At 68.8% G+C, this 112,357-nt stretch carries 104 protein-coding genes and 2 pseudogenes (2 of these 106 running past the window's edge); 78 read left to right on the forward strand and 28 right to left on the reverse strand.

All coding sequences use genetic code 11. The features are described 5' to 3' along the window. The 3 genes in view from ACYQ1K_RS11290 to ACYQ1K_RS11300 are tightly spaced (at most 20 nt apart) and all read right to left on the reverse strand, a layout consistent with a single transcriptional unit that may run on beyond the window. On the reverse strand, positions 1 to 741 hold the 5' portion of the coding sequence (locus tag ACYQ1K_RS11290) for a thiolase family protein (RefSeq protein ID WP_459983081.1). 372 nt of this gene lie to the left of the window's left edge; 741 of the gene's 1,113 nt are visible here — the first part of the coding sequence; it begins with the start codon at positions 739 to 741; its stop codon lies off the left edge, out of view. Between the two features lie 20 nt (positions 742 to 761). Beyond that, positions 762 to 1,172 carry a Zn-ribbon domain-containing OB-fold protein gene (locus ACYQ1K_RS11295; RefSeq protein WP_459983082.1) on the reverse strand — a complete coding sequence of 137 codons (411 nt, stop codon included), beginning with the start codon at positions 1,170 to 1,172 and terminating at the stop codon, positions 762 to 764. A 9-nt stretch (positions 1,173 to 1,181) separates the two neighbouring features. After that, a complete protein-coding gene (locus ACYQ1K_RS11300) occupies positions 1,182 to 1,850 on the reverse strand; it encodes a GntR family transcriptional regulator (protein WP_459983083.1) in 669 nt (222 codons plus the stop codon). 108 nt (positions 1,851 to 1,958) lie between these two features. Here ACYQ1K_RS11300 and ACYQ1K_RS11305 point away from each other — a divergent pair, with 108 nt between their 5' ends. Together ACYQ1K_RS11305 and ACYQ1K_RS11310 are read left to right on the forward strand one after the other, a co-directional pair. Next, a complete protein-coding gene (locus tag ACYQ1K_RS11305) occupies positions 1,959 to 4,601 on the forward strand; it encodes a CaiB/BaiF CoA transferase family protein (RefSeq protein WP_459983084.1) in 2,643 nt (880 codons plus the stop codon). 5 nt (positions 4,602 to 4,606) lie between these two features. Beyond that, positions 4,607 to 5,317: an antibiotic biosynthesis monooxygenase family protein gene (locus ACYQ1K_RS11310; RefSeq protein WP_459983085.1), complete on the forward strand. Its 711-nt coding sequence runs from the start codon at positions 4,607 to 4,609 to the stop codon at positions 5,315 to 5,317. A 287-nt stretch (positions 5,318 to 5,604) separates the two neighbouring features. Here ACYQ1K_RS11310 and ACYQ1K_RS11315 read toward each other — a convergent pair whose 3' ends face one another. After that, positions 5,605 to 6,453 carry an SMP-30/gluconolactonase/LRE family protein gene (locus ACYQ1K_RS11315; RefSeq protein WP_459983086.1) on the reverse strand — a complete coding sequence of 283 codons (849 nt, stop codon included), beginning with the start codon at positions 6,451 to 6,453 and terminating at the stop codon, positions 5,605 to 5,607. Further along, on the reverse strand, positions 6,450 to 7,367 hold the full coding sequence (locus tag ACYQ1K_RS11320; protein ID WP_459983087.1) for a TIGR03619 family F420-dependent LLM class oxidoreductase: 918 nt from the start codon (positions 7,365 to 7,367) through the stop codon (positions 6,450 to 6,452). Before ACYQ1K_RS11320 ends, ACYQ1K_RS11315 begins: the two co-directional genes overlap by 4 nt. A 211-nt stretch (positions 7,368 to 7,578) precedes the next feature. Between ACYQ1K_RS11320 and ACYQ1K_RS11325 the strand changes: the two genes are divergently transcribed. Further along, positions 7,579 to 8,772: an LLM class flavin-dependent oxidoreductase gene (locus ACYQ1K_RS11325; protein WP_459983088.1), complete on the forward strand. Its 1,194-nt coding sequence runs from the start codon at positions 7,579 to 7,581 to the stop codon at positions 8,770 to 8,772. A gap of 34 nt (positions 8,773 to 8,806) precedes the next feature. Beyond that, on the forward strand, positions 8,807 to 9,721 hold the full coding sequence (locus ACYQ1K_RS11330; protein WP_459983089.1) for an SDR family NAD(P)-dependent oxidoreductase: 915 nt from the start codon (positions 8,807 to 8,809) through the stop codon (positions 9,719 to 9,721). Between the two features lie 270 nt (positions 9,722 to 9,991). On the opposite strand, the gene ACYQ1K_RS11335 is transcribed toward ACYQ1K_RS11330, so the two are convergent. From ACYQ1K_RS11335 to ACYQ1K_RS11345, 3 genes are read right to left on the reverse strand one after another with little or no spacing between them, the layout of a single operon-like run. Beyond that, the gene (locus tag ACYQ1K_RS11335; RefSeq protein ID WP_459983090.1) at positions 9,992 to 11,026 is read right to left on the reverse strand and encodes an alpha/beta hydrolase fold domain-containing protein; all 1,035 of its coding nucleotides are present in this window, start codon (positions 11,024 to 11,026) and stop codon (positions 9,992 to 9,994) included. Between the two features lie 46 nt (positions 11,027 to 11,072). After that, a complete protein-coding gene (locus tag ACYQ1K_RS11340) occupies positions 11,073 to 11,720 on the reverse strand; it encodes a nitroreductase family protein (RefSeq protein WP_459983091.1) in 648 nt (215 codons plus the stop codon). Then, positions 11,717 to 12,535 carry a cupin domain-containing protein gene (locus ACYQ1K_RS11345; protein WP_459983092.1) on the reverse strand — a complete coding sequence of 273 codons (819 nt, stop codon included), beginning with the start codon at positions 12,533 to 12,535 and terminating at the stop codon, positions 11,717 to 11,719. Before ACYQ1K_RS11345 ends, ACYQ1K_RS11340 begins: the two co-directional genes overlap by 4 nt. A 134-nt stretch (positions 12,536 to 12,669) precedes the next feature. Here ACYQ1K_RS11345 and ACYQ1K_RS11350 point away from each other — a divergent pair, with 134 nt between their 5' ends. From ACYQ1K_RS11350 to ACYQ1K_RS11390, 9 genes and pseudogenes are all read left to right on the forward strand, one after another. Next, positions 12,670 to 13,938 (forward strand): ABC transporter substrate-binding protein, encoded by a 1,269-nt coding sequence (locus ACYQ1K_RS11350; RefSeq protein WP_459983093.1) that lies wholly within the window; start codon positions 12,670 to 12,672, stop codon positions 13,936 to 13,938. Between the two features lie 38 nt (positions 13,939 to 13,976). Continuing rightward, positions 13,977 to 16,793 carry an ABC transporter permease subunit gene (locus tag ACYQ1K_RS11355; protein WP_459983094.1) on the forward strand — a complete coding sequence of 939 codons (2,817 nt, stop codon included), beginning with the start codon at positions 13,977 to 13,979 and terminating at the stop codon, positions 16,791 to 16,793. Then, positions 16,790 to 17,530 carry an ABC transporter ATP-binding protein gene (locus ACYQ1K_RS11360; protein WP_459983095.1) on the forward strand — a complete coding sequence of 247 codons (741 nt, stop codon included), beginning with the start codon at positions 16,790 to 16,792 and terminating at the stop codon, positions 17,528 to 17,530. The genes ACYQ1K_RS11355 and ACYQ1K_RS11360 overlap by 4 nt, the downstream gene beginning before the upstream one ends. Positions 17,531 to 17,542: 12 nt before the next feature. Continuing rightward, entirely contained in the window at positions 17,543 to 18,076 is a 534-nt protein-coding gene (locus ACYQ1K_RS11365) for a flavin reductase family protein (protein WP_459983096.1), read from the forward strand. Between the two features lie 397 nt (positions 18,077 to 18,473). Continuing rightward, a pseudogene (locus ACYQ1K_RS11370) lies at positions 18,474 to 18,739 on the forward strand (CoA-transferase). Between the two features lie 7 nt (positions 18,740 to 18,746). Further along, positions 18,747 to 18,923: pseudogene (locus ACYQ1K_RS11375) on the forward strand (CoA-transferase); the annotation flags it as partial. 246 nt (positions 18,924 to 19,169) lie between these two features. Then, a complete protein-coding gene (locus ACYQ1K_RS11380) occupies positions 19,170 to 20,903 on the forward strand; it encodes a class I adenylate-forming enzyme family protein (protein ID WP_459983198.1) in 1,734 nt (577 codons plus the stop codon). A gap of 4 nt (positions 20,904 to 20,907) precedes the next feature. Then, entirely contained in the window at positions 20,908 to 22,116 is a 1,209-nt protein-coding gene (locus ACYQ1K_RS11385; protein ID WP_459983097.1) for an acyl-CoA dehydrogenase family protein, read from the forward strand. Next, positions 22,109 to 23,113, forward strand: a complete 1,005-nt coding sequence (locus ACYQ1K_RS11390; protein ID WP_459983098.1) for a phosphotransferase family protein — start codon at positions 22,109 to 22,111, stop codon at positions 23,111 to 23,113. The genes ACYQ1K_RS11385 and ACYQ1K_RS11390 overlap by 8 nt, the downstream gene beginning before the upstream one ends. A 73-nt stretch (positions 23,114 to 23,186) precedes the next feature. Here ACYQ1K_RS11390 and ACYQ1K_RS11395 read toward each other — a convergent pair whose 3' ends face one another. After that, complete coding sequence (locus ACYQ1K_RS11395; RefSeq protein ID WP_459983099.1) at positions 23,187 to 24,365, reverse strand: TetR/AcrR family transcriptional regulator; 1,179 nt, start codon at positions 24,363 to 24,365, stop codon at positions 23,187 to 23,189. Between the two features lie 219 nt (positions 24,366 to 24,584). Here ACYQ1K_RS11395 and ACYQ1K_RS11400 point away from each other — a divergent pair, with 219 nt between their 5' ends. From ACYQ1K_RS11400 to ACYQ1K_RS11435, 8 genes are all read left to right on the forward strand, one after another. Further along, complete coding sequence (locus ACYQ1K_RS11400) at positions 24,585 to 25,517, forward strand: SDR family oxidoreductase (RefSeq protein WP_459983100.1); 933 nt, start codon at positions 24,585 to 24,587, stop codon at positions 25,515 to 25,517. Further along, positions 25,514 to 25,963, forward strand: a complete 450-nt coding sequence (locus tag ACYQ1K_RS11405; RefSeq protein WP_459983101.1) for a MaoC family dehydratase N-terminal domain-containing protein — start codon at positions 25,514 to 25,516, stop codon at positions 25,961 to 25,963. Before ACYQ1K_RS11400 ends, ACYQ1K_RS11405 begins: the two co-directional genes overlap by 4 nt. Continuing rightward, positions 25,960 to 26,361 carry a MaoC/PaaZ C-terminal domain-containing protein gene (locus ACYQ1K_RS11410; RefSeq protein WP_459983102.1) on the forward strand — a complete coding sequence of 134 codons (402 nt, stop codon included), beginning with the start codon at positions 25,960 to 25,962 and terminating at the stop codon, positions 26,359 to 26,361. The genes ACYQ1K_RS11405 and ACYQ1K_RS11410 overlap by 4 nt, the downstream gene beginning before the upstream one ends. A gap of 32 nt (positions 26,362 to 26,393) precedes the next feature. Beyond that, a complete protein-coding gene (locus tag ACYQ1K_RS11415; RefSeq protein ID WP_459983199.1) occupies positions 26,394 to 27,416 on the forward strand; it encodes an LLM class F420-dependent oxidoreductase in 1,023 nt (340 codons plus the stop codon). A gap of 176 nt (positions 27,417 to 27,592) precedes the next feature. Further along, a complete protein-coding gene (locus ACYQ1K_RS11420) occupies positions 27,593 to 29,014 on the forward strand; it encodes an OB-fold domain-containing protein (protein WP_459983103.1) in 1,422 nt (473 codons plus the stop codon). Next, positions 29,011 to 30,204 carry an acetyl-CoA acetyltransferase gene (locus tag ACYQ1K_RS11425; RefSeq protein WP_459983104.1) on the forward strand — a complete coding sequence of 398 codons (1,194 nt, stop codon included), beginning with the start codon at positions 29,011 to 29,013 and terminating at the stop codon, positions 30,202 to 30,204. Before ACYQ1K_RS11420 ends, ACYQ1K_RS11425 begins: the two co-directional genes overlap by 4 nt. Beyond that, the gene (locus ACYQ1K_RS11430; protein WP_459983105.1) at positions 30,143 to 31,351 is read left to right on the forward strand and encodes an acyl-CoA dehydrogenase family protein; all 1,209 of its coding nucleotides are present in this window, start codon (positions 30,143 to 30,145) and stop codon (positions 31,349 to 31,351) included. The genes ACYQ1K_RS11425 and ACYQ1K_RS11430 overlap by 62 nt, the downstream gene beginning before the upstream one ends. Positions 31,352 to 31,962: 611 nt before the next feature. Further along, on the forward strand, positions 31,963 to 34,143 hold the full coding sequence (locus tag ACYQ1K_RS11435; protein ID WP_459983106.1) for a malate synthase G: 2,181 nt from the start codon (positions 31,963 to 31,965) through the stop codon (positions 34,141 to 34,143). Between the two features lie 44 nt (positions 34,144 to 34,187). On the opposite strand, the gene ACYQ1K_RS11440 is transcribed toward ACYQ1K_RS11435, so the two are convergent. Together ACYQ1K_RS11440 and ACYQ1K_RS11445 are read right to left on the reverse strand one after the other, a co-directional pair. Beyond that, positions 34,188 to 34,877 (reverse strand): GntR family transcriptional regulator, encoded by a 690-nt coding sequence (locus tag ACYQ1K_RS11440; protein ID WP_459983107.1) that lies wholly within the window; start codon positions 34,875 to 34,877, stop codon positions 34,188 to 34,190. A 94-nt stretch (positions 34,878 to 34,971) separates the two neighbouring features. Beyond that, complete coding sequence (locus ACYQ1K_RS11445) at positions 34,972 to 37,302, reverse strand: ATP-binding protein (protein ID WP_459983108.1); 2,331 nt, start codon at positions 37,300 to 37,302, stop codon at positions 34,972 to 34,974. Between the two features lie 288 nt (positions 37,303 to 37,590). On the opposite strand from ACYQ1K_RS11445, the gene ACYQ1K_RS11450 reads away from it, so the two are divergent. Further along, complete coding sequence (locus ACYQ1K_RS11450; protein WP_459983109.1) at positions 37,591 to 38,025, forward strand: SGNH/GDSL hydrolase family protein; 435 nt, start codon at positions 37,591 to 37,593, stop codon at positions 38,023 to 38,025. A 211-nt stretch (positions 38,026 to 38,236) separates the two neighbouring features. On the opposite strand, the gene ACYQ1K_RS11455 is transcribed toward ACYQ1K_RS11450, so the two are convergent. Next, positions 38,237 to 39,385: an NmrA family NAD(P)-binding protein gene (locus tag ACYQ1K_RS11455; protein WP_459983110.1), complete on the reverse strand. Its 1,149-nt coding sequence runs from the start codon at positions 39,383 to 39,385 to the stop codon at positions 38,237 to 38,239. 427 nt (positions 39,386 to 39,812) lie between these two features. Between ACYQ1K_RS11455 and ACYQ1K_RS11460 the strand changes: the two genes are divergently transcribed. From ACYQ1K_RS11460 to ACYQ1K_RS11525, 14 genes are all read left to right on the forward strand, one after another. After that, entirely contained in the window at positions 39,813 to 40,226 is a 414-nt protein-coding gene (locus ACYQ1K_RS11460; protein ID WP_459983111.1) for a C-glycoside deglycosidase beta subunit domain-containing protein, read from the forward strand. Further along, positions 40,223 to 41,353, forward strand: a complete 1,131-nt coding sequence (locus ACYQ1K_RS11465; RefSeq protein WP_459983112.1) for a hypothetical protein — start codon at positions 40,223 to 40,225, stop codon at positions 41,351 to 41,353. The genes ACYQ1K_RS11460 and ACYQ1K_RS11465 overlap by 4 nt, the downstream gene beginning before the upstream one ends. Before the next feature lie 9 nt (positions 41,354 to 41,362). After that, positions 41,363 to 42,007 carry a TetR/AcrR family transcriptional regulator gene (locus ACYQ1K_RS11470; RefSeq protein ID WP_459983113.1) on the forward strand — a complete coding sequence of 215 codons (645 nt, stop codon included), beginning with the start codon at positions 41,363 to 41,365 and terminating at the stop codon, positions 42,005 to 42,007. Between the two features lie 125 nt (positions 42,008 to 42,132). Then, positions 42,133 to 43,041 (forward strand): redoxin family protein, encoded by a 909-nt coding sequence (locus ACYQ1K_RS11475; protein ID WP_459983114.1) that lies wholly within the window; start codon positions 42,133 to 42,135, stop codon positions 43,039 to 43,041. Between the two features lie 31 nt (positions 43,042 to 43,072). Further along, positions 43,073 to 44,611 (forward strand): GMC oxidoreductase, encoded by a 1,539-nt coding sequence (locus tag ACYQ1K_RS11480; protein WP_459983115.1) that lies wholly within the window; start codon positions 43,073 to 43,075, stop codon positions 44,609 to 44,611. Continuing rightward, positions 44,608 to 45,783 carry a Gfo/Idh/MocA family protein gene (locus ACYQ1K_RS11485; RefSeq protein WP_459983116.1) on the forward strand — a complete coding sequence of 392 codons (1,176 nt, stop codon included), beginning with the start codon at positions 44,608 to 44,610 and terminating at the stop codon, positions 45,781 to 45,783. The genes ACYQ1K_RS11480 and ACYQ1K_RS11485 overlap by 4 nt, the downstream gene beginning before the upstream one ends. Positions 45,784 to 45,818: 35 nt before the next feature. Beyond that, positions 45,819 to 46,826, forward strand: a complete 1,008-nt coding sequence (locus tag ACYQ1K_RS11490) for a sugar phosphate isomerase/epimerase family protein (protein ID WP_459983117.1) — start codon at positions 45,819 to 45,821, stop codon at positions 46,824 to 46,826. A gap of 14 nt (positions 46,827 to 46,840) precedes the next feature. Continuing rightward, entirely contained in the window at positions 46,841 to 47,038 is a 198-nt protein-coding gene (locus ACYQ1K_RS11495) for a hypothetical protein (protein WP_459983118.1), read from the forward strand. Further along, positions 47,035 to 48,552, forward strand: coding sequence for a GMC oxidoreductase (locus tag ACYQ1K_RS11500; protein WP_459983119.1), 1,518 nt, complete (start codon positions 47,035 to 47,037; stop codon positions 48,550 to 48,552). The genes ACYQ1K_RS11495 and ACYQ1K_RS11500 overlap by 4 nt, the downstream gene beginning before the upstream one ends. A gap of 43 nt (positions 48,553 to 48,595) precedes the next feature. Further along, entirely contained in the window at positions 48,596 to 49,375 is a 780-nt protein-coding gene (locus ACYQ1K_RS11505) for a nuclear transport factor 2 family protein (RefSeq protein WP_459983120.1), read from the forward strand. Continuing rightward, positions 49,372 to 50,175: a TIM barrel protein gene (locus ACYQ1K_RS11510; RefSeq protein ID WP_459983121.1), complete on the forward strand. Its 804-nt coding sequence runs from the start codon at positions 49,372 to 49,374 to the stop codon at positions 50,173 to 50,175. The genes ACYQ1K_RS11505 and ACYQ1K_RS11510 overlap by 4 nt, the downstream gene beginning before the upstream one ends. Then, positions 50,172 to 51,131, forward strand: a complete 960-nt coding sequence (locus ACYQ1K_RS11515) for a sugar phosphate isomerase/epimerase family protein (protein WP_459983122.1) — start codon at positions 50,172 to 50,174, stop codon at positions 51,129 to 51,131. Before ACYQ1K_RS11510 ends, ACYQ1K_RS11515 begins: the two co-directional genes overlap by 4 nt. Further along, positions 51,128 to 52,120, forward strand: coding sequence for a sugar phosphate isomerase/epimerase family protein (locus ACYQ1K_RS11520; protein WP_459983123.1), 993 nt, complete (start codon positions 51,128 to 51,130; stop codon positions 52,118 to 52,120). The genes ACYQ1K_RS11515 and ACYQ1K_RS11520 overlap by 4 nt, the downstream gene beginning before the upstream one ends. A gap of 40 nt (positions 52,121 to 52,160) precedes the next feature. After that, on the forward strand, positions 52,161 to 52,934 hold the full coding sequence (locus ACYQ1K_RS11525) for a TIM barrel protein (RefSeq protein WP_459983124.1): 774 nt from the start codon (positions 52,161 to 52,163) through the stop codon (positions 52,932 to 52,934). A gap of 57 nt (positions 52,935 to 52,991) precedes the next feature. On the opposite strand, the gene ACYQ1K_RS11530 is transcribed toward ACYQ1K_RS11525, so the two are convergent. Next, positions 52,992 to 53,927, reverse strand: a complete 936-nt coding sequence (locus ACYQ1K_RS11530; protein ID WP_459983125.1) for a LysR family transcriptional regulator — start codon at positions 53,925 to 53,927, stop codon at positions 52,992 to 52,994. A 106-nt stretch (positions 53,928 to 54,033) separates the two neighbouring features. Between ACYQ1K_RS11530 and ACYQ1K_RS11535 the strand changes: the two genes are divergently transcribed. From ACYQ1K_RS11535 to ACYQ1K_RS11560, 6 genes are all read left to right on the forward strand, one after another. Next, complete coding sequence (locus tag ACYQ1K_RS11535; protein WP_459983126.1) at positions 54,034 to 55,017, forward strand: Gfo/Idh/MocA family oxidoreductase; 984 nt, start codon at positions 54,034 to 54,036, stop codon at positions 55,015 to 55,017. Then, positions 55,014 to 55,412, forward strand: a complete 399-nt coding sequence (locus tag ACYQ1K_RS11540; RefSeq protein WP_459983127.1) for a C-glycoside deglycosidase beta subunit domain-containing protein — start codon at positions 55,014 to 55,016, stop codon at positions 55,410 to 55,412. Before ACYQ1K_RS11535 ends, ACYQ1K_RS11540 begins: the two co-directional genes overlap by 4 nt. Continuing rightward, positions 55,409 to 56,419, forward strand: coding sequence for a sugar phosphate isomerase/epimerase family protein (locus ACYQ1K_RS11545; RefSeq protein ID WP_459983128.1), 1,011 nt, complete (start codon positions 55,409 to 55,411; stop codon positions 56,417 to 56,419). Before ACYQ1K_RS11540 ends, ACYQ1K_RS11545 begins: the two co-directional genes overlap by 4 nt. A gap of 274 nt (positions 56,420 to 56,693) precedes the next feature. Next, positions 56,694 to 57,989, forward strand: a complete 1,296-nt coding sequence (locus tag ACYQ1K_RS11550) for an ABC transporter substrate-binding protein (RefSeq protein ID WP_459983129.1) — start codon at positions 56,694 to 56,696, stop codon at positions 57,987 to 57,989. A gap of 76 nt (positions 57,990 to 58,065) precedes the next feature. After that, positions 58,066 to 59,040, forward strand: a complete 975-nt coding sequence (locus ACYQ1K_RS11555) for a carbohydrate ABC transporter permease (protein WP_459983130.1) — start codon at positions 58,066 to 58,068, stop codon at positions 59,038 to 59,040. A gap of 1 nt (position 59,041) precedes the next feature. Next, positions 59,042 to 59,884, forward strand: a complete 843-nt coding sequence (locus ACYQ1K_RS11560; protein ID WP_459983131.1) for a carbohydrate ABC transporter permease — start codon at positions 59,042 to 59,044, stop codon at positions 59,882 to 59,884. Positions 59,885 to 60,672: 788 nt separating this feature from the next. Here the strand turns inward: ACYQ1K_RS11560 and ACYQ1K_RS11565 are convergent. Beyond that, a complete protein-coding gene (locus tag ACYQ1K_RS11565) occupies positions 60,673 to 62,079 on the reverse strand; it encodes an MFS transporter (RefSeq protein ID WP_459983132.1) in 1,407 nt (468 codons plus the stop codon). Between the two features lie 220 nt (positions 62,080 to 62,299). Between ACYQ1K_RS11565 and ACYQ1K_RS11570 the strand changes: the two genes are divergently transcribed. The 9 genes from ACYQ1K_RS11570 to ACYQ1K_RS11610 all read left to right on the forward strand — a co-directional run bounded on the left by ACYQ1K_RS11570 (position 62,300) and on the right by ACYQ1K_RS11610 (position 70,602). Next, positions 62,300 to 63,298 (forward strand): sugar phosphate isomerase/epimerase family protein, encoded by a 999-nt coding sequence (locus ACYQ1K_RS11570; protein WP_459983133.1) that lies wholly within the window; start codon positions 62,300 to 62,302, stop codon positions 63,296 to 63,298. 13 nt (positions 63,299 to 63,311) lie between these two features. Next, on the forward strand, positions 63,312 to 63,725 hold the full coding sequence (locus tag ACYQ1K_RS11575) for a C-glycoside deglycosidase beta subunit domain-containing protein (RefSeq protein WP_459983134.1): 414 nt from the start codon (positions 63,312 to 63,314) through the stop codon (positions 63,723 to 63,725). Between the two features lie 31 nt (positions 63,726 to 63,756). Further along, positions 63,757 to 64,887: an FAD-dependent monooxygenase gene (locus ACYQ1K_RS11580; protein ID WP_459983135.1), complete on the forward strand. Its 1,131-nt coding sequence runs from the start codon at positions 63,757 to 63,759 to the stop codon at positions 64,885 to 64,887. Between the two features lie 22 nt (positions 64,888 to 64,909). Continuing rightward, complete coding sequence (locus ACYQ1K_RS11585; protein ID WP_459983136.1) at positions 64,910 to 65,896, forward strand: VOC family protein; 987 nt, start codon at positions 64,910 to 64,912, stop codon at positions 65,894 to 65,896. 10 nt (positions 65,897 to 65,906) lie between these two features. Beyond that, positions 65,907 to 66,887: a fumarylacetoacetate hydrolase family protein gene (locus ACYQ1K_RS11590; RefSeq protein WP_459983137.1), complete on the forward strand. Its 981-nt coding sequence runs from the start codon at positions 65,907 to 65,909 to the stop codon at positions 66,885 to 66,887. A gap of 63 nt (positions 66,888 to 66,950) precedes the next feature. Further along, positions 66,951 to 68,156: an alpha/beta hydrolase family protein gene (locus ACYQ1K_RS11595; RefSeq protein WP_459983138.1), complete on the forward strand. Its 1,206-nt coding sequence runs from the start codon at positions 66,951 to 66,953 to the stop codon at positions 68,154 to 68,156. Next, positions 68,153 to 69,157 carry a cyclase family protein gene (locus ACYQ1K_RS11600; protein ID WP_459983139.1) on the forward strand — a complete coding sequence of 335 codons (1,005 nt, stop codon included), beginning with the start codon at positions 68,153 to 68,155 and terminating at the stop codon, positions 69,155 to 69,157. The genes ACYQ1K_RS11595 and ACYQ1K_RS11600 overlap by 4 nt, the downstream gene beginning before the upstream one ends. Before the next feature lie 18 nt (positions 69,158 to 69,175). Beyond that, complete coding sequence (locus ACYQ1K_RS11605) at positions 69,176 to 70,441, forward strand: MFS transporter (RefSeq protein WP_459983140.1); 1,266 nt, start codon at positions 69,176 to 69,178, stop codon at positions 70,439 to 70,441. Beyond that, positions 70,438 to 70,602 (forward strand): hypothetical protein, encoded by a 165-nt coding sequence (locus ACYQ1K_RS11610; RefSeq protein WP_459983141.1) that lies wholly within the window; start codon positions 70,438 to 70,440, stop codon positions 70,600 to 70,602. Before ACYQ1K_RS11605 ends, ACYQ1K_RS11610 begins: the two co-directional genes overlap by 4 nt. A gap of 83 nt (positions 70,603 to 70,685) precedes the next feature. Here the strand turns inward: ACYQ1K_RS11610 and ACYQ1K_RS11615 are convergent, their stop codons facing one another. After that, positions 70,686 to 70,964, reverse strand: coding sequence for a type II toxin-antitoxin system Phd/YefM family antitoxin (locus ACYQ1K_RS11615; protein WP_459983142.1), 279 nt, complete (start codon positions 70,962 to 70,964; stop codon positions 70,686 to 70,688). Between the two features lie 243 nt (positions 70,965 to 71,207). Continuing rightward, positions 71,208 to 71,978 (reverse strand): alpha/beta hydrolase family protein, encoded by a 771-nt coding sequence (locus ACYQ1K_RS11620; protein WP_459983143.1) that lies wholly within the window; start codon positions 71,976 to 71,978, stop codon positions 71,208 to 71,210. Positions 71,979 to 72,075: 97 nt separating this feature from the next. On the opposite strand from ACYQ1K_RS11620, the gene ACYQ1K_RS11625 reads away from it, so the two are divergent. The 5 genes from ACYQ1K_RS11625 to ACYQ1K_RS11645 all read left to right on the forward strand — a co-directional run bounded on the left by ACYQ1K_RS11625 (position 72,076) and on the right by ACYQ1K_RS11645 (position 79,039). Further along, positions 72,076 to 72,861 carry a sulfite exporter TauE/SafE family protein gene (locus tag ACYQ1K_RS11625; RefSeq protein WP_459983144.1) on the forward strand — a complete coding sequence of 262 codons (786 nt, stop codon included), beginning with the start codon at positions 72,076 to 72,078 and terminating at the stop codon, positions 72,859 to 72,861. A 175-nt stretch (positions 72,862 to 73,036) separates the two neighbouring features. Beyond that, complete coding sequence (locus ACYQ1K_RS11630; protein WP_459983145.1) at positions 73,037 to 74,197, forward strand: Glu/Leu/Phe/Val family dehydrogenase; 1,161 nt, start codon at positions 73,037 to 73,039, stop codon at positions 74,195 to 74,197. Continuing rightward, entirely contained in the window at positions 74,194 to 75,687 is a 1,494-nt protein-coding gene (hglS, locus tag ACYQ1K_RS11635; RefSeq protein ID WP_459983146.1) for a 2-oxoadipate dioxygenase/decarboxylase, read from the forward strand. The genes ACYQ1K_RS11630 and hglS overlap by 4 nt, the downstream gene beginning before the upstream one ends. A 12-nt stretch (positions 75,688 to 75,699) precedes the next feature. After that, a complete protein-coding gene (locus ACYQ1K_RS11640; protein WP_459983147.1) occupies positions 75,700 to 77,880 on the forward strand; it encodes a thiamine pyrophosphate-dependent enzyme in 2,181 nt (726 codons plus the stop codon). Continuing rightward, positions 77,867 to 79,039 carry an acyl-CoA dehydrogenase family protein gene (locus ACYQ1K_RS11645; RefSeq protein ID WP_459983148.1) on the forward strand — a complete coding sequence of 391 codons (1,173 nt, stop codon included), beginning with the start codon at positions 77,867 to 77,869 and terminating at the stop codon, positions 79,037 to 79,039. Before ACYQ1K_RS11640 ends, ACYQ1K_RS11645 begins: the two co-directional genes overlap by 14 nt. Positions 79,040 to 79,080: 41 nt before the next feature. Here ACYQ1K_RS11645 and ACYQ1K_RS11650 read toward each other — a convergent pair whose 3' ends face one another. The 3 genes from ACYQ1K_RS11650 to ACYQ1K_RS11660 form a co-directional block, all read right to left on the reverse strand. Further along, positions 79,081 to 80,010: an NADP-dependent oxidoreductase gene (locus tag ACYQ1K_RS11650; protein ID WP_459983149.1), complete on the reverse strand. Its 930-nt coding sequence runs from the start codon at positions 80,008 to 80,010 to the stop codon at positions 79,081 to 79,083. A 96-nt stretch (positions 80,011 to 80,106) separates the two neighbouring features. After that, a complete protein-coding gene (locus ACYQ1K_RS11655) occupies positions 80,107 to 80,367 on the reverse strand; it encodes a DUF6295 family protein (RefSeq protein ID WP_459983150.1) in 261 nt (86 codons plus the stop codon). Continuing rightward, complete coding sequence (locus tag ACYQ1K_RS11660; RefSeq protein ID WP_459983151.1) at positions 80,367 to 81,140, reverse strand: dienelactone hydrolase family protein; 774 nt, start codon at positions 81,138 to 81,140, stop codon at positions 80,367 to 80,369. The genes ACYQ1K_RS11655 and ACYQ1K_RS11660 overlap by 1 nt, the downstream gene beginning before the upstream one ends. A 66-nt stretch (positions 81,141 to 81,206) precedes the next feature. On the opposite strand from ACYQ1K_RS11660, the gene ACYQ1K_RS11665 reads away from it, so the two are divergent. Continuing rightward, complete coding sequence (locus ACYQ1K_RS11665; RefSeq protein ID WP_459983152.1) at positions 81,207 to 81,677, forward strand: putative molybdenum carrier protein; 471 nt, start codon at positions 81,207 to 81,209, stop codon at positions 81,675 to 81,677. Positions 81,678 to 81,707: 30 nt separating this feature from the next. On the opposite strand, the gene ACYQ1K_RS11670 is transcribed toward ACYQ1K_RS11665, so the two are convergent. Beyond that, the gene (locus ACYQ1K_RS11670) at positions 81,708 to 82,466 is read right to left on the reverse strand and encodes an IclR family transcriptional regulator (RefSeq protein ID WP_459983153.1); all 759 of its coding nucleotides are present in this window, start codon (positions 82,464 to 82,466) and stop codon (positions 81,708 to 81,710) included. Positions 82,467 to 82,559: 93 nt separating this feature from the next. On the opposite strand from ACYQ1K_RS11670, the gene pcaH reads away from it, so the two are divergent. From pcaH to pcaDC, 4 genes are read left to right on the forward strand one after another with little or no spacing between them, the layout of a single operon-like run. Continuing rightward, positions 82,560 to 83,345 carry a protocatechuate 3,4-dioxygenase subunit beta gene (gene pcaH, locus ACYQ1K_RS11675; protein ID WP_459983154.1) on the forward strand — a complete coding sequence of 262 codons (786 nt, stop codon included), beginning with the start codon at positions 82,560 to 82,562 and terminating at the stop codon, positions 83,343 to 83,345. Continuing rightward, positions 83,342 to 83,878, forward strand: a complete 537-nt coding sequence (gene pcaG, locus ACYQ1K_RS11680) for a protocatechuate 3,4-dioxygenase subunit alpha (RefSeq protein WP_459983155.1) — start codon at positions 83,342 to 83,344, stop codon at positions 83,876 to 83,878. Before pcaH ends, pcaG begins: the two co-directional genes overlap by 4 nt. Positions 83,879 to 83,905: 27 nt before the next feature. Next, positions 83,906 to 85,126: a lyase family protein gene (locus ACYQ1K_RS11685; RefSeq protein WP_459983156.1), complete on the forward strand. Its 1,221-nt coding sequence runs from the start codon at positions 83,906 to 83,908 to the stop codon at positions 85,124 to 85,126. Between the two features lie 3 nt (positions 85,127 to 85,129). After that, complete coding sequence (pcaDC, locus tag ACYQ1K_RS11690) at positions 85,130 to 86,311, forward strand: bifunctional 3-oxoadipate enol-lactonase/4-carboxymuconolactone decarboxylase PcaDC (protein WP_459983157.1); 1,182 nt, start codon at positions 85,130 to 85,132, stop codon at positions 86,309 to 86,311. Positions 86,312 to 86,323: 12 nt separating this feature from the next. Here the strand turns inward: pcaDC and ACYQ1K_RS11695 are convergent, their stop codons facing one another. The 3 genes from ACYQ1K_RS11695 to ACYQ1K_RS11705 all read right to left on the reverse strand — a co-directional run bounded on the left by ACYQ1K_RS11695 (position 86,324) and on the right by ACYQ1K_RS11705 (position 89,440). Beyond that, complete coding sequence (locus tag ACYQ1K_RS11695; RefSeq protein WP_459983158.1) at positions 86,324 to 87,499, reverse strand: 4-hydroxybenzoate 3-monooxygenase; 1,176 nt, start codon at positions 87,497 to 87,499, stop codon at positions 86,324 to 86,326. Between the two features lie 163 nt (positions 87,500 to 87,662). Continuing rightward, complete coding sequence (locus ACYQ1K_RS11700) at positions 87,663 to 88,733, reverse strand: S-adenosylmethionine:tRNA ribosyltransferase-isomerase (protein ID WP_459983159.1); 1,071 nt, start codon at positions 88,731 to 88,733, stop codon at positions 87,663 to 87,665. Further along, a complete protein-coding gene (locus tag ACYQ1K_RS11705; RefSeq protein WP_459983160.1) occupies positions 88,730 to 89,440 on the reverse strand; it encodes an SDR family NAD(P)-dependent oxidoreductase in 711 nt (236 codons plus the stop codon). The genes ACYQ1K_RS11700 and ACYQ1K_RS11705 overlap by 4 nt, the downstream gene beginning before the upstream one ends. A 59-nt stretch (positions 89,441 to 89,499) precedes the next feature. Between ACYQ1K_RS11705 and soxR the strand changes: the two genes are divergently transcribed. Continuing rightward, complete coding sequence (gene soxR, locus ACYQ1K_RS11710; RefSeq protein WP_459983161.1) at positions 89,500 to 89,982, forward strand: redox-sensitive transcriptional activator SoxR; 483 nt, start codon at positions 89,500 to 89,502, stop codon at positions 89,980 to 89,982. A gap of 33 nt (positions 89,983 to 90,015) precedes the next feature. Further along, entirely contained in the window at positions 90,016 to 90,453 is a 438-nt protein-coding gene (gene dtd / locus ACYQ1K_RS11715; RefSeq protein ID WP_459983162.1) for a D-aminoacyl-tRNA deacylase, read from the forward strand. A gap of 13 nt (positions 90,454 to 90,466) precedes the next feature. On the opposite strand, the gene ACYQ1K_RS11720 is transcribed toward dtd, so the two are convergent. Both ACYQ1K_RS11720 and ACYQ1K_RS11725 read right to left on the reverse strand, forming a co-directional pair. Then, positions 90,467 to 91,438, reverse strand: a complete 972-nt coding sequence (locus ACYQ1K_RS11720; RefSeq protein ID WP_459983200.1) for a L,D-transpeptidase — start codon at positions 91,436 to 91,438, stop codon at positions 90,467 to 90,469. Positions 91,439 to 91,657: 219 nt separating this feature from the next. Next, complete coding sequence (locus tag ACYQ1K_RS11725; RefSeq protein WP_459983163.1) at positions 91,658 to 93,157, reverse strand: APC family permease; 1,500 nt, start codon at positions 93,155 to 93,157, stop codon at positions 91,658 to 91,660. 107 nt (positions 93,158 to 93,264) lie between these two features. Here ACYQ1K_RS11725 and ACYQ1K_RS11730 point away from each other — a divergent pair, with 107 nt between their 5' ends. The 15 genes from ACYQ1K_RS11730 (at position 93,265) to ACYQ1K_RS11800 (ending at position 109,451) form a co-directional block, all read left to right on the forward strand. Beyond that, entirely contained in the window at positions 93,265 to 94,044 is a 780-nt protein-coding gene (locus ACYQ1K_RS11730) for a FadR/GntR family transcriptional regulator (protein ID WP_459983164.1), read from the forward strand. After that, positions 94,041 to 94,781 carry a cache domain-containing protein gene (locus tag ACYQ1K_RS11735; protein WP_459983165.1) on the forward strand — a complete coding sequence of 247 codons (741 nt, stop codon included), beginning with the start codon at positions 94,041 to 94,043 and terminating at the stop codon, positions 94,779 to 94,781. Before ACYQ1K_RS11730 ends, ACYQ1K_RS11735 begins: the two co-directional genes overlap by 4 nt. A 99-nt stretch (positions 94,782 to 94,880) precedes the next feature. Next, entirely contained in the window at positions 94,881 to 96,095 is a 1,215-nt protein-coding gene (locus ACYQ1K_RS11740) for a cytochrome P450 (RefSeq protein ID WP_459983166.1), read from the forward strand. A 39-nt stretch (positions 96,096 to 96,134) separates the two neighbouring features. Next, a complete protein-coding gene (locus ACYQ1K_RS11745) occupies positions 96,135 to 96,323 on the forward strand; it encodes a ferredoxin (RefSeq protein WP_459983167.1) in 189 nt (62 codons plus the stop codon). 1 nt (position 96,324) lies between these two features. Then, positions 96,325 to 97,566, forward strand: a complete 1,242-nt coding sequence (locus ACYQ1K_RS11750; protein ID WP_459983168.1) for an NAD(P)/FAD-dependent oxidoreductase — start codon at positions 96,325 to 96,327, stop codon at positions 97,564 to 97,566. Between the two features lie 50 nt (positions 97,567 to 97,616). After that, complete coding sequence (locus tag ACYQ1K_RS11755; protein WP_459983169.1) at positions 97,617 to 98,999, forward strand: glutamine synthetase family protein; 1,383 nt, start codon at positions 97,617 to 97,619, stop codon at positions 98,997 to 98,999. Further along, on the forward strand, positions 98,996 to 99,694 hold the full coding sequence (locus ACYQ1K_RS11760; protein WP_459983170.1) for a substrate-binding periplasmic protein: 699 nt from the start codon (positions 98,996 to 98,998) through the stop codon (positions 99,692 to 99,694). Before ACYQ1K_RS11755 ends, ACYQ1K_RS11760 begins: the two co-directional genes overlap by 4 nt. Next, entirely contained in the window at positions 99,694 to 100,401 is a 708-nt protein-coding gene (locus tag ACYQ1K_RS11765; RefSeq protein WP_459983171.1) for a gamma-glutamyl-gamma-aminobutyrate hydrolase family protein, read from the forward strand. Before ACYQ1K_RS11760 ends, ACYQ1K_RS11765 begins: the two co-directional genes overlap by 1 nt. A gap of 25 nt (positions 100,402 to 100,426) precedes the next feature. After that, positions 100,427 to 101,797 (forward strand): NAD-dependent succinate-semialdehyde dehydrogenase, encoded by a 1,371-nt coding sequence (locus tag ACYQ1K_RS11770; RefSeq protein WP_459983172.1) that lies wholly within the window; start codon positions 100,427 to 100,429, stop codon positions 101,795 to 101,797. 5 nt (positions 101,798 to 101,802) lie between these two features. Further along, entirely contained in the window at positions 101,803 to 102,621 is an 819-nt protein-coding gene (locus tag ACYQ1K_RS11775; RefSeq protein WP_459983173.1) for a gamma-glutamyl-gamma-aminobutyrate hydrolase family protein, read from the forward strand. 28 nt (positions 102,622 to 102,649) lie between these two features. Then, positions 102,650 to 104,110, forward strand: a complete 1,461-nt coding sequence (locus tag ACYQ1K_RS11780; RefSeq protein WP_459983174.1) for a helix-turn-helix domain-containing protein — start codon at positions 102,650 to 102,652, stop codon at positions 104,108 to 104,110. 109 nt (positions 104,111 to 104,219) lie between these two features. Beyond that, positions 104,220 to 105,563 (forward strand): 4-aminobutyrate--2-oxoglutarate transaminase, encoded by a 1,344-nt coding sequence (gene gabT / locus ACYQ1K_RS11785; RefSeq protein WP_459983175.1) that lies wholly within the window; start codon positions 104,220 to 104,222, stop codon positions 105,561 to 105,563. Next, on the forward strand, positions 105,563 to 107,101 hold the full coding sequence (locus ACYQ1K_RS11790) for an aldehyde dehydrogenase family protein (RefSeq protein WP_459983176.1): 1,539 nt from the start codon (positions 105,563 to 105,565) through the stop codon (positions 107,099 to 107,101). Before gabT ends, ACYQ1K_RS11790 begins: the two co-directional genes overlap by 1 nt. Next, positions 107,098 to 108,228, forward strand: a complete 1,131-nt coding sequence (locus ACYQ1K_RS11795; protein ID WP_459983177.1) for a CaiB/BaiF CoA transferase family protein — start codon at positions 107,098 to 107,100, stop codon at positions 108,226 to 108,228. Before ACYQ1K_RS11790 ends, ACYQ1K_RS11795 begins: the two co-directional genes overlap by 4 nt. Positions 108,229 to 108,260: 32 nt before the next feature. Continuing rightward, positions 108,261 to 109,451, forward strand: coding sequence for an acyl-CoA dehydrogenase family protein (locus tag ACYQ1K_RS11800; protein WP_459983178.1), 1,191 nt, complete (start codon positions 108,261 to 108,263; stop codon positions 109,449 to 109,451). Positions 109,452 to 109,619: 168 nt separating this feature from the next. Here the strand turns inward: ACYQ1K_RS11800 and ACYQ1K_RS11805 are convergent, their stop codons facing one another. The 3 genes from ACYQ1K_RS11805 to ACYQ1K_RS11815 all read right to left on the reverse strand — a co-directional run. Then, positions 109,620 to 110,348: a hypothetical protein gene (locus tag ACYQ1K_RS11805; protein ID WP_459983179.1), complete on the reverse strand. Its 729-nt coding sequence runs from the start codon at positions 110,346 to 110,348 to the stop codon at positions 109,620 to 109,622. A gap of 204 nt (positions 110,349 to 110,552) precedes the next feature. Then, positions 110,553 to 111,584: a Kelch repeat-containing protein gene (locus ACYQ1K_RS11810; RefSeq protein ID WP_459983180.1), complete on the reverse strand. Its 1,032-nt coding sequence runs from the start codon at positions 111,582 to 111,584 to the stop codon at positions 110,553 to 110,555. After that, positions 111,581 to 112,357 carry the 3' portion of a YncE family protein gene (locus ACYQ1K_RS11815; protein ID WP_459983181.1) on the reverse strand. The gene runs 477 nt beyond the window's last position, so only the last 777 of its 1,254 coding nucleotides appear in the window; its start codon lies off the right edge, out of view; the stop codon is at positions 111,581 to 111,583. Before ACYQ1K_RS11815 ends, ACYQ1K_RS11810 begins: the two co-directional genes overlap by 4 nt.

Raw genomic sequence — 112,357 nt, forward strand, 5'->3', positions numbered from 1 at the left:
GCCGAGCATCCCAACTCGGTCGTAGTTCGGCGGGTGCGTGTAGCTCGGGCCCCAACTTTCAGATCCGCCACCCAGCACGGCAACCGGGACGCATGGGAGATCCCTGGCGCGCTCTGCTGTGGTGAGCACGAGAGCGCTGCCTCCCTCGGCTGTGGTCGCACACTCGAGGAGATGGTAGGGATCTGCGACGATTCGCGAGGCCAGGATGTCCTCGGCTGTGAAAGGACCGCGACCGTAGTAGACGGCCTCGGGATTGCGTGCGCCGTTGTTGCGGATGACGGCGGCCACGTGCGCGACCTTCGCCGGGTCGACGGCGAAGCGATGCATGTACTCCTTCGCAGAGAGGGCGAACTCAGCTGGGGTCATCAGTCCCCAGCACTCGATGAACTCGTTCGAGGGACGCGTCCACGGGGCCGTGCTGGTCGTATCCTGGTGGATGCCCGCCTCGCCGGCCGCAAGAACGACCACATCGGTAACGCCGGCCTCAATCGCAGTGGCTGCCTCCAGGACCGCCGCGGCACCGGGCATCGCACGACCCGCCCAGAAATACTGGAGGCCCATGGCATAGCCGAACTTGCGCGTGCCGTTCTGGTAGTCCAGGCCAGGCAGGATGTTGACGCCGGTGACGTCGCGCACGCTGAGGCCGGCCTGTCCCAAGGCGCCGCGGATAGCTGCGATGGTCACCGTGTCGGACGTCTGACCCTCAAGTCGGCGGGCCTGGCGCGTGTTGAACGCGCCCACGATGACAGGCTGACGACCATTCATGCGTGATTCCCGTCGGGGAACGCCAACTCGAAGACCGGCAGCGTGATCTCGTCAGACTCGCGTTGAAAACGAACTCGCACTGGTGAGTCGATCAGGTCAGTTTCTGTATCGACGTCGACGATGTTTGTGAGCATCGTGTATTGCTCTTCAAGCCGTACGACCGCGACCACGTAGGGCGGGTCGAAGGCTGGGGTCGGCGGCCTCCAGATCACGGTGGTGGTGACGACGTGTCCTCGACCCGTTGACTCGATCCACTCGTAGTCCGTGCTGAGGCATTGAGGGCAGAAAGCGCTCGGAGTGAAGAAGCACCGTCCGCAGCTCGCGCAGCGTTGGACCAGGAGTCGGCCTTCACGGCAGCCGTCCCAAAATGGGCGTGATAGCACCGTGGGACGTGGGAGCGGGCGCATGACTTCCTTTCAGCCGGCGTAAGCCGTGGTGGCGGGCTGCGCCATTGCCTGCAGCAGTTGGTCCATGATTCGAAGCGCGTGTGTAGCCAGCAGAGCGCTTGCTGTCGGTCCGTTCCGGGCGCGCAGCGCTGCAGCGATCTCGAGGTGCTCGAGCGCGTCAGGCACGAAGTCGCGCACCAGGGACACGTCACGCTGGCGTAGGGCGACCGTCAGTACGAATGCGTCCTCGATCGCGGAGCGCATGAACTCGTTGCCCGAGGCGTCTGCCACTGTCACATGGAACTGGTGGTCGGTGTGCCGGAACCCTGGCTGGTCGCCGTTGCGGGCGCACCGCAGGGACTCTGCGGCCCAGTGCTCGATGGTCTCAAGCTGCTTGCCCGTGGCGTGTGCGGCGACGTAGGTCGCGGCGCCCGATTCGAGCACGGCGCGGTACTCGAATGCATGCCGCACGGAGTCGATCGAGGGAAGTGTCACTCGTAGGCCTCGCGTGGTCGGCTCGACGAGCCCGATCCGGCGCAGCCTCAACAGGGCCTCGCGGACCGGAGTCTTGCTGACGTCCAGTTCCTTGGCGAGTGTCGCTTCACTGACCGAGCTGCCCGGAGGCAAGGTCGCGTCAACAATCCAGTCGCGGACCGCCGCGAACACCAGGTCGGTGAGGTTGTCGGGCCTCTCGATCATCCGCTGTCCGCCTCTGCGCTATCGCGTTGGTGCCGGGGTGTTCTCGGTGAGACAACACCTGGCTGACTTGCTGTATGGCATATCGTATCTCAGTGAAGGGAGAGTGTCATGAACTACGCACTGCACGAGAGCATCGCTTGGCCCGGCGACTTGGAAGGGGCCGAGTCACCTAAGCACCTCGCGTTCCTGGGGCGAGTGCGAGTGCTTGAGGTCGGCGATGAGCTCGGGGAGTACTGCGCGAAGGTGCTGGCCGGGCTCGGAGCCGACGTGGTGCGTATCGAACCGCCGGGCGGAGCGCTGACTCGGACGTACGGTCCCTTTCTCGACGATGAGCCCCATCCGGATCGAAGTTTGTACTTCTGGCACCACAACCTGGGCAAGCGGTCGATGGTCCTTGACCTGGACTCTGCAACCGACCAGGAGCGGTTTCGTCAGCTTGCGGCGCACGCGGACGTCATCGTGGACAGCCGGCCCCGCGACTACCTCCGCGAGCGAGGCCTCGGGTACGACGACCTGCGCGAAATCAACCCGGGTCTGATCTACGCACGGATATCGCCGTTCGGCGACGTCGGACCCTGGCGCGATTACGCCGGCAGCGACCTCGTCCACCTCGCGCTGGGCGGGGTGATGATGAACTGCGGTTACGACCCGGACCCGGTCCTCGGCTACGACACGCCACCGATTGCTCCACAGATGTGGCAGGCGTACTACATCGCCGGCGAGATGGCGGCCATGTCGATTCTGGCGGCCCTGATTTATCGGCTTCACACTGGGCAGGGCCAGGCACTTTCGACGAGCGTCCATCAGGCCGTAAGCCAGAACACTGAGACAGACCTGCCTGACTGGGTCTACCTCAAGCAGGTACACCGGCGCGTTACATGTCGCCACTCGACGACATCTGCGCGCAGCCCTTCGATCGCCCTGACCAAGGACGGCCGCTACGTCCTGCCCTATCGCACTTACGTCCGTTCCCAGGGCGACGAGTGGGACGCGACTGTCGAGCTCCTCCGCAAGTACGGATTCCAAGCGAACCTGGACGACCCCAAGTACGCGACGGAGTACCGGGACACAGATGAGGCGCGTGACAGGCTGGCCCACCAAGTCGACCTGTTGCTGGGGCAGACCCTGTTCGAGCGAGACGTGTGGCGCGACGCCCAAGCGCTCAACCTTCCCTGGACGCCTGTGCGGCGCCCCGAGGAGAACGTCGATGACGAGCACTGGCTGCAGCGCGGTGCGTTCTTCGACGTCGAACACCCTGAGCTTGGCCGTACCTTCCGCTACACCGGCGGCAAGTGGCTCACTGAGGAGTTCGACTGGCCACGGGGGCCGCGGCCGCCGCTAGTGGGTGAGCACACCGATGAGGTCGAGGCTGAGTGGAGTCGCGAAAAGGTGGTCCACCACCCGGCGTATGCGTCGCCGCGGACTGCCGAGCCCGTCCTCAGCCCGCACGGTAAGCCATTCGCGCTTTCCGGAGTGCGCGTCGTTGACATGAGCTGGATGTTGGCGAGCGCGGGTGCTGGACGCTTCCTGGCCGCGATGGGCGCGGACGTGGTGAAGATCGAGCACATCAGTCGACCGGACCGGATGCGGTTCAGTCCTCTCGGTGCCTGCCCGCCGGGTGGACGCTCCGAGCGGGACGCCGCGGTGGAGGCTTTGCCTACGCCGGCCTATACGGGCGACGACGGCAGCCCGAACCGAAGTGGTTCGTTCATGGAGATCAACTCGGGAAAGCGGTCCCTTTCCCTCAATCTGAAGAACCCTGAGTCGCGGCAGATCCTGGAGGACTTGATCCGGGACGCCGATATGGTGATCGAGGGCTTCTCACCGGGCACCATGGCTCGGATGGGGCTGGGTTACGACAAGCTCCGAGAGCTGAACCCCCGCATCATCTATGTGCAGCAGAGTGGGCTGGGGGAGCGCGGCAGTTACGGTCAGGTGCGCACCTTCGGCCCGAGCGCGCAGGCGATCTCGGGAATGAGCGACATGTCGGGCCTTCCGAGTCCCTATCCGCCGGCGGGAATCGGCTACTCCTACCTGGACTGGTTCGGGGCGTACAACATGGCGACAGCGATCTTCGCGGCGCTGTACCGCCGCGACGTGACCGGCCGGGGTTGTCACATTGACGCCTCGCAGGGCGAAACCGGCCTGTATCTGACCGGCACCGCAATCCTGGACAAGACGGTCAACGGGCGCGACTGGGCCCGTTACGGGAACGCTTCGCCGTACAAGCTGGCCGCTCCGCATGGGGCATTCCCGACGCGGGGCGATGATCGCTGGCTTGCGCTGGCGGCGTTCACCGATGCGGACTGGTATGCCGTGACTGAGGTCCTGGGTATGCACGCGCTGCGTGAGGACACGCGGTTCACGCGGCTGGAGGACCGTGTGCAGCATGCCGTCGAGTTGGAGCGACTCCTGTCTGAGGCCACGCGCGAGCGGGACGGCTTCGAGCTCATGCACGAGCTTCAAGGGCATGGTGTGGCCGCTGGCGTGTGCCAGACGGCGGAGGATCGGATCGAGACAGACCCCCAGTTGAAGGCGCTCGGCTGGCTGGTGGAGCTCGAGCAGAGTGAGCTTGGCCGGTGGCCAGTCAAGGAGCATCCGACGTTGTTCTCGGAGACCCCGACCTACATTGGCGGCAGATACGACCGGTCCGGGCCCAGCTACGGCGAGGATACTGACCAGGTGCTCGAGGAACTCGCTGGGCTGGACGCAGAGCGGATCGCGGCGCTGCGCGCCGGAGGGGCGCTCTGAGGGTCATGTTCCACAGGACGTATCCGATTCAGCTCCGCGCCGGTGTCACCCGTGAGCGCATCGACGGCCTCCGAGCAGTGCTTGCAGCCGCTCCTGAGCACATCCCCGGATTCCTGGAGTCCGAGCTGGTGGGGGCTCCGCCCGGCAGTGGGCACGACCTCGTGTGGCGCAACGTCTTCGAGAACGAGGACGCGTTCTGGCTCTACGCCGGCCATCCGTACCACGCGAACCTCATCAACGACTACCTCGCTCCGGACGCTCCGGACTCGGTGAAGGCCTCCAGCTCGGCAGGAACGATTTGGAGCGACGACGGTCCCATCGACCCGGTGAGGATGGCCGATCTTCGCCACGCGGACGCTGCACTCGAGGCAGCGGGAATTGATGCGCGGGCGGTCCACCTGCTTGAACAGGTTGAGGTCTTGCCAGGGAAGATGAACGAGTATCTCGTTGCCGTTCGTGACATCTATCTTCCGGCCGCAACCCGAAACGGCATGCACCTAATGACGTCCTGGCAGACACCCTCGGGGACGGGCGAGAGTGAACTCACCTTTGTGTGGTCTGTCGAGGGCTGGGGAGGCGCGTTCCGGAGCTTCGTGGCGGTCAGTCAAGAGGTCGACATGATGGAGCAGTGGCTCGAAACGGTCCGTCCATTGAGGTCGGGAGGCCGCCGGCGCTACCTGGTTCCGACTGGACTCCCTGGAGAGTGGAGCAAGTAACGCCGTCGATCGCCGAAGGCTTCGCGGGGACGTCGTCCGTTCCGCCACGTCGTCCTCGGGTACGGCTCAATCAGCAGAGTCCAGCGGGACCGCACCGTCATCCGGGGACAGGTCCCCCGCAATCACCAGCGAGGGAACCTCCAGGGCATAGGAGTTCAGGACCCAGCGGCCCCACTGCTCCAAACCTTCCATAATCATCCGCCGTAGCATCCGCACAGCATGTTGGCGCCCTGCAAGGGCGTCGAGCGCGACGTTCCAGGTAGCGGACCACATGCGTCAGGACTGGATCAGGAGTCAAGCCGAACGGTTTCGATGACGGAAGTGCAGGTGCGCGCACCGATGGCTTCGGCACCGCCAAGGCAACTAAGCACGAAGAGGGTCTGGCCGTCATCGCCACCGACGGCACAGGCCAACGGCATCCGGTCGTCGAGGTCCACGACGTCAGCGACGGCCCCGCCATCTAGGACCAGTCGGCATTCGTACGTCAATGGCGACGCGCACCAGACTCCGCGGTTCGGATCCGCGGCGATCCCGTCGGCACCCCCAGGAGCTAGCTCGGCCCATGTGCGCCGGCCGCTGAGCATCCCGTCTGGGGCGCGGTCGTACGCCGTGAGCCGTTGGGCGGGAAACTCGGCGACGACATAGGTGCGCCCATCGTCGAGAAGGGCAGGGCCGTTAGGTGCGTCGAGCCGGTCGGCAACGACGCTGGCGGCGCCGTCCGGTTCGACAAGGATGATGACCCCGTCGGCGTCGACCGGGCGGGGTTCAGAACTCTTGTGCGTACCCATCGAGCCGACGTAGGCGCGGCCTTGTTCATCGACAAGCATGTCGTTGAGGCCGCCGACGGCCAGTGCAGACAGGTCGGCGTGCACGACGAGCTCGCCGGTGGGCTCGAGGCGGAGGATCTCCGGCTTGTTGAGATTGACGATCAGCAGGCGGCCATCGGGCAAGAACCCCAGGCCGCTTGGACGGCGCCCATCTGTGAGCTTGACGACGACTTCGGCGTGGCCTGACTCGTCGACGGCCATCACCTTGTCCGCGAAGATGTCGGAGAACCAGAGGCGGCCGTCATGCCAGCGAGGGCTCTCGGCGAAGTTCAGAGCATCGAGCAGAAGTCGGGGAGTCCGCGCGCTCACAGGCCGGCCATCTCTCGGACAGCGTCCAGAGCACGGAGAGTTTCCTCGGGGGTGGGCGGTGGCGCAGACAGGGTCGCAACGCCGACGGCTGCCCAGTCTTCCAGCGCGATTCGGGTGCCGGGATGGTTGTAAAGCAGGACCATGAGGCGTTCCGCGCCGGCCTCAGCGTAGGCGTCGCGGTACTCCGCGCTGGCGTCGCGCACGCCCACCGTGATGGTCACCTCTGCGGGATCTCGACCGATCTGCGTGCACTCGGCGTCGATCGCGGCCCGGAACGACGCGACCTGAGCTGGCGTCACGCCCGTGGCGAGCCATCCGTCCGCCCACTCGGCGATCCTGCGCGCAGCCACCGGTGTGGGCTGTGCCCCCACGATCACCGGAGGGTGCGGACGCTGTACGGGACGCGGGTCGCAGACCATCTCCGGAAACGAGACGAGGTCGCCGTCGTACTTAGCCGACTCGTGAGACCACAACTCCTTCATCGCCGCGACCGCCTCGATGGTGTAGCCCCAGGGCTTCGCTCCCGCGGCTGGGTTATGGAGTTCGGTGACCTCGCGGAGCCAGCCGGTGCCGAGGCCAAACATGAAACGTCCTCGGCTGAACGCGTCGAGTGTTGAGATGGTCTTCGCCAGGGTGAGGGGCGGGTGCTCTGGAACCAGGCAGACGCCTGTTGCGACCCGCAGCTCATTGGTGACTGCCGCCATCATGCTCAAGACGACAAAGGGGTCCGCCATCTGGTGGTAGACGTCGGGGATTTGACCCCCAGTCATGGGGAAAGGAATGGCCGGATGCTTCGGCACCACGGTGTGCTCTGGCGCCCAGTAGGACTCGAAGCCCCTTGCCTCCAGTTCGCGGCCCAAAGTTGCGGCGTCGATTGTGTGGGCAGTGACGGCTAGCTGGGCACCGATCTTCATGCCGCCGACAATCAAGGTGGAACGCTTCCTTGATCCAGTACTTCGTATCGCTGGACAGAACGTTTGCGTGGGATTCACGACTAGTTCTGCGAGCCGGAACGGACTCGTGGAGCCGTCCCGTGGGGCGGTGCTTAACTCCGGGCGACCCGCGCCCGTCGGGTCCACGAGCCGCGGGAACGGGCGCCCCCTCGACGATGCTGGAGGAAAGACCATGAAGGTCGGAGTTCACTTCAACTTTCAGAACTACCACGACTGGGACCGCTTCCTCGCGAAGGCACCCGGTCCTCCGAAGGTGAGCGATCAGCAGATCTACGACGAGGAGATGGCGCTCGCCGAGCTCGTCGAGCCGCTCGGCTTCGACTCGTACTGGGCAATCGACCACCACTTCACGCCGTACGTCATGACCGGAGGAGCGCTGCAGCACCTCACGTTCATGGCCGGACGGACAAGCAAGATCGACTTTGGCACGATGATCGTGGTGCTGCCCTGGTACGACCCGCTCATCGTTGCCGACCAGATCTCCGCGCTCGACAACTTGCTCAAGGGCCGCCAGCTCACGCTGGGCATGGGCCGCGGGGCCGCGATCCGCGAGTTCGACGCGTTCCGTGTGCCCATGGCCGAGGCGCGCGGCCGCTTCAACGAGACACTCGACATCCTCCGCAAGGCGATGTCCAACGAGTGGTTCTCCCATGAGGGCGAGCACTTCACCATCCCCGAGACCACGATTCGTCCTTCCTTCCGCAATCCGCAGCGCCTGATGGACCGCATGCGAATCGCCTGGACCAGCCCCGAGACGCTTCCCATCGCCGCCAACGCCGGCGTCGGCATGCTGATGACCAACCAGAAGAGCTGGGACGACTACGCTGGCGACGTCGCCGCCTTCAACAGCATCCGGGCACGCAACGGCCTCGAGCCGACCCAGCCCACGGTCGTGATCCGGATGGTGTGCGCGGAGACCGAGGAGGAAGCATGGGAGGCCATGAAGGTGCACTCCCTGGAGGCCGGCGAGAGCAGCAAGCATCACTATCAGTTCGACGACCCGGAGCGCTTCAAGAACACCAAGGGCTACGAGCAGTACGCCAAGCTGAGCAACGCGATCACCGACCAGGAGACGCTTGCTCAGAAGAGCGCACGCCCGCAGGCGTACGGCACGCCGGACCAGGTATTCGAGAAGCTCAAGGAGGTCCAGGCCAAGACCAGCGCCGAGGAGTTCGTCCTGAACGTCAGGTTCGGTGCGATGCCGATCGAGCAGGCTGAGCGCTCGATGCGACTCTTCGCCAAGGAGGTGCTCCCGCGTCTGCACGAGCTGGACACGCCGCTCGCGGACAGCATGCGGGGCGGGGCCGAGGGCGCGGGCCACGTCGCGTTTGGTGGCGCCGAAGAGCCGACTCGCCTGGGTCTGTGAGCAAGCCCCCTGTGGTGAGGAGATCGGCACGCTGATGAGTGAATACTTCAAGACCCTCTACGGTCGCGCCCTCGAGGCGGGTGACAACCTCGAGATGCTCTGGGACGAAAATCGGATGCCGTTCGACTCGATTGAGAGTCGAGTCACCGACCTGCTCGACATGCGCGGCCGCAAGGTCGTGATCACCGGTGGCGGCGGCAAAGGCCTCGGACAGGCCTGCGCGAACCGCTTCGCCGGGCTCGGCGCCGACGTCGCGTTGGTCGACATCAAGGTGGACTCGGCAGATTCCACAGGCAGCATGCCGAACTACGCCGGTCCAGATCCGCACGGTGTCGCCAAGAGCGTGTCCGAGAAGTGGGGAACCCGTGCCTTCGGTGTCTTCGGAAACGCCACAGACTGGGATGACATCCAGCGGTGGATGGCTGAATGCAACGACCGGCTGGGTGGCATTGACGTGCTCGTCAACAGCGCGGTCGACGTCGCAGTCGTCGACTTCAGCACCGCCAGTCGCGACGACATCGACAGGTCACTGCGCGGCACAATGGCCGGGCCCATGTACGCGAGCCGAGCCGCGCTCGACTACATGATTCCGCAAGGGCGCGGCCACATCATCAACATCGGCAGTGCCTCCGCAAACACCCCGACTGCGCCTCGCAACCTCCTCTACGGCACAGGCAAGAGCTGGCTCGCATCGTTCACCAAGTTCCTCGCCGCGGAGACGATCCAGCACGGCATCCGGGTGAATGGGGTCAACCCTGGCTCGATGGTGCGGACCAAGGCGAAGATCCCTGCTTTCAACGACATGTGGTTCTACGCCATGATCCGCAACCAGCTCGGCAGGTACCTCCTGCATGAAGAGACGGCAAATGTCGTGGCATTCCTGGCGTCGGATGCAGCGAGCGCCATGGTTGGGGAGGTCGTCGGCAGCGACGGTGGCGCATCACTGTGAACACCCCCAGGCCTATCGAAGCCACGGAGCTGTACGCCTGAAGCGATCTCGCAGACGCTGGCGACCCTTGGACTGCACGCGGTCGGCCAGTTGGAGATGTACCGGGGATCCTCGGCAGCGAGAGGGATGCTCGACCGAAAGCAACCAATGCCCGAAGGCGGGGCCAGTGCGATGCACTGGCCCCGCCTTCGTGGTCTCACGGACGGACGTCTGCATCTCCGCGGAGATCACCGGCTAGGACAGGCAACTACCTCCGAGAGAGCTCCGCGGTTACGGACCCAGCAGGTTCGCGCGAAGGTGCTGAGCGATGAGGCGTTCGGTCTCCGGCCAGTTCTCCGGCAGTAGAGCGCCGTGGGTCTGCGGCAAGCGGCGCGTAGTGACCGTCACTCCATCGGTGACGAGCCTCTGCCCGAACGCGTTTCCTTCGTCGCGCAGGACGTCGTAGTCGCCCAGGACCAGCAACGTTGGGGGGAGTCCTCGAAGACTTGAAGCATGCATGGGGGACGCGTAGGGGTTATGCACGTCGGCCGGCGTGGCCAAGTACATGTCCCACATCTCCAGGGCATGCTTGCGGGTCATCGTGTACCCCTCAGCAAACTGATGCATGGAGCCGGTGTTGCAGCCGCTGTCGGTCACCGGGATGTGCAGCGCCAGAGCGGACAGGCTCGGACCGGCGAGGTCGCGACTCATCAGCGCAACGGCAGCGGCGAGAGCTCCGCCGGCGCTGCTGCCGCCGACGGCAAGCCTGCTCGCATCCACCCCGATCTGTCCGGCGTTGGTCGCGACCCAGCACAGAGCTGCGTAGGAATCCTCAACAGGAAGCGGGAACTTGTGCGTCGGAGTCATCCGGTAGTCGACGTCGACGACGACTACGCCGAGCTCGAGTGCTCGAGCTCCGAGCACCGGGGCGCTGAGCCGCATGACGTCAAGTCCGCCGCCGATCCAGAAACCGCCGCCGTGAAAGTTCAGGTAGGCGGGCGCGTCGTCGACACCGATCGGTCGGTAGACGATGGCGTCGATCGCCCCGGCCGTGCAGGGAACGCAGCCCGACCAGCCACAGGATCCCGTCACGGGGATGCGGATCTCGCTGACCTCGACGCCCTCGGGGGAAGGCGCGCCGCCGCCACTCATCTGAACGGTCTGTGTCTGCTGCCGCTCACGCTCCGCCGTCACATCGGCGAACCATGCGGCGCGCTCGGTGGCATCGCTCGGCGGCTGTCGCACGGCTGGTGCGGGGTTGGCCTCGACGTGAGGCTGAATCTGCTCGATGATCTCGCGAAGTCGCGGATCGGTCACCAACTCCATGACGGGCGATCATAAGCCTGGCGGCCAATATAGTCCATATCAGATCTCATATGTCATGCGACGTGTTGCTCTGCCACTCGGTCCCGAACTTGCCGCGGAACATGGTCGGCACGACTGGGTTGCGAGTCAGCGGACCATAGCGTCCAATCGGGTAACCGACCGGGATGGTCGCGCCGATTTCGAAGTTCGACGGGATGCCGAAGTGCTCGCGGACGGCAGGTTCGTTCTCCAGGTGGTTCGTCGTCATCGCTGCGCCGAGACCGAGGCCGCGTGCCGCGAGAAGCAGGTTCTGTGTGGCGGCGTAGATCGAGGACCATGCGAAGTGAGCGTCGGGCTTCTCGGCGTTCGGGAACGCGTTCTCGATCAGCGGGAGGATCAGCATTGGAAGGCGGTCGAACTCGAAGATGAACTCCCTGTAGCGGCGCGCGCCATGCGCCGTGGGTGAGTCGTCGTCCGAGGCAGGCTCCGGGAAGCGATGTCCGATGGCCTCGACCAGCATGTCGCGAAACCAGCGACGATCTTCGGGGGCCGTGACGACGAGGAACTTCCACAGCTGGCGGTTGCCCGCGCTCGGTGCACGCGTCGCGTAGTGGATGAGCCGCTCGATAAGGGCATCGGGGAGCGGGTCCGACTTGAGTCGGCGGATCGACCTGCACGTCTCCATCGCCTCAAAGAGGTCGAACTGCTCGTTCATGGGTGAGTCCTTCCGGTGTTTGCGTCCCCGCTCCAGTGGTGGTCGCGAGGAAGTCTCAGTGCCGCGAACCGGGTTTCCCCGTGCGTTGCGCTCTTGTGTCCCTGGCCCTCGAAGTCCTCGACGAGGCAGGTGTCGCCGGGCCTTAGCGTCCGGCGCCCTCCGTTGCCGCCCACCTCGACCTCAAAGCCGCCGGCTAGGACGACAAGCAGCGTCACCCCCTCCTCCGTGTGCCAGTCGGAAGTCATCGAAGGCGAAAGGCAGATGAATGTCAGCGCCGATACGTCTTGAGGTCGTGCGGGCCACTCAGTGAAGAGTGCGTCAAACGGAGTCAGGTGCGCGCGTTCGCCGTCGGATGCCATCCGCACCACACGCAGTGCGGACGGGTCCGACCTCGGCTCCTCGTCGAGGGCGGGCGGCACGATGCCGACGGGCAACCACCCTGCTCCGACCTGTACCTCGAGATAGGAACAGCCCATAGCTGCGGTCAGCTCCGCCGCGGCAGCGAGCCGCTCGGGAACGTCCACGAAGAGGACGTCGCCCTCGTGCAACGTTGCCCGCATGTGAGGGACCGTCACCTCGAGTGAACCGGAGACCAGGAGGAAGAGCCGGCGGGAACACGCTCCGTTGACCACCTCCAGCAGTCCGGCGGGCACGCTGACAGCCCGCACATGCCGAACCGACGTCATCGTGCTTGGTTCGGGCGCCGCTTCAACATCGGCAGTCGTTGCGGTCGGGCCCTGTGTCAGAAACGGCAGCGCCAGTGTCTCGAGCCGAGGAAACCCCCGACCGTCACGTGCAATTCGAAGCGTCTTCACGGTTCCTCCGACAAGGGTCTGTTGCGGCGTACGATATCTCATGTACCGTACGGTGCCCAACGGGACTGTGACGTGAATCGCACGCTCAGCCCGAGCCAGGCGGGCGACCGTCTACCGATCCGAAAGGTGACACAGTGAGGACATCCAAGTTCGCGACGGGAGTCATTCTCGCCGTCCTGCTCGCTGTGAGTTCTGCTTGTGGAAGCGACAACTCGGCGGCCAAGCCTGCGACGAGCGCGGGGTCGAAGTCCCCGTCCGGGGCACCGGACGGTACTGCGGCAGACCAGTCGAAGGACCCCGTCACGGTCGGCTTCCACAATCTCGAGGGCGGCTCAATCTCGCTCCCCGACGTCCGTATCGGCTTCGAGGCCGGCGTCAAGTACGTCAACGAGCACCTGGGCGGCATCAACGGCCACCCGCTGAAGGCCATCAACTGCAAGACCGATGGCACTCCCGAGGCATCGGTCAGCTGCGCCAACCAGTTCGTCGAGCAGAAGGTCGTGGCGGCCGTTCAGGGCGCCGACTTCGGCGCTGACGCCATGCTCCCCGTGCTCAAGTCGGCCGGTCTCGCCGAGATCGGCAGCTTCCCGCTGACCCCTGGAATGAACTCCGCCGTCGGTGACGCGTTCTTCTTCGAGTACTCGGCCGAGGAGGGCTACGCCGCCAACCTCGTCCAGCTGCACGAGCTCAAGGCCGACAAGATCGCGGTCCTGATGGTCGACAACCCGGCTAGCCACGAGACCTACAGCAAGGTCATCGAGCCGGCCGGCAAGCAGCTGGGCGTCGACACCAAGGTGTTTTATGTGCCCGCCCAGTCTGACTGGACGGTTCAGGCTGCCACGGTGCTCGCATGGAAGCCGGACGCCATTGCCGGCTACATCGCTGGGGACGCGCTGGCTGCGCTGCCGGCGTTCCGGACCGCTGGGTTCGACGGCTACTTCACGGCAGGCTCGAACGTCGAGATCATCCCGCAGCTCGACCCGTCCGTGCTCAAGAAGGTCATCTTCAACTCCCCCTACTGGGTCCCGGACTTCACGAACATCCCGTCCGAGGTGCGGCCCGACATCGACGCCTTCAATGCGTACGGCAAGTCGGACATGGGCAAGACCAGCAGCATTACCCAGCGCCAGAACGGGTTCTACGACGCCCTCATCACCGCTCAGGTGCTCACCAGCCTGGACAAGACGACGGACCCGCTGACCCCTCAGGCAGTCCGCACCGGGCTGGCCACCTCGAAGGGTGACCGCGAGCCCTTCCGCACGAACGGCTGGGACTGCTCTATGCCTTCCTGGCCCAAGACGACCGCCTGCGGCACCGGTGGCATCAACTCTTCTCCCAACGAGAAGGGCGTCCTCGTGCCGCTGCCCGGCCAGCCCGTGGACATCTCCGCGCTCCTGCCGTAGCAGGGCCAACACCCGAGAAACAAGCTGAGAGGCGCGTTGTGGACCAGGTCTTCTTGTTCCTCGTGCTCGGCCTGGGGGTCGGGGCGGTTTACGCCGCCCTGACCCTCGGGATCGTTCTGACCTATCAGGGCACGGGCATGATCAACTTCGCTGCGGCTGCAACGGCTGCAGTCCCCATGTATGTCTTCGAAGAGCTACGCCAAGGGAGATTGACACTACCGATCCCGTGGCTGCCGAGCTTCGAGGTAGGGGATGTGCCCACCTGGCTAGCGGTGGCCATCGCGGTGGCCACCGCCGGCGTCTTGGGGGCTCTGATCGAGTTGGCCGTCTCGAGGCCTCTGCGGACGGCGCCGCCGCTTGCGAAGGTCGTCGCGGCGGTCGGGATCTTGCTGACGCTTCAGGCGGCGGTAGGGCTCAAGTACGACACAGAGCCCCGGCTGCGAGCTGTGAATCTCCCACAGGGAGTAGTGCACTTCGCAGGAGTTCCTCTCGCGGTGGACCGCCTGTGGCTCATCGGTATCACGTTGGTGCTCTCGGTCGCGCTGACCGTGTGGTTCCAGAAGTCACGCATGGGCCTCGCGATCCAGGCTTCGGCCGAGAACGAACGGGCGGCCGGATTCGCCCGCCTATCGCCCTCGGTGACCGGGCTGGTCACGTGGACCGTCGCGTCGATGTTCACTGCTTTCATCTTGGTGCTCGCCGGCCCTGCCACCAACACGCTGTCGCCGCAGACCATGCCGCTTCTGGTAGTTCCGGCACTGGCCGGCGCGCTGATCGCGCGGATGAGTTCGCTCGCCATCGGCCTCGTTGGTGCCCTGTCGCTCGGTGTGGTCCAGTCCGAGCTCCTTTACCTTTCCAATAACATGTCCTGGTGGCCGGCTTGGGCGAAGCAGGGTCTCACCAACGTTGTGCCGTTCGTAGTAATCGTCGTGGCGCTCTTCGTACTGGGCCGCGCGATCCCTACCCGCGGCGACGACGTACGCACCCCGCTGCCGGCCGTGATGCTTCCGCGCAACCGACCCTGGACGGTAGCGCTCTGGTCCGGCCTTGGCCTCGTCGGCCTTCTGATGACGTCCGGCACCTACCGGTTCGGCCTGATCACAAGCCTGGCCGTATCGCTGATCATTCTTTCCCTTGTGCTGCTCACTGGCATGCTCGGTCAGATCTCACTTGCTCAAGCGGCCTTTGCGGGTGTTGCCGGCATTGTCTTGTCCAAGCTAGGCGACTCGGTGCCATTCCCGCTGTCCCTGCTTATTGCGGCGACGCTTGCGGCTGTGGCGGGCGTCCTTGTCGGGATCCCGGCACTGCGAATCCGGGGTGCTCAGCTTGCCGTGGTCACCCTGGCAGCGGCGCTCACGCTCCAAGACTTCGTCATCAACAACCCCCAGCTCGTCTCTGCAACCGGAAACTTCATTCCCGACCCGTCCCTGTTCGGCTGGAATCTTTCGGTGCGCGGGGGCGAGAACATCGCGCGGCTGCCCTTCGGCATCATGGTTCTCGTCATCGTCGTCGTGGCCTTTGTGTGCGTTGGCAACCTGATGCGTGCTGGGACGGGCCGCACAATGCTCGCAATCCGGTCGAACGAGCGCGCCGCCGCCGCCATCGGCATCAATGTCCCGCGTGTCAAACTCGCCGCGTTCGCAGCCTCGTCGTTCCTCGCCGGTATCGCAGGCGGGCTCATCGGTTACAGCCGCGGCCAACTCTCGGCAGAGTCGTTTGGAGTATTCGTCGGTCTGGGCTTCCTGGCAGTTGCCTACCTGACCGGCATCACCAGCGTCGCGGGTGCTGTCCTCGGCGGACTCGGGACCACACTCGGCATCATCTACGAGTTCGCCAACCGGAACTTGCACCTCGGCTCGTACTACCTGCTCATCACTGGTCTGTCCCTGCTCTTGACGGTCCTGTTCAACCCGATCGGCGTGGCGGGCAAGACCCGCGAGGACTACGAGAAGATGCGCGCTCGCTTCTGGCCGCGCAAGACTCCCGCCAAGGTCGCCGTCGAGTCGAACGTCCCGGTCGGCGTGCCCGAGTCCGCAGGCCCACGGCAGATCGGCGATGTCGCCCTGACCACGCGAGGTGTCACGGTCCGTTACGGCGGGATCGTGGCCGTTTCCGGCGTCGACATCGAGGTACGTGCGGGAGAGATCGTCGGCCTCATAGGCCCGAACGGCGCTGGCAAGACCAGCTTTGTCGACGCTCTGACTGGGTTTACCCGAAGCGCCGGCGAGGTGACCCTTGCGGGACACCGCCTGGACGGCCGTCCGGCGCACGAGCGTGCCCGACGGGGCCTGGTCAGAACATGGCAGGCCGGCGAGCTCTTCGACGACCTGTCCGTTGCCGACAACGTCCGCGTCGCTCAGGAGACCGGGAATGAGGCCTGGGGCATGCTGCGCGACACCGTGCGCCCCACCTCGCCTCCGGCGGAAGAGGTCAACCGAGCGCTGGCGCTCATGTCGTTGGCCGACGTTGCGGACCGCAAGCCCTCGGAGCTTTCGCTCGGCCGACAGAAGGCCGTCGGCATGGCTCGTGCGCTAGCGATGAACCCCCAAGTGCTGCTGCTCGATGAGCCAGCTGCCGGACTCGACAGTGAGGAGAGTCGAGGCTTTGGCGAACAGCTGCGGGAGATAGCCGCTACAGGCGTTGCTTGCCTGCTCATCGACCACGACATGCACCTGGTCATGGGTGTTTGCGACCGCGTCTACGTCATCGAGTTCGGCATGCAGATCGCTGACGGAACTCCCGACGAAGTGCGCAATGACCCTCGCGTACTCGAGTCGTATCTCGGCAGCCAGTCATTCGAAGACACAGAGCTCGTGCCCGAGGTCGGAGCCGACAAGGAGGAGGTGGGACGGTGACCGCTCTGATCGAAACCAGGGGCCTCACCTGTGGCTACGGCAAGCTGCCCGTCGTCCGTGACCTCGACCTGAAGGTCGAGGCCGGCGAGGTCGTGTGCCTGTTGGGGGCCAACGGAGCCGGCAAGACGACCAGCCTGCTCACGATCGCTGGTGCCCTCCCGAAGTTGGGCGGCACGGTCCATGTCGGTGGGACGGTCGCTCCCGCAGCGTCGCACGTCGTGGCGCGTCGCGGGCTCGCTCTCGTGCCCGAGGGCCGGGGGCTCTTCTATCGGCTCACGGTTGCGGAGAATCTCCGTCTGCGTCGACACCGCCGCTCGACGGTCACACTGGACGACGTTCTGGGCCACTTTCCAGTGCTCGCGAGCCTGATGGGTAGACGTGCGGCGTTGCTGTCGGGCGGTGAGCAACAGATGTTGGCGCTCGCCGGGGCGCTGATCGCTGACCCGCGGGTCATCCTCCTTGACGAGATGAGCCTGGGTCTGGCCCCGATCATCGTCGAGCGGTTGCTCCCGATCGTGCGAAGCATCGCTGACGAGAAGGGTATGGGGGTGCTCCTCGTTGAGCAGCACATCCTTGCGGCGCTATCCGTCGCGGACCGCGGCTACGTGATGGCGCACGGTTCGGTGGTCGCGGAGGGCACGGCGGACGAACTCCGCCGTGACGCGGAACTGCTCGAGGCGAGCTACCTGGGCGAGAAGTCGAGTATCGACTCGGCGGTCGCCGAGGGACTGGTCTGAGGAGCCCCTGAGATGACTCGGAACACGCCGTACTACAACGACACCCACCCGACGCCGGAGGTGCTGAGGCGGCACTTCGGCGCCTTCCCGAGCGGTGTCGTGGCGCTCTGCGGCACGACGCCGGACGGGGAAACCGTCGGCATGGCCATCAGCGCGTTCATACCGGTTTCACTCGATCCACCGCTCATCGGCGTCGCTGTCCAGAACAGCTCGCGAACTTGGGCGGTGTTGCGGGACCTCTCGTCGCTGGGTGTCAGCGTGCTTGCGGCTGACCAGCAGCTTGAGGCGCGTCAACTGGCGGCACGCGACGGCAATCGCTTCACGGGGATCGACTTGGGAAACGTCACCGAGGGAGGTGCCGTCTTCCTCGCGAATTCGGTATCGCGGTTCGACTGTGTTCCCGAGAGTGAGATCCCTGCCGGTGACCACAGCTTCGTGCTCCTTCGTATCCGGGCGGTCAGCTTGTCGCACGATGTGGCGCCGCTCGTGTTCCATCAGAGCGCGTTCGTCACGTTGAGTCCGCTCGGCGAGGCCGACATCACCTGAGGCGGCCATGTCCGTCACCGATGCCACCCGTCGGAACCGGGGCGCGCCCCTCCCCCAACGGCCCTGGTTCCGGCGGTGTGCTTGGACTGGCATCTCGTGGCGACCTGGATGCTCGAGCCGAACATCGTCGCCGCCGTTGGATTCAGGTTCGAGCAATTGCGTCCCTGGAGCGACAGGCCGCCATTGACCCGGCCGAGAATCGCAGGATCGGGCGGTTCGATTCGTCTGAAGAACACGAAGAGCATGAGCTAGATGGACAAGGTCGTTCGTTCGGCGGCTGACGCGGTCGCCGACATTCCAGACGGCGCCACCCTGGAGTGGGCGGCTTTGGGTTGTGTGGCATCCCGTCGGCGTGATCGCGGCTGTGTTGGGGGCCGCAGCGACGGATTTCGAGGTCGTGGCGAACAATTGCGGGGTCGATGACTGGCGCCTGGGGCTGCTCCTAGCCGCGAAGCGCATTCGGCGGATGGTGTCGTCGTATGGGAGAGAACAAGAGTTCGCTCGCCAATACTCGGCGGGCGAGTTCGAATTCGAGTTGACGCCGAGGGGACTCTTGCAGAGCGCATGCGTGCTGGCGGATCCGCTATCCCGGCGTTCTTCACTGCAACCGGCGTCGGAACTCAGGTTGCCGGTGGCGGGCTCCCGTGGCGCCACGAACAGTGAAGGCAACGTGCTTCGTTCGTCGCCTAGGAAGCACACGCAGGTAATCGATACCGCCGACGGCCTCAGGGAGTTCGTTCTTGAGCACGCGGTCATCGCCGACTTTGCCCTTATCCGGGCCTGGAAGGGCGATCGGCACGGAAACCTCGGGTTTCGCGATTCGGCGCGCAACTTCAACCCGCTCGCAGCGATGTGTGGCCACCTCACCATCGCGGAGGTCGAGGAGTTAGTCGACGCGGGTAGTCGAACTCGCGCCGGGCGTAACGGAGGACGAGGTGCGGGAGAAGACCGAGCCCGACGTGACCGTTTGCTGAGGAACCCGGCGGAGCAAATTCGGGACAGACCGGAACGGACAACATCGACGCGCTGGCAGATTCGATGTACGGTATCTGAGATATCGTTACGTCCACTTAACCTACGGAGAGGTGCGGGCATGGATGATGCGGACCTGCGCGCCAGCATCGTGGAGCGGCTCACGGGACCTGACGGCCCCTTCCCGGTGAGAACGGAGCGGATTCGCGGCGTTGACCTCCGCATCTATTCGGCGATGCCGGACAGCATCCGAGACGTGCTCATCGCTGGCCGTCAGTGGGGAGATCGCCTCGCGTTGACCTACGAAAACGAGCACTACACGTGGTCCGAGTACCTGCAGTTGGTTGGCCGCTTTGCAAGTGCACTCGTGGAGCGTTTCGGCGTTCAGCCTGGTGACCGGGTGGCCGTCGCCGCGCGCAACTACCCGGAGTGGGTGATTGCCTTCAGCGCGTCTGTCAGCGTGGGTGCTGTCTGTGTTCCCCTGAACTCTTGGTGGACCGCCACCGAACTTGCCAACGCCCTCGCCGATTGCGGGGCTGTCGTTGTGGTAGCAGACGCCGAGCGGAGCGCGTTGATCCAGCGGGAACGGCATCGCCTGCCTGCGCTGGACCGGGTGGTTGAGGTCCGGCCGAACGCCGATCCGACCGGCGACGACACATGGGACGCGATCATCCAGGAGCACCCGTTCGCGTTCGATCTAACCGCTGTCCCCATCGCCGCCGACGACGACGCGACGATCATGTACACCTCCGGCACCACCGGAACGCCGAAGGGTGCGGTCGCCACTCATCGAGCTCATCTCAGCACGACGATCAACATGCGGTTCTACAGCCACCTCGAGTCCCAGCTGGCACAGCTGCGTGGTGACCCTGTTCGACTCCCATCGGCGGTTCCCACAGCTCTCATCGTGGGGCCGCTCTTCCATGTCGCTTCCCTGCCTCGAGCTATATCGGCCGCAGTAGCCGGAGCCCACCTTGTTCTCATGCACAAGTGGGACGCCCGGCGCGCAGTGGAACTGATCGAGCGCGAACAGGTCGACACCTTCCCAGGTGGCGTTCCGACCGTCATCTCCAGATTCCTCGATGAGGTGGAGCGAACCGGAGCGCAGTTGCCCTCGCTGCGCTCACTGACCTCCGGCGGAGCGCCCACCACGTCTGCGTTGGTTGCCCGCACGGCGGCAGTATTCAACCGCCGAGTCACCGGCGGCTCGGGATATGGCCTGACGGAGACCTGCGGCCCCATGGTCATGATCGGATCGCACGACTTCTTCGAACGACCCACGTCCGTCGGACGGACCTTCCCGACGACTGAGATCAGAGTCGTGGGCGATGACGGGAACGACGTCCTGCCCGGACAGGTGGGCGAGGCCTGGCTGCGCGGTCCGAACTCTGCGTACCGGTACTGGAACCAAGAGAGCAACGCCTTTGATGCCGAAGGATGGTTCCACTCGGGAGACCTCGTACGCATGGACGAGGACGGATTCGTGTACGTCGTGGACCGCATCAAGGATGTTGTGATCAGGTCCGGCGAGAACGTCTACTGCGCGGAAGTCGAGGACGTGCTCGGTGGCCACCCTGACGTGGAAGACTGCGCCGTCCTCGGTCGTCCCCATGACATCCTCGGTGAGGAAGTCGTTGCGGTCGTCCGGACCCGTTCGGGGTCAATGACGACAGAAGCTGACCTTCGGCTGCACGTTAGCCAACGTCTCGCGTCCTTCAAGGTTCCCGCCGAGATCTACCTGCAGTCCGACGATCTTCCGCGTAACGCCGTCGGCAAGATTCTGAAGAGGGATCTCCGCGAGCAGGTTGCGCGGGCGGATGCGAGTGCCCTTTCCAAGCCGGTACAGGTGAGGTGACGACGTGGACTTTGACATGAGCCCCCGGGCAACAGAGCTCTACGACCGACTTCAAGTCTTCATGGCTGAACATGTCTACCCAGCTGAACTCCCATACGAGGAGCAGTTGGCCGCTGGAGGACCGCACTCGCAGCCGCCCGTCATGGAAGAGCTCAAGCGCGCTGCACGCGAGGCCGGCCTATGGAACCTTTTTCTTCCCCACGCAACAGAGTGGGGTGGCGGGCTCAGCAACCTCGACTACGCGCCGCTGGCCGAATTGAGCGGTCGAAGCATGATCGGGCCCGAGGCCCTCAACTGCTCACCTCCCGACACCGGGAACATGGAACTGCTCGCAATGTTCGGGACCGACGACCAGAAGGAACGCTGGCTTGCCCCGCTGCTGGACGGCACTACTCGTTCGGCGTTCCTGATGACCGAGCCCGATGTTGCCGGGTCGGATGCCACCAACATCCGTTGCAGCATCGTCCGCGACGGAGACGACTACGTCATCAACGGCAGAAAGACCTGGATCTCAGGAGCGGCCGACCCTCGATGCAGCCTCGGCATCGTCATGGGGAAGACAGATCCGACCGCTCCGACGTTTCGCCAGCAGAGCATGATCTTGGTGCCGTTTGACTCTCCAGGCCTCAAGGTTGTTCGAGACCTGCTCGTGCTCGGCTACAACCACAAGGCGGGGCACTGCGAGGTGACTCTCGAGGATGTCCGCGTCCCCGCCTCGCACATTCTGGGGAGCGAGGGCGGCGGGTTCGAGATCGCACAAGCTCGACTCGGGCCCGGGCGGATCCATCACTGCATGCGCTCGATCGGCGCCGCGGAACGAGCCCTCGAACTGATGTGCGTGCGAGCGAAGAACCGGATCGCCTTTGGCGGCCCGCTCAGCGACCAAGGGCTTGTTCAAAAGTACATCGCGGACAGCCGCATCGAGATTGACCAGGCGCGCTTGCTCACGTTCCACGCGGCGTGGCTGATGGACAAGGCGGGGAACAAGGTGGCCCGCTCTGCGATCTCTGCCATCAAGGTTGCGGTGCCCGCGATGGCTCTCCGAGTGCTCGATCGATCAATGCAGGTTCATGGCGGAGCGGGACTGTCGCAGGACTTCCCCATGGCGGAGGCCTTTGCACGGCAGCGGGCGCTACGACTCCTGGACGGGCCCGACGAGGTGCACCTGCGGACGATCGCTCGCATCGAACTCGGGCGGTACGCCGATGCATGACGCGGAGGTGCTCCGGGCGAGTGACTGGATGTTGGAGCATGGGATCAAGTTCGACGAGCCGGGCAAAGTCGCGCTGATCGCGGGTGGTCGATCGAACCTCACGTACCGCATTGAAGACGCCAATGGGCGGACGTACGTGCTTCGCCGGCCCCCGGCGGGTTCCGCGCATCCGGGCGCACATAACGTCGAGCGTGAGTTCTCGATCTTGTCGAGTCTTCAAGGCAGCGACGTTCCGGTGCCCGAGCTGTTCGGTCTCTGCGTCGACCCCGAAGTGATTGGCGCACCGTTCTTCGTGATGGAGCACGTCGACGGGGTGGTCCTTGCAACCGATGACGACGGCGCTGCTTACCCGGTCACGTCACGTGCAGCCGCTGCGGCAAGTCTGGTCGATGCCCTCGCCGCTATCCACGAACTCGACGTCGACGCGATCGGGCTCGGCCAACTGGGGAAGCGCGAAGACTATCTACCGCGCCAACTTGCGCGATGGCATCGCCAGTTCCATTCGGTGAGCGACCGGTCCTTGCCAATCATCGATGAGGTGTGGACGCGGTTGAGCGCGACGGCCCCGCCCCAGCGGTACACGGGTTTGGTTCATGGTGACTTCCGGTTCGGCAACCTGCTGGTCGGGCAGGACGGGCGAGCTCGCGCGGTCTTGGATTGGGAGTTGTGCGCTCTGGGCGACACTCTCGCCGACCTTGGATGGATGACAGCGCTCTGGCGCGACCCAGGCGAGCCTGAGGTTTCGCCGTCACCGACAGGTCATCGGGGCTATCCAACTCGCGACGCTGTGGTCGCCCACTACAGCGCACGCACGGGGCGGGACGTCTCGGACATTGGGTGGTACCAGGCGTTTGCGTTGTGGCGTCTGGCCTGCATCGGCGAAGGAATCTATGTCCGTTATCGCGATGGAGCGATGGGAGATGCCGACTTCGACGTTGCGGCACAGCGTGAGCACGTTGTCGAACTCGCGGAGGCGGCGGCGGTCGCACTGTCGTAGCGGTCCCATACGCCCGGCGAGCTTGCCTGTGTCCCCTCTCTGAACGGCTGGAGGCCGCCGGCATACCCGCTCCCTAGGCAGTCTCGGGAGTAGGGGTCAAGGCGACCGTCGTGGCGATCCGGAGCAGGTTGGTCGCATCTGTGGTGGCTCGCGCCCGGACACCGCCGACGATCGCTTGGTTGATCGCGCCGAAGGCCGCGCCGGCCCGCAACCTACTCGCGGCCTGTCCATTCTCCGGCTGGGTCAGATCGACAACGCGCGCCAACTCGTCGATGTACACCCGATGCCGCTTGCGACGTTCAGAACGGAACTGCTCCGACAGGGCATAGGGCTCGATGTTCTGCACGACGACGAGCTCGGGGAAGTCCACGGCCAGCGACACGTAGCTTGCAAGCATGGCTTGCGCTGCCTCGCTTGCCGACGCCGATCGTCGTAGTGCGAGCGCGACCCCCGCGGAGATTTGCTCGCTACCGCGCAGGATGGCCGTGGCGAGCAGGTCCTCCTTGCTTCCGAACTGGCGCGCGACCGCCGAGCCGGTGATTCCCAGCGGCGATCCGATATCGCTCAACGAAACAGCTGCGTAACCACGGTCGCAGAACAGGGGGACAGCAACGGCGAGGATTGCCTCGCGGCGGCTGACGTGGGTCAAGGCCGACGTCGCTGCGGGCGCCCGAGTGAGATCTAGCGGCTGCAGCGTCATCGAGCTCAAGTCGCCGATGATCTGGCGGGCTAAGGCAGCGCGCTGGGTGCGCGAGCCTGCGCGCGCGAGCGATAGGTGCATGAGGGTGCCGGCAACGGCATGGGTCTTCAGTTGCTCCTGCGACCAGGCGCCGGTGTCGCCGATCGGTGGCATGAGGCAATCCCACTCGGCATCGAATTGCTCGCGGCGCTGACGCACGCGCGCCAGGGGTTCTCCGGCGAGTAGGCCTGAGTACATGACCGTCACGAACATGGCGTTGGGCTCTCGCATCGCGGCATCTACGAGCGCACGGATCAAGCCGGCGTTCGCGCGGGGCTCGCGGGATCGCGCAGGATCGGTTGCGGAACGTGAACGACGGTTAACGCGACGGCGTGAAGCTTGCACTTCTTCGATTCGGTCCAGGTGGTCGACCACGATCTGGGCCAGCAGCGTTTGCTTGCTGTCGAAGTAGCGGTAGAGGGCGGGACCGCTGAGACCGATTGCCGCGCCGATGTCGTCGATGCCTACCTGCGCAAAGCCGCGTTGACGTATGAGGCTTGCCGCAGCCGCCAAGATCTCCGCTCGGCGATCACTCGGGCGGTCGCGAGCCGACTGTGTCCGAGGCGACATCACTTCTCCATCATTCTTGGGTTAACGCTCATTGCGTTCGGACATTGAGCGAGGCTATCGTGCGAGACATACCGACCGATGGTCGGCTCCAGGCTTTCAGCAGCCTATCGCGCCGTCTTGCGGCGACGTGTCCACTCGAGAATCGATCAGCGGAGATAACGAATGTCAACCTTTTCAGGTCGGACGGTGCTCGTCACTGGGGGCGGCAGAGGACTCGGGCGCGAGCACGCGCTCCTGTTCGCCCGGCTGGGTGCCAATGTGGTCGTCAATGACAACGGCGCGGGATCTGACGGATCGGCGGCGGAGCAGACGCCAGCTGACGAAGTGGTTGCTGAGATCGAGGCGCTCGGCGGTCGCGCTGTCGCGCACGCGGGCAGTGTTTCGAACTGGGACAGCGCCGCGGAGATGATTGATCTCGCCGTCGAGACGTTTGGCGGCCTAGACGTCCTCGTCAACAACGCAGGCATTCTGCGTGACCGGTTCACTGTCAACATGTCCGAGGCTGAGTGGGACTCGGTCATGGATGTCCACCTCAAGGGGCACTTCTGCCCGCTGCGCCACGCGTCGGCGTACTGGCGCGAGCAGGCGAAGGCCGGCAAGACGGTGAACGCAGCGGTAGTGAACACGTCGTCGCCGTCGGGCCTGCGAGGGAATCCGGGTCAGCTCAACTACGCGGCGGCAAAGGCCGGGATCGCGGCCATGACCCAGGTCGCCTCGCGAGAGCTCGAGCGCTACGGCGTCCGAGTCAACGCGATCGCGCCCGTCGCGCGCACGCGACTGACGATGGCTTCCCCCGAGTTCGCCTCCAAGCTGGCAGCCGACGAAGGCGGGTTTGACGAGTGGGACCCGGCCAACATCTCGCCGCTGGTGGCGTGGCTGGCCGCGCCGGACTGCCAGGTCTCGGGGCAGGTGTTCGTCGTCGTCGGCGGGCACATCGGCTGGCAGCAGAGCTGGACCGAGATCCAGTCCTTCGACAAGGACAGCCGCTGGACTGTCGATGAGATTGACGCAGCTCTGAAGGACCTACCTGCCGGCGCCCCGGAGTTCGTCTCGTCTCTGAAGGCGAAGGAACAGCGAGACGCGGCGAACCGATGACCCTGCGGGATGAGCTTGTCGCCACTGAACTGACTTCGTTCTCCATTGTGGTCGAACGTAGCCAGCTCCAGTTCTTCGCCGCCGCGATCGGTGAGCAGCGCGGCGCTTACGTAGACGTGGCCAGTGCGCGCGCACTGAACTATCCGGACCTGCTGGTGCCTCCGACGTTCTTCTTCAGCCTTGAATTGAAGCGACCTGATCCGTATGCCGCGCTGCGGGCGGCTGGTGCCCAGCTCTCCCAGATCCTTCACGCCGAACAGAGCTTCACGTATCACCAACTGGCCTTCGCTGGGGACGAGCTACACCTCGCTCCGCGAATCACCGACTACTACGAGAAGAAGGGTGGCGCGTTGTCGTTCCTCACCCGGACCACGACCGTGTCGCGAAACGGTGAACTGGTGGCGGAACTGGTCAACCTGGCGGCGATCCGGCGGACGGTGAAATGAGCGCCGTTGACATGCCGGAGGTCGGTTCGCAGATCGGTCCCCTTTCGTTTCCCCCGATCAGCCGAACAACGCTCGCGCTGTTCGCCGGTGCGTCTCACGACCACAATGCGATCCACATCGACATCGATGCGGCGCGGCTCTCCGGTTTCGACGACGTCATTGCCCACGGGATGCTCTCGATGGCGTACCTGAGCCGCCTGCTCACCAACTGGTACCCGCAGGCACAGCTGCTGAGTTGGCGTGTTCGCTTCACGGCGATGACGCCGGTCATGGCTGCCCCTACTTGCGAGGGCGTGCTGACCGCGGTCTCTGACGGCGTTGCCGAGCTCGACCTCGTTGTGCGGTTGGAGGACGGGAGCGTGACACTCTCCGGAACTGCCCGGGTTCAAGTCGCATGAACGCCGCAGATGCAGGCTCCGGCTCGGTGCCCATGAAACTCGGCCTCGGCCTCGGCTACTGGGGCGCAGCTCAGCCTCCGGGCCAGCCGCGCCTCGTTGAGCTGGCCGAGGACCTGGGTTACGACTCCCTGTGGACCGGTGAGGCGTGGGGCTCCGACGCCTTGACGCCGCTGGCCTGGCTCGGGAGCCGGACGCATCGGCTCCGTCTCGGCACGGCCATTCTCCAGATGGCTGCACGAACCCCCACGGCGACTGCGATGGCAGCCATGACGCTGGACCATCTGACTGATGGCCGATTCGTGTTGGGAATCGGAGCCTCAGGCCCGCAGGTCGTAGAAGGCTGGTATGGCCAGCCCTACCCGCGCCCTCTCGAGCGCACCAGGGAGTACGTGGCCATCCTCCGCCAAGCGCTCGCCCGCGACGTCGTCCAGTTTGACGGAAAGCACTACCAACTGCCCACGCCGACGGGCGCTGGGTTGGGGAAGTCCCTGCGTTCGACGATGCACCCTCGCCGGTCCGACCTGCCGATTCTGCTGGCCGCAGAGGGGCCGAAGAACGTCGCGCTCGCGGCCGAGATCGCTGACGGCTGGCTGCCACTCTTCTACTCGCCTTACAACGATGAGCAGCAGCGCGCGAGCCTTGCCAGCGGGTTCGCCCGACCCGGTGCGCACGCAACGGCCGAGACCTTCGAGGTCGTCTGCCCGGTCGACGTCGTTGTCGACGACGACGTCGAGCGGGCCGCCGACTCGGTTCGACCTCGACTAGCGCTCTACATCGGTGGGATGGGCCCCAGGGAGCAGAACTTCCACTACAACGTTTTCGCACGGCTCGGATTCGAGGCTGACTGCGAACGAATCCAGACGCTGTACCTGAGTGGCCGCAAGGACGAGGCGGCCTCGGCCGTTCCGCTTGCGCTCGTCGAACAGGTCGCCCTGGTCGGTCCGCCTGGGAAGTTGCGGGACGAAGCGCAGGCTTGGCGGGACTCCCTCATCACCACGGTTGTTGTACGCGGCGACGAGCGCGCTATCAGTGTTGCGGCGGAAGCCTTCCTGTAGAGAGAACGCGCGCAATCCTCGTTAACTCGAAGACGCGCGCCTAATCGTCCGAGGAACGCTCAGACTCGGCCTCGTGCAGCCAGGCGGAACGGTCCGGTTGAAGGCCACCATGAAGTTGATCTACGTTAACCAACGGGTCTCTGGCTCGATTCATCCCAATCCTTATCGGAGGTTCCATGACCGGCTCGATCGGAGTATCCGAATACGGCGTCTACGTCCCGTACTGGCGGCTCGAGCACGCGTCCATCGGCTCCGCTGTCGGCACGCGTGCAGGTAAGGGCATGCGAGCTGTCGCCGCGTATGACGAAGACACCACCACCCTTGCCGTCGAGGCCAGCCGGCAGGCGCTCTCAACCACGCGACGCTCGACGCCCATCAGCAACGTCGTGTTGGCGACGTCAGCACCGGTCTACGCCGACAAGACCAACGCGAGCGCTGTGCACGCGGCGCTCGGGCTCGACCAGTCCGCTCGCGTCGCAGACTCATGCGGAGGCGTTCGGTCTGGGGTCGCGGCGCTACTGGCGGCAATGTACCAGCCCGGCGCAACGCTCGTTGCGCTGTCCGACGTACGCACCGGACCGACGGGCAGCTCTGACGAGGCCGCGGGTGGCGATGCCGCTGCGGCGTTCGTCCTCGGCGGATCCGACCTGCCCCTCGTTGCCGAGCTCCTCGGTTCCGGGTCCGCAAGTCGTGAGTTCCTTGATCGCTGGCGCGAGCCCGGTGCCCCGTGGAGTGCCACGTGGGAGGAGCGCTTCGGTGAGGACATCTACCTCGAGCTCGGAGCCGCTGCCTTCGACGACGCTCTCAAGAATGCTGGCGTCGTAGTCGACGAGATCGCGCACTTCGCCACGGCCGGACTCTCCGCCCGGGCATCGAGCAAGCTCCCTTCCCGGCTCGGTATCGGCGCCGACAAACGGCACGACGACCTAGTCTCCGTTATTGGCAACACCGGCGCGGCACACTGCGGCGTCCTCCTCGCGGCGTTGTTCGACGCCGCCAAGCCCGGTGACATCGTGGCGCTTACCGTCCTCGCAGACGGCGCAGACACCCTGGTGTTCCGGATGACGGACGCACATCAGCCGTCCGGCGCAGTTGCCAACGAGATCGCACGCGGTACCGGGCGCGTCAGCTACGTCGACTTCCTCAGCTGGCGCGGATTGATCGAACGGCAACAGCCCCGCCGCCCTGACCCCGACCGAGCCGCGCCGCCCGCGACGAACCGTCAGCTCGAGTGGAAGTTCTCGTTCAGTGGCAGCGAGTGTCAGTCCTGCGGGACACGGCACCTGCCACCACAGCGAGTTTGCCTGCGCTGCGGCACACAGGACCACATGCAGTTGCGTCCGCTGGCCGATACCAACGCGACGATCGCCACGTTCACCGTCGATCACTTGGCCTTCTCCCTCGCACCGCCGCTTGTCGCTGCCGCGCTCGACTTCGACGGCGGCGGCAGGTACCTGTGCGAGCTCACCGACATTGACGCATCGACAGTTGCTGTCGGCCAGCGCGTCGAGATGACGTTCCGTCGCATGTCAACCACCTCGGGAATTCACAACTACTTCTGGAAAGCCCGCCCGATCTCTGAAGGAGCCGTCTCGTGACCTCGCATGGCATCAAGGATCGCGTCGCGATCGTCGGCATGGGTTGTACCCGATTCGGCGAGCGATGGGAGTCATCGACCGCGGACCTCGTGGTAGAGGCGGCGGCTGAGGCGTTCAGCACCTCAGGCGTTCCCAAGGACGCAGTGGACGCCTACTGGCTCGGGACCATGAACGGCGGCTTCTCGGGCATGATCCTGTCGAGCGCGCTGAAGACTGACTACAAGCCGGTCACCAGGGTGGAGAACTTCTGCGCAACTGGGTCTGAGGCCTTCCGAAACGCCTGCTACGCCGTTGCCTCAGGTGCGTACGACGTCGTGATGGCGCTCGGCGTGGAGAAGCTGAAGGACTCCGGCTACTCAGGACTTACGCGAGCAAATCCACCCTCGGACGGTACGAGCACGACTGTTACGGCGCCGGCGCGCTTCTCGCTTCTCGCGCCCGCGTACTCGGCGAAGTACGGCGTCAGTCCCAGCGACTTCAAGGCCGCCATGACACATGTCGCGTGGAAGAACCACCTGAACGGGTCCCGTAACCCGCGCGCACAGTTCCAGGCTGAGGTTCCTGAGGCGAAGATTGCCTCCGCTCCTCCGATTGCCGGCGACCTCGGGGTCTTCGACTGCTCGGGTGTGAGTGACGGTGCCGCCGCTGCCTTGATCGTGCGAGCCGAGGATGCACACAAGTACACCGACAAGCCGCTTTATGTGAAGGCGCTGTCGTTCGTGGCCGGCCCAGGCACGGGACCGATCGACCCCAGCTACGACTACACGACCTTCGAGGAGGTCGTCCGGTCGGCCACTGACGCATACTCGCAGGCCGGAGTGACCGACCCCGCGGCCGAGCTGATGATGGCTGAGGTGCACGACTGCTTCACCCCGACGGAACTGGTGCTGATGGAGGACCTTGGGTTCTCGCAGCGTGGCGAGTCGTGGAAGGACGCGATGGCTGACCGATTCGCGCTCGACGGGGAGCTTCCGGTCAATCCGGATGGCGGCTTGAAGAGTTTTGGTCACCCGATTGGCGCCTCGGGGCTTCGAATGCTCTTTGAGTGCTGGCTCCAGTTGCGCGAGGAGGCTCCGGCGGACCGGCAGATCAAGCCCAAGGGGCGTCGCTACGGCCTCACTCACAACCTTGGCGGCGCGCCGGGCGACTGCGTGTCGTTCGTCGCCATCGTCGGAAGTGAGCTCGGCTGACATGCGCCGTCTGATCTACGACGACAACCACGAGCAGTTCCGCTTGGTCGTCCGCCGGTTCATCGAAAGCGAGGTCGTTCCTCAGTACGCGGAGTGGGAGAGTGCCGGCGCCCCGCCGCGATCGTTCTACAAGCGCCTGGGCGAGCTGGGAATCCTTGGCATCCGAGTTCCCGAAGAGTATGGGGGCTCGGGGGTGCATGACCTCAAGTACAGCGCGGTGATCTCAGAGGAAGCTGGGCGCTTCGGCGTCACGCTTGGCGCTCTGCGGATCCACACTGATCTCGTGTTGCCGTACCTGCTGCAGCTGGCCACTGACGAGCAGAAGGAACGCTGGCTCCCGCCCTACACCACCGGCGAGTGCATGGCCGCTATCGCCATCACTGAGCCCGGTGCTGGCTCGGACGTGGCAGCCATCCGGACCACCGCACGTCTCGATGGCGACCACTATGTGCTCAATGGCGCGAAGACCTTCATCACGGGCGGCTTCAACGCCGGGCTGGTGTTGGTGGTCTGCCGTACGTCGCCGGCACCCGAAGACGACCGCCGCCGCGGGCTGTCCATCCTGCTCGTCGACGCCTCCTCGCCGGGTTTCAGCGTTGGACGCCAGATCCAGAAGATTGGCCTGCACGCACAGGACACTGTCGAGCTCAGTTTCACTGACGTCCGGGTCCCGCGCTCAGAGATCCTGGGCGAGGAGGGCGAAGCCTGGGCATACCTGACTCGCAACCTGGCCAAGGAACGTCTGTCGATCGCGATGGGGTGTTATGCGGCCGCGGCGGGCGCTGTGGAGATGACGAAGGCTTATGTGGGGGAGCGGGAAGTCTTCGGCAAGCGTCTGGATAGCTTCCAGAACACGAAGTTCGTCCTCGCCGAGTGCCACACCCAGGTCCTTGCCGCGCAGGCTCTCATCGACACATGCCTCACCCTCGACGAGACGGACGACCTCTCGCCGGCAGACGCTGCGGCCGCGAAGTTGTTCTGCTCGGAGGTCCAAGGATCGGTGATCGACAAGTGCCTGCAGCTGCACGGTGGGTACGGGTACACGAAGGAATATCCGATTTCGAGGCTCTACGCTGACGCGCGCGTGACCCGCATCTACGGCGGCACGAGCGAGGTCATGAAGTCAGTCATCAGCAAGGTGCTCTGACAGGCCGTCACTGGCCCAATGCCGCCACTGCGGCGACGTCGTCGGGCATTCGCACGTGCGGGGGGTGATTGGCGTGCGCTGACGTTGGAGGGAGCCAGAACGGACGACACGGCGCTGGTTGCATCCAGGCGACTGTAATTGTCCAGGTGGGCCCCTCGGTCACAAGATCGTGACGGTCGGCCCTTCGCCGTATGTGGGTATCTCGCGGGTGCTGGACAACGCATGCTGTGTTCCTCAGGCCCGATGCCGGTCCATGACGGCTGCGGATGGATGTCCGCCATTGCTGGCGGCGCCGTGGCCACGGAGGGCCGTGACGACGCTGACGCTCCTATCGGAGGGACGTGAGCACGAGCGACCTGGGTGTGGTGGCGGTCATCGACAAGAGTGTCACCGCCAGTCGACTCCATCCGGTAGTTGCAGGCGTCAACCATAGATGGAGCACGTCTCATACGTCAGATGCGCCGCCGACGGGGGACCTGCATCCCACGGTGCGGGCGACTTGTGCCGCGCGCGCATGGCGCCGCCCGCGAGGTGCCTTTCAAGCCACAAAAGGTGGTCTCATGTGACGGCTGGGGGATCGTCCCGCATGACGCGATGTGGCATGCTTCTTCGTGACGTCACTTGATTCCATCTATCGGAACGACCTGAGCGGCCTGCAGATCGCCGCCGAGCTCTACCGCTTCGTCGAGGAAGAGGCCCTGCCGGGCTCTGGGGTCGACTCAGACGCCTTTTGGTCGGGCGCGGCGCGGCTGTTTGAGAAGTACAAGCCGATGACGCGTGCCCTGCTCGTTCGCCGCGATGAGCTTCAATCCGAGATCGACAACTACTATCTGAGCGAGTCGAAAGAGCCTTATGAGGCCTTCCTGCGAAGGATCGGGTACGTCGTCGACCAGCCGGACGACTTCGAGATCACAACTGGCGGGGTCGACCCCGAGGTTGCCAGCATCGCAGGGCCGCAGCTCGTCGTCCCGATCTTGAATGCACGGTTTGCCACCAATGCCGCCAACGCGCGATGGGGCTCGTTGTATGACGCCCTGTACGGCAGCGATGCGATTCCGGACTCGATCGGTTCTCGGCGAGGCCCGTACAACCCTCAGCGCGGAGCCGAAGTCATCGCCACGGCCCGCACCTTCCTCGACGCCCACTTCCCGCTGGACGGATGCTCGCACAATGACGTCGACGACTACGCCGCCGACGAGAAGGGAATTGTCGCAATGCATGCGGGCGGCGCGGCGCGCCTCCTCGACGAAGACCAATTCGTGGGCCGTGCCGATGACGCGGTCCGGCGTACGTATTTGCTGCAACACCATGGCCTGCACGTCGAGCTCGTCATCGACCGAACCACCCCAGTCGGGTCTGAAGACCGGGCCGGGCTCGCCGATATCATCCTTGAGTCCGCGGTTACGACGATCATGGACTTCGAGGACTCCGTGGCGGCGGTAGACGCCCAGGACAAGGTCGGCGTCTATCGCAACTGGCTTCTTCTTATGCAGGGAACGCTGCAGGAGGAGGTGACCAAGGACGGTCGGACCTTCACGCGGTCGCTCGCTCCCGACCGCCGCTATCTCAAAGCGTCGGGGGAGACGTTCGTGCTGCCCGGCCGAGCCTTGATGTTCGTTCGCCACGTGGGTCACCTCATGACGACCGACGCCGTGCTCGACAGGGACGGCGACCCAGTCCTCGAAGGATTGCTCGACGCCCTGATTGGAACTCTGGGCAGCCTGCACGACCTGCGCGGAAACTCAGCCCTGAAGAACTCGCGCACAGGTTCGGTGTATGTGGTCAAGCCGAAGTTGCACGGCCCCGAGGAGGTGGCCCTTGCCTGTCAGCAGTTGGAAGACGTGGAGGAGTTGCTTGGCCTGGCTCCCGGGACCATCAAGATCGGCGTGATGGACGAGGAGCGTCGCACCTCGGTCAATCTCAAGGCTTGCATCCGCGCGGCGCGGGATCGCATAGCCTTCATCAACACCGGATTTCTAGACCGCACCGGCGACGAGATCCATACCTCGATGCTTGCCGGTCCAGTGGTGCGGAAGAACCAGATGAAGGCGCAGGCGTGGATTCGCGCCTACGAACGATCGAATGTCTCTATCGGCCTCAGGTGCGGCTTCTCGGGCCGGGCTCAGATCGGGAAGGGCATGTGGTCGAGGCCAGACAGCATGGCGAGGATGCTTGTGGAGAAGATAGAGCACCCGGAGGCTGGCGCCACGTGTGCCTGGGTCCCGTCTCCTACCGCTGCCACGCTGCACGCGCTCCACTATCACGAGGTCGACGTGTGGGCCCGCCACGCCGACCCGCAATTGGCCGCGCCCGTCCCGCTTGAGGACCTGCTGACGATCCCCTTGCTTGGCGATGTCGATTCGCTGACGGCCGAAGACATCGAACGCGAGCTTGAGAACAACCTGCAGAGTGCTCTCGGTTACGTCGTCCGCTGGGTAAACGCGGGGATTGGCTGCTCGAAGGTTCCGGCAATCACGGGGACCAATCTGATGGAGGACCGGGCCACGTGCCGCATCTCGACGCAGTACGTCGCCAACTGGCTTCTTCATGGCGTCGTCTCGACCGAGCAGGTCGAGGCGAGCATGCGCAAGGTTGCCCAGTTTGTGGATGAGCAGAACGCCGGAGACCCGGAGTACGTGCCGATGGCCCGGGATGCCTTCACTGGTCCGGCGTTCACAGCGGTCCACGAGCTCGTATTTTCGGGAGCGACGCAGCCCTCTGGCTACACCGAGCCTGTCCTTCACCGCTGGCGGCGGCTGGCAAAAGGTCGCGGACTAGACGGTGCGAACTGACCGGCTCGGGCGGAGTTGGTTGCGGGAAACCATCCGGCCGGTTCCTAGAGGAGCGAACGTACGCCCACGGGGCGCGGCACGGGTTGGTTCGCCACCTCCTGCGCGAAGGCTTCGAGCAGTTGATGCATGATTCGAAGGATGTGCCCGGAGAGTTGGTCGGCTGCCGACGCGCCGTCGCCAGACTTCAAGGCGCGTGCGATACTGATGTGCTCCTTCGCGTCCGGCTTGAAGTCGCGCTGGACGTGGACATCGCGCTGCCGCACCACCTGGGTGAGCACGATGACATTCTCCACCGCCTGGTGGAGCATTCTATTTCCGGTGGCCGCCGCAATCGCCAGGTGGAAGGCGGTGTCGGCCTCACGGAAGGCATCGTGGTCATCACCGGCCCGGGCAGACTCCTCGGCGAGCTCTACGAGCTCGGTCGTCTGCTCACGAGTCGCGCGGTCTGCCGTGTAGCGAGCGGCAGTAGCCTCAAGACCGGCGCGCATCTCGAACGCGTCGCGGACGATCTGAATGTTTGGCACGACCACCCGCAAGCCTCGGCCGGTCGTTTCGACGAGCCCGATCTGCCGCAACTGCAGGAGGGCTTCGCGCACCGGAGTCTTGCTGACCTGCAAGTCCTTGGAGAGCATCGCCTCGCTGACCGAGCTACCCGGCGGAAGGCTCGCGTCCACCAAGCGGCGACGGATCGCCGCGAAGACAAGGTCGGTCAAGTTCTCCGGTCGCTCGATCATCGACGCCTACTTCCTGCGGTGCACGAGTGGTACACGACACAGCATATGTCAGCGCGTTCCACAACGTGGTCAGCTCCGGTCGCGCGGGCTGCGGTCAGTCGCGGATCAGACGGAGACGGTCGGTCACCCAGGCCGCCACCTGTGCACGGCTGCCGAAGGCGAGCTTCTGGAGTATGTGAGCAACATGGGCATCGACGGTCCGCTGTGAGATCGCCAGACGGCTGGCGATTTGGCGGTTAGCAAGCCCATGGGCAACTTGCCGGGCAACCTGCCATTCTCGGCGTGTCAAAGGCCGAATGATCTCGTCCAGATCTTCGTCTGATGTAGCAGTGTCCGGCGAGCCCTTGGCAAACGCCAGCGCCTGGGCTGACGACAGCTTCGCGCCAGCCGCCAAGGCGCGGCTGAACTCGCTCTCGGTCAGGCTGTGTTGGAGTTTCTCAAGCGACTCATCGCGCAGCCGTCGCAAAGCATCAACGCTGACGATGGAGGTCCCGCTCCGCTGCCACGCAGTCGTGGCGCACCCGGCAAGAGTGGCCGCCCGCCGCGGGTTATCGGCGACGCTGAACCAGGCCAGTGCCTCTAGACATACCGCTTGGGAGACGTATTCCTCGTCGTGCACCTTGAGTTCGAGGCCTTCGAGGACCATGGCCTCGGCCGCCTCAGGCTCGCCGGCGTCCCACAGGACCATGCCGAGGTGCAGCAGCGCACTGGAGTGGAAAGTGCGCTCGGCGTGCTGGCCGGTGAGGACCAAGCACTGCTCTAGGAGCACCTGGGCCGACGCCAGCTCGCCGCACAGCCACTGCGTGAAACCGTAACTCAGGAGCACATGAGCCCTGCCGGCGACGTCATCACACATCTCGAACAGTCGAAGTGACTCGGCCAACGGCTCCTGCGCCATGTGCGCGTCGGTTTCGGCGAGCTTCGTCAGACCCTCCACGAGGAAGAGGTGGGCTAGGTCGGCTGGGTCCGGTTCCGGCCCTAACTCAGCGCGCGCGTCGGCGAGAAGTTGCGGGACGTCTCCGCGATCACCAAGGTAGAAGCAGAAGTAGGCGAGCCAGCGCAAGGCCGTTGCACGGCACTCGGTGCCCGGTTCGGACTCGTCAACGCCTCGCCTGAGCCAATGACGACCTTCTGATATCAGGCCGACCGCCGTCCAGTGCGAGTAGAGGTCCGAAACGATACGCATGGCGTGGTCAGGATGTCCATCCTCAAGCGCAAACCGCAGCGCTGTAGCGACGTTCTGGTGTTCGGCACGGAGTCGGAATAGCCACTCTCGTTGACCAGGCCCAAACCAGCTCTCGTGATAGTCGGCGGTGAGACGCGAGCACCATGCAACGAGCCGCTCACGGGCTGCGCCGACGCCGCCCGAGTCCAGGAGACGCTCGTAGCCGAATTCGCGAATGGCGCCAAGCATCCGATACCTGGCTTCGGACCCGCCGCCGTCATCACGGGACAGGATCGACTTCTCGACCAGTTCGGTCAGCACATCGACGACGTCGTCCACCGAAATGTCGACACCTGTGCAGACCGACTCTGCGGCGGAGACGGCGAAAGTGCTCGGGAACACAGAGAGTCGAGCCCAGAGCCGCTGCTCGGGCTCCGAGCACAGGTCGTAGCTCCACTTGATCGACGCGAGGAGGGTCTTGTGGCGTGCCAAGGCGCTTCGGTCGCCGGTTGTCAAGAACTGGAGTCGCGAATTTAGCCGGGCGCTGATCTGGGAGACCGGGAGAGCCCGCACCCGGTCTGCGGCGAGTTCAATCGCCAGCGGGATCCCTTCGAGCCGTTGAACGATCTCCGCGATGTGCGGCGCGTTCGACTCCGTGATCACGAATCCCGGGACTCGGGCGGCAGCACGGTCGAGGAACAGCGCAACGGCGTCGTACTGTGAAAGGTCGGCCGCTCGAGGCACCGCATCGCGCGCCGGGACGGGGAGCGGTGCGACGGGGTAGGTATGTTCGCCACCGACTTTCAACGCCTCACGACTCGTGGCTAACACGTGCACGTCTGGAGCGCGTGCGAGGATCCGGCTGACAAGGAGAGCACACGCCTCAATCAGGTGTTCGCAGCTGTCCAGCACCAGCAGCAGATGTTGGTCCGCGAGTTGCTCGGCCAAGGCGTTCTCGGTCCAGCCGGAGCGCTCGTCACGGAAACCCAGGGCCTGGGCAACGGCGTGCGGTACAAGCTCGGCGCTTTGGACCTCGGCCAGTTCGACAAGAACCACTCCGTCGGGGAATGCGCGGCGCGCCTGGTCGGCGATGCGCACCGCCAGCCGCGTCTTGCCCACCCCGCCCGGCCCGGTCAGAGTCACGAGCCGCGACGCCGAGAGAAGCTCCCTTGCCTGCGACAACTCACGCCGACGACCCACGAAGGTCGTGGCCTCCGCGGGCAAGGAGTCACCGTCGATGCGGTGGGCGGATCGACCCATCGCTCGGATCGTAGCGCGACCTGCCTAGGTAGGGGAGTCGGTAGATCTGCGCATGGCAGGAGGATCCGGGCTGGTGATGCTGGGCCAAGCCGAGTGTGACGCACGCCATGGATGTCAGGGGTTTCGAATATGACCGAGTTGAGCCAGGAGCCGCCGGGGCGTCCCATTGCCGCACCCCGGCGACGATCGAGTACAGGCGCAGACCGCTGCTACGTGCGCTTCGCTGTCGTTGGCGACCGTGCCGGCCAACGAGCGTTTTCGCCTCGGCGCAGCGGGTGGACGCAGCACTTGGCTGGCATGGTGGCCGTACACCACGACATCTCGTGGTGTGACGCTTCGACAGCACGCGCCACCGCCTACGACGTCCGACGCGTACAGCTCCGGGTGGCGCTTGCGCACCGCCCGCATCTGGTGGCTCTAGATGTCGGGTTCGGGTGGTCGGCACTGCAGAATCATGACGTCGACGAACTGCGCACCCACTTGACGCACTGCGCTCGGGTGCTGAGCGCGCGTGGCGCCGTCCTGATCACGGCTCGTTCCAGCCGGGTGTCCCGGCGACACGGGCGCGTGCTGCACGTCAACGCCGTGTACGACGAACTGGCCCAGCAGTTCGGGGCCATCCATCTAGACCGTGCTGCGGGGGCCTCTGGGCTCATGGCCCAGTTCGCCGAGGCCGCTAGTGCTCGCGGCCTCGATCTCACGCCCAGAATGTTCTCGCGGTGACGCGCGCCGCATTGGACATTGACCGTGGCGGCGCACCGGCCGCTGTCTGGCCCGGCGCAGGCGAGTGACCGAGTCGTGCGTCGGCGGTCGGTCATAACCGGTTGGGCATTCGGCAGCCACGTGCAGATTGCGGACAGTCGCGCCTCTGCAGTGCGAGCGAAGACGCCGACGCTTAGCAGGGCATGGGGTCCGACCGCCCGACCGCCCGAATTCACCCGTTGCCGATTGCCCGTGCCCACGTCTCAAGGGTCATCGGCTCGACGCCAAAGGCCCTGAGGTGATCAGGCTTGGCTGCGTATCCCACGTCGCGGATCCACTCGAAGGCCTGGACGATCGGCGCCACCTGACCCTTGGCCAGGGCCTGCGTTGCCGTCATCGGAAGCTCGGGCGGGAGGATCCGAGTACTCCAAGCTCGCGACAGCACCTCGGCAATCTCCTCCAGAGTGAGGACGTCGCCAGCAAGGTGGAGCTCCACACCGTTGAATCGGTCGGGATCTGCGATCGCAGCGGCTGCTGCGCGGCCGATGTCATCGACCGCAATCAGGGAGCAAGTCGTGTCTGGGTTCACCGGTGCAACGAGCTGATCGCTTGTCCGATCCTCGTAGTAGACCGACGGTCGGACGAACATCTCCATGAACATCGACGGAAGAAGGATCGTCCAGACTGGGAAGCCTGCCTGGCGCACGAGTTCGTTGACCTCGTCCTTGCTGATCCAGTAGTCGCTGATCGGCGGGACCGCATCGTGGTGGGAGCGGTGCCAGCGGCCCTCCGCCCACCCGGGAGCGTCGAGATGGCCGCCGACGCCGGAGGCCGAGGTCTGAACGAAGTGAGGAACTCCGGCACTGAGAGCAGCCGGAATCAAGTTGCGCGCATGGGTGCGCTCAGCATCGGCCCGTGGATTCGTCATATCCGGGCTCAGCGCCGAGAAGACCGCTCGCACCCCGGTGCACGGCTCCACCAGCGATTCGGCCTCGTAAAGATCACCCACCGCCAGCCTGGCTCCGAGGCCCATAAGCGCCTTCGCCGACTGAGAGTCCGCGTCTCGCACGAGGGCCCGGACCGGGATCCCGTCCTTGAGGAGAGCTCGCGCGGTGGCTCCACCCTGTTTTCCGGTCGCCCCGATCACCAGGACTGGGCGGTCATCGGCTAGCTCGTGTTGTTCGTCGGTCATCTGTTCCTCCACATGTCTGGCGTTGTCTTCAAGCTGTGCGGTCGGCGGCAATGAGATGAAGCTCGAGACTGCTGGGCGCCGATAGTCCGCGTGCGAGAGTGACATCGATGACGGCGCAGCTGTTGTCCGCTCTGTGGTGCTCCATAGCACTACGAGGTGTGCCGGCGGGGCGTCGAGCGTTCGCGTCATACATCACTCCGCATGACGGAGTCAGGCTGGCTCGCGCGCGGCTACGGTGGTGACGTGTCGCCCTAGCTCCAAAGGTCAGCATTGTGTAAGTGACCGAGTCGCGCGTCGTGCGGAGTCATGTCACGGAACGTTGTCAGTGACGGTGCGGGCTAGTCGAGTGAGGCGTTCAGCGGACCGGACCGACCATTCGGAGCCGGTGGCGACGAGGTTGGCCGACAACCAGTAGAGGGGCGTCGCCGCGATCACTGCCCTCAGGCCTGCTACGCCGGAGGACCTGGACGCTTCCGCTACCTGCTCTACAAGGACGTCAACCGACACCCGGCCCTCTCCGCACCGACGAGGGGGAGCGCTGGTCATCGCGACCCGTGATGCACGGTATCGCCAAACGACTATGGGCAGCATCGGCCGCGGTTCCTACGCTCGCGCCATGATCTCTGACCGGCTCATCGAGGAGGGGAGCCTCGTCGTCGACGGCGGGCGGACCTCCGTCGAGGTGCGCATCCCGTGGTATCGCGCCGTCCCGGCGTCCTGCATCGCCGACGTCTCGTTCAGTGTGGACGGGCAGGCCCCGCCGGCGACGTCCGTGCGTGTGGAGCTGAACGGCACGGCGCGGACCATCGAGGAGTTCCCGTCCTTGACCGACGAGCAGTGGTTCCCGACCGATTCGCTGACGGTCTCGGGCGATCTCGACGTCGAGCCGGGCACCGAGCACCAGGTCGCCGTCGAGCTCAAGCTCTTCATCCCTTACATCGTCACGGCGCACGGCGTGCTGATGATCGACGAGCGCAAGGAGCTGCGCATGACCGCCCACGCTGCTCGCGAGAAGGAGGCCGTGCGATGACGGCGTCGACGACGCTCGGACGTCCCATCCAGGGCGTCACGCTCTACAGCTTCACGCGGGCCTTCCACGGCCGGCAGTACGACCTCGAGCAGCTGATCCGCAAGGTCGCCGCGGACGGCATGGGACCCGGACTCGAGATCATCGGCTTCTCGAGCTTCCGCGGGTTCCCGCACCTCGACGACGAGTTCGTCGGATGGTTCCGCGACCTCGTCGACGAGACCGGCCTCGTCCTGACCTCGTGTGCCGTCAACACCGACGTCGGCATCCGGCGCGACCGGCTGATGACCGACGACGAGCTCATCGACTACATGGAGCTCCAGGTCACGGCGGCGGCGCGCCTCGGCTTCCCGCTCGCCCGCGTGCAGATCTCGCTGAGCCCCGACGCGATGGAGCGGATGCTGCCCATCGCAGAGCGCCTCGGCGTGACGCTGGCGATCGAGGTCCACGCCCACCACCACTCGCACCACGAGCTGGTCCAGGCCCTGGTCGAGCGCTACGAGAAGCTCGGATCGCCGCTCCTCGGCTTCGTCGCGGACTGGGGCACGACGACCTCCGGCCTCGCCCCGTCGATGGTCGAGGCCTATCGTCGGCGCGGTGCCAGCGATGACTTCCTCGCGGCCGCAGACCGGCTCTGGAGGGACTACTACGTCGCCGGTCCGCCCGCGTCGGACGCCGAGCACGGTGGTCGCTTCGGATCCTTCATCGAGCTCGCCGGGCGGCACGGCTCACCCGAGCTCGGCATCGACCTCGCCATCAACGCGACGGGTCTGTTCGGGCCGGCACGGGTGGAGTCGTGGCGCGAGGTCATGAGTTGGATCCGTCACGTGCACGGCAAGTTCTTCGGCATCGACGCCACGGGCGAGGAGCCCTCGGTGCCGGTGAGGGAGCTCATCGCCCTCCTCGTCGACGAGGGCTACCAGGGCGCCATCAGCAGCGAGTACGAGGGCTGGCACTGGAACTACTGGGACGACTCCTTCGAGATCGTCGCCGGCGAGCAGGCCCTCCAGCGCTCGGCTGCGGAGGCCGCCGGCTCCGCCATGGTGATCGACGCGGCAACCGCACGCGCCCAGCTGGCCGACCACCTCGGTCGGCCGGTGGCGCGCAGCGGCGCTGCCCGTCGTACGTAGGCCTCCGGGGTGTCCGCCGGTGACGACCTCCTGCGCGCACCGAAACAGGCACGCAGCCGTCAGTCGTTGGACCGCGCCTTGGACGCGACCCTGGCGCTCCTCGTCCAGCGGGGCTCCGGCGCGTTCGGGATCGCCGACGTCGCCCGCCTCGCCGGCGTCTCGACCGGCTCGATCTACGGCCGGGTCGCCAGCAAGGACGACCTGATCCGGGTCGCGCACGCCCGCGAGATGGACCGCATCGACCTCGAGACGGCCCGCGCGTTCGCCTCGGGCCGGGAGCCTGCGTGCGGCCTGGACGAGGCGGTACGGCGCGAGGTCGGTGCGCTGGCGGGTCTGCTGCGCCGCAACGCCCGCGTGCTGGCGCCGTTCATGCTGCTCGGGCGGGACGATCCTGTGATCGCTGCTCGCGGCACCGCGGCCCACGAGAGGATGCAGGCGGCCTTCATCGCCGCGCTCCGCGAGATGAAGGGCGGCCCCGCGGGCGCCGGCACCGATGACCCCCTGCGCTGGGCGTGCACCGTCGCGTGGAGCGTGCTCGCGCGACAGCTCGGGCTCGGCAACGACCGTGAGGCGGCGGCCGACTACGAGTACGACGAGGTCGTCGACCGGCTGTCGGCGATGCTGACCGCCTACCTCGCCGACGGCATGCGCTGAGCGCCACGGTCGACGGCAGGCGCATCGCATCTGCCGATGGGCACCATCACCAAACAGAACTGCCGTTCTGATTTCCGGGGCCGCAGACTACGTGACGAGCGCCACGTCGCAGAGGAGAGCACGTCATGACTGAGCTGGCCGATCACCGCCTGAGTGCGGGTGACCGAGCACCGGGCATCAAGCTTCCGGACACCACCGGGAGCGACGTCGAGGTCGCCTACGACGCGCAGACCGCCACCGTGGTCGTGTTCACGTCCAACGGCTGCCCGTATGCCTTGGCCTGGCACGACCGCATCCAGGACCTCGCCCGCGACTACGAGTCGCGCGGCGTGCAGGTCGTGCAGGTCGTCCCGAACGACGGCCAGCTCCAGCCTCTCGACTCGGTCGACGTCATGGCGGAGCGCGTCGCGGCCGGCGAGGTGGCCGGCCTCTTCCTGCGCGACGCCGACCAGAGCGTCACGCGCTCCTTCCAGGCGTGCGCCACGCCCGAGGTGTTTGTTGTCGACGCCACGGGCGTGGTGCGCTACCACGGCGCGCCGGACGCCGACTACGACGATCCGGCACAGCGCGCCTCGTGGGTGCGTGACGCCCTCGACGACGTGCTGGCCGGACGCCCGGTCGAGCGACCCGCGACGTCCGCGGCCGGCTGCTCGGTGAAGTGGCGGCTCGACCTGCGCTGGTGGGCGGGCTGCCCGAGCCACGAGCGCGCGGCCGGGATGGCGCACGAGGTCCTCGAGCGCATGGGCCGCCACGACGTGCGCGTCGACCTCGTCGAGGTCCGCACCCCTGAGCAGGCCGCCGAGCTCGGCTTCGTCGGATCGCCGTCCTTCGCCATCGGCGGTGCCGACCTGTTCCCCATCGACGGTGCGAGGCCTGCGCTGACCTGCAGGACCTACCGACGCGACGACGGGCGGATCTCTCCGCTCCCCTCCGTCGAGGACCTGGAGGCCCGCATGCGCGCCGCGCTCGTCCGCCCGTGGGAGCTGCCGGGGTGGACCGAGTTCCGCAAGGAGCAGGCCGCAGCCGGCAGCTGACGTCATCACCGCACGAGTCGAACGGAGTCCCATGCCCCGCACCATCCCCGAGAAGGTCGACGTCGCGATCGTCGGCAGCGGCCCGAGCGGCGCGGCGTACGCTCGCGTGTTGAGCGAGCTGCGACCCGACCTCGAGATCGCGACCTTCGAGGTCGGCCCCGTCGTGAGCGACCCGCCGGGCGCCCACGTCAAGAACATCGTCGACGAGGCGACGCGGACCGCTGCCCAGCACTCGTCGGAAGGCCCGTTGGCAGGCGAGCACCCGAACGACGGCCGGCTCCGACGCGCCGGCACCTTCCTCCTGGCCGACGGCTATCAGGCGAAGGGCGAGGACGGCATCCCCTCCGCCGCGATGTCCAGCAACGTCGGCGGCATGGCGGCCCACTGGACCTGCGCCTGCCCACGGCCGGGCGACAGCGAGCGCATCGGGTTCGTCGACGACCTCGACGAGCTGCTCACCGAGGCCGAGCGGCTGCTGCGCGTCTCCCAGCATGCCTTCGACGGCGCGCCCTTCTCCGACGAGGTACGTCGCAGGCTGGCCGCCGAGTTCGACGACGGCCGTGCCCCCGGCCGGCGTGTTGCGCCCATGCCGCTCGCGGTGCAGGTCCACGACGACGGACGTGTCACCTGGTCCGGGTCCGACGTCGTCTTCGGCGAGGAGACCCGAGCCAACCCGCGCTTCCGGCTCATCCCGGAGGCCCTCGTGAGGCGGGTCGTCGTCGAGGAGGGGCGGGCGACGGGCCTCGAGGTGGTCGACCTGACGGCTGACACCGTCCACGTGGTCAGCGCCCGCGAGGTCGTCGTGGCCGCCGACAGCCTGCGCACCCCGCAGCTGCTGTGGGCCTCGGGCATCCGCCCGACCGCCCTCGGCCGCTACCTCAACGACCAGCCGCAGGTCATCCACGCAGTACGGCTCCGGGACGTCGCCGACGTGCCTGTGGCCGAGGTGGACCCGCGCGGCAGGGCTGCGATCGTCAAGCAGAGCGGGGTCAGCTGGGTGCCGTTCACCGACGCCGAGCCGTTCCACGGGCAGGTGATGCAGCTCGACGCCTCTCCCGTCCCGCTTGCGCCCGGCGACGTCCCTGAGCCGGGCACGATCGTCGGCCTCGGCTGGTTCTGCGCGAAGGAGCTCAGCGCCGACGACCGGGTCGAGTTCGACGACGAGGCGACCGACGGCTACGGCCTGCCCGCCATGCGCCTGCACTACCGGCTCACCGACGCCGACCACGCCTCGCTCGACGCTGCCCGTGCCGCCGTCAAGCGCGCCGCCGCCTCGCTCGGCGACGCCCTCGACCCTGAGCCGCGGACCCTGCCCGGAGGAGCGTCCCTGCACTACCAGGGCACGGTCCGGATGGGTCAGGTCGCCGACGGCACCAGCGTCTGCGATCCGCGCAGCCGCGTCTGGGGGGTCGAGGGGCTGCGGGTCGCCGGCAACGGCGTCATCCCGACGTCCACGGCGTGCAACCCGACGCTCACGTCCGTGGCCCTCGCGGTCGCAGGCGCCCGTGACATCGCAGCCACGCTGCCCGCACATCGCGACGTCGACGACTCCCAGGAGGCTCTCGCATGACCGACACCCGCACGCGGCTCGGCGTGGCCATGGTCGGGCACGCCTTCATGGGCAACGCCCACTCGCAGGCCTGGCGGGTCGCGCCGCGCTTCTTCGACCTTCCTGTCGAGCCGGTGATGCAGGTCGTGGCCGGGCGCGACGCGGGCCGCGCCGCGGAGGCCGCGGAGCGTCTCGGGTGGGCGGACAGCACGGGCGACTGGCGCACCGTCCTCGACCGCGACGACGTCCAGGTCGTCGACATCTGCACCCCGGGCGACACGCACGCCGAGATCGCGATCGCCGCGCTGGAGGCCGGCAAGCACGTCCTCTGCGAGAAGCCGCTCGCCAACACGGTTGCCGAGGCCGAGGCCATGGCGGCCGCGGCCGCCGACGCCCGCCAGCGCGGCGTCCAGGCCATGGTGGGCTTCACCTACCGTCGCGTCCCGGCGGTCGCGCTGGCGCAGCGCCTCGTCGCCGAGGGGCGCCTCGGCGAGATCCGCCACGTCCGCACGCAGTACCTGCAGGACTGGATCGCCGATCCCGAGGCCCCGCTCTCGTGGCGGCTCGACAAGGCCAAGGCCGGGTCGGGTGCGCTCGGCGACATCGGCGCCCACATCGTGGATCTGACGCAGTTCATCACCGGCCGCCGCATCGCCGAGCTCGTCGGGCGCCTCGAGACCTTCGTCAAGGAGCGGCCGTACGCCGCCGAGCACTCCGGCCTGTCCGGCACGGCCTCCCTCGAGCGCGGCCCGGTGACCGTGGACGACGCGGCCGGCTTCCTCGCGACCTTCGACGACGGTGCGATGGGCGTCTTCGAGGCGACCCGGTTCGCGACGGGGCGCAAGAACGCCATCCGCATCGAGATCAACGGCGCCGAGGGCAGCCTGGCCTTCGACTTCGAGGACATGAACGTCCTGGAGTTCCTCGACGCCTCCGAGCCCAGCGAGATCGCCGGCTTCCGCCGGATCCTCGTCACCGAGCCCGTCCACCCCTACGTCGCCGCCTGGTGGCCGCCCGGCCACGGGCTCGGCTACGAGCACGGCTTCACCCACCAGGTCGTCGATCTGGTCCGCGCCATCGCCGCCGGCGAGCAGCCGAGGCCGAGCTTCGAGGACGGCCTGCAGGTGCAGCGCGTCCTGGACGCCGTCGAGCGCAGCTCCGAGACCCGCAGCTGGCAGTCCATCCCGCGCTGAGCGCCACCGAGCACGCCCCAGGAGAGGAATCCACGATGACACGCCCGATCACCCTGTTCACCGGCCAGTGGGCCGACCTTCCGTTCGAGGAGGTCGCCCGGCTGGCCTCGGAGTGGGGCTACGACGGCCTGGAGATCGCCTGCTGGGGCGACCACCTCGACCCCTGGCAGGCCGCGGAGGACGACTCCTACGTCACGGCCAAGCTCGACCTGCTGGAGAAGTACGGTCTGAAGGTCTACGCCATCTCCAACCACCTCAAGGGCCAGGCGGTCTGCGACGACCCGATCGACGCCCGCCACCAGGCGATCCTGCCGTCCCGGATCTGGGGCGACGGCGAGCCCGAGGGCGTCCGGCAGCGGGCGGCGGAGGAGATGAAGATGACCGCCCGCGCCGCGCAGCGGCTCGGCGTGGACACCGTGGTCGGGTTCACCGGCTCCTCGATCTGGAAGTACGTCGCCATGTTCCCCCCGGCCACCGAGGAGATGGTGGCCGCCGGCTACCGCGACTTCGCCGACCGGTGGAACCCGATCCTCGACGTCTTCGACGAGTGTGGCGTCCGATTCGCCCACGAGGTGCACCCGTCTGAGATCGCCTATGACTACTGGACCACCGTCGCGGCCATGGAGGCCATCGGCCACCGCGAGGCGTTCGGCCTCAACTGGGACCCCTCGCACTTCGTCTGGCAGGACCTGGACCCCGTGGGCTTCCTGTGGGACTTCCAGGACCGGATCTACCACGTCGACTGCAAGGATGCGAAGCGTCTGGTCGGCAACGGCCGCAACGGCCGGCTCGGCTCGCACCTGCCCTGGGCCGACCCCCGACGCGGCTGGGACTTCGTCTCCACCGGGCACGGCGACGTGCCGTGGGAGCAGTGCTTCCGGATGCTCAACACCATCGGCTATGCCGGCCCCATCTCGATCGAGTGGGAGGACGCCGGCATGGACCGTCTCGTCGGCGCGCCGGAGGCGCTCGAGTTCGTCCGTCGGCTGGCCTTCGACGCCCCGACGGCGGCGTTCGACGCCGCGTTCGCGACCCAGCAGTGAGAAGGGAGACCATCATGTTCACGACCATTCGGACCGCTGCGCTGTCGGCCGAGCTCGACGAGCGACAGGCCACCGTGGCCCTGGCGGGCGCGTGCCCGTGGGTCGCCCTGGCGGCGCTCGGATCGTTCGCCGGCCGGGTCGCCGGTGTCATCGTGCACGACCGCCGGCTCGTGCGCCGGTGGCTGGACTCCTCCCAGGAGGTCGCAGCATGAGCGGCGGGACTCGTCGCGTCCTCGTCGTCGGATCCGGCCCGACGGGGGCGACGTACGCCCGCCGGCTCCTGGAGCGCACCGACCATGTGTCCGTCCTCATGGTCGAGGCAGGTCCGGCCCTCACCGACCCGCTCGGCATGAACGTCCGCAACATCGCCGACCCCGCCGAGCAGGCGGCGGCGAAGCAGGCCTCCCAGGGCCCGGCCTCCGGGCGCGCCGGTGTGCGCGGCATCCCGACCGGTGCCGTGATGGAGGGGACGGTCACCGCTCGGCAGGGCACGCACCTCGTCGGCCGCGCGGCCGAGGGCTCGACCGGCATGCCGGCGGCCGCCGCCGCGACCTGCGTCGGCGGGCAGGGAGCGCACTGGACCTGTGCGACACCCCGACCGGTCGACAGCGAGCGGATCGCCTTCCTCGAGGACGACCTCGACGGCCTGCTCGACGAGGCCGAGCGCCTGCTGCACACGACGCACGAGGCGTTCAGCGGAGCACCCCAGGCCACCACGCTCCTCGGACTCGTGCGAGACGAGTTCGCCGACGACGGCCTGCTGGTCCAGCCGCTCCCGGTCGCAGGAGATCCTCAGGCCGACGGATCCATGCGCTGGTCCGGCACCGACGTCGTGCTGGCCGACCTGGCCTCACCCGGCGCGCACGCCGACCGGTTCGAGCTGCGCACCGAGACCCTCGCCGTGCGGCTCGTCGTCGAGGGCGACACCGTCGTCGGCGTCGTGCTGCGCGACCTCGCCACCGGCAGCGAGACCGAGGAACGTGCCGACGAGGTCGTCGTGGCCGCCGACGCGCTGCGCACGCCCCAGCTGCTGTGGGCCTCGGGCATCCGGCCCGAGGCGCTCGGTCGCTACCTGACCGAGCACCCGCTGATCTTCGGCGTCGTGGCCGTCAAGGACGGTCTGCTCCCACCGCTCGAGCCCGGGGTCGCTCCCGTCGACCCGGTGCGCGTGGTGGTGGGGGTGCGCTTCGAGCAGGAGCGCCACCCGTTCCACGCCCAGATGCTCTACAGCCCGGTCTGCCCGATCCCGCTGCCGCCCGACAGCCCGTACGCCGACAACGCGGCCGGCTACGTCGGCATGGGCTGGGGCGTCCGCAAGTGGCCGCGGGCCGAGGACCGGCTGCTCTTCGACGACGCCGAGCCGGACGAGAACGGCCTCCCCGGCATCCGGATCGCCTACGAGGTGACAGAGCGGGAGGAGGAGCAGCTCGAGAAGGCGCGCGCCTTCCAGGCTCGGGCCGCCGCCGCGCTCGGCACGTTCATCGACGGCATGCCCGTCGTGATGCCGCCGGGCAGCTCGCTGCACTACATGGGCACGGTCCGGATGGGGCCCGAGAACGACGGCACCAGCGTCTGCGACTCCTCCTCGCGGGTGTGGGACGTGCCCGGTCTCGTGCTGGCCGGCAACGGGCTGATCCCCACCGCCAACTCCTGCAACCCGACGCTCACGAGCGTCGCGCTCGCCGTGCGAGGAGCCGACGCGCTCGCGGCACGGCTCTCCGAATGACCATGCGCGCACTGACCACTGACATCACTCAGAGAGGCATCTGATGACCACCGTCGACGACACCAGCCTGCTCCAGCGACTCGCCGAGCTGGAGGCACGCGTCGAAGCGGCCGAGCTCACCGCCGTCCGCGCCGCCGACCGCGGCGCCGTCGAGAACGTCTTCAACCGCTACATGCACTACCACAACGCCTACGAGGACGAGCGGATCATCTCCGAGCTGTGGGCCAAGCCCGGGACGGAGGGCATCCGGTCCCGCTACAACAACGTGGGGGAGTACTCGACCTACGAGTCGGTGACGGCGTACCACCGAGGCCGCCCCCGCCCGATCGGCAAGCTCCTCTTCCACTACACGACCACTCCGGTCGTCGAGGTGTCGGCCGACGGCACGACCGCCAAGGGCATCTGGATCATGGCCGGGCTCGAGTCCGGGCTGATGGACCCCGAGATCGCCAAGGAGGCGCCCGACTACGTCTTCTCCGGAGGCGAGGTGGACGGCAAGCCGGTCTGGGCGCACTGGGTGTGGTGCAAGTACGGCGTCGACTTCGTCAAGCAGGAAGGCGAGTGGCGGATCTGGCACTTCCGCTGCTACGAGGTTGCCCGCGCCCCGTTCAACCGGGACTGGATCAGCTTCGCGTCCGACAACCAGCACAGCCACGACTCCCAGCTGGCCTGGTTCGGCGACGATGGCAAGCCGGTGTTCCTCCCGCCGGTCGACGGGCCGATCGTCACGAAGAAGTACATGCCCTACGCCAACGACACCGCGCAGACGCTCGACCCCGAGCCGCCGCTTCCCTACGACACCTTCGAGGACACCTTCCGATGAGTGCAGCACGCTCGCTGTCGGTCAACCTGGAGTACATGTTCGCCGAGGCCGGCGACGACCTCGCCGCCCGCGTGCGCGCGGCGGCCGCGGCCGGCTTCGACAAGGCGGAGATCTTCTGGACCCACGACAAGGACCTCGACGCGCTCAGCGCCGCGCTCGACGAGACGGGCGTCAGGCTCTGGACGGTCCTCGTCGACCCGCGCACGACGCGGCTGGTGCTGAAGGAGACCCATGACGGATTCCTCGACGACGTACGCCGCACCGTCGACGACGCCGTGCGCCTCGGCTGCCCCCACGTCGTCGTCGGCTCGGGCCCCGCGGTGCCCTATCTCAAGCGGCCGGTGCAGATCGGCATCATGACCGAGGCGGTCGCCCGCGCCGCCGAGGTCGCGGCCGACGCCGGCGTCACGCTGCTGGTCGAGGCCGTCAACACCCGGATGGACCACCCCGGTGTGCTCACGAGCATGACGGCCGACTCGGTCGCGGTCGTGCGCGGCGTCGACTCCCCGCACGTCCGCGTCCTCTACGACCTCTACCACTCCGTCGTCGAGGGCGAGGACCCCGAGATCGTCGTCCCCGACGTCATCGACCTCGTCGGACACGTCCAGGTCGCCGACGCCCCGGGCCGCGGCGAGCCCGGCACGGGCGCCATCGACTGGCCTGCTGCGTTCGCACTGCTGGACCGCGTCGGCTACCAGGGCACGGTCGGCATCGAGGCGTATCCGACGGTCGCCTCGACCGCGGACGCACTCGCCTACGTCCAGCAGGTCGCCGCCGGCGAGGCGGTGGCAGCCCCGTGAACGGCGTGCACCCCACCGAGCGCAGGATCAAGTGGTCGTATATGGACCACTGGCGCAGCAACGGACCCGCGGGGCCGATCGACCAGTGGCACAACGTCAAGACGATGTCGTCGTTCCTCAAGCAGATCAAGGCGACCGGGTTCGACGCGATCGACACGTTCGACTTCCGGATCTGGCAGATGTACGGCACCTACGGTGGCCCGGCGAAGTACCAGCAGATGGTGCAGGACCACGGCCTCGAGCGGATCGTCAACACCTTCCACGCGGCCGACTACGACGTCCGCAACTACGCCCCGCACCTCCCCGAGACCCACGACAACATCCTCGAGGACTTCCGCGTGACGATGGGGCGCTGGTCGGAGATCCAGCTCGACAACATCATCGTGATGCCGGCGACGCTCTACTACGACATGGAGCCGGTCACCGAGGACAAGCTCAAGCACACCGCGGACGTGTGGAACAAGGTCGGTGAGATCACCGCGTCGTACGGCGTGCGGCTGACTTGCCACCACGAGTTCTTCTGCGGCATCCAGAGCGAGCAGGACATCGACACGTTCTACTCCTACACCGACCCCGAGGTCGTCTCGCTGTTCGTGGACACCGCCCAGCACTGCATCGCCGGGCTCGACCCGGTGGCGCTCTACCACCGGCACGCCCACCGCGTCAGCGGCTTCCACTTCAAGGACACCCGCAACGTCGCGACCGGCGACGACCACCGGCACCGGCCCGACTCGGAGATCATGGCGCCGACGACCGGCAAGTGGTTCTACGAGATGGGCACACCGCACGGGCTCGTCGACTTCGAGGCGATGATGACGGCCGTCCGCGACAACGCCTACGAGGGCTGGATCTCCGTCGAGCACGACAAGGCCAACAAGGAGGGCGGCGACTACTCCGAGAGCACGGCCATCTCGCGCTGGTACGCCGCCAACGTCCTGGAACGGATCTACTCATGAGCGGCATCAGGTGGGGCTACGCCCTTAATCAGTGGAAGCCCCAGTTCGACGACTTCGTCCGGCGCGAGCAGCATGAGCGAGCGCTGAAGACCATGTCCATCGCCGGGTTCCGAGGCGTCGAGCTCTGGACCGGGACGGGTCGCTGGGAGCCGTTCGGGAACCCGCAGCAGGTGATCGCGAACTTCGGGTCGCTGGCCGGCTTCCGGGCCTTCCTTGCCGACTGCGCCATCGACTGCGTGAGCAGCTGGTTCTGGAACTCCGAGGAGCGGTCCATGGAGCACCTGACCGGAGGTCTCTCGCCTCTGGTCGGGACCGACGTGCCGGTCATGGTCGAGCGAGCGGGCTGGTACGCCGAGGCGCTGGCCGAGCTCGGCGGATCGGTGCTCGTCGTGAAGCCGACGCCCGATGCGGGCGACGTACCTCCTCTGGACGACGAGGCCATCGCCCAGCTCGCCACCACGTGGGCGGCGGTCGGCCGCAGGACCGCCGAGCACGGGATCCGCACCGCGCTCCACGTCGACTTCCTGTCCGCGCTGCGTCGCGGCGACGCGCTGGACCGGCTGCTCGACCGCGCCGATTCTGAGGTCGTCGGGCTCGCCGTCGACACCGGCGAGCTCGCCGTCGCCGGCATCGACCCGGTCGCGATGATCAAGGCTCACGGCGACCGTCTCTGGCACGTCCAGCTCAAGGACGCGCTCGCCGTCGACGAGGCCGAGGAGTATCTCCAGCCCCACGCCCACTGGACCGTCCGCGTCGAGGGCGGCTCTCGTGAGGTCCCGCGCTGGTTCGCCGAGCCGGGCGCCGAGGTCGGCCTGGTCGACGCGACCGCGGTCGTGCGAGCCCTCGTCGACATCGACTACTCCGGGTGGGTCGTCGTCGAGAGCGACCAGAGCCCTCACCCTGCTCAGAGCGCTCTTCTGGCCGGCTACCTCGTCCAGCGCGAGCTCGCGCCCCTCGCGTCCGGCAGCGTCGTCGCCACCAGCGCCTGACCCGACTCGCACCACCGACCCGAAACCGAAAGGCACGAACGTGTATCAGCTCTCTCCCAACATCGACCTCCTGTTCACCGAGGCGGGGGAGCACCCCGACCGCGTGCGTGCGGCTGCCGCCGCCGGGTTCGACGCCGTCGAGATGTGGGGCACCTCCACGGTCGACGTCGACGCCCTGGCCGCTGCGCTCGAGGAGACCGGCGTCGCGTTGACGTCCGTGCTCGCTGAGCCGCGGACCAACTTCGCGCTGCCCTGGGAGACGATGGACGCCTTCAACGAGGGCTTGGCGCAGGGCGTGGAGAACGCCCGGCGTCTGGGATGTCCCCGCATCGTGCTCGGCTCGGGTGTCGGCTTCCCCGGCCAGAAGCGGAGCGAGAACCTCGAGCGTCTCGCCGAGATCTTCACCGAGGCCGTCCGGCGCACCCGGGGTTCCGGCGTGAAGCTCCTCCTCGAGCCGGTCAACACCCGGGTCGACCACCCGGGTGCGCTCACCGACCGGACCGAGGACGCGGTGATCGTCGCGCGGGCCGTCGGCTCGGACTCGTTCGGGATCCTCTACGACCTCTACCACTCGGTCACGATGGGGGAGGACCCTGCCACGGAGCTCGAGAACGCCGCCGGGCTCGTCGACTACGTGCAGATCGCCGACGCACCCGGGCGCGGCGAGCCGGGCAGCGGCGCGCTCGACTGGGAGACCCAGCTCGGCGTGCTGCGCGCCTCCGGGTACGACGGGCCGATCGGGCTCGAGTACTTCCCGACCATCTCCTCGGAGGAGTCGGTCAAGCACATCCGGGAGGTCGCCGCACGCGCCTGAGCGCGAGCCTTGAGCGTCTCGCCCACCCATGGGTGGGCGAGACACTCAACGCTTGCGTCAGGTGATCTCGATGCCCGCCTCGATGACGATCTCGCGCAGCCAGCGGTGCGCAGGGTCGACCTCATACATCGGGTGCCACCACATCGTCTCCACGAGCGGGGCGGCGTCGAAGGGCACCGGGAGGACCTTCACGTCCGACGTCCTCGCCAGCAGGTGACCGAGACGCTCCTGGACGAGCGCCACCCGGTCGGTGCCCGCGATGAGTGCGCCGAGCGTCAGGAAGTTCTCCGTCACGACCTCGGTGTGCGGCTCGAGCCCCTGCATCCGGAGCTGCTGCATCGCCGTGGTGAAGGCGGTGCGCTGGTTGAACGTCAGCACCCAGGGCATCTCGGCGAGGTCCTCGATCGTGATGCGGTCGTCGATCTTGGTGTTGTCGGCGCTCACGATGCAGGCCCAGTCGTCCTCGTAGACGTCGCGGTGCTTGAGGTCGGACAGGAACCCGTGGGGCATGATGACCAGGTCGTGCGTGCGCATCGACTCCGGCGCCGCATCGACGAGGGCGGGCGTCAGACCGAAGACATAGAGCTTCGACCGCGGTGACCGCTCGCGCACCCGGCGCGCGATCGCCGGGCCCAGCGCGGCGGTGCAGTAGTCGGACATGACGATCGAGAAGTCGCGCACGCTCGTCATCGGGTCGAACTCGCCGTCGCGGACGAAGACCCGATCGGTCGCGCGCAACGCCGTGCGCGTCGGCTCGAGGAGCTCCTTGGCCAACGGCGTGGCCTCGTAGGCGTTGCCGACGCGCGTGAGGAGCTCGTCACCGAAGTGACGGCGCAGCTTCGCCAGCGACGCGCTCATCGCCGGCTGGCTCAGGCCGAGCCGCGCGGCCGCCTTCGTGACGCTCTGCTCCTCCAGGATTGCGTCGAGGGCGCGCAGCAGATTCAGGTCGACCTCCCGCACCATCGGCGCAACTTCCTTTCCCAGCACATCCATCGGACCGATGCGGGCCATCGGCCCTCGCGGCTTCCTCAATCGTGTCGCCTTGGGAAGAGTGACGCAAGGCACACGCCGTGTCGACGCACCTCGCGGAGGAACCGACTTGTCACGCCAGAAGACCACGACCAGCTCGGGTGGACAGACCACCCGGGTCGCCATCGTCGGACCGCAGCGTCCCGACGTCCTCGCGCTCGTGCACGAGTCCGGTGCCGACGTCGTCTCCGACCAGGCAGACGCCGAGGTCATCCATCTCAGCGTCGAGCCCGACGCGGCTGCCGGGGCGCTCTCCGACCTTCTCGGCCGGGTCCGGTGCGTCGTGATGCACGAATGGTCCGCGGTTGGCGGCGTCGGCGACCTCGAGGCTGTCGCTGCACAGGCCGAGGCCGCCGGCACCGTTGTCGCGGTCCCGTTCGTGCACCGCTACTACCCGATGGTCAGGCTCGCCCGCCGGCGGATCCGCAGCGGCACGCCGGGCCCGCTGCACATGCTCCACGGGTGGGCGGCGCCCTCGGCGCTCCCGGCGTACGGCGACCTGCTGGAGTTCACCACCGGCCACCGCATCGAGCGTGTCGTGACGACGTCGGTCGCCGCGACATCGCTGAGCTCGATCGACGGACGAGCCGAGATCCCCGGGGCAAGGGGCGTGCTCTTCCAGACCGACCGGGGCGCCGCCGGCACACTGGCCGTCAGCCAGACCCGCCCAGTCGAAGGCGGCACGCTGCTGATGGCGCTCGACGGCGTCGAGGAGTCGGTCGTCTTCCACGAGGGACGCCCCGAGGTGCTCGACGTCATGGGGTTCCGCGGCGCCCAGCGGTTCCAACGCGGGGTGGGCGCCGACGTCTCGCGCTACTCGACGCAGCCTCCCGGCCGGCCTCAGGGCTTCCGCGACTGCTGGTCGTCCTTCGTGGCCGACGCGCATGCCACGGCCCCCGGACGCGAGCCCGACGGGCTGCCGACGCTCCACGACCTCGTCCGCATGGCCCATGTCGCCGCCGCCATCCAGGAGTCGGACGAGACCGGCGCCTGGGTGGTCGTGACCGGCCACGAGCTCGACGTACTCACCATCACGGAAGGAAAGACAGCGTGACACTCGAAGCACAGGTGCTCGGCGACACAGCCGTACGCGCCGCCGACGGTGGCTACGAGGTGGACCTCCACCTCGCCTGGTACCGCTCCCTGCCACTGTCCTGCCTGGAAGGCATCGACCTCACCATCGACGATGTGACGAGCGAGCGCTCGGCGCTTCGGGTCGACGTCGGCGGCTTGGAGCTCGGCCTCGACGACCTTCCCGGTCTCGACGACGAGTGGTGGTTCGTGCAGGACGCACTCACGGTGCGTGTCCCCTCCGAGCGGCCGCAGCCCGCGGGCACCGAGATCGACGTGGACGTCGTGCTGGCGACCCGCGTCCCCTACATCATCATCGGCCCCGACATGGCGCTGGTGCAGCGGACCCATGTGGTCAAGAAGGTGGTCGTGCAATGAGCATCATGCTGGGCACCACGCTCTACTCGATGACGAACGAGTGGCTGGCAGGTCAGTACACACTCTCGAGCCTCATCGACGAGGTCGGACGCCGCGGCCTCGGGCCGGGCGTCGAGGTCATCGGCTTCCAGTCGCTCCGCGGGTTCCCGAACAAGGTGCCCGATGAGGAGCTGCGCGCGTTGAGGGACGCCATCGAGCGCAACGGCCTGGTGCCGACGTCGCTCGCCTCCAACGCCGACATCGCGCTTCGCGCCGACCAGTGGATGGACGTCGACCGCAGCGTCGAGTACATGCGACCGCAGATCGAGCTGGCCGGCGAGCTGGGGTTCCCCGTCGTCCGCACGCAGATCGGGCTGACCCCCGAGGTCCTGGAGAAGATCGAGCCGATCGCCGCCAAGGCAGGCGTCAAGCTCGGCATGGAGGTCCACGCGCCGGAGGGTCCGAACACGCCGAAGGTGATGGCGACGCGCGAGGCCTACGCCCGGATCGACTCCGAGTACCTCGGCTTCGTCCCCGACTTCAGCAGCTGCATGCGCGCCATCCCCGTCGGGATGCTCGACAAGCTGCGTCGCGACGGACTCTCGGACGAGGGCATCGAGTCGCTCAAGCGCGCCTGGGAGGCGCCGGGGGCGCCCTTCCAGCGGTACGGCCAGTTCGCCGCCGAGTGCGCAGAGCGAGGCGAGCCCGAGCTCCCCGTCGGGTTCGCGCGTCTGGTCTTCACGATGTTCGGCCGCGAGAACCTCGAGGACTGGCGCGAGGTCCTGCCGCAGGTGGTCCACATCCACGGCAAGTTCTACGACGTCGACGAGAGCCTCGAGTCTCCGTCGATCGACTACGAGTCGATCATGAAGGTGTTCTCCGAGCTCGACCGCACGGTCTCGATGTCGACGGAATGGGAGGGCCACGCCTACCTCGACGCGGACGAGCAGAATGCCTTCGACATGGTCGCGCGGCATCACGCGATGTGCCGGCGCTTCCTCGGCGAGGACGGCATCGCCACGGCCTGATCCTGATCGCCTGATCCTGCGTCTTCGAGTGGCTCTCCGCACCGGTCTCCGGTGCGGAGAGCCGCTGCGTGCTGGTGCGCCATGCCTCGTGCGGCCGCTCCACCGCTCCTCTTCGCCGGCTGGACGTGGCGGCCCTCACACCGCATCCACAGTGCTGATGGCGAGGATCGGAAGACACCTGTTCCCCGGGGCGAATGGCCTGAGCCACAGTGGCGGAGTTCACATCAGTGTCGGTCCGCTCCGGGGCGGCGACGACGAGCCAAGGAAGAATCAGATGACCAGAACCACGAGGCTCCGCCTGACGGCGATGGCCGTCCTGCCCGTCATCGGCACCAGCCTTCTCGCCGCGTGCGGTTCGAGTGACGGTGGCAGCAAGAACGGCGCCGAGCCGCAGTCGATCACCTTCTCCTACCAGATCGCCAACCCGAACGCGAAGAGCGTCTTCGCGACCCTGGCCCAGGACTACGAGAAGTCGCACCCGGGCGTCAAGATCAAGACCAACCCGATCGCGCTGAACACCTACGGCAGCACACTCACCACGCAGCTGCAGGCTGGCAACGGTCCCGACGTCTTCTTCGTCAACGCCGGCAGCGGTCAGGCCGGCTCGGTCACCGAGCTCGCGCAGGCCGGCAAGCTGCTCGACCTCACCGGCAAGGTCAACGCCGACGTGGTGCCCGACAACGCCAAGGACCTCTTCTACCTCAACAGCAAGCTCGTCGCGATCCCGCCGTACCTCGCTCCGACTGGGCTCATCTACAGCCCCGCTGCAGCCAAGGACGCCGGCATCTCGATCGACGCGACGACGACGCTCGACCAGGTGATCGCGCAATGCAAGACGGCCAAGAGCAAGGGCAAGGCCGTCTTCGGGCTCGCCGGTGCGATGGCACCCAACACGGCCATCTTCACCTCCGCACTCGCCGGGGACACCGTGTACGGCCCGGAGCCGGACTGGAACCAGAAGCGGGCCAAGGGCGAGGTCAAGTTCGCCACCAGCGACGGCTGGAAGTCCGCCCTGCAGGCCATGAAGGACCTCAACGACAGCGGCTGCTTCCAGGACGGCGCCGCCGGTGCCGGCTTCGACGCCCTCACCAACGGCATGGGCCAGGGCAAGATGACGGCCTTCAGCGCCCCCGGCGGTGGCGCGAAGGACATCATGGACTCCACGCACGGCGCCGTCACCCTCACCGTGCTGCCGATGCCGGCCCCCTCGGGCTCCGAGACCTATCTGATGGCCGGCACCCCCGACGCGCTCGCCGGCAACGCGAAGACGAAGAGCCCGAAGCTGGTCTCCGACTTCCTCAACTGGATCACGCAGCCCGCGCAGACCGAGGCGACCGCGGAGGCGTCCGGCGAAGTTCCCGTCGGCAAGGTCGACACCTCCAAGCTCCTTCCGCAGTACGCCGGCGTGAAGGACCTCATCGACCAGAACAAGACCGCCCCCTACGGCTACCTCGGCTGGCCCAACGGCGAGGTCTACAACGCGCTCGGCACCGGCGTCACCGGCCTGCTGACCGGCCAGAAGAGCGTCGACGACGTGCTCAAGGCGATGGACGACGCCTGGGGCAACTGACCCACCCTCGGCGGTGAGGGCCGACCCCGGCCCTCACCGCCGCTGATCCACACCCAGGACGACGAGAGGCGAACCCATGAGCGCGACGACATCCGCGACGCTCGCAGACCAGCCCAATCCCTCGGCAGAGCGCGGGACTCAGCCCGGACGCAAGAAGCGGTCGGGGCGGGGCCGCGCCGGCGGCTTCTCCGCAGCGGTGCCCGCCTGGTGGGCACTGCCCGGGATCGCCCTGGTCCTGGCACTGATCTACGTGCCGACGCTCCTCGGGGGCTTCTACGCCTTCACCGACTGGAGCGGCATCGGCGGCTGGAGCTTCGTCGGTCTCGACAACTTCGTCAAGATCTTCCACACCGACGAGCTGATCGGCGCCCTGAAGAACACCATCCTGCTCGCGGTCGGGTTCGTCGTGCTGACCAACGTCATCGGGCTCCTCTTCGCCCTCGCGCTCAACCGCACGCTCAAGACGCGCTACCTGCTCCGCACCCTGCTCTTCATGCCCGTGGTGCTCGCCCCGATCGCGGTCTCCTACATCTGGAGCTTCATCTTCGCCTTCGACGGGCCGCTCAACCAGGCGCTCGGCGGGGCCCACCTCGGCTCGCTCAAGCACGACTGGCTCGCCGACCCGACACTGGCGAAGCTGTGCGTCCTCGCGGTCATGGTGTGGCAGAACGTCGGCCTCGTCATGGTGATCTATCTGGCCGGCCTCGCGGTCGTCCCGGTCGAGATCGAGGAGGCGGCGGCCATCGACGGCGCCGGCCGCTGGAGCAGGTTCGTGCACATCACGCTTCCGACGATCCGACCGGCCGTGGCGATCGCCACCACCCTCATGCTGATCCAAGGACTCCGTGTCTTCGACCAGATCATGGCCCTCACCGGCGGCGGCCCGTCGGGCGCCACCCAGACGCTGGCGACCGAGATCTACCAGCAGACGCTGGTGTTCGGGAAGTTCGGCTTCGGCGCCGCACTCGCACTGCTGCTCAGCGTCCTGATCGTCCTCTTCTCCGTGGTCCAGCAGCTCATCACCCGTGAGCGTTCCGAGGCGGGAGCCTGACATGTTCCGATACCGCGGTCGCACCCTGGCGCTCGAGATCGTCATGATCCTGGTGACGCTGGCGTGGCTCTCACCCTTCTGGCTCCTGCTGATGACGGCGTTCAAGCCCGGCGAGGACGTCCTCCAGTCGCCGGCCTTCCAGCCTCCGAAGCATCCGACCCTCGACAACTTCAAGTCCCTGCTCGAGTCGGCGAACGGCGCGTCCAGCAGCATCGTCAAGGGTCTCGAGAACAGCATCATCATCACCGCCGGCAGCGTCATCGGGCTGATCGCCTTCGGGTCGATCACGGCGTACGCGCTGGTGCGGAGCAAGAGCCGGTGGACCAACCGGTCCTACTTCCTCTTCCTCATCGCCATCATCCTGCCCACGCAGCTCGGCGTGCTGCCGCTCTACGTCGAGGCCCGCAACCTCGGGCTCGTCGGGACCAGGATCGGCATGATCATCGTCTACACCGGCGTCCTGCTGCCGCTTGCCGTCTTCCTGTACGCCGGCTTCTTCAAGACCCTGGCCCCCGAGTACGAGGAGGCCGCCACGATCGACGGCGCGTCGAAGTTCCAGACGTTCATCCGCGTGGTCTTCCCACTCATGGCGCCGGCGACCGGGACCGTCGCCATCCTCGGCGGCCTCATCGTCTGGAACGACTTCTTCACCTCGCTCATCTTCCTCAACGGCTCCTCGGTCCAGACCCTGCCGGTGGTCATGTACAACTACGTCGGCTCCCTCGTCTCGCAGTGGAACCTCGTCTTCGCCATCGTGCTGCTCTCGATGATCCCCATCCTGGCGTTCTACGTCGTCGCCCAGAAGCGGTTCATCCAGGGCTTCAGCGGGGGCCTCAAGAGCTGAGCAGGCTCAGACGGTCACCTGACTTCCGCCGAGCGGGCGCAGATGGCCGGGCAGATCCCGTCGAACGGGCGCAGATGGCCGGGCAGATTCCGCCGAGCGGGCGCAGATGTTCGCGTGTCGTGGGCATCTGCGCCCGCTCGACGTTTCTGCGGCGGGCATCTGCGCCTGCTCGCGGTTAGCCGACGTACGGCCGCGGCTCATCGAGATGGCCCGCGGGCGACGCCCGCTGCCAACGGCCGCCGCCGACGGACGCAGACCCCGCACCATGAGCGTGCACCTGCCCAGGACCGCGAGCAGACTGACCTGGACGGCGACAACATCGACCGGTCTGGCGACCCGCAGGCTCGGCGCCGAGGATTCGCAACTGGTCTCAATGGGCAGATCTTCGGCGCGCGGATGAACCTATTGAGAACAGTTGCGAGCAGCGCCGGTCAGCAGACGACGCGCTTTTGGCGACACCGCAGGTTCGGCGCCGAGGATTCGCAACTGGTTTCAACGGGCAGATCTTCGGCGCGCGGATCAACCCCTTGAGGCCAGTTGCGATCAGCGCCGGTCAGCAGACGACGGGCTTCCGGCGACACCGCGGCGGTCAGCCGACATTTCGGCGGGCATCTGCGCCCGCTCGCCACGTCTCGGGCGGGCATCTGCGCCCGGTCGCGGCGTCTCGGGCGGGCATCTGCGCCCGCTCGCCGCGTCTCGGGCGGGCATCTGCGCCCGCTCGGCGTTTCTGCGGTGGGTATCTGCGCCCGGTCGCGGTGTCTCGGGCGGGCATCTGCGCCTGCTCGCGTTCAGCCGACGTGCGAGGACAGGCGCCGGTCGGGGAGTGCTAGGGAGACGGCCGCGCCGGCCAGGAGGACCAGCATCAGCGCAACGAACACCGTCGGCACAGCGTCGGCGACGCCGGCACCCAGGTCGTGGCCGCGGCCATGAGCCGCGAACGCAGCCCCGATGCTCGCAGCGCCCACCGTCACGCCGAGCTCCCGGACCAGTGAGACCGTCGAGGTGGCAGATCCGACGTGCTCGGCCGGCGCAGCATCCTGAGCGGCGATGGTGACCACCTGCATGAAGAAGCCGGCGCCCAGGCCGAGGAGGGCGATAGCGGCTGCGGCGTGCCCGATGCTCCAGGACGCGTCGAGCCTCGAGAGCCACGCCATCGCGAGAGCGCCGAGCAGGCAGCCGATGAGAGGAAGCCGCCGGTAGTGTCCCGTCCGCGCCGTCCATCGGCCGGTGGACATTGTGGAGACCATCATGCCGAGCACGAGCGCGAGCAGGATGGCGCCCGACATCGTGGGCCGCAGGCCGAGCACGGACTGCACGACGGTCGGCAGGTAGCCGACGAGCCCGAACACCGCGGCACCGTTGACGAGGCCGATGCAGCTCGCGATGGCGACGGTTCGGTTGCGCAGGACGCCGATCGGGATGAGCGGGTCGCTGTGCGTCAGCATCCGATGAGCGAAGGCGACAGCGCAGACGAGCGTGGCGACCACGATCGCCAGCGTCGTCGGGGACAGCAACGACCCCAGCTGACCCGTCGCGAGAACGACGACTCCGGTGACCGAGACGGCATACAGGCCGAACCCGCGCAGGTCGAGGTCGCCGCCGCCTCCCGAGGCGCGCGGGCGGGGGACGGCGCGGTAGGCCAAGGTCCAGGCGACGGCGCCGAGGGGCAGGTTCACCCAGAAGATCCACCGCCAGCCGACGGTGTCGGTCAACGTCCCGCCGAGCAGGGGCGACACCACGCTCGAGACGGCGAAGACGAGGCCCACCGGCGCCATGAAGCGAGCACGCTCGCGCGCCGGCACGGCATCGGCGACGACGGCTTGCGACATCACGAGCACGCCGCCGCCGGCGATGCCCTGCACGATGCGCAGCGCGACGAGCAGGTGCATGCTGGTCGCCAGGCCGCACGAGCCGGAGGCGACGACGAACGCGGCGATACTCCCCAGGAACAGGACGCGCCGCCCACGCAGGTCTCCCAGCCGGCCGAAGAGCGGCATGGCGAGCGTCATCGCGAGCGTGTAGCCGGCGAAGACCCAGCCCACGCCCGCGCGGCCGCCGACGTCCGAGACGATGGCCGGCAGTGCCGTGGCGACGATCGTCTGGTCCATGGCGGTCAACAGGGTCACGACGAGCAGCGCCGGCAGCAGGCCGCGGGGACCGGCAGTGCGCACCGACGCGGGCGAGCGATCAAGCACGAGGCGTTCCTCACCTTCCGGTGATGACGCGGCGATGTGCGCGAAGCCCGGCGTCGCCGGGCCCGACGGGTGGCGCGCAGCGGCTGCCGACCCCGACGTCGGGCTCCACATTAACCTTCGACCGAGCTCCGACGACGCCGAGCGGGCATCGAAGTAGCCGATGTCGTGCATCGCCACATCAGGGTTCCCGGGGCTGTGCCGTCCGCCACATCCTGAGGCCGTGTCCATCAAACGCGGAGTCAGCCTCTACAGCTATCAGGAGGAGTTCTTCCTCCGGACGATGTCGCTGGAGGACTGCATCGCCCACGCTGCGTCCATCGGCGCCCACGGGATCGAGGTCATTCCGGAGCAGTCGCTGGTCGGCTACCCGAACATCACCGACGCGCAGATCGCCCAGTGGCACCAGTGGATGGCGACATACGGCACCACGACCAGCGCCACCGACCTCTTCCTCGACACCTTGCGATACCGGGACCGGTGGTTGACTCATGAGGAGCAGCTCGCCTCCTTCCGTGCCGACATCGATCTCGCCGTCCGGCTCGGCGCGAGGGTGATCCGAGCGATCATCAACACGCCGCCGGAGGTCATGAGGGATGCCGCGCCCTATGCCCGCGAGGCCGGCGTACGGCTCCTCCTCGAGGTGCACGCGCCCTTCCACTACGAGCACCCCTGGATCCTCGAGCACCTCGAGGTGATGCACGCCGAGGGCGGCGTCGCCCTCGGTCTGATGCCGGACATGGGCACGTTCGTGGCGCGGTTCCCGCGGGTCGTCTCCGAGAGGGCGCTGCGCGATGGCGCTCGCCCGGAGCTGGTCGACTACATCGTCAAGCTGTACGACGACCACGGCGACACCCACGCCCTGATGGACATCATCCACTACCGCGGTGGCGGCCCGGTCGAGATGGGGCTGGCGCGACAGGCCACACACTTCATCTACCGCGAGCCCGAGGAGATGCTCCCGCACATGGACCTGGTCGGCCACATCCAGGCGAAGTTCTACGAGATGGTCGACGAGACGGCGGAATACAGCATCCCCTACGACCGCATCGTCCCCGTGCTGGAGAAGGGCGGCTTCGACGGCTACCTCTCCAGCGAGTACGAGGGCAACCGGCACATTCAGGACGCTCACCCGATCGACAGTCGCGAGCAGGTACGTCGCCAGCACGCGATGTTCTCCTCGCTGCTCGGCGAGACCGGCCCCCGCAACGAAGCGATCTGAGAGAGAGCCTGCTGTGTTCGACCAGTACATCATCTGCGACGACAGCCTCCGGGCGGACGACACCGGCGCTGGATTCACCGACGCTCGATCCACCGACACCGCCTCCTATGTGGTCGACGTGCGCATGCCGTACTACCGCGGCCTCGGCCTCTCCATGGTCGAGGGCGTCGATCTCACCGTCGACGGCGTCGCGGTGCCGGCCGAGGCCACGACCTTCGCCGTGCACGGCAACGGCTACCGGATGATCGAGCTGCCGGACGTCCTCGACGACCGCTGGGAGATGGGCGAGCCCGCGCAGATCGGCTTCACCCTCGGTAAGCCTCTCGCGACCGGCGACCACGAGGTCACGGCGGTCGTGCGCCTGCGCATCTCCTACATGCCCGTCCCTGGCGGCGGCCGCGACACCAAGACGCTCGTGCTGGCGTGACGCCGCACCTCCCACCTCCAAGGAGCCACCCATGACCGCCGTACAGTCCGTCCTCGTCATCGGCGCGGGCGCCGCCGGTGCCACGACCGCGATCCTCCTTGCGGAGCAAGGGGTGTCGGTCGACCTCATCGACATCAAGCCCGACGTGAGCGCGCTCGGGTCGGGCATCACGCTGCAGGGCAACGCGCTGCGAGTGCTGCGTGACCTCGGCGTCTGGGACGCCGCATCGGCCCGCGGCTACGCGTTCGACACCCTCGGCCTGCGGGCGCCTGACCCGAATGGAACCCTCCTCGTCGAGCTCACCGACGTCCGCACCGGAGGCGAGGACCTGCCCGCCACCATGGGCATGTATCGCCCCGACCTCGCGCGCATCCTCGTCGATCGAGCAGTCGACGCGGGGGCGAAGGTCCGGTTCAGCACCAGCTGCACCGCGCTCGACCAGGACGAGACCGGCGTCACCGTCACCTTCGCGGACGGTTCGTCCGGCCGCTACGACCTGGTCGTCGGTGCCGACGGCGTGCGCTCCTGGACGCGCGCCGAGATCGGCATCGAGCTCGAGACCCGCAGCACGGGCATGGGCATCTGGCGCATCTTCGCACCGCGTCCGCAGTCGGTGACGCGCACGGACCTGATCTACGGCGGGCCGTGCTACATCGCGGGCTACTGCCCGACCGGTGAGGACAGCCTGTACGCCTACCTGGTGGAGGACGCCCAGGACCGCTCACACCTGAGCGCCGAGCAGTCCCTCGAGGTCATGCGCGGTCTGGCGGAGGCCTACCACGGCCCCTGGGACGAGATCCGCGCGTCGATGACCGATCCGACGCGCGTGAACTACACCTGGTTCGAGACCCACGTCCTCGAGGGACCGTGGAACCGCGGGCGTGTCGTCGTGATCGGCGACGCCGCGCACACCTGCCCACCGACCCTGGCCCAGGGTGCGGCGCAGGCGTTGGAGGACGCGTCGGTGCTCGCCGAGCTCCTGCTCGCCCACGACGAGGTCACCGAGGAGCTGTGGTCCGCCTTCGGCGACCGCCGCCAGGCCCGCGCGGGCGAGGTCGTCGCGGCCTCGGTGCAGCTCGGCCAGTGGCTGCTCGACCACGAGCAGGGCGACTTCCCCGGGCTCATGGCGCGCATCGCCCACCTCCTCGCAGAACGCCCCTGATGACACCAGCAAAGGAAACTCGATGACCGAGCAGACCATCAACGCGCCCGTCGATGCCCCTGTCAACGAGCACGGCGAGCGACTCATCACCCACCTGCGCCACGTGGATCTGGCGGTGCCGGACTACGACAAGCAGCTCCGCTTCTACACCGAGATGTGGGGACTCAAGCCGGAGACCACCGACGACGGGATCGCGTTCCTTGCCGCCGAGGGGTCGCCCGAGCAGTACTCCGTCCGGCTGCGTAGGGCCGAGGAGAAGCGGCTCGACCTCATCTCCTTCGGCGCCGCCACGCCCGAGGACGTCGACACGATGGCCCAGAGCCTCGCCAGCGACGGTGTCCAGCTCGTCGCCGAGCCGGACAAGATGAGCACTCCCGGCGGCGGCTACGGGTTCCGGTTCTTCGACAACGACGGCCGAACGATCGAGATCTCCGCCGACGTCGACGTCCGCCAGCACCGCAAGATCGAGGAGGGCGAGTCGATCCCGGTCAAGCTCTCCCACGTCGTCATCAACTCGCCCAACCCTGAGGCGACGGTGGCGTTCTACGAGAAGCACCTGAGGTTCGCGCTGTCCGACACCCTGTTCTCGCCGCACATGGGCGAGGTCATGTGGTTCATGCGGACCAACCCCGCGCACCACAGCCTGGCGATCGCCCGAGGCCCTCACGTCGCGTTGCACCACGCCTCCTTCGAGATGCGCGGCATCGACGAGTACATGCGCGGCACCGGCCGGCTCCTGCGTGCCGGCGTCGAGAAGATCTGGGGCCCGGGCCGGCACATGGCCGGCAACAACACCTTCAGCTACTTCCTCGACCCGCACGGCAACACCATCGAGTACACCACCGAGCTCGAGGAGCTCGACGAGGACACCTGGCACCCCCATCTCTACGACTTCTCCGACCCTGAGGTCACCGATCAGTGGGGCACGGCCAACCCGATGAACGAGCTCGTGGCCAAGCAGTCCTTCAACGACCCCGACCGCGGCGTCTTCGTCGCGCCGCCCGTCTGATCGCGTCGAGATGAGACTCGCCACCTGTCGCACCGAGCTCGGCGCCGAGACCGTCGGCGTGGTCGAGGGCGACCGCGTCCACGCGTTCTCGGCGGGGCTCACGATGCTCGACGTCATCGAGGGTGGTCTCGACCGGGCACGCGAGCTCGCCGAGACCGCGCGCCAGGCCGACGGGGTGCCGCTCGCCGATGTGGTGCTCCTCCCGCCGCTGAGTCCCACGAGCATCCGGGACTTCGTCGCCTTCGAGGAGCACGTGGAGGGGGTACGCCGCAGCATCGACGGAGCCTCCGGCGTGACGTACGCGTGGTACGACGCCCCGACGTTCTACTTCACCAACCCCCACACGGTCGTCGGCGACGGCGATCTGGTCGAGTTCCCGGAGCGGTCCAAGGCCCGTGACCTCGAGCTCGAGGTGGCCGTCGTGGTCGGTCGCGAGGGCCGCTCGCTCGACGTCGACCAGGCCTCCGAGGCGATCTTCGGCTACACGATCCTCAACGACTGGTCGGCCCGGGACCTGCAGGGCCGGGAGATGCAGGTGGGCCTCGGTCCGGCCAAGGGCAAGGACTTCGCCAGCACCCTGGGCCCGTGGATCGTCACCGCGGACGAGCTCGAGGGCTACAAGGACGCCGACGGCTTCCTCCAGCTGCGCTGCACCGTGGAGATCAACGGCGAGGTCGTCGGCCACGACCTGCTCTCCAACATGGGCTGGACCTTCGAGGCGATGATCGCCTACGCGTCCCGCGACAGCCGGGTGCTGCCCGGCGACGTGCTCGGCTCCGGGACCGTCGGCAACGGCGGCTGCCTCGCCGAGCTGTGGGGGGTGCGGGGCGAGCAGAGCCCGCCGCCCCTGGTCGACGGCGACGTCGTCGCCGTCACCGTCGAGGGCATCGGCACCCTCACCAACCGGGTCGGCACGGCGCCCACAGCACCCTCGCTCCCCTCGTTCCGCAAGCCGTCACGGCAGCGTGAGCCCGCCGCTCGTCCCTCCTGAGGTCGCGCCGCCGACCGATCAACCGACCGACGCACGACCCACGACGACCCTGAAGAAGGAACGATGTTCGAGTACTTCCCCGGCAACTACGTCTGGAACCTGGGCGTCGTCGCCACGCTCAACAGCGGTGGCCTGATCGACGAGGTCGACCGTGCCTGCCGACCGCTGCGTGACCTCGCCGCACAGGGCGCCGACCTCGGCACGGCCCAGTTCATGGCGGCCTGGCGGGAGGTCGCCGACCAGCTCGAGGAGCAGGCCGCCGAGGCCGAGAAGGCCGGGCACCTGCGCACCGCCGGGCAGAAGTACTTCCGCGCCTCGGTCTACGTCTCGCAGGCCGAACGGATGCAGAGTGCCCGCGACGCGAGCAGGAACGTCGAATACCAGCGCAGCGTCGACCTGCTGATGCGCTCGTTCGAGCTCATCGAGCCGCGCACCACCAGGGTCGAGGTGCCGTACGCCGAGGACGCCAGCGACGGACCGAGCAGCACCAGCCTGCCGGCGTACTTCCACGACGCCTCGACGCAGGGCGAGCCCACGCCGGTGATGATCGTGTGGAACGGCTTGGACTCGACCAAGGAGATGATGGTCGGGTCGGGCGTCCACCACGAGCTGGCGGCCCGTGGCATCTCGACGCTGATGGTCGACTGTCCCGGCAGCGGCGAGGCGCTGCGGCTGCGGGGCCTGACCGCTCGCGTCGACACCGAGGCCTGGGCGGCCGCGTGCGTGGACTACCTCGAGACACGCCCTGATGTACGCACCGACCGGATCGGCCTGGTCGGCTGGTCGCTCGGCGGCTACTACGCCCCGCGAGCCGCGGCGTTCGAGAAGCGCCTCGCGCTGGTGGTGGCCTGGGGTGCGAACCACAACTGGGGGGCCGTGCAGAAGCGACGCCTCGAGCGGGAGGGGGAGAACCCGGTCCCGCACTACTGGGACCACGTGCTGTGGGTGTGGGGCGAGACCGACCTCGACACGTTCATCGAGAAGTCCGAGGCCGTCCACCTCGACGGCGTCGTGGAGCAGATCACCGTGCCGTTCCTCATCGCGCACGGCGAGAACGACCGGCAGATCCCGCTCGCCTACGCCCACCGCTCCTACGACCAGGCCGTCAACAGCCCGAAGCGCGAGCTGCGGACCTTCACTCCGGACGAGGGCGCGACCGAGCACATCGGCCTCGACCACTTCCCGCACGTCGTCACCTACCTCGCGGACTGGGTGATGGACACCTTCGCCGAGCTGGACGCGGGCACGCTCGAGAGGTCGTTGGGATGAGCCCGGCCGACATCGACCGGACGGACCCGGAGGGCACGATCGCGAAGGCGGTCGCGCGGGTGTCGAACTGGGGACGCTGGGGTGAGGACGACGTCCGAGGCACGATGAACTTCCTCACCGACGACAAGCGCCGCGAGGCAGCGGCGCTGGTGCGCACCGGGCAGTCGATCTCGTTGTCGCTGCCGTTCGACATGGACGGCCCGCAGAACGGCTGGCGGCGTCGTACCAACCCCGTGCACACGATGCTCGACAGCGGCGCCGACGCCGTCGCCGGCGTGCAGGGGTTCCCGCACGGGATCGGCGGCGCCGACGACGTGATCGCCATGCCGCTGCAGTGCTCGACCCAGTGGGATGGACTCGGGCACATCTTCGACCACGGCAAGGCGTGGAACGGTCGCCCGGCCGAGAAGGTCGTCACCGGCCTCGGTGACGCGGTGACCGGCATCGAGACCGTCGCCGACGTCGTCTGCGGCAGGGGAGTGCTCCTAGACGTGGGCCGGGTCCTCGGCCAGTCGAGCGGCACCGACGGCGAGCTGCCCGACGGGTTCGCCATCACCGAGGAGCACCTCGAGGCCACCATCGCCGCCCAAGGTCCGAGCGCGACCGTCGGCACCGGCGACATCGTCGTCGTCCGCACGGGCCAGCTCACCCGCGCGCGCCGCGGCGTGGCCGCGGGCCAGGGCTGGGGCGGGTACGCCGGCGGCGCCGCGCCCGGCCTCTCGTTCAGCACCGTGGACTGGCTGCACCGCACCGAGATCGCCGCCATCGCCACCGACACCTGGGGCTTCGAAGTGCGGCCGAACGAGTTCGACGAGGCCTTCCAGCCGCTGCACCAGGTCGCGATCCCGAACATGGGCCTCTTCATCGGCGAGATGTGGGACCTCGACGGGCTCGCCGACGCGTGTGCGGCTGACCGTCGCTACGACTTCTTCCTCACCGCAGCACCCTTGCGCGTCACCGGTGCCGTCGGGGCGCCCGTCAACCCGATCGCCGTTCGCTGACGACTAGAGTCTCCCCGCGTGACAACCGGCCGGCCTTCGAGGTTCGATCGGGGGCTGGCCCTTCTCGTCGCCGCGACCCTGTTCATGGAGTTCTTCGACGGCACGGTCGTCCAGACGGCGACGCCGGCGATGGCGCGTGACTTCGGCGTCAAGGCTGCGGACCTCAATGTCACGATCACCGCCTACCTCCTGGCCGTCGCGGTGTGCATCCCGGCCTCGGGGTGGCTGGCCGCGCGGTTCGGGGTGCGGCGGGTCTATCTCGCGGCGATCGTCGGCTTCACCGCGACGTCCGTGCTGTGTGCCGTGGCTCCCAGCCTCCTGGTGATGTCCCTCGTCCGGGCGGCTCAAGGCGTCTGTGGGGCGATGATGGTGCCCGTCGGCCGGCTGGCGGTCCTCCGCGGCGTTGACAAAGCCGATTTGCTGGAGGTCGTCGCCTACCTCACCTGGCCAGCGCTGCTCGCGCCCGTGGTCGCGCCGGCGGTCGGAGGCATCATTGCCGACACCGCAGGCTGGCGTTGGATCTTCCTGATCAACCTGCCGTTGGGCATCGCCGCGGTCCTTGCCGCCCTCCGCCTGGTGCCCGCTACCGAGAGGTCGCGGCCCGTGCCGCTGGACTGGCTCGGCTTGCTGCTGCTGGCGGGGGCGCTGGCCGGGGTCGTCGTCGCCGGCCAGTCGATCGACGCGACGTCGACCGACTGGACTGCCGTCGCGGTGGCGCTTGCCGCCACCGCGGTGCTCGGTCTGCTGGCGGTGACCCGCCTTCGCTCGGCCCGGCACCCGGTGCTCGACGTGCGTCCCCTCGCGGTGCACACCTTCCGAGTCGGCAACGTCGGTGGCGGCGTGTACCGGCTGATCATCTCCGCCGCCCCCTACCTCCTCACGTTGCTCCTGCAGGCGGGCTTCGGCTGGTCGGCCACTCGAGCCGGACTGACGGTCGCGGCGCTGTTCATCGGCAACCTCGCGATCAAGCCGGTCACCACGCCGGTGATCAGGCGCTTCGGGTTCCGCGCGGTCATCGTGTGGGCCAACGTGGTCGGAGCGTCGATCTTGGCGGTCTTCGTCCTGGTCACTCCGCACACGCCGACACCGGTCTCATCGCCCTCCTGGTGGCGAGCGGCGCCATCCGGTCCATCGGCTTCAGCGCCTACAACACCCTCCAGTTCGTCGACGTCCCGCCGGAGCAGGTCAACGGGGCCAACACCCTGTCCTCGACGATGCAGCAGGTGGCGACCGGCCTGGGCATCGCGGTCAGTGCGCTGCTGGTCCAGTCGGGGATGGCGTTGAGCGACCACACCGTCGGCGACCCGGCGCTCGGGTTCCGCTGGGCGTTCGTCGGTGCTGCCGCGCTGCTCGTCATTCCCCTGGTCGAGGCGATCCGGCTTCCTGTCGAGGCTGGTGTCGCCGCCACGCGACGTGAAGCGACCCGGTCACGGGCGGGGGCGTGAGGGATCGACTGCAAGGAGCGAGCCGCAACTGCACTGCATCACGCGGGAGGGGTCAGTAGCTCCCGTGCCGTCCTCCGTGTGGTTCAACCCCGCGGAGGGAGGCCGAGCTGAAACCGAACCTGCGCCTCGTCGTAGCCGCCGCCTTCGTCGAGCTCGCGCTGGGCGGCCGCGACGTCTTCCCGGATGCCGGGGACTGACCGCCAGAAGAGAGTCTCTTGGAGTGACTCCCACTCCTCGATCGAGACGAGCATCGCGACTGGCCGTCCACGACGGGTGATCGTGACGTGCTCGTGCATCGTCAATGCTTCGTCGACCAGTTCATCGAGACTGGCCTTGGCCTCCGTGAGGTCGATCGTGGTCACGACGAACAGGATATTTGGGGGACTGGAAGCGCCTGCTGCGTTCCGACCTCTGACTACTCTGCTGTTCGGAACTGTCGCCAGGCGCGGCCGCGGTCCGGTCAGAGCCTCAGCCCGGTGACCTGCTCGTCGGGCAGCTCGTCGATCAGTTCGTGAAGCTCGGCGCGCTCGGCGGTCATCTGGGAAAGTCTAGAACGCGTTGACGAGAGCCCGATGGAGGTCGCCTCGGCTCGGTGGAGAAGGCGGTCATGCGTCGACTACGCCTGCAAGGTACGGATCCGCCCAGGCACTGATGATTCTCGCTGCCCGGACTGCTTGGCCGGGTCCGGTCAGGAAGTGGTTGGAGCCCTCGAGAGACACGAAGCTGCGGGGGTGCCGAGCGGTTCGGAAGATCTCGCTGGCGTTCTCGATGCCGACGGTGTTGTCGGTGGGCGAGTGCATGACGAGCAGCGGCAACCGCAGCTCGCCGATCTTGTCGCGAAGCTCGGCACGGCGTACGTCCTCGACGAAGGCCTTCTTCAGGGTCAGGGCCTTGCCCCCGACCAGCCACTGGGCGGCTCCCTCGGCCAGGGCGCGATCGACGACGGCGTCGTACTGCCGTTCCACGTGGCTGGGGTCGACGGGGGCCGCGACGGTGGCCACGGCGCGTACGCCCGCGGCCTGACGAGCCGCGGCGATCACGGTCGCGCCGCCCCAGGAGTGGCCGACGAGCAGATCGGCAGGCGTCCCGCGCTCGGTCATGAAGGCGGCCGCCGCGATCGTGTCGGCGACCTTGACCGTGAACGAGCCGTCACCCCAGTCGCCCTCGGAGTCGCCGAGGCCGAGGTTGTCGAAGCGCAGCATGCCGATGCCCTCAGAGGCGAGCTGCTTGCAGATCCGTGCGGCGGCAGGGGAGTCCTTGCCGAGGGTGAAGCCGTGAGCGAAGACGCCCCATCCCCGCACCGGACCGGTCGGGACGTCGATGAGGCCGGCGAGCGAGGGCCCCGTTGAGCTGGGGAACCGGACGCGTTCTGGCATGACGGCATCCTGTGGCACTACGCGCTGGTAGGGGCGGAACCGTGACGCGACCCACGTGGTTTCGTGTCCTCGGCGGCCACGATGGAGAATCGGGGACGTGCAGGCGAACGATCTCTGGCTGGTCCTCGCGGGAGCCGGCGCCGGCCTCACGGGCTCGGTGGCGGGGCTCGCGTCGCTGATCAGCTATCCCGCGCTCCTCGCCGCGGGGCTGCCGCCGCTCGCCGCCAACGTCACCAACACGGTCGCCCTGCTCGGCGTGACAGGCGGTTCGGTGGCCGGCTCACGCCCGGAGCTGCGTGGCCAAGGTCCGCGCGTACGACGGCTGGTGCTGCTTGCGGCGATCGGTGGCGCCATCGGGGCTGCGCTCCTGCTGCTGACACCGCCGGATGCGTTCGAGGCCGTCGTGCCGTGGCTCGTCGGCCTGGGCGCCGTCCTTCTGCTGTGTCGCGACCGGGTGCGCACGTTCACCGCGGGCCGGATGCTTCGGAGGGCCGGCGAGGCGAGCCCGGAGGTGGCGCACGGGGATGCAGCGATCGCGTGGCGTTGGAGTCTCCTCGTGGTCGTGCTCGGAGCATACGGCGGCTACTTCGGTGCCGGTGTCGGCATCATCGCGCTCGCCGCGCTGGCGCTCGAGCGGGTCGAGCCGCTGCCGATCACGAACGCGGTCAAGAACGTCGCGACCGGGGCCGCGAACGGCGTCGCCGCGCTTGCGTACGCCGTCTTCGCACCGGTCGACTGGTCGGCGGCCGTGCTCCTGGGCATCGGAGCCGTCATCGGCGGGCTCATCGGTCCGGCGGTTGTCCGTGTGGCGCCCGAGCAGCCGCTGCGCTGGCTGGTGGGTCTGGCGGGCCTGGCGCTCGCCGTCCACCTGGCCACCAGCTGACGCCAGCCTGCACCCGGCACGGAACCCGGTGCTGCACGCGCCACTGCACCGCCGCCTAGGCAGGCATCAGCAATCGTTGGGCTGGCTTCGGCGGCCCGCGTCCTGACGCCATACCGCCATCCCGCGCGGTCCCTCACGCTCGGAGCAGTGCACCGAGACATCGAGGAGAGCAGGCATGTCGATTGACACCTTCGAGCTCATGGACGACTGGGGACCCGAGAAGGTCGTGTGTGTCTCCGACCGCCGGACCGGGATGCGGGGCGTGCTCGTCATCGACAACAGCGCCCGTGGAATGGGCAAGGGCGGCACGCGGATGAGCCCGACGCTCACCGTCGAGGAGGTCGCGCGGCTGGCCCGGACGATGACGTGGAAGTGGGCGGCCGTCGACCTGTTCCATGGTGGCGCGAAGGCCGGGATCCTCGGTGATCCGCAGTCCCCGGACAAGGAGCGGCTGCTGCGTGCCTTCGCTCGCGCGCTGAGCAACGAGGTGCCCGCCGAGTATGTCTTCGGGCTCGACATGGGGCTGAGCGAGGAGGACGCCGCCATCTTCGTCGACGAGCTCGGTGATCGGGGTGCCGCCGTCGGCCTTCCCGCGGCACTCGGGGGACTGCCCTATGACGTGCTCGGCGTGACCGGATACGGCGTGGCGGAGGCGGCCGACGCGGCAGCCGGCGCGATCGGCCTCGCCACCGCATCGGCGACGGTGGCCATCCAGGGCTTCGGCGCGGTCGGGCAGGCGGCCGCGGAGCGCTTCGTGGAGCTGGACGCCACGGTGATCGCGGTCTCGACCGCCCGCGGCGCGGTCATCGACAAGGACGGCATCGACGTGGCCCGGCTGGGGGCCTTGCGCGCCGAGCACGGGGACGACTGCGTCCTCGCGTACGGCGGCGCGGTCGGTGCCGAGCAGGCCCTCGAGACGTCGGCGCAGATCCTCGTGCCCGCCGCCCGCCAGGATGTCATCGACGCCGACCTCGCCCGCTGCACCGAGGCTCGCCTCGTCGTCGAGGGGGCGAACCTGCCCACGACCCCCGTCGCGCGCGAGACCTTGCACGAGCGCGGGATCGCCGTGGTGCCGGACTTCATCGCGAACGCCGGAGGCGTGATCGCGGCGGCTCACTCGATGGACGCGCGACGCTCGCCCTTCACCGTCGACCCGGCCGACGTCTTCGGCATGATCTCGACCAAGATGCGCCAGAACGCTGAGCTGGTCGTCGGCGAGAGCCGTCGACGTGACCTGCTGCCGCACGCGGCCGCGCTGCTCATTGCTCAGGAGCGCGTGCGCGCCGCCATGCTGGCGCGGGGTCACCTCGATCCGTGCGGGCCCGGGCTGCGATGACCGACGTCAGCCGGACCCAGCTCCGCGCCCGCTTCGCCGAGCGCCTCTCGGTCCTCTACGGCAACGAGGTCCCTGCCTACCGGACGCTGGTGCAGGTCTCCCACGAGGTCAACCACCGCGTGCTGCAACGGCTCGGCCCGGCCGCGGAGCGGCTCGGCAGCGTCGATCGGGTGACCGCCGAGCGGCACGGCGCGATCCGGGTCGGCTCGCCGCGCGAGATGTCAGAGGTCGCACGGGTGTTCGCCGCACTCGGCATGTCCGCGTGCGGGTTCTACGACCTCCGAGACGCCCACCCCGCGCCGATCCCCGTCGTCGCGACCGCGTTCCGGCCCCTCGACCGCGACGAGGTGGCGATCAACCCTTTCCGCGTCTTCACCTCGATGCTCGTCACCGACGACCGTCGATTCTTCGATGCCGATCTGGCCGGCCGGCTCGCTGCCTTCCTCGATGCCCGCCGTCTGTTCCCGCCACGGCTGCTCCAGCTGGCCGACCGTGCCGCGGCCGAGGGCCACCTCGGCGCTGAGGACGCCGCGGTCTTCCTCGATCTGGCCACCGCGGCCTTCGCGCTCTCGCGCGAGCCGGTCGACCGGGTGTGGTACGCCGAGCTGGAGCGAGTCTCCAGCGTCGCGGCCGACATCGGCGGGGTGGCCAGCACCCACATCAACCACCTGACCCCGCGCGTGCTCGACATCGATGAGCTCTACTGGTGCATGCAGGCCCGCGGCATCGAGATGATCGACCAGATACAGGGACCGCCGCGATGGGACGGGCCGGACGTGCTGCTGCGCCAGACCTCGTTCCGCGCGCTGGCCGAGCCGCGCCTCTTCCGGCACGTCGACGACACCGTCGCCCAAGGGGCGCTGCGGGTGCGGTTCGGCGAGGTCGAGTCGCGGGGCATCGCCCTCACGCCTGCCGGGCGCGACCTCTACGAGCAGATGGTGCGGGAGGTCGACGAGCAGGTCGACGGACAGAGGGTCGGCGATGGCGACCCCGACCGGAACGAGGTGGCAGCGTCAGTCTGGGCCGCTCGCCTCCCGTCGACCGAGCAGGGACTGTGCCTGCAGGGGCTGGGCTACTTCACCTACGGGGTCGACGAGGCTGCGGTCCAGCGGGCGGTGGCGGACGACCAGCTCTCCGCCCTGACGTGCTTCGAGGATCTGGTGCACGCCGGCGTGCTGGTGCCCGAGCCGATCGTCTACGAGGACTTCCTGCCCCGGTCGGCGGCCGGGATCTTCGCCTCCAACCTGAGCAGCAAGGGCCGCGTCGACGAGCTCCATGACGCAGCCGATCGCACCCTGGCCTGGATGTCCGACGTGATCGGCGCCGAGGTCCGCGTCCCCGAGGAGCTGTACGCCGAGGAGTCGGCGAGCTCGCTCCGTGCCGCCGAGCGGGTCCTGGCAGCGTCGGGCGCTGGGTCAGGCATCAACGCTGCTTGTCACGCCATCAGGCTTTCGTTGCCTCGAGCCATGGCGTCGCGACGATCAGGTTGAGATCGTCTCGATATGGAGCCCCTCGACCAGCACTTCCTGGACGCTGTCGCGCGGATGCACGCGACGGGCACATCGGCACCGGCTGAGGCCCCTACCCGATCCTCGCTGGAGAGCTGCCTGGAGCCACTGTTCGTCGCGCAGGCGACGAGTCGCCATCTGGACTTCGCGGCGCGGCGGCTGCAGAGGATGGGCGCCGGCTACTACACGATCGGCTCCGCGGGCCACGAGTCGAACGCGGCGGTCGGGATGCTCTCCCGGGTGAGTGACCCCGCGCTGCTCCACTACCGGTCCGGTGCCTTCTTCGCCGCCCGGGCCCACCTCGCCGGGACCGTCGACCCGATCCGTGAGACGCTGCGCAGCCTTGCCTGCTCGCGGGAGGATCCGATCTCGGGAGGGCGGCACAAGGTCATCGGCCATCGCGAGCTGAACATCATCCCTCAGACGTCGACGATCGCCTCGCACCTGCCGCGTGCGGTCGGACTGGGGTTCTCGCTCGGCCTGGCCTCCGTGCTCGAGCATGAGACCGGCTGGCCGGAGGACGCGATCGTCGTCTGCAGCTTCGGTGACGCCTCCCTCAATCACTCCACATCGGCGGGTGCGTTGAACGCCGCCGCCTACCTCACGCATCGTCAGAAGGCGTGTCCGGTGCTGTTCGTCTGCGAGGACAACGGCATCGGCATCAGCACCCGTTCGCCCGCCGGCTGGGTCGAGTCGGCGCTGAGGTCGCTGCCAGGGGTTCCCTACTTCGAGGCGGTCGGCGAGGAGCCGATGGAGCTGCTGGAGGTGACCCAGGCTGCGCTCGACCGGGTGCGCCAGAGCCGGGCCGCGGCCGTGCTGCATCTGCACACGGTCCGCTTCATGGGCCACGCCGGCTCGGACGTCGAGATCGCCTACCGGACGCCGCGGGCGATCGCAGCGGACCTCGAGCGGGATCCCCTGGTGGCCACCGCGCAGACGTTGGTCGACAGCAGCCTGCGGACGCCCGAGCAGGTGGCCGCCGAGTACGAGCGACTGCGCGAGGAGGTCGAGCTCATGACGGAACAGGTGCGCGGCGATTCACCGCTTGTCACCCGGGCCGAGGTGACCGCGCCGCTGGCGTTCGGCACGAGCACACGACCGACGACGCGCAGCGTGGCGAGCCGGAAGCCTGCAGGTGCGCGAACGGTCACCCTGGCCCAGGCGATCAACCAGACGCTGGCCCGAGAGATGGAGAGACACGAGGAGATCCTGGTCTTCGGTGAGGACGTCGCCGTCAAAGGCGGCGTCTATGGCATCACCCGAGGACTGTTCGGCACGTTCGGCTCTGCCCGCGTCTTCGACACCCTCCTCGATGAGCAGACCGTGCTGGGCACCGCACTCGGCGCGAGCCTCGCCGGCTTCCTGCCCGTGCCGGAGATCCAGTACCTGGCCTACCTGCACAACGCCGAGGACCAGCTGCGCGGGGAAGCGGCGTCCCTGGCCTTCTTCTCCGCGGGTCAGTACCACAACGGCATGGTGGTGCGGGTCGCCGGCCTGGCCTACCAGAAGGGCTTCGGGGGCCACTTCCACAACGACAACTCGGTGGCGGTGCTGCGTGACATCCCAGGCCTGGTGCTCGCCGTCCCGAGCCATCCCGCGCTCGCGCCCGGCCTCTTGCGCGGCTGTCTCGAGCTGGCCCGCAACGACGGCAAGGTGGTGGTCTTCCTGGAGCCCATCGCGCGGTATCACACCAAGGACCTCGTCGACGGCGACGGAGAATGGCTGGCAGAGCTGGACACCATCTCCTCGTTCGAGCTGGGGGAGGTCGCGACCTACGGGCAGGGCACGGACCTGCTCATCGTCACCTTCGGCAACGGCGTGCACATGGGCCGGTCGGCGGCACGGACCCTTGCTGCTGACGGGATCGAGACCACCGTGCTCGACCTCATGTGGCTCAACCCACTGCCCGTCGACGCGCTGGCAGACCTCGCGCGAAGGGCCGGCGCCGTTCTCGTGGTCGATGAGACCCGAGCGACCGGCGGCGTCGCCGAGGGAGTCATGACGGCGCTGATCGAGACGGGGGTCGACGTACCCCTCGCTCGGGTCGCCAGCGCCGACAGCTTCATCCCCCTCGGCCCGGCCGCCCAGACCGTGCTGCTGCACGAGACCGAGGTGGTCGACGCCGGCCGCCGCCTGATCGCACGCACCCGGAGGAGCCCCCGTGTCCCGTCTTGATGTGACTGACCTGGCCGATATCGACACCCTGCTCAGTGACGACGAGCGCGACGTCCGGCGCGTGGTCCGCTCGTTCGTCCAGGACAGGATCGCGCCGAAGGTCGCCGACTGGTTCGAGCGCGCTGCGATCGAGGACCCCCGGGCCCTGGCCAGGGAGCTGGGCGGACTCGGGCTCCTCGGCATGCACCTCCATGGCTACGGCTGCGCGGGGATGAGCGCCATGGACTACGGACTGGCGTGTCTCGAGCTCGAGGCAGGGGACTCCGGCCTGCGCTCCTTCGTGTCGGTCCAGGGCTCGCTGGCGATGTTCGCGATCTGGCGCTTCGGCTCCGAGGAGCACAAGCAGACATGGCTGCCCCGCATGGCCGCCGGTGAGGCGATCGGCTGCTTCGGCCTGACCGAGCCCGACGTCGGGTCGAACCCCGGCGCCTTGCGCACCCGGGCCCGTCGCGATGGCAGCGACTGGGTCCTCGATGGCCGGAAGATGTGGATCACCAACGGATCGCTCGCCGACGTGGCGATCGTGTGGGCCGCGGCCGACGAAGGCATCCGCGGCTTCGTCGTCGCCACGGACACGCCCGGCTTCTCGGCGCCGGAGATCAAGCACAAGATGTCGCTGAGGGCCTCGGTCACCAGCGAGCTGGTGCTCGACGGGGTCCGTCTCCCGGCCGACGCCGTCCTGCCGGGAGTCACCGGCCTGCGCGGACCGCTCACGTGCCTCAACGAGGCTCGGTACGGGATCGTCTGGGGCGCCCTGGGTGCCGCACGCTCCTCACTCAGCGCTGCCCTGGAGTACGCCGGCTCGCGCACCCAGTTCGGCCGGCCGATCTCAGGCTTCCAGCTCACGCAACAGAAGCTGGTGGAGATGGGCCTCTCGCTCACCACGGGCCACCTTCTGGCCCATCGGCTGGGAAGGCTCAAGGACGCCGGCACACTGCGGCCCGAGCACGTCTCGCTCGGCAAGCTCAACAACGTCCGCGCCGCGCTGGAGATCTGCCGCAGCGCCCGCACCATCCTCGGCGCCAACGGCATCTCGCTCGAATACCCGGTGATCAGGCACATGACCAACCTGGAGTCCGTCCTGACCTACGAGGGGACCGTGGAGATGCACACGCTGGTCCTCGGGCACGCGATCACGGGGATCCCCGCGTTCCGGTAGCGCTCAACCGAGCGCGCCGCGCTCGGACCACCACGTGCCGATCACGGAACCAGGACGATCTTCCCGGGTGCGTGAACGGCGACCATCGCCTCGTGCGCTGCGGCTGCGTCGTCGAGGGAGAAGGTGTCCGCGACCACGACGCGCAGCCAGCCCTCCTCGACCGCGCGAAGCAGGTCAAGGCGGGCAGCACGGCGCAGCTGCGTCCCTGGGTCCGCGCCTTCCCCGAAGCCGAGCTGGGTGATGCCGCGCTCGAGGGCGGCCGCTGACGGCACCAGGGTCGCGACGCGATCCGCGTCCTTCACGGCGGCGAGCGAGAGGTCGAGCACGCTCGGCGTGCCGACAGTGTCGAGGACGGCGTCGAGACCTTCGGGGGCGCGTGACGTCAGCCAGGCCGCGACGTCGTCGCGGAAGTCGAACGGCTCGACGCCCATCTCGACGAGGAGCGGATGGTGCTCGGACAACGCCGTTCCCAGCACCGTCGCGCCACGATGGCGGGCCAGCTGGACCGCCATGAGCCCGACGCCGCCGGCGGCCCCGTGGACGAGCACCGTCTCACCCGCGTCCGGGGCGGTGGCGGCCACCAGGTGTGCCGCCGCTGTGCCGGTCAGCATGAGGCCGGCGGCCTCCGCCCAGCCCAGAGACGCCGGCTTCGGCAGGACGGCGGCCTCGCGTGCGATCACCCGATCGGCGTACGCACCGGCGACCGGATGCACGATGACCTCCGCGCCGACGGCGATGGACGGCACGCGAGACTCGACGACCACACCGGCACACTCGGCGCCCAGCCGGAGAGGCAGCTTGGCGGGGTCGTCGCCGACCGTCCCGCTGTAGGACTTCACGTCCCACGCGTTGACGCCGATCGCGCGGACGTCGACCAGCACCTGGTCCTCGCCGACGACCGGTTCAGCGACCTGACGGACCTCCAGGGAAGAGGGTCCGCCGTACGACGCGGCGACCACCTCGCGCATCATCAGAGCACTACCTTTCGGGGTTCGACAGCCACGCCGCACCCTACCGGGGCGAACGTGACCGCAGGGCGTGAGTCAGCGTGTGAGTCGGCGCGCGCGTCAGACCTGGGCTGCCTCGGCCTGCTCGATCGCCGACTGGAGCTGCGCGAGCAGTGCCCGGCCGGACTCCAGATCGAGCTCCAGCGCCACCCGCGCATCCAGGCCGAGGTCGTAGTTGGTGAAGTCCAACAGCAATGCGTGCTCCTCGGCACTGTGGGTGGTGTGGTCATAGCCGACCGTCGCCTGCGTGAGGGGGAACCAGCCGGCCGCGCCCTTGCCCATGCCCTGCACGGCCTGCGTGCTGGTGATGAGGGTGCACATCAGCTGTCTCCCCTCAGCTTCGCGGCCAGGAACGAGAAGACCTTCTCCCAGGCATCCATGGCCTGCTCCTGTCGATACAGCGGCGTGTGGAAGTAGGTGAAGCCGTGGCCGGCGCCGTCGTACCGGTGGAACTCGAAGTCCTTGCCGGCCTCGCGCAGCCGCGCCTCATGGATGTCGACCTGCTCGGGACTGGGGCTCTTGTCGTCGTTGCCGAACAGGCCGAGGAGCGGCGCGGTGAGCTGCTCGGTGTAGTCGATCGGGGCGACCGGTCGCGCCGCGGTCGCCTCCTCCGGGGCGGCGACGACGCCGCCGCCCCACAGGTCGATGACCGCGTCGAAGCCCGGGGCGCGTGAGGCGGTCAGCAGCGCATGCCGTCCTCCCGAGCAGGTGCCCAGGATGCCGACCTTGCCGTTGCTGCTGGGAAGTGCGAGGAGCCACTCGCGGGCGGCTGCGCAGTCGGCGACCACGGAGTCGTCGCGCACGTGGCCCTCGCTGCGGACCTTGGCGAACACGTCGTCGGGCAGGCCGTGCCCGAAGCGGCAGTAGAGGTCGGGACAGATGACGTCGTAGCCGTGCCGCGCCAGTCGCTCCGCGAACTCGAAGTAGAACTCGTCGAAGCCCGGCATGTGCATGACGAGGACGAGGCCCGGCCGCGGCTCATCGCCGGGCGGTCGGGCGACGTAGGCGTGGATCTCGTCGCCATCGCCGCCGGCGTACGTCGTGATCCCGGCCGTCACCCCGACGGGGCCTGCCGTCGAGTGGGTGTTCCACATGGTCATCTCCGTTCACATCGTCGGTGTCGTCAGTCTCGCCCGAGGCTTCAAGGGCCACACTGAGCCGTGCGCATCCGTCGAATCATGTCGGGCGGCCAGACGGGCGTCGACCGGGGGGCGCTCGACGCCGCCAAGGAGGCCGGCCGTGCGTACGGCGGCTGGTGCCCTTCCGGTGGCCTCGCCGAGGACCGCCCGGAGCCGCCAGGCCTCCTTGCCGACTATCCGGAGCTGCGGTCCACGCCGTCCTCGGATCCGGCGGAACGGACCCGACGGAACATCCGGGACAGCGACGCGACCCTCGTCATCCGCGCCGACGGCTCGAGCTCGCCGGGCACGGACCTGACCATCGAGACGGCCGATCGGCTCGGCCGGCCGTGCCTGGTGACCGAGGGCGACCCCGACGCGGTCCTGGCCTGGCTCGACGGGCTCGGCAGCGACCTGACGGTGAACGTGGCCGGGCCACGTGAGAGCGAGCAGCCCGACGGCTACCGGGTGGCGTATCTGCTGCTCCAGCAGGTCCTCGAAGCCGATCGCTGAAGGACCCGGTGAGTCCCCATGGGCGTCCGGCTACCGCCCGCCGCCGAGACTGCGCCCGATGCCCTGCGCGGCGACCTGCAGGGCGGCGACGAGCCGGGTCCTGGTGCGGCGCAGGTCGGGCACGACGATGCCGAGTGAGGCCACGACCTGGTCGGCGACGGTGATGGGGACGGCTGCCGAGCATGCCCCGAGCGTCATCTCCTCCTGCGTGGTCGCGTAGCCCTCGGTGCGGATCCGGGCGAGCTGGCGCTCCAGCGCGGCGGGCTGGGTGATCGTGTACGGCGTCAGCCGGCGCAGCGGTGCCGACAGCACCGCTTGCCGCACGTCGTCCGGAGCGTGGGCGAGCAGGACCTTGCCGACTCCGGTGGCGTGGAGGGGGAGTCGGGACCCGACGCGGCTCACGATCGGCACCGAGGCGTGCCCGCGCAGGGTGTCGAGATAGAGGACCGACGTCTCCTCCCGGACGGCGAGGTGGATCGTGGCGAGCGTCGCGCCGTAGAGGTCGTGCAGGAACGGGGAGGCGATCTCGCGCAGACCCGTCTGGACGGGCGCGAGCAGTCCGAGGTCCCACAGCCGACGGCCGATGACGTAGCGACCCTGGGGGTCACGACGAAGCGCGCCCCAGGCGACGAGCTCGGCGATGAGACGGTGAGCGGTGGGCCGGGCGATGCCGGCGCGCTCGGAGATGTCGGTGAGGGTGAGGGAACGGTGGGCGGAGTCGAAGGCGCCGAGGATGGCCAGCACCCGCGAGGTGACCGTCGTGCCGGGAGCGGTGGTATTGCCGGCCATGGCCTCTTCCTCTCGACGAGCCCTCCGCAGAGCCTTCTGCTGAGCGGAAGCACGCTCTCGGCAGAGTAGCCCGTCTGTTCCTACGGTGTGCTCGTGACCGAGACCACGCAGCAGGAGATCTCCGCTGAGATCGCCGAGATCGAGACGGCCGCGCAGCGGGCGGGCGGAGACGCGCGGCAGCCGCGGATCGACTATCCGCCGTACCGCTCGAGCATCCTGCGTCACCCCACCAAGGACCCGCACCACGTCGACCCGGAGGCGATCGAGCGTTGGTCGCCGTGCTTCAGCGAGCGTGACGTCCACCCGCTCGAGTCCGACCTGACGATCGGCGCCCATGCGGGCACGAGCTCCGCCCACGCCGGTGAGCCGATCGGCGAGCGGATCACCGTCTCGGGGCGGATCGTCGACGGCGACGGGCGTCCGGTGGCCGGTCAGCTCGTCGAGATCTGGCAGGCCAACGCCGCAGGCCGCTACGTCCACAAGAACGAGCAGCACCCCGCACCGCTGGACCCGAACTTCACCGGAGTCGGACGCTGCCTGACCGGTCCGGACGGCGAATACCGCTTCCAGACCATCAAGCCCGGCCCCTACCCCTGGGGCAACCACCGCAACGCCTGGCGGCCGGCCCACATCCACTTCTCGCTCTTCGGGCACGCCTTCACGCAGCGACTGGTGACGCAGATGTACTTCCCGGGCGACCCGCTCTTCGCGCTCGACCCGATCTACCAGGCGATCACCGACCAGAAGACACGTGACGCGCTCGTGGCGACCTACGACCACGACCTGACGGTGCCGGACCACAGCATGGGCTACCGCTGGGACATCGTGCTGACCGGCAAAGGCCGGACCTGGACCGAGCCCGAGGAGGCCCACGAGTGATCACCCCCGGCCAGACCATCGGTCCGTTCTTCGGGCAGGCCCTGCCGTACGCCGCCGGCCACGAGCTCGTCCCGCCCGGCCGCGCCGACGCGATCCGCCTGCACGGCGTCGTCTCGGACGGAGTGGGGACGCCGATCCCGGATGCGATGGTCGAGATCTGGCAGGCCGACTCGGACGGCGTCGTCCCGCGCGAGGCCGGCTCGCTGCATCGTGACGGCTGGACGTTCACCGGCTGGGGACGCGCCGCGACCGACCGCACGGGGCACTACTCGTTCAGCACCGTGCTGCCCGGGCCGACCGAGGAGGGCGCGGCTCCGTTCTTCGCGGTCGTGGTCTTCGCGCGCGGGTTGCTCGACCGGCTCTTCACGCGGATCTATCTGCCCGACCACCCGGCCAACGCCGCCGACCCGCTGCTCGTCTCCCTGACCGAGGAGGAGCGGGCGACGCTGATCGCGACCTCCGACGCGCAGGGGCTGCGGTTCGACCTCCGGCTGCAGGGTGAGGGCGAGACCGTCTTCCTCCAGCACGGCTGATCACTGGACCTCACTAGATTGGCGACCATGGCTGACCTGCTCTGGCCCGGCGACGACCGTGCCGGGGATGTCTTCACCGACGACGCGTTCCTGGACGCGATGGTGGCCGTCGAGCAGGCGTGGATCGACGCGCTCGTCGAAGCGGGCATCGCACCGGAGCCGGTCTCGCTGGGCGGCACCGTGGGCGCGGAGGACCTTGGTGAGCTCGCCGTGGGCGCGGAGGCCGGCGGCAACCCGGTCATCGGCCTGGTGGCGCTGCTGCGGGAGCGCACCGGGGCGAGGTGGGTCCACCGAGGGCTCACCTCCCAAGACGTCCTCGACACGGCGCTCGTGCTGTGCCTGCGCGATGCGGTCGCCCAGGTGCGGCAGGGACTGCGGCGGCAGGCCGTCGCGCTGGCCGGGCCGACCGGCCCGGTGCGGGAGCATCGAGGCACCGTCATGGCAGGCCGCACGCTGACCCAGCACGCCGTCCCGATCACCTTCGGGCTCAAGGCGGCCACCTGGCTGCACGGCATCGCTGCCGCCGCCGACAGGCTCGACCGGTGCCCGCCCTTCCCGGTCCAGATCGGGGGCGCCGCCGGCACGCTCGCCGCGCCGGCCGCGCTCGCGGGTGGTCCCTCGGTCGCGCGGGCGCTGGGAGTCGACACGGCCGAGCGGCTCGGCCTGGCGGTCAGCGTGCCCTGGCACACCGAGCGCTCGCTGCTGACGGAGTACGCCGACGCCTTGGTCGGCTGTGCTGACGCCTGGGGTCGCATCGCCTCCGATGTCGCCCTGCTGTCGCGTCCCGAGATCGCCGAGCTCCGCGAGGCCGCGGGCGGCGGGTCCTCGACGATGCCCGGCAAGGCGAACCCGGTGCTGTCGGTGCTGCTGCGGCGGCACGCCCTCGCCGCCCCTGGGCTGGCCGCGACGCTGCACACCGCCGCGGCGACGTACGTCGACGAGAGGCCCGACGGCGCCTGGCATGCGGAGTGGGACACGCTGCGCACCCTGGCCCGGCGCAGCGTCGTCGCCGCGTCGCAGGCGGCCGATCTCCTCGAGGGGCTGGCGGTCGATGCCGATGCGATGGCCGCCCGCGCCGCCGCGGCCGACGAGACGCTCCGCGCCGAGCAGCGCAGCATGAGCCCGTCTTCGGGGTCGTCGCGGGGCTCAGCGGACTCGGCGGAGGCCGACCCGGCGTACCTCGGTGCGACCGACCTGCTCATCGACGCCGCCCTCGAACAGGCCGCGCACGTGTGGAAGGACCTCTAGGTCATGTCCTCGCTGGATCTCACCCTCGTCAGCCTCGCCGGCAGTGACCGGCTGCCGCCGCTCGTCGTCGGACCCTCGCTCGGCGCCGCCGTCACCGCCCTATGGGGCGGGTGTGCGAAGCGGCTCGGCGACCGGTTCCACGTCGTCGGGTGGGAGCTGCCCGGCCATGGACAGGGCGCGCCGGCGACCGCGTCGTACACGATCGCGGACCTCGCCGCCGCCGTGCTCGCCGCGGTCGAGCGCACCCTCGGCGGCGGGACGTTCGCCTACGCGGGGGATTCACTCGGGGGAGCGGTCGGCCTGCAGCTCGCTCTGGATGCGCCCGATCGACTCACCGGCGTCGCGGTGGCCTGCACCGGTGCGCGGATCGGCACGCCCGAGGGCTGGCACGAACGGGCCGCGCTGGTCCGCGCCTCCGGCACGCCGGTGATGGTGGAGGGCTCGGCCAAGCGCTGGTTTGCCGCAGGCTTCCTCGACCGCCATCCCGACGTCGGCACCAGGTTGCTCTCGTCGCTGCAGGAGGCGGACAAGGAGAGCTACGCCCTGGCGTGCGAAGCGCTCGCCGGCTTCGACGTCCGGGACCAGCTCCCCTCGATCGCAGTTCCGCTGCTGGCCATCGGCGGCAGCGACGACGAGCCGACTCCGGCTGCTCTGCTGGCCGCCGACGCGTCCGCGGTGCCGGGCGGCCGGTTCGTCCAGCTCGACGGCGTCGCTCACCTCGCCCCGGCGGAGGCGCCGAACACCGTCGCGACGTTGCTGGTCGACTTCTTCCGTGGTGGCAGCGACCAGGTGCCCAGCGACCAGGTGCCCGGTGACGAGGTGCACAGTGCCGGGATGGCCGTGCGCCGAGCCGTGCTCGGGGACGCCCACGTCGACCGTGCGGTCGCCGGCACGACCGAGGTGACCCGCGACTTCCAGGACCTCATCACCCGCTATGCGTGGGGGACGATCTGGACCCGGCCGGGACTCGCGCGGCGGGACCGTTCCATCGCCGTCCTCACCGCCCTCGTCGCCGGGCGGCACTTCGAGGAGCTGGAGTTCCACCTCCGTGCCGCGCTCACGAACGGGCTCACGCGGGAGGAGATCATCGAGGTGCTCCTGCAGTCGGCGATCTACGTCGGCGTCCCCGCCGCCAACACCGCCTTCGCCGTCGCCAACCGGGTGCTGGGAGAGTCGGGCTCCTGACCGATCGCCAGGTCAGTGCCCGATCGCGAGACCGGCGTAGTTCTCGGCGAGACCGGCCGCTCCGGCCTGGCTCGAGGTCACCCAGCGCAGCTGCGAGAGCTGCAGCTGGGCGTCGAAGGGATCGTCGGACGTGTGCAGCATCGACGTCATCCACCAGGAGAAGTGCTCACAGCGCCAGACGCGCCGCAGGGCGGTCTCCGAGTAGGCGTCGGCGAGCGCGCTGTCGCGCTTGCGGAGGAGCTGCGTGAGAGCCGGCGCGAGGAGGGCGACGTCGGCGATGGCGAGGTTGAGCCCCTTCGCGCCCGTCGGAGGCACGATGTGGGCGGCGTCGCCGGCGAGGAAGAGGCGTCCGTGCCGCATCGGCTCGGACACGAAGCTGCGCATCGGCAGCACGCTCTTCTCCGTGATGGGCCCTGACGTGAGGTGCCACCCGTCCTGGCCGTGACCGAGCCGGGTCGCCAGCCCGTCCCAGATCCGGTCGTCGGACCACTCGGCCACGTCGGTGCCGTTCGGGACCTGGAGGTAGAACCGGCTGACCTCGGCCGACCGCATCGAGTGCAGCGCGAATCCGTCGGGGTGCCAGGCATAGATCAGCTCGTCGGTCGAGGGCGCGACGTCGGCAAGGATGCCGAGCCACGAGTAGGGGTAGACCCGCTCCCACGTCGCTCGCACGGCGTCCGGAACGGCGGCGCGGCTGACACCGAAGGAGCCGTCGCAGCCGACCACCACGTCGGCGTCGATCCGCTGCGCGGTGCCGTCGGGGTCGACATACGTCACCGACGGGTGGTCGGTCTCGAGGTCGTGCAGCGCGGTGTCGGAGACGCCGTACATGACCTGGCGGCCCGCCGCCTCCGAGGCGGCGACGAGGTCCGCCTGCACCTGTGTCTGGCCGTAGACCCACACGCTGCGACCGACCAGGTCGACGAAGTCCAGGTGGTGGCGCTCGTGCGGCCACTGCAGGTAGATCCCGCGGTGCTCATCGCCGTGCGCGTCGATCCCCGCCCCCAGTCCGACCGATCGGAGCAGCTCGACGCTGGAGTGCTCGAGGATGCCGGCGCGGATGCGGGCGGCGACGTACTCCTGCGTCCGCGTCTCGACGACGATGCTCTCGACCCCGTCCTGAGCCAGGAGGTGGGCGAGCAGCAGTCCGGCCGGACCGGCTCCGACGATGGCGACCTCAGTACGCATGCTGCATTCCTACGGGTCGGCGCCCGTGACCGTCCACGGGGTGCTTCCGCCGAGCGGAAGCCTCGACATCGCGGGTATCAGCGTCACTGCGGGCTGGTGGGAACGTCAGACGAATCGTGGAAGCGGTTGCTCCAACCGTCTGACGTCCCGGGTGGGTGGGCCCTCACGGCAGCAGCAGGGCCGCGTCACCGAACTCGTGCCACAGATAGCCGGCCTCGATGGCGGCGTCGTAGGCCCGCTGCGTGAGCTCGCGTCCGGCGACGGCCTCGACGAGCAGGAGATGCGAGGCATGCGGGTCGTGCCAGCCGGTGATGAGCCCGTCCACGACGACCGGCGGCTGCTTCGGCGTGAGGACGCGCTCGGTCCATCCGCGGCCGGCCGCGACGGTGGTGCCTCGACGGCCGCGGCGAAGGACGGCGGACTCGAGCGCACGCGTGGCGGTCGTGCCGACGGCCACGACTCGTCCGCCCGCGCGCTTGGTCTCGCGCACGAGCCGTGCTGTCGTGGCGGTGACCTCGAACCACTCCGGCGCCGGTGCCTCCCCGGCCTCCTGCGAGGAGACGCCCGTGTGGAGCGTGACGGGCGCGATCTGGACTCCGTGCCCGACCAGCTCGGCCACGAGTGAGGCGGTGAACGGTCGCGCGGCGGACGGCATCTCGGCGCTGCCCGGCCGGTGACCGAAGACCGTCTGGTAGGCCTCGAGGGGATAGCGGCGGTCGAGGTAGCCGTAGGCGATCGGGCGGCCGTGGGCCTGCAGCTCACCGGTCACGTCTCCGGTGACGGTCGCGCGCCACAGCCGGTTGCCGTGACCGGTCGGCGACGAGGCGCCTGCCGGGTACGGCGCGGTCAAGGTGAGGCGCAGGCCGGCGGCTGTCACCACGTCGCCCTCGGCGGCATCGAGCACGGAGCGGTGCGCGTCGGGCGCTGTGCGCAGCTCGACCGCCCACGCACCGCCCGGCAGGCGTTGCGCCAGGTGCAGCACGATGGCACCGCGTCCGACGAGCGTCGCGTCGAGCTGGCGTGCCTCGGTGGCGGAGTCGTTGACGATCAGCAGGTCTCCCGGTGCAAGGTGGTCGGCCAGGTCACGGAAGCGGGTGTGGACGATGCCGCGCCGACTCGCGACGAGGAGCCGCACCTCGTCACGGGCATAGCCACGCCACTCGGCCGGTGCCGGCGCGGTCGTCTCGTCGGGGGAGGAGAAGTGGACGCCCGACGTCTCAGCAAGAAGCGTCATCGGGTGGCCTCGGCAGCCGCCAGGGCGGGCTCGTCGCTCACCCGGTAGCGCCCTGATGGCCGGTCGCCGGTGATCACCTCGAGCAGCTGCGGCACCACGGTCTCCGGCAGGGGCCGGTCGGAGATGTCCTCGCCCGGGAACGCACGTTGATGCATGGCCGTTCGAAGGTCGCCCGGGTCGACGGCGTACGCACGCAGGTCGTTCTCCACCCCGATGGTGAGGATGAGATGGTCGAGGGCGGCCTTGCCGACGGCGTACGCGCCCCATGTCGGGTAGTGCTCGACCGCCGCGTCGCTCGAGATGCCCACCAGCGCGCCGCCGCTCTCGCGCAACGTCGGCAGGAGCCGTCGGGTGAGCCCGAGCGGGGCGAGGACGTTGGTCGCGAGCACGTCGTCCAGCACCTCCGGCTCGACCTCCGCCAGCGGAAGCATCGGACCAAGCTCGCTCGCGTTGTGGACGAGCAGGTCCAGGCGCCCGAGCCTCGTCACGGCTTCGACGATGTCCTGTTGGTGAACGGGATCGCGCACGTCGCCGGGGAGCGCGGTGACCTGTGGGAGGCCAGTGGTGGCCGCCGTCAGCGCGTCGGGGTGGCGGCCGTCGGTGACGACGTGCCATCCGCGATCGGTGAGCGCATGGACGAGTGCGCGTCCGAGCCCGGCGGATCCGCCGGTCACGACCGCGACAGGGCTGTCGTTGTTTGCTGTCATGTCTTCAGTGTTCAAGTTAAAGTGAACTTGAGGTCAAGCGGGAGGGAAGGATTTTGCCGATGGACGCCCAGGACCTTCTGGCCATGTCGGAGGTGGCCCGCCGTAGTGGCTTCGCGGCGTCGGCGCTGCGCTACTACGAGAGTCAGGGCCTCATCAGCGCGCACCGCTCACCCGGCGGGCGGCGCATGTTCGAGAGAAGCGTGCTGCGTCGGCTCGCGTTCATTCGCGCGGCCAGCAACGTGGGACTGTCCCTGGAGGAGATCCGTGAGGAGCTCGCCGGGCTGCCCGCCGAGCGCACACCCACGAAGTCGGACTGGCGCCGGATCTCGAGGCACTGGCGGGTCCGGCTCGACGAGCGGATCGCCGCCCTCGAGCGCCTCCGCGACGGGCTCGACTCCTGCATCGGGTGCGGGTGTCTCTCGCTCAAGCAGTGCGCCATCTCCAACCCCGGTGACGTCGCCGGCATCAGCGGTGGCGCGGGCGCCGCCTACCTGCCACGACTGCTGCGCGACACCGGCGAGGGCACGCGCATGCAAGGGTAGGCGCGTCGTCGCTCCCTCCGGAAAGGTCACCTCGTGCGCGCGGTCGTTCAACGAGCCCTCCGAGCATCGGTCACCGTTGACGGCGTAGCCGTCGGCCGGCTCGACGAGCCCGGCCTGGTGGTGCTCCTCGGCGTCACCCATGACGACGGGCCATCAGATGTCGCCTGGATGGCGCGCAAGATCTGGGGTCTGCGGATTCTGCGCGAGGAGCAGTCGTGTGCCGACACTGGTGCACCGCTGCTCGTGGTCAGCCAGTTCACCTTGTACGGCGACGCGCGGAAGGGCCGGCGTCCGACCTGGCAGGCGGCCGCGCCGGGACCTGTCTCGGAGCCGCTCTACGAGGCATTGTGTGGCGAGCTGCGGTCTCTGGGCGCCACCGTGGCGCAGGGGCGTTTCGGCGAGGACATGCAGATCTCACTCGTCAACGACGGCCCCGTGACGGTGATCCTCGACTCGCCCCGCCCGACGTGACAGCAAGGGATGCTCAGGCCGAGGTGGTGATCTCCTTCATCCCGCTGCCGGCCAGCCACTGCGCCCACGAGAGGTCGTAGGCGGCGTACCCGTTGTCGCCGGCGGCCTTGCCTCGCGGTGATCCGCTGATCGTGACGGGGTCGCCCTGCTTGACGACGCGGTAGAACCACTGGGCGTCGGCGTTCGAGAGATGCACGCAGCCATGCGACCCATAGCTGTGCCCGGGCGAGGGGTCCGCGTCGGAGTAGTGCAGGAAGGTGCCCGACCAGGTGATCCGCACGTCCCAGGGCAGCACGAGGTCGTAGTAGTTGGGGTCGCTCTTCTTGCAGGCGATCCCGACGCTGCAGGAGGTCATGCGGACGGTGCGCGACTTGTTGACGACGGCCATCGTCCCGTCCCACGACGGCCAGTCGGGGCTGCCGGCGTCGCTGGGCATCGTGCGCAGGACCTTCCCGTTGCTGGTGACGACCGTCTTGTGCTCACGCACGTAGACGTGGGTGCGGACGTCCGCCCCGATCGTGAAGGTGCGTGTGTAGCTGTGCGTGCCGTACCGCCCGTTGCCGTCGCCGACGTGGTTCCAGCTCGCCATCATCGACACGGTGGTCCCGGGCGTCCAGTACGTCTTCGGTCGGAAGTCGACGCGCCGAGGACCGAACCAGTGCCAGGCCCCCGTGACGGGGACCGACGTGGTGAGTCTGATGTGCTGCTCCAGCTCCCGATGGGCAGACGCGTCGACGGGGTGGGAGAAGACGATCGAGATGGGCATGGCCACGCCCACCGTCGATCCGCTGAGCGGCGCGATGCTGTCGACCTGGAGCGGCGGTCCCGTCGGGACGTGCTTCGTCGGCTTCGCCGTGTGGGTGGCCGCCGGTGAGGAGCCCATTGTGCCGGGGGCGGACGAGCCGGATGGTGCCGGTCCGTCTGCCGAGCGGGACCCTGGACCCGTCCCCGAGCAGCCCGCGACGAGCATGAGCAGCGCCGTCATCACTGCCACGCCTGCTCCGCGGAGGCCCCACGTCTCCTTCATCTCGAGCTCGCGTCCGTCCTCGCCTCGTCGCCGTCCGTGACCGGGTCCGGTCGAACCCAGCCTCCATTGAACCCAGCGCACTCAAATGTGCAGACATGACGACGCAGGTGCCTGATGCACACCGGGGCCGACCTGCGACGCAGGCCGACCCCGGTTGGCTCGGACGAGAGCGATGACCTACTGGACCACTTCCGGCTCACGGAGGTCGGGAGCAGGCCGCGGCGCCCGCGAGGGGATGGCGTCGTCGAACGGCGCGTTGCTGCGGCCATAGCTGCGGTGCAGGACCATGTAGACGATCCCGAGGCCGACGACCACGGCGGCGGAGAGCAGCACGAGGTAGTTGTCGTACCAGGCGGCGTCGGGGGTGCGCGGCCAGGCCATGTTGACCATGGCGCCGACGCCGTACACGAGGGCGGCGACGTTGACGGGCAGGCCCCACTTGCCGAGGCGGTAGGCGCCGGACGGCTCCCAGCCCTTGAGGCGCGCGCGGAGCGCGGCGAACACGACCATCTGGAAGCCGAGGTAGATGCCGAAGGCCGCGAAGCTGACGATCTTGGTGACCGCGTCGGTGCTGACGCGGGAGAGCAGCACGATGAGGGCGGGCACGACGCCGGCGAGGATGAGGGCGTACGGCGGGACGGCCCGCGAGGGGGAGAACCGCTTGAACAGCGACGAGCCGAAGATCATGTCGTCGCGGCCGTAGGAGTAGGCCAGCCGACTGGCCGCCGCCTGCAGCGACATCGCGCAGGACAGGAACGAGATCAGCACGACGCAGAGGACGATCCGCGAGCCCACAGTGCCGAAGGCGTCCACGAGGACGGTGTTGATCGGGTCGGGGTCGCTTCCGTCGATGACGGCGCCGATGTTGGCGAGCGACATCGTGAAGGCCAGGCACACGAAGGTGGCCGCGGCGCCGCCGATGTAGATGGTGCGGCGCATCGCCTTGGGGATGAGGCGGCCCGGGTTCGGGACCTCCTCGGCGACGTCGCCGCAGGCCTCGAAGCCGTAGTACTGGTAGATGCCGATGAGGCTCGCCGCCATGAACGCCGACACATAGCTGCCGTGGCCGGCACCGAAGCTGTCGAAGATGACGCCCACGCCGTGGTGGCGGTGCGCGATGATCAGCCAGCCGCCCACGACGAGGGCGCCGAGGATCTCGGCGGTGAAGCCGATGATGGCGGCCATCGCGAGGACGCGGGTGCCGAGGAAGTTGATGATGGTGGCCAGCAGGATCGTGCCGAGGCCGCACACGATGACGGTGTTCGTGCTCGCCTCGATGCCGAGGACGGGAGCCACGTAGAAGCCGGCCGTGTAGGTGACCGACGCGATCGTCGTGAGCAGTGCGAGCAGATAGACCCAGCCGGTCATCCAGGCCCACTTCTTGCCCCACAGGCGCCGGGCCCAGGGGTAGACGCCGCCGGCGACCGGGAACTGCGCGACGACCTCACTGAAGACGAGCGCCACGAGGAGCTGGCCGACGCCGACGATGACCAGGCTCCAGATCATCGGCGGACCGGCGAGCGCGAGCGACACGGCGAAGACGGTGTAGATGCCGACGACCGGCGAGAGGTAGGTGAAGCCCAGCGAGAAGTTCGCCCACGGGCTCATGTCGCGTCGGAACTCCGACGTGTAGCCCAGTGACGCCAGATGCGCGTCATCGTGGTCGGAGTGGTGCATGTGTTCCTCCGGGTGTGAGCAAGGTCAAAGCGACTGGGACGGAAACCTACATACCTAGAGGTTTATGTCACAAGACCTGGCGCCAGAAATCTCCAGGTGTGCTTACCTTGTCCCGCGCATTCGTCTTCGAGGAGGCCGTCATCGACAACGTCGCTCTCATCGCGCCCCTGGCCTCGGCCGGCCGCGCCGAGGAGCTCGCGGCGCGCCTGACCGAGGCGATCCACCTCGGTCTGATCGCGGACGGCGAGCAGCTCCCGCCTGAGGTGGAGTTCGCGCACCAGCTGGGCGTCGCCCCGATGACGCTGCGTGAGTCGATCTCGACCCTGCGGGACCGGGGCCTGGTCGAGACCCGGCGCGGACGCAACGGAGGCACGTTCATCAAGCGGTCCCTCGAGCCGCCTCCCGAGCCCGATCGCGAGCGGCTCGCCGCGATCAGCGTCGCCGCGCTGCGCGACCTGGCCGACGAGCAGGTGGCGATCACCGGGCTGTCGGCCCGGCTGGCTGCCGAGCGCGCCGCTCCGCGCAGCCTGCGCCGCATCATCGCGCTCGTCGACCACATCGGCGCGGCGGCGACCCGCGGTGCCCGGATCAAGGCCGACACTCGCTTCCACATCGAGGTCGCGATCGCGACTCGCTCCGAGCGTCTGGTGCGCCGTGAGGTCGCCCTCCAGGCCGAGATGGTGGGGATGTTGTGGCTCCCGCGGCTCTCGGACACCGAGGCGGAGGAGATCGTGACCGAGCACCACGAGATCGCCCAGGCCATCGCCGCGGAGGACGCGGAGGCGGCGCAGCATGCCGCCGAGAGGCACGTCCGGGCGAACCTGCGCCGGCTCACCACGGGCCACCTGCAGCTCATCGAGGACGACGCGAGGGAGACGGTTCGATGACGAACGCCGGCGAGCACGCGGTCGCGGAGGCATTCGGCGAGGTCGCGGATCGTGTGAACGGCTACATGACCGGATGGCTCGACTCGTTGGGAGAGGTGGCCGACGAGGTCGCGGCCGTCATCGAGCCGTCGGCCGTCGGCACGCTCGGCGAGGACAGCTTCATGGGCCTCGCGGACGGGTTCATCCGCCGCCTCGAGGGCGCCTCGGACATGCTCGGACTCGGCTTCCTGGTGGCCCCCGGCGTGATCCGGGACCGCGACCGCTATCTGCTCTGGTTCCAGAAGCGGGAGACCGGGATCCGCCGGCTCAAGCTCAACCTGGCCGCCGACGACCCGGACCTGTACGACTACCTCGACACCGACTGGTTCATCGCCACCGAGCGCCGGCGCGGGCCGGCGCTCTACGGCCCGTACGTCGACTATGCCGGCGCCGACTTCCTCATCCTGACCGTCGCCGTGCCGGTGCTCGTGGGGGATCGCTTCGTCGGTGCCGCGGGCGCCGACCTCGACCCCGACGTCGTTGAGGGCGCCCTCGTCGCCCGGCTGCGCGAGCTGCCGGGCGAGGCCGTGATCGTCGCCGAGGACCGGTCTGTCGTGGCGGCCGGATCGGCCCGCTGGATGCCGGGGGAGCGCCTCGCCGTCCATCCCGCGAGCGAGTCGCAGCGGTGGCTCGCCCAGGCGCCGCTGGCCGCTTGGACCGGGTGGACGCTCGCCGTGGCCGCTCCCGGTCGAGCCTGAGGGCGCGCGCCGACGACTGATTTCCGAGGACTTCTGCGAGAGCCCTTGACACTAAAAACCTAAGATTAGAGTATTTGGGTCATCCACCAAGGAGGCCTGATGACCACGATCACCTCGGAGACCGCGTCCGAGCTGGGACCGCGCCTGGCGGTCACCGACCCGTTGTTCTCGATCACCTCGGACGAGGTCAAGAGCATCCGCGAGCAGAGCTGGTATGCCTGGACCGAGTACGGGCTGGCCGTGCTGCGCTACGAGGAGGTCAGCCGTCTCCTCAAGCACCCCAAGCTCAAGCAGGGCAGCGCCGCGTGGCCGGCCCACAACGGCGTCGTCGAGGGTCCGTTCGCGGCCTGGTTCGACTCCTGGGTCCTCAACAAGGAGGGCGAGGAGCACCACCGCCTGCGCCGGCTGATGAACCCGGCCTTCTCCCACAAGCTCATCGGGGGCCTGGTCCCGCGCTTCCAGGCGCTGGCCGCCGAGCTGGTCGACGCCTTCGCCGACAAGGGGGAGTGCGACTTCACCGCCGAGTTCGCGGAGCCCTATGCCGCCCGCGTCATCGCGATCATGCTGGGCCTGCCCGAGGAGGAGTGGGAGATCATCGCCCGCGAGTCGGCGACCCTCGGCCTCGCCATGGGCGTGACCCTCAAGCAGGACCTGCCCCAGATCGAGAAGGCGCTCGAGCGCCTCTACGCCTATGCCGACGCGCTGATCACGGACCGCAAGCAGAGCCCCGGCGACGACTTCATGTCCGTCCTGGTCCGCGCGCAGCGCGACGACGACAGCCTCAGCGAGCAGGAGCTGCGCGACGCGATCGTGCTGCTGATCTTCGGCGGCTACGACACCACCCGCAACCAGCTCGGCCTGGCCATGCAGACGTTCATGCAGCACCCCGACCAGTGGGACCTGCTCGCCTCCGACCCGTCCCTGGGCGGCAAGGCGGTCGAGGAGGTCATGCGGGTCAACCCCACCGTGCGCTGGGTGACCCGCGAGGCCAAGGAGACCTTCGAGTTCGCCGACCTGACGATCGAGGCCGGCACCACGATCCACCTCTACAGCGAGTCGGCCGGCACGGATCCGCGCGTCTTCGGTGAGCCGTCGTTCGACATCACCGCCGAGCGCCGGCCGCACTACGGCTTCGGTGGCGGCGCCCACCACTGCCTCGGGCACTTCGTCGCTCGCAGCGACATGAGCGAGGCCCTGCCGCTCCTGGCGCGACGCCTGCGCGACCCTCGGCCGCTCCCGGGCGACACGTGGTTGCCCGACTCGGGCAACACCGGCCCCATCACCCTGCCGATCAGCTTCACCCCCGCCCCCTGACGCTCGACCCTGACGCCCGACCCTGGGAAGGAGAGACCCATGAAGATCACCGTGGACATGGCCCGCTGCGAGGACCACGGCCAGTGCGCGATCGCCGCGCCGGTCGCGTTCCGGATGAACGACGACGGCCGCCTCGAGTTCGACGGCGAGGTGGACGACGCCTACGCCGACGAGATCGAGGAGGCGGCCGACGTCTGCCCGGTCCAGGCCATCCTGATCGGCGCCTGAGATGACGGGCGGCCACGTGGTCGTGGTGGGGGCCTCCCTCGGCGGCCTCCGCGTCGCCGAGCAGCTTCGTGCCGCCGGCCACGCCGGACCGGTCACCGTCGTCGGCGAGGAGCCCTGGCTGCCCTACAACCGGCCCCCGCTCTCCAAGGAGATCCTCGCCGACGAGGGCGACGACGACCCCGAGCGGCTGCACGCGCGGCTGGCCTTCCGGCGGCGTACGTCGGTCGCCGATGTGGACTTCCGGCTCGGCCGCCGTGCGGTCGCCGCGGACCTCGAGGCACGCACGGTCACCCTCGACGACGGCACGGTCCTGGCCTGGGACGGCCTCGCCGTCGCGACCGGCCTGCGCGCCAGGCGCCTGCCGGTGCCCGGTCCTCAACAGGGCCGCCACGTCGTGCGCACCCTCGCCGACGCGTGCGGCCTCCGGGCCGCGGTGCGCGAGCACCGTCGCGAGCACAGGGCGGCCGTCGTCATCGGCGGCGGCTTCGTCGGCTGTGAGACAGCCGCCTCGCTGCACAGGCTCGGCCTCGACGTGACCGTCGTCTTCCCCGAGCAGGTCGCCTTCGAGCGTGTGCTCGGCGTCGAGCTGGGCGGCGCGATCCAGCACCACCTCGAGCGGGCCGGCATCCGGTTCGCGAGCGGTGCCGGCATCGCGGCGTACGCCGGAGACAGCCGTGCCACCGACGTCACCGGCGTGATGCTGGCCGACGGCACGACGCTGCCCGCCGGTCTGGTCGTCGAGGCCATCGGGTCGCAGTGCAACACCGAGTGGCTGGAGGGGAACGGCCTCGACCTCAGCGACGGCGTGCTCACCGACAACGACCTCCGCGTCGTCGGCGCGGAGCGCGTCGTGGCGGTCGGCGACGTCGCCCGCTTCCCCAACCCGCTCTTCGACGAGACGCCGCGACGGGTGGAGCACTGGTCGATGCCGACCGACACCGCCAAGCGCGCCGCGGCGGCCCTCGTGGCCGACCTCGACGGGAGAGCCGGTCCCGACGAGCCGTTCACCCCGACCCCGTCGTTCTGGAGCGATCTCCTCGACCTGCGGCTGCAGGCCTACGGCTCGCCGGCCCTCGGCACCGAGGTCGAGGTCGAGGAGGGCGACCTGGACCGCCTCGCCGATGGCGCCGTCGTCAGCTACCTGCGCGACGGCCGCCTCGTCGGCACCGTCGCGGTCAACCTCGCCCCGGCACGCCTCCGGACCCTCCGCGAGCGGTTCGTCGCGCCCGCCCTGACCCACTGACGCCCACTGACGTCCCTGACGCCCACCGACCACCCACCCGAGGAGCCACCATGCCCACCGCACTCGAGCAGCACCGCGAGCTCAACTCCCGACCGGGAGCGCTCGACGCCATCAAGCAGGCCATCGCCGACAACGGGGTGGAGTACATCTACTACCAGGCCGTGACCATCACCGGCCGCGTCGTCGGCAAGGTCGTCCCGGCCGCGCACGTGGACCGGATCGCCGTGCGCGGCGTCAACCAGCACCGCACCGCGATCGCCAACCTGCAGACCGACCGCAGCGGCAAGCTCCTCGGCGGCGGCACGGAGGCGGCGGAGTACACCGCGGTCCCGGACCTCGACACCTTCGCCGTGCTCCCGTGGGACACCAAGGTCGCGCGCTTCTTCTGCCGCCTCTACGAGCCCGACCACCGGCCCGAGAAGGCCGGCGCCGCGCTCGCCACCGACGCCCGCGGCCTGCTGCAGCGCGTGCACGAGGAGTTCACGGTCCGCACCGGTCTCGAGCTGCGCACGGGCACCGAGCCGGAGATGACGTGGGAGGGCCCGGGTCTCGAGGCGCAGTTCCGGCCCGACTCCAGCCCGGCGTACCACATCGAGCACCTCGAGCGTTACCGCGAGATCTACCAGCGCGTGATCACCTACGCCCGTGCGCTCGGGCTCGACATGATCGAGGGCGACTACGAGGACGGCGGCCAGCTCGAGCTCAACTGGATGTTCGACCACGCGAACCTGACGGCCGACCGGCTGGTCACCTACCGCCAGATCTGCAAGCAGGTGGCGCGCGAGCTCGGCATCGAGTGCAGCTTCATGCCGAAGCCGGGCACCGGCTACATGGGCAACGGCTGCCACCACAACTTCAGCCTGTGGCGCGACGGCGTCAACGTGCTCGAGGAGGCCGGCCGCCCCGAGCTGCACCTGACCCAGGAGGGCCAGCACGCCCTCGGGGGCCTGCTCACCCACACGCCCGGCGCGATGCTGATCATGGGCCCGACGGTGAACTCCTACAAGCGCTACTGGGACGCCGGCCAGTTCGCGCCCTCGCGCATCGACTGGGGTCTGGACAACAAGACCTGCACGGTCCGGCTCTCGGCGAACGGCCGCCTCGAATACAAGCTGCCCGACGCCTCGGTCAACCCCTACCTCTCGCACGCGGTGATGGTCGCGGCGATCGACGACGGCCTGAAGAACGCCATCACGCCCGGTGAGCCCACGGTCGGCTCGAGCTACCTCTCCACCGCGCCGGAGCTCTTCGGCAAGCTGCCGCTCAGCCTCGGCGAGGCGATCGAGGCGTTCAAGGCGGACGGCTACCTGCGCGAGTCGCTCGGTGCGGAGCTCTCCGACCTCATCGTCGAGTACAAGACCGACGAGTGGGCCCGCTTCAACAGCGCCGTCACGACCTGGGAGCGCGACCTCTACTGGGCGGACCTCCCGTGAGCGCAGCTCTCAGGCTCGCCTGCATCGACGCCGACGCGCCGCCGCTGTTCGGCCTCGCCGACGCCTCCGGCTCCAGGTCCGGCTTCGAGCCGGCGCTGGCCGAGCTCCTCGGCGACGAGCTCGACGTGAGGATCGAGTGGGCGATCATGCCGTGGGGCGACATGCTCCCAGCGGTGCGCCGCCACGACGTCGACGCCGTGCTCTGTGGCCAGGGGATCATCCCCGCGCGCCTCGAGCAGGTCGACTTCACCGCGCCGTACGGGATCTTCCACGAGGGCGTGCTGTGCCGCCGCGGCGAGGCGGTCGGTGACCCCTCGGGCCTCGTCGGCAAGCGGATCGCGGCGATCGCCGGCTCCGCCAACGAACGGCTCGCCCACTCGTTCGAGGGGGCCGTCGTGGTGCCCTTCCCCGGTGAGTCCGGCGACGTGTACGGCGACATGCTGGCCGCCCTCCGTGAGGGCGAGGTGTTCGGCGTGGTCGACGACGACGTGGTCTTCGTGCCGCTCGGCGACAGCGACCCGACCTTCGAGCTCGGCTTCGTCGTCAGGACCAACAACCCGTGGGGCATCGGCGTCGCCAAGGACAACCCGCAGCTGCTGGCGACCCTCGACACCGCCCTCGAGCGCGTGATCGCCGACGGCCGTCACCGCAAGGTGTGGGAGGCCTGGCTGCCGACGTTGGACTACCCGTTCTGATGCGTCCGCTGATCGCGATCCCCGGCCGCCGCAGCGCCGGCGTCCAGGTGCTGCGCTTCTCCGGCACCATCGTCGCGGAGGCGCTGTGCGAGGGCGTGTGGGCCGCCGGCGGCGAGCCGCTGGTGATGCACGGGCCCGACGCCGACCCGGCGGCCGAGCTGACCGAACGGCTCGCCCGCTTCGACGGCGTGCTGATGCCCGGTGGCGGCGACATGGAGCCCGCGCGCTACGGCCAGGCGCCGGTGGTGCAGACCGAGACGCCCGTGCCGCACGACGACGACCTCGACTTCGGCGTCGTCGCGGCGGTGCTCGAGCTCGGCGTGCCGACGCTGGCCATCTGCCGCGGCATGCAGGTCGTCAACGTCGCGCTCGGCGGCACCCTGACACAGCACCTCGACACCGGTCCGGTCGAGCACCGCAACGCGATGCACGAGGTGGCCGTCGCCCCGGGCAGCCGGCTCCACGACGTCACCGGTCGTGACCGGATCACGGTGTCGTCGTACCATCACCAGGCCATCGACAGCCTCGGGGCGGCCCTGAGGGTCGTCGCCCGGGCCGACGACGGCTGCGTCGAGGCGATCGAGCACCCCGCCGGACTCCTGGGAGTCCAGTGGCACCCCGAGGACCTGCACGCGACCAACCCGACCGATGCCGTGCTCTTCGCCGATCTGGTGGAGCGTGCGGCCAAACACCGCGCCGACCGCTGAGCGGTCATCAACCAAGGAGACAGCAATGACGCTGACCCCGCCTTACCAGGTCACCGACCCCGCCAGCGGTCAGGTGCTCGACACCTACCCGTTCGCCACCGACGCCGAGGTCGAGGAGGCCGTGGCGGCCTCGACGGCGGCGTACGAGGAGTGGCGGGCCCGCCCGATCGAGGAGCGGGTCGCGATCGTCAAGCAGATCGCACGGCTCTTCGCCGAGCGCGCCGACGAACTCGGTGCTCTCATCACCACCGAGATGGGCAAGCGGCCGGAGGGCGCGTCGGGAGAGGCGGCGTTCTGCGCGGAGATCTTCGACTACTACGCCGACAACGGCCCGGACCTGCTCGCCGACGTGCCGCTCCCGGGCCACGAGGGCGGCCGGATCCAGAGCGTGCCGGTCGGACCGCTGCTCGGCGTCATGCCGTGGAACTACCCCTACTACCAGGTCGCCCGCTTCGCCGCGCCCAACCTCGTCGCGGGCAACACGGTGCTGCTCAAGCACGCCGAGAACTGCCCGACCTCCGCACTCGCCATCGCGCAGCTCTTCGCCGACGCCGGCGTGCCGGACGGCGTCTACCGCAACCTCTTCGCCACCCACGAGCAGGTCGCCTCGATGATCGCCGACCCGCGCGTGCGCGGTGTCTCGCTGACCGGCTCGGAGCGGGCCGGCACCGCCGTCGCCGAGGCGGCGGGCCGCCACCTGAAGAAGGTCGTCCTGGAGCTCGGCGGCTCCGACCCCTACATCGTGCTCGACACCGACGACGTCGAGGCGGCCGCCGACCTCGCCTGGTCGACGCGGATCTCCAACATGGGCCAGGCCTGCAACTCCAACAAGCGCATGATCGTCATGGAGGACGTCTACGACGACTTCGTGGCCGCGCTCGTCAAGCGGGCCGGGGCGATGACGCCGCGGACCGACGCCGACCTCGACACCGAGTTCTCGCCGATGGTCTCGCGCAAGGCCGCCGAGGGTCTGCTCGCCCAGGTGCAGGACGCGGTCGACAAGGGTGCCACCCTGCACGTCGGCGGGGAGCTGAAGGAGCACGCCTGGTTCAGCCCGGCGGTGCTGACCGACGTCCGGCCCGGGATGCGCGCCTACGGCGAGGAGCTCTTCGGCCCGGTCGCCGTCGTCTACAAGGTCTCCTCCGACGAGGAGGCGGTCGCGCTCGCCAACGACGTCGACTTCGGCCTCGGGGGCGCGGTCTTCTCCGCCGACGAGGAGCGGGCGATCCGCGTCGCCGAGCGCCTCGAGGTCGGGATGACCAACGTCAACACGCCGGCCGGCGAGGGCGCCGACGTGCCGTTCGGCGGCACCAAGCGCTCGGGCTTCGGCCGCGAGCTCGGCCCGCTCGGCATCGGCGAGTTCGTCAACAAGCGTCTCTTCTACGTCCAGAGGTGACGCCCGTGACCGACACGACCGACGTCTCCGCGGTCGTCACCCGCGCTGAGGTCGAGCCGGCCCAACCGCTGCCGCGTGAGGACGGCCGCCCGCACGTCGCCGTGCTGGTCTCGCTCAACTTCCCCGACATGACCGAGCCCGTGGCCGGGCTCGTCCGCCGGTTCACCCGCAACGCGCTCGCGGCGGTCACGGCCGCCGGGGCGTCGTACACGCTGGTCGACTCGTCCGTGCCCGCCGACCTCGACGCCGCCCGCACCGGCGGCGTCGAGGCCGATGCGCTGCTCGTCCTAGGCGGCGGGGACATCGCGGCCGCCTGCTACGGCGGCCCGGACGGCCCCGTCCCGAACTCCTACGGCATCGACGAGGCCGCGGACCGGGGGAGCATCGAGCTCATCGGTGTCTACGCCGCCGCGGACCGGCCCGTGCTCGGCATCTGCCGCGGGTCGCAGCTGATCAACGTCGCGTACGGCGGCACGATCCTGCCCGACATCGAGGACTACCGCCTGCACCGCGGAGGCCCGGGCGAGCCGATGTTCCTCGACGAGAAGGTCGAGGTCCTCGACGGGTCGCGCCTGGCAGGCATCGTCGGCGCCGGCCCGCTCGTCGTGCGGTCCGGCCACCATCAGGCGGTCGAGGTGGTCGGCGCCGATCTGGTCGTCGCCGCCCGTGCGCTCGACGGGATCGTCGAGGCCGTGGAGCACCCGACCCGATGGGTCCTCGGCGTCCAGTTCCACCCCGAGGACGACGACGGCGGTGACCGCGACCTGACGCTGCTGGTGCAGGCGATGCTCGACGCGGCGGCGGATGACGGGCAGGATCGCTGAGCCCGACACCCTGACCGAAGAGGAAAGCGTGGCCATCCCCACCGTCGCCAGCCTGTGCTCGGTGCTGGGCACCCATCTGGCCCCCGCCGAGGGGTTCTCGGCGACCGAGACGCCGATCAGCGCGGTGCACGTCTCGGAGCTGCCGGACCCGACGGCGTACGTCTCCGGTGGTGAGCTCCTGCTCACCACCGGACTGACGCTGCCGACGAACGAGATCGGCTGCGAGCAGTACGTCGCGCGGCTGGTCAATGCCGGGATCGCCGCGATCGGCATCGGCCTCGGGCCGGTCTACACCGAGCCTCCTGAGCCGTTGGCGTCGGCCTGCCGTGCGCTCGACCTCCCGCTGCTCGTCGTGCCGGTGCCGACACCGTTTCTCACCGTCACCAACGCCTACTGGTCGGCGCGGGCCCGCTCGGCCGAGCAGGATCTGCAGGACGCGGTGGCCTCGCACCGGACGCTGATCGACGCCGCCGCCGCGCCGGACCCCGCCGCGGAGGTGCTGCGCCGCCTCGCCCGCGTGCTCGGCGGATGGGCGGCGTCGCTCACGCCGAGCGGCGCGGTCGAGCAGATCCACCCCACCTCGCTGATGGAGCAGGCGGAGTCGCTCCAGGAGGAGGTCAGCCGGCTCCAGGTCGCCGGCGTCCACTCGGCGGCCTCCTTCGCCACCCACGGGCAGTACGTCGCCCTCTTCCCCCTCTCGGTCGAGGGTCACGTCAGCGGCTTCCTGGCGGTCGGCACGACCGACCAGCTCTCGCCGAGCCACCGTCGCGTGGTGCAGACCGCCGTGACGCTGCTGAGCATCGACGGCGTACGTCGCCAGCAGAGCGTGTCCGCCCGCGAGGCGACCAGCCGGTCGGTGGCGGCACTCGTCGACCTCGGCCTCGTCGATGCCGCCCGACAGCTCGCCGCGGTGATGGAGCTGCCCGTGCCAGGACGTGAAGGCCGGGTGCTCGTGGCGCGTGGTCGTGACAGCGACGCGATCAGCCAGGTCGTCGAGCGCTGGTGTCCCGATGTCCTTCCGCACCGGGTGGACCGCACGGAGGCCTGGTTCCTGCTCCCGCCGACGCACCCGCGGCTCGAGGAGCTGCGCCGTGCCCTCACGGACCGTGACCCGACCGCCACGGCGTCGATCTCCGAGCCGGTGCGGCTCGAGGACATCTCGCGGGTGCGAGCGCGGCTGACCGTCGTGGTGCGCGCGCAGCAGCCCGGCGACCTGCGGCTGGAGGACGAGCTCCTCGGGGGTGCGGCCGACCTTCCGGCGCGCATCGACCGGTTCCTCGACGAGCAAGGGGAGGCGGAGGTCGACGCCCTGGTGTCGTACCTGCGCCACCGCGGTCACTGGGAGCGAGCCGCGCGCGAGCTCGGGGTCCACCGCAACACGCTGCGCTACCGCCTCGACCGTGCTCGCGAGGCGCTCGGGGTCGATCTCGACGACCCCGACCAGGCCGCGATGCTCTGGCTGCTGCTGCGTCGACGAGGGGTCGCGTAGGCGGTTTCGGCACAATGCCGAAGATCGGGCTGTCTTAGTCGTCTTGCACGAAGAATCAGGGCTGGACTCTTCCTAGGTTGGGGCTCACCGCAGTCCCATGGAGGAAGACATGTCGCAGCCCGAGCAGCGTCGCCATCTCGTCACGACGATCCCCGGGCCGAAGTCTCAGAAGCTCCAGGAGCAGCGTGGCGCCGAGGTCGCCGACGGCCTCGGCATGACGATGCCCGTCTTCATCGACCGGGCCGGCGGCGGCATCCTCGTCGACGTCGACGGCAACCACATCGTCGACCTGGCCTCGGGCATCGCGGTGACCAGCGTCGGGGCGGCGGACCCCGAGGTCGCGCGCCGGGTCAGCGAGCAGGTCGAGCGGTTCACCCACACCTGCTTCCTGGTGACCGAGTATGAGGGCTTCGTCGACGTCGCCGCGGCGCTCAACCGGCTGACGCCGGGTGACCACGCCAAGAAGACGGCACTGTTCACCACGGGGGCCGAGGCGGTCGAGAACGCGGTCAAGATCGCTCGCGTCGCCACCGGCCGATCGGCGGTGGTCGTGCTCGGCCACGCCTACCACGGCCGGTCGCTGCTCACGATGACGATGACGGCGAAGAACGTGCCCTACAAGGACGGGTTCGGCCCGTTCGCACCGGAGATCTACCGGGTGCCCTCGCCCTACCCCTACCGCTGGGCGAGCGGGCCGGAGAACAGCGCCGAGGAGGCGCTTGCCATGCTCCGCGACACGGTGCTCACGCAGATCGGCGCTCAGAACGTGGCGGCCATCATCGCTGAGCCCATCCAGGGCGAGGGCGGGTTCATCGTGCCGCCGGCGGGCTACTTGCGCGGGATCGCGGAGTTCGCCGCCGAGCACGGCGTCGTGTTCATCGCCGACGAGATCCAGACAGGTCTCGCTCGGACCGGTGACATGTTCGCCTGCGACCATGAGGGTGTGGTGCCGGACCTGATCACCACCGCGAAGGCGCTGGGCGGCGGACTTCCGCTCGCCGCCGTGACCGGCCGCGCCGAGATCATGGACGCGGTGCCCGCGGGCGGCCTCGGCGGCACCTACGCCGGCAACCCCGTCGCCTGCGCCGCGGCGCTCGGCGCCCTCGACACGATCGAGCGCGAGGATCTCGTCGGCAAGGCCAGACGGATCGAGGCCGTCGCCCTGCCGCGGCTGCGCGCCCTGCTCGGCTCGGACGGGACGGGCTCGGTCGTGGGCGACGTCCGCGGCCGCGGGGCCATGCTCGCACTGGAGTTCGTCCGGCCGGGGACCAAGGAGCCTGCGCCCGAGATCGCCAAGGCCGTCGCGGCTCGGTGCCACGCCGACGGCGTCCTCGTGCTGGTCTGCGGCACCTACGGCAACGTCATCCGCCTCCTGCCTCCGCTGGTCATCGGCGAGGACCTGCTCACAGACGCGCTCGACGTGCTGGTCGCGGCGGTCGAGGGGGTGTCGTGATGATGCTGGAGTCCTTCGACCCGCGGTCGGGCGCCTCCAACGGCACCGTGCCCTCCAGCACTCTCGAGGAGGTCGACGCCGTCGTCCGACGCGCCGCTGCCGCGGCGGCAGCGGTGGCGGCCGCGAGCCCGGACGAGCGGCGCCACTGGCTCTGCGCGGTCGCCGACGCGCTGGAGGCGAACGCGGCAGAGCTCGCCGATCTGGCCGACTCCGAGACCGGTCTGGGGCTGCCCCGGCTGACTGGCGAGGTAGCGCGGGCCGCCGGGCAGCTGCGCTTCTATGGAGACGTGGCGGCCGAGGGCTCCTACCTGCGCGCCGCCCTCGACCACGCCACCGAGACGACCCCGGCGCTGGGCCGGGTCAGCCAGCCCCTCGGGCCGGTCGCCGTCTTCGGCGCGAGCAACTTCCCGTTCGCCTTCAGCGTGCTCGGCAACGACACCGGCTCCGCCATCGCGGCCGGCTGCCCGGTCGTGGTCAAGGGTCACCCGGCGCATCCGCTGCTCAGCGTCCGCCTGGCCGAGCTGGCGCGGGCCGCGCTCGCGGGGTGTGGGGCGCCGGAGGGAGTGTTCGGGTTCGTCGCGGGCCACGAGGCCGGGGTGGCGCTGGTCGAGCACCCCGATGTCGCGGCGGTGGCCTTCACCGGGTCGCAGGCGGGCGGTCTGGCGCTGTGGCGCATCGCGAACGCCCGGGAGGTGGTCATCCCCGTCTACGCCGAGATGGGCACGGTCAACCCGGTGATCGTCACGCCGGCCGCGCTGGCGTCCCTCGAGCAGATCGCCACGGGGTTCGTCGGCTCCTTCACGCTCGGGTCGGGGCAGTTCTGCACCAAGCCGGGGCTGCTGCTCGCGCCTGCGGGCAGCGGTGCGGCGCGTGGGGTCGCGGACGCGCTCCGAGCCGCGAGCCCGGCGCCGCACATGCTGACCGCACCCATCGCCGCCTCGGTCCGTGCCGGCCTCGCCGAGCTGTGCGGAGCCGGAGCGCGGATCGTCGGCGAGGTCGAGGGGCCCGCGGAGGGATGGTCTGCTCCGGCCGTCGTCCTCGAGGCTCCGGTCTCGGCCCTGACGGCCGGCAGCCGGCTCACCGAGGAGTGCTTCGGGCCGGTCGCCCTCGTCGTCGAGTACGACGGCCGGGAGGAGCTCGCCCACGCCGTCGCGCAGCTGCAGGGCTCCCTTGCGGGCAGCGTGATGACGGGCTCCGCCGACGCCGATCCCGACGCCGATCCTGACGCGGCGTACGCCGTCGAGCTCCTCGCCGCGAAGGTCGGCCGCGTCGCGGTCAACGACTGGCCCACCGGTGTCGCCTACACCTGGGCCCAGCAGCACGGCGGGCCCTGGCCCTCGACCTCGGTGCCTGCCGCGACGTCGGTCGGGGCGGCCGCTCTGGACCGGTTCACACGGCCGGTGACCTACCAGTCGGCAGCCGACGTGTGGCTCCCGCCGGCACTCCAGTCGGACAACCCGTGGCGGGTGCCGCGCAGGGTCGACGGCGTCCTGCAGGCTCCGACACAGCACACGGCACAGGCCGAGGTGTCGGCATGATCGGCCCCCTGACCGGCGTCCTCGTCGCCGACTTCAGCCGCGTCCTCGCGGGGCCGCTGGCGGGCAGCATGCTGGCGGACCTCGGCGCGACCGTGATCAAGGTGGAGCGGCCGGGTGCGGGCGACGACACCCGGCACTGGGGTCCGCCGTGGACGGAGAACTCCAGCTCCTACTTCGAGTGCGCCAACCGCGGCAAGAAGTCGATCGAGCTCGATCTGAGCGACGAGGGCGACCTCGCCCTGGCGGTCGAGCTGGCCCGTCGCGCCGACGTGCTGCTCGAGAACTACCGGACCGGCAGCCTGGACAGGCGAGGGCTGGGGTATGAGCAGGTCGCGGCGGCCAACCCGGGGGTGGTCTATGCGTCGATCACCGGGTTCGGCAGCCAGGGCGGCAAGGACCTGCCCGGCTATGACTTCCTGGTGCAGGCCGTGGGCGGGCTGATGAGCATCACCGGTGAGCCGGGGGAGCCGACCAAGGTCGGGGTGGCGCTGGTCGACGTCCTGACCGCCAAGGACGCGGTCATCGGGGTGCTGGCGGCGCTGCGGTCGCGGGAGAGCACCGGCCTGGGTCAGCATGTCGAGGTGAACCTCCTGTCCAGCCTGCTCGGCGCGCTGGCCAACCAGGCCTCCTCCTACCTGGCGACTGGCACCGCACCTGCCGCGATGGGCAACCAGCATCCCTCGATCGCGCCGTACGAGACCCTCGCCGCCGCCGATGGTCACCTGGCGGTGGCCTGCGGCAACGACGCGCAGTTCGGCAAGCTCGCGGCCGCCCTCGGCGTGCCGCATCTCGCCACTGATGAGCGGTTCGCGACCAACAGTGCCCGGGTGGCCAACCGTGCCGAGCTGGTGCCCTCGCTGGAGGCCGCGCTCGCCTCCGACGGGGTCGAGGCCTGGATCAAGCGTCTGGGCGATGTCGGGGTGCCCGCCGGTGCCGTGGGGTCGGTCGCGGACGCCTTCGCGCTCGCCGAGCGGCTCGGTCTGGACCCGACCGTCGACGTCGGCCCGGATGCACCGCGACAGGTCCGCAACCCCATCACGTTCAGCAGGACCCCCGTCTCCGGGTATGGGGCACCGCCGCGCCTCGGAGAGCACAACGACGACATCCGCCAGTGGTTGACCCAGTGACCGACCCCATGCCTGACAGAGGAGACAAGCCCATGAGCACGCAGCACACCCTTCCGCCGTTCGAGCCGTTGGACCCGGCCGGGATCGACGACCTGCTGAGTGATGACGAGAAGGCGGTGCGCGCCTCGGTCCGGCAGCTGTGCGACGAGCGGGTCGACCCGTATGTGGCCGACTGGTTCGAGCGCGGCACCATCGACGACGTCCGGGGCCTGGCCAAGGAGCTGGGCGCGCTGGGTCTGCTCGGCATGCACCTGGAGGGCTACGGGTGTGCGGGCATGTCGGCGACCGACTACGGGCTGGCGTGTCTGGAGCTGGAGGCCTCCGACTCCGGGATCCGGTCGCTGGTCTCGGTGCAGGGGTCGCTGGCGATGTTCGCGATCTGGCGGTGGGGGAGCGAGGAGCAGAAGAACCAGTGGCTTCCGCGGATGGCCGCGGGCGAGGCGATCGGCTGCTTCGGTCTGACCGAGCCCGACGCCGGGTCGGATCCGGGCAGCATGCGGACCCGGGCGCGCCGGGATGGCTCGGACTGGGTGCTGGACGGCCGCAAGATGTGGATCACCAACGCCCCGATCGCGGATGTCGCGGTGGTGTGGGCGCAGACTGATGAGGGGGTGCGCGGCTTCGTCGTTCCCACCGACACGCAGGGGTTCTCGGCGCCCGAGATCAAGCACAAGCTGTCGCTGCGGGCATCGGTGACCGGCGAGATCGTGCTCGACGGGGTGCGGCTGCCGGAGTCGGCGGCGTTTCCTGACGTCCGGGGTCTGAAGGGGCCGCTGTCGTGCCTGAACGAGGCCCGCTACGGGATCGTGTGGGGTGCGATGGGCGCGGCCCGCTCGTCGCTGGCCGCGGCGCTGGACTACGCCAACCAGCGCATCCAGTTCGGCAGGCCGATCTCGGGCTTCCAGCTGACTCAGCAGAAGCTGGTGGACATGAACCTGGAGTACACCAAGGGCGTGCTCCTCGCGCTGCATCTGGGTCGCCGTAAGGACGCCGGTCGGCTCCGTCCGGAGCAGGTGAGCCTGGGCAAGCTGAACAACGTGCGCGAGGCGATCGAGATCTGTCGGACGGCGCGGACCATCCTGGGCGCCAACGGCATCTCGCTGGAGTATCCGGTGATCCGGCACGCCAACAACCTCGAGTCGGTCCTGACCTACGAGGGCACCGTGGAGATGCACACCCTCGTGGTCGGTCAGGCGATGACCGGCCAGTCCGCCTTCCGCTGACCCGGGCACCCTCGCATGCATGTGGGCGAGGAGGACGAGATGCACGGGGACACCGAGTTCGACGCCGCCCGGTATCTCGCGGCCCGACTGTGAGATACCGGCTGCTCCGGAGGTGCTCGCCCCGGATGGGTCGGTCCCGATGCCGACGTGGGCCGAATCGCATGCGACTCACGCGGTGAATCCGGCGTGCACGTGGTCGTGGTGGGTGCGGTCACTGAAGAACTGCGGCGCTGCGCCGAGCAGGACCGGCCCGCCGACGTTGTACGAGCCGGCCGCGGCCACTGCCTCCATGTAGGCGCTGACCAGCGCGCGGGAAGTCGCCGGGCGGACCACCGGGTGGTCGCCGATCCGCCAGGTGTCGAAGGCCCGGCCCTGCGGGTGATCGCTCGGCCGGTCGGTGCCGAAGACGTCGATCGGATGCCCGCTGCGGATGACGCTCACGCCGAGGGGCCACCGCCGTGCCAGGGTCAGCATCGCCTCGAGCACATCGTCGTGCACGAGGCCGGACGCCACGTCGGTGCGGGCCGCCGGCGGGAGGTCGATCCGTGAGCTGGCCAGGACGTGCCGCACCGCCGCGCTCGGGTGCGCGGTGGGTCGTCCCGGACGGCTCGGGTGCACGGCGGTCACGCGCCACCGCCCACCGGTCAGCGAGAGCCGGACGTCGAAGGTGTGGCCGTCCTCCACGATGCGGTCGGCTCGGCTGGTGAAGCTGCGGCACACCACCAGCACGCTGGCCGTGCTGCTGAGCAGCCCGCCATACTGCGCGTCGATCACCTCGACCCGGTGGGTCGCGTCGTCGCCGAGCTGCTCGATTCGGCGTACGGCGGCCAGCTTCGCCTCCGGCACCTGCTCGCCCGCGCCCGGGCGCCACGGGGTCACGGCGGGCAGCGATGGCATGCTCGGTGCGGCTGACCCGGTCGGCGACGGGGCGGGCGGGGTCGGCGGGGTGGATGCGGTGTCGGAAGCTGGACCAGACGCGGGCGACTGCTGTCGGCCGCTGCACGCAGCCGAGGCGCCCGCGATCGCAAGCGCCAGCGCACTCCGCCGGGAGAGGGCGGGAGAGCCACTCACATCGCCAGCGTACGGCGCCCGGCGACCGGCTCAGCGGTACGTGACCCGCAGGACCCGGTCGGTGACATGCGGAGTCTCTCCGCCGAGCAGATAGTCGGCATCTCCGCAACGAGCGACGGCCGAGTCCGCCAGTGGGGACGGAAGCCTCCCAGCGGCGGTGATCCTCCCCGTGCGGGTGTCGAACCACCACATCCGATCGGTGATGATGTCCGCCGACGTGCGGCCGCCGGCGATGAGGATGCGCGTGCCGAAGGGAACGGCGACGGCATGGCCGAGCAGAGTGGGAAGCCGCCCGACCAGTTGCACGTGCCCGGAGGCATCGATCCGCTGGATGGCGTTCCGGGAGGCACCGCTCGACTCGCCCCCGAAGAGCCACATCGTGTCGTCGACGACTGTGCTCGCCGGGTAGCGGACGGGGACGGGCAGCCTGCCGACGACCTTCCAGGTGCGACCGTCGGCGGAGCTGAGCACGTCCGGTTCGGCGGGCCGGCTGCCGTCGTACCCACCGGCGACGACGACGTGGCCGACGACGTCGGCGGCGACCAGGTCCGACCGCGCCTGGGGCAGATGCCCCACGACCTGCCAGCCGCGGCCGTCCCATGCCTGGACGACGCTCTGCTCGGCAGCGTTGCCTCCGCCGATGACGAGCGGACGGCCAGCCAGGCTGCCGGCGGTGTCGTGGACCGGCACGGGCAGCGACGGCAGCGGGCTGACGTGACCGGTGCGCAGGTCGATGCGGGAGGCGGCAGCGGTCGACGCGTCACCGGCGACCAGCCCGCCGGCGACGACGGCGGTGCAGCCGTCGCTCGACACGGCCTCACGGCCAAGCGGCGTCGGGAGCCGGAAGCCGGCTGGTCGCACGCGAATCCGGGCAGCGGCCGGCGCGCTGGGTGAGCCGCTGGGTGAGCCGGTCGAGGAGTTGCTCGAGGACGGTGAGGACTGCGACGGGGAGGCGGCAGAGACGCCGCGCTGCTGCGGAGCGGGCGTGCTCGAGCACGCCCCGAGCGCGAACAGGGCAGCGGCGATGGCCGGTAGCGCCCGCGCGAGGCGACGATCCGTCATCGCATGAGCCCCGTGTGCCCGAGCGAGTAGCGCCCCGGCTGCGGCCAGACGAGGAGCCCGTGCGGGCTGCCCCCGGGGACCTTGATCTTGGCGGTCACCCTGCCCGTGCGGGTGTCGAAGGCGTAGACGACGCCGTCGTAGCGCCCCGAGAGCCAGAGCGTGCGTCCGTCGGCGGAGAGCCCGCCCATGTCGGGGGACCCGCCGCCGGGGATGCGCCAGATGTGGGTGAACCGATGGCGGGCGAGGTCGAAGACCTCCACCGCGCCGGCCTTGCGAGCCGAGAGGTAGAGCACCCGCTGGTCGCGGCTGAAGTAGATGCCGTGCGGCATGGCCAACGTCGGGTAGGCATGCTGGATGCGGAAGCGGCGCCAGCCCAGCTGGAGCAGCTTGTCGCGGCCCATGTCGGCGACGAAGAAGCTGCGCCCGTCGGGGGCGAGGCGCACATCCTGCGGCATCGACATCATCGGGAGCCGGATGCGGCCGATGACCTTGTGGCCCAGCGTCGACACCTTGAGGAGAGCGCCCGAGAACTCGCAGCTCACGATGAAGTAGCGGCCGTTGGCCGAGAAGTCGGCGTGGTTCGGTCCGCTGCAGGTGGGGTCTGACACCACCTGCTGGCGAGCGAACGTGTGCGGGTTGCTGAACACGATCTCGTCGTGCTCCTCGTCCATCACGATCGCCTGGCGGCCGTTGGGGACGAAGTAGAGGTTGTAGGGCCGGTTGGTCGCGACGGTCCCGGTCATGCGACCGGTGGCGGGGTCGATCTTCGCCAG

Source organism: Nocardioides sp. AN3, from assembly GCF_054653495.1.

Excerpts from the sequence above, each read along its gene's own strand:
- ACYQ1K_RS11745 (WP_459983167.1), top strand. The coding sequence starts at position 96,135 with ATGAAGATCACCGTGGACATGGCCCGCTGCGAGGACCACGGCCAGTGC.
- pcaDC (WP_459983157.1), top strand. The coding sequence starts at position 85,130 with ATGTCCTCGCTGGATCTCACCCTCGTCAGCCTCGCCGGCAGTGACCGG.
- ACYQ1K_RS11550 (WP_459983129.1), top strand. The coding sequence starts at position 56,694 with ATGACCAGAACCACGAGGCTCCGCCTGACGGCGATGGCCGTCCTGCCC.
- ACYQ1K_RS11640 (WP_459983147.1), top strand. The coding sequence starts at position 75,700 with ATGGAGCCCCTCGACCAGCACTTCCTGGACGCTGTCGCGCGGATGCAC.
- ACYQ1K_RS11380 (WP_459983198.1), top strand. The coding sequence starts at position 19,170 with ATGGATGATGCGGACCTGCGCGCCAGCATCGTGGAGCGGCTCACGGGA.
- ACYQ1K_RS11805 (WP_459983179.1), bottom strand. The coding sequence starts at position 110,348 with ATGCCATCGCTGCCCGCCGTGACCCCGTGGCGCCCGGGCGCGGGCGAG.
- ACYQ1K_RS11685 (WP_459983156.1), top strand. The coding sequence starts at position 83,906 with ATGGCTGACCTGCTCTGGCCCGGCGACGACCGTGCCGGGGATGTCTTC.
- ACYQ1K_RS11445 (WP_459983108.1), bottom strand. The coding sequence starts at position 37,302 with ATGGGTCGATCCGCCCACCGCATCGACGGTGACTCCTTGCCCGCGGAG.
- ACYQ1K_RS11740 (WP_459983166.1), top strand. The coding sequence starts at position 94,881 with ATGACCACGATCACCTCGGAGACCGCGTCCGAGCTGGGACCGCGCCTG.
- ACYQ1K_RS11300 (WP_459983083.1), bottom strand. The coding sequence starts at position 1,850 with ATGATCGAGAGGCCCGACAACCTCACCGACCTGGTGTTCGCGGCGGTC.
- ACYQ1K_RS11735 (WP_459983165.1), top strand. The coding sequence starts at position 94,041 with ATGACGAACGCCGGCGAGCACGCGGTCGCGGAGGCATTCGGCGAGGTC.
- ACYQ1K_RS11340 (WP_459983091.1), bottom strand. The coding sequence starts at position 11,720 with ATGAACGAGCAGTTCGACCTCTTTGAGGCGATGGAGACGTGCAGGTCG.
- ACYQ1K_RS11305 (WP_459983084.1), top strand. The coding sequence starts at position 1,959 with ATGAACTACGCACTGCACGAGAGCATCGCTTGGCCCGGCGACTTGGAA.
- ACYQ1K_RS11490 (WP_459983117.1), top strand. The coding sequence starts at position 45,819 with ATGACACGCCCGATCACCCTGTTCACCGGCCAGTGGGCCGACCTTCCG.
- ACYQ1K_RS11505 (WP_459983120.1), top strand. The coding sequence starts at position 48,596 with ATGACCACCGTCGACGACACCAGCCTGCTCCAGCGACTCGCCGAGCTG.
- ACYQ1K_RS11510 (WP_459983121.1), top strand. The coding sequence starts at position 49,372 with ATGAGTGCAGCACGCTCGCTGTCGGTCAACCTGGAGTACATGTTCGCC.
- ACYQ1K_RS11440 (WP_459983107.1), bottom strand. The coding sequence starts at position 34,877 with ATGATCGAGCGACCGGAGAACTTGACCGACCTTGTCTTCGCGGCGATC.
- ACYQ1K_RS11455 (WP_459983110.1), bottom strand. The coding sequence starts at position 39,385 with ATGACGCGAACGCTCGACGCCCCGCCGGCACACCTCGTAGTGCTATGG.
- ACYQ1K_RS11790 (WP_459983176.1), top strand. The coding sequence starts at position 105,563 with ATGATGCTGGAGTCCTTCGACCCGCGGTCGGGCGCCTCCAACGGCACC.
- ACYQ1K_RS11460 (WP_459983111.1), top strand. The coding sequence starts at position 39,813 with ATGATCTCTGACCGGCTCATCGAGGAGGGGAGCCTCGTCGTCGACGGC.
- ACYQ1K_RS11415 (WP_459983199.1), top strand. The coding sequence starts at position 26,394 with ATGAAACTCGGCCTCGGCCTCGGCTACTGGGGCGCAGCTCAGCCTCCG.
- ACYQ1K_RS11670 (WP_459983153.1), bottom strand. The coding sequence starts at position 82,466 with ATGGCCGGCAATACCACCGCTCCCGGCACGACGGTCACCTCGCGGGTG.
- ACYQ1K_RS11560 (WP_459983131.1), top strand. The coding sequence starts at position 59,042 with ATGTTCCGATACCGCGGTCGCACCCTGGCGCTCGAGATCGTCATGATC.
- ACYQ1K_RS11595 (WP_459983138.1), top strand. The coding sequence starts at position 66,951 with ATGTTCGAGTACTTCCCCGGCAACTACGTCTGGAACCTGGGCGTCGTC.
- ACYQ1K_RS11770 (WP_459983172.1), top strand. The coding sequence starts at position 100,427 with ATGACGCTGACCCCGCCTTACCAGGTCACCGACCCCGCCAGCGGTCAG.
- ACYQ1K_RS11495 (WP_459983118.1), top strand. The coding sequence starts at position 46,841 with ATGTTCACGACCATTCGGACCGCTGCGCTGTCGGCCGAGCTCGACGAG.
- gabT (WP_459983175.1), top strand. The coding sequence starts at position 104,220 with ATGTCGCAGCCCGAGCAGCGTCGCCATCTCGTCACGACGATCCCCGGG.
- ACYQ1K_RS11765 (WP_459983171.1), top strand. The coding sequence starts at position 99,694 with ATGCGTCCGCTGATCGCGATCCCCGGCCGCCGCAGCGCCGGCGTCCAG.
- ACYQ1K_RS11660 (WP_459983151.1), bottom strand. The coding sequence starts at position 81,140 with ATGTGGAACACCCACTCGACGGCAGGCCCCGTCGGGGTGACGGCCGGG.
- ACYQ1K_RS11810 (WP_459983180.1), bottom strand. The coding sequence starts at position 111,584 with ATGACGGATCGTCGCCTCGCGCGGGCGCTACCGGCCATCGCCGCTGCC.
- ACYQ1K_RS11465 (WP_459983112.1), top strand. The coding sequence starts at position 40,223 with ATGACGGCGTCGACGACGCTCGGACGTCCCATCCAGGGCGTCACGCTC.
- ACYQ1K_RS11720 (WP_459983200.1), bottom strand. The coding sequence starts at position 91,438 with ATGACGGCGCTGCTCATGCTCGTCGCGGGCTGCTCGGGGACGGGTCCA.
- ACYQ1K_RS11725 (WP_459983163.1), bottom strand. The coding sequence starts at position 93,157 with ATGCACCACTCCGACCACGATGACGCGCATCTGGCGTCACTGGGCTAC.
- ACYQ1K_RS11365 (WP_459983096.1), top strand. The coding sequence starts at position 17,543 with ATGACTCGGAACACGCCGTACTACAACGACACCCACCCGACGCCGGAG.
- ACYQ1K_RS11650 (WP_459983149.1), bottom strand. The coding sequence starts at position 80,010 with ATGATGCGCGAGGTGGTCGCCGCGTCGTACGGCGGACCCTCTTCCCTG.
- ACYQ1K_RS11555 (WP_459983130.1), top strand. The coding sequence starts at position 58,066 with ATGAGCGCGACGACATCCGCGACGCTCGCAGACCAGCCCAATCCCTCG.
- ACYQ1K_RS11390 (WP_459983098.1), top strand. The coding sequence starts at position 22,109 with ATGCATGACGCGGAGGTGCTCCGGGCGAGTGACTGGATGTTGGAGCAT.
- ACYQ1K_RS11410 (WP_459983102.1), top strand. The coding sequence starts at position 25,960 with ATGAGCGCCGTTGACATGCCGGAGGTCGGTTCGCAGATCGGTCCCCTT.
- ACYQ1K_RS11480 (WP_459983115.1), top strand. The coding sequence starts at position 43,073 with ATGCCCCGCACCATCCCCGAGAAGGTCGACGTCGCGATCGTCGGCAGC.
- ACYQ1K_RS11485 (WP_459983116.1), top strand. The coding sequence starts at position 44,608 with ATGACCGACACCCGCACGCGGCTCGGCGTGGCCATGGTCGGGCACGCC.
- ACYQ1K_RS11750 (WP_459983168.1), top strand. The coding sequence starts at position 96,325 with ATGACGGGCGGCCACGTGGTCGTGGTGGGGGCCTCCCTCGGCGGCCTC.
- ACYQ1K_RS11795 (WP_459983177.1), top strand. The coding sequence starts at position 107,098 with ATGATCGGCCCCCTGACCGGCGTCCTCGTCGCCGACTTCAGCCGCGTC.
- ACYQ1K_RS11630 (WP_459983145.1), top strand. The coding sequence starts at position 73,037 with ATGTCGATTGACACCTTCGAGCTCATGGACGACTGGGGACCCGAGAAG.
- soxR (WP_459983161.1), top strand. The coding sequence starts at position 89,500 with ATGGACGCCCAGGACCTTCTGGCCATGTCGGAGGTGGCCCGCCGTAGT.
- ACYQ1K_RS11310 (WP_459983085.1), top strand. The coding sequence starts at position 4,607 with ATGTTCCACAGGACGTATCCGATTCAGCTCCGCGCCGGTGTCACCCGT.
- ACYQ1K_RS11655 (WP_459983150.1), bottom strand. The coding sequence starts at position 80,367 with ATGTGCACCCTCATCACCAGCACGCAGGCCGTGCAGGGCATGGGCAAG.
- ACYQ1K_RS11400 (WP_459983100.1), top strand. The coding sequence starts at position 24,585 with ATGTCAACCTTTTCAGGTCGGACGGTGCTCGTCACTGGGGGCGGCAGA.
- ACYQ1K_RS11545 (WP_459983128.1), top strand. The coding sequence starts at position 55,409 with ATGAGCATCATGCTGGGCACCACGCTCTACTCGATGACGAACGAGTGG.
- hglS (WP_459983146.1), top strand. The coding sequence starts at position 74,194 with ATGACCGACGTCAGCCGGACCCAGCTCCGCGCCCGCTTCGCCGAGCGC.
- ACYQ1K_RS11600 (WP_459983139.1), top strand. The coding sequence starts at position 68,153 with ATGAGCCCGGCCGACATCGACCGGACGGACCCGGAGGGCACGATCGCG.
- ACYQ1K_RS11405 (WP_459983101.1), top strand. The coding sequence starts at position 25,514 with ATGACCCTGCGGGATGAGCTTGTCGCCACTGAACTGACTTCGTTCTCC.
- ACYQ1K_RS11475 (WP_459983114.1), top strand. The coding sequence starts at position 42,133 with ATGACTGAGCTGGCCGATCACCGCCTGAGTGCGGGTGACCGAGCACCG.
- ACYQ1K_RS11800 (WP_459983178.1), top strand. The coding sequence starts at position 108,261 with ATGAGCACGCAGCACACCCTTCCGCCGTTCGAGCCGTTGGACCCGGCC.
- ACYQ1K_RS11590 (WP_459983137.1), top strand. The coding sequence starts at position 65,907 with ATGAGACTCGCCACCTGTCGCACCGAGCTCGGCGCCGAGACCGTCGGC.
- ACYQ1K_RS11695 (WP_459983158.1), bottom strand. The coding sequence starts at position 87,499 with ATGCGTACTGAGGTCGCCATCGTCGGAGCCGGTCCGGCCGGACTGCTG.
- ACYQ1K_RS11330 (WP_459983089.1), top strand. The coding sequence starts at position 8,807 with ATGAGTGAATACTTCAAGACCCTCTACGGTCGCGCCCTCGAGGCGGGT.
- ACYQ1K_RS11700 (WP_459983159.1), bottom strand. The coding sequence starts at position 88,733 with ATGACGCTTCTTGCTGAGACGTCGGGCGTCCACTTCTCCTCCCCCGAC.
- ACYQ1K_RS11325 (WP_459983088.1), top strand. The coding sequence starts at position 7,579 with ATGAAGGTCGGAGTTCACTTCAACTTTCAGAACTACCACGACTGGGAC.
- ACYQ1K_RS11420 (WP_459983103.1), top strand. The coding sequence starts at position 27,593 with ATGACCGGCTCGATCGGAGTATCCGAATACGGCGTCTACGTCCCGTAC.
- ACYQ1K_RS11320 (WP_459983087.1), bottom strand. The coding sequence starts at position 7,367 with ATGAAGATCGGTGCCCAGCTAGCCGTCACTGCCCACACAATCGACGCC.
- ACYQ1K_RS11335 (WP_459983090.1), bottom strand. The coding sequence starts at position 11,026 with ATGGAGTTGGTGACCGATCCGCGACTTCGCGAGATCATCGAGCAGATT.
- ACYQ1K_RS11530 (WP_459983125.1), bottom strand. The coding sequence starts at position 53,927 with ATGGATGTGCTGGGAAAGGAAGTTGCGCCGATGGTGCGGGAGGTCGAC.
- ACYQ1K_RS11520 (WP_459983123.1), top strand. The coding sequence starts at position 51,128 with ATGAGCGGCATCAGGTGGGGCTACGCCCTTAATCAGTGGAAGCCCCAG.
- ACYQ1K_RS11580 (WP_459983135.1), top strand. The coding sequence starts at position 63,757 with ATGACCGCCGTACAGTCCGTCCTCGTCATCGGCGCGGGCGCCGCCGGT.
- ACYQ1K_RS11755 (WP_459983169.1), top strand. The coding sequence starts at position 97,617 with ATGCCCACCGCACTCGAGCAGCACCGCGAGCTCAACTCCCGACCGGGA.
- ACYQ1K_RS11500 (WP_459983119.1), top strand. The coding sequence starts at position 47,035 with ATGAGCGGCGGGACTCGTCGCGTCCTCGTCGTCGGATCCGGCCCGACG.
- ACYQ1K_RS11585 (WP_459983136.1), top strand. The coding sequence starts at position 64,910 with ATGACCGAGCAGACCATCAACGCGCCCGTCGATGCCCCTGTCAACGAG.
- ACYQ1K_RS11295 (WP_459983082.1), bottom strand. The coding sequence starts at position 1,172 with ATGCGCCCGCTCCCACGTCCCACGGTGCTATCACGCCCATTTTGGGAC.
- ACYQ1K_RS11705 (WP_459983160.1), bottom strand. The coding sequence starts at position 89,440 with ATGACAGCAAACAACGACAGCCCTGTCGCGGTCGTGACCGGCGGATCC.
- ACYQ1K_RS11620 (WP_459983143.1), bottom strand. The coding sequence starts at position 71,978 with ATGCCAGAACGCGTCCGGTTCCCCAGCTCAACGGGGCCCTCGCTCGCC.